This is a genomic window from Paenibacillus sp. cl141a (assembly GCF_900109305.1).
Taxonomy (GTDB): Bacteria; Bacillota; Bacilli; order Paenibacillales; family Paenibacillaceae; genus Paenibacillus_AQ; species Paenibacillus_AQ lautus_A.
In genome coordinates, this window is record NZ_FNZO01000014.1 from 57,672 (window position 1) to 164,261 (window position 106,590).

The window sequence follows — 106,590 nt, forward strand, 5'->3', positions numbered from 1 at the left end:
GATCAATAGAAAGGTCAAGAATGAAATCATAAGCAGGATCGGAACGGACAGCAATAATCGTTTAGCTATATAACTTCCCATAATGACTCCTTATCGATTGATGAGCACGAGGCCTATTCGAAATACATTTGTTCAAAAGGCAGCTCAAATTGGGTTTGCTTGAACGTAATGCCTTTCAAGTCCTTCGGTGCGAGAACCGTGACGCTCCCGCTCGAAATCGGGATAAACACGGCTTCATCGTGAACCGTCCGCATGATCTCGGCATATAACGCCTTTCTGGCTTCCTCATCGGTCGATACCATAACCTCCTGTATCTGGTCATAGAGACGATCGGCATCGGCAATACCTTTGGTTGTATGCAGATAAGAAGCTTCGGAAGTGAACGCAGCGATGGTGCTTTGGGGGTCATACGCCAGTCCCCAGGTTTGATTAAACAATAGCTCGTACTCTCCCGTAGATCTTCGATTCGCGATGGAACTCGATTCTTCGCCGACGATATCCAGCTTAATCCCGATCTGCATTAGCGCATGCTGAATGTATTCCGCCTGCGTTTTTTGCGACGATGAATTGCTGTCATAATATAAGCTCATGGCCAGCTGCTGTCCGGACTTGGTCCTGGCCTCGTCGCCGCTGCCCTTTTTCCATCCGGCTTGTTCCAAGATTAACTCGGCCGCTCCCGGATCATAGCCGCGTTCCTTCAATTCGACATCCGCATAGTTCACGTTGGACGAGAATAGCCTGTTGGCTCCGGCTTCGGTTCCTTCGAATATGTCCTTGCTGATCGTTTCGCGATCGATTGCATACCAGATTGCCTCACGCACCGCGGTTTCGCTTACCGGGCTGTCCGATTTGCTGCTGTTGGCGACTATCATTTTCGTATTCATGGCTTCGCTGCGAACAAGCTGATAGGTTCCGGCGTCAACCAGTTGATTCATCGCTTGCACGTCGATGCTGTCCGCCCCCCGATCATCGGTGAATACGAAGTTCACCTCTCCTTTCTGCATGGCCAGAAACGTCGTCTCGCCGGCAGGCAGCACCTTGGCCGTAATTTTCTTGATTTTCGGCGCACCGTTCCAGTATTCTTCATTGGCGGTAAAGACAGCGTACTCATCGATTTTATGCTCCGTGAACTTGTAAGGACCTGTACCGTTATGGCCGTTAACGCCATCCTTTGTTTCCCCTTGCATGAAGTCCTTCGGCGATAGGAATACATACGGCCGCGTCATGGACAATTCGACCAGCGTTGGGTAATAAGCTTCGCTTAAGATCAATTGGACGGTGTATTCATCCACGACCTTCACGTTTTTGATTTTGCTCGACAGCTTAATCCAGGCATGTTTTTCGGCATTGCGCTGCACGGCGTCGATGTTCAATTTGACGGCTTCGGCATTAAACGGTTCTCCATCATGGAACTTCACGTCTTTTCTTAGATGAAAGGTATAGGTCCGGCCTTCTTCGGAAAGGTCCCAAGATTCCGCAAGCAGCGGTTTGATGCCCTCCTTCGTGTTCTCCACCAGCGACTCGTATACCATGCCCTGAGCCGGCATGGACCCCGTATACAAATGCGGGTTCATATCATGAATATCTTTGGCTGTCGCATAGATTAATTCATCCGGGACAGCCGTTGCGGATTTGTTTTCCTGATTCGTCTCTCCGCAGCCTGCCAAAAGCGCCATCGTGCATAAAAACATCCAGATGATTACGGTTTTTCTTTTCACGGTTTTCCTCCTGCTACCCACTTGATTATGTTGCCGTTCCTGTATTTGTTATGTCCTTGCATATCATGGCCAGTTCTTCTCCGAAGCTCTGAACCGCGAAGGCGCCGGACAACGACCGGTCCTTATGAGCAAGTGCCACGCTGACGATTTTGCCTTCATATGCTGAAGTGAACCGATCGATGGTTGGACATTCCACCTTTAAGAAGCCGGCGATGCCTTGTATGATCTTGATCCGATAATAGTCCTCCTTGGGCATTCTCGGGATATCCAGGCAGCCTTCCAGATTGATAAACAAACTCCGGATCGGCACCGCCGAGAAATCGAAGTACTTTCCCTCGACATCCGGCTCAGAGAAGGGATCGATCAACAATGAGGCGTAACGGATATACAATAAATATTCTTGATGAATGCTTTCCAAGTGCTCGAAGCTGTCAATATCCCTGCGTGATAAACTCTCATTTCTCACCGGATAGTTATCATCCGTCATAAACTTCAGCAAATTGATGCGTCTCATCCCTAATCGACTCAAGATGTTCATCATTTCTTTCCACTGGGATAACATATTGCGGATCAGTTCCTGCGTAATAGGGCCTTCAGGGAAAAGCTTATAGACATACTTGCGAGAAGCCGATTCGTCAAAAATGGCGTTTAATGAGAAGTCATTCATGAACAAAGCGGGATGGACATATAGCGAAATATTTCGCGCTTCTGCCTCCAGGGGCGTCCTCATGAATTCCACTTCAATGTCCGATTGCTTATACAGACCGCACAGCCTGTCGACAAGATCTGAGCGGCCCCGTGTCGAGCCGATATAGACTTTTTTCTTGACCCCCGTCGTTATGACATGATTGGAAACCCGGTCATCCACCCATCTGGTGTCCCCGATATATGTAGAAAAGCTTATGACTTCCGCACCCGGATTCAATTGCCCGATAAAACCGGATACCAAGCTGTTGGAACCGAATGTCGGGGAGATCAGCACCAAGCTGTTGACTTTTCGCAGAACGTCTTGGTCGATCTGTCGCATGACTTCCAAATATGCATCTGTGGTCACTGCCAAAATCAAGGTATCCCACTGGCCTTCGATCGTTTCAAAGCCACGGAATACGTCGTCCAAGCGGCATTCGCCTTCCATGGCATGGTGCTTTTCGTTTTGGATGCTTACGCGAACCCTTTGACCGCTGGCCGCAAGCGACTCAAAGAATTCCGCGGAACGGACCGATTCCCGGCCCGCAATGCCCAAATGACAACGGTACCCTTTTTTAAGGATCACTGCCAGCTGCAAGGCGGCAGGACCCGTTCCCAATATCAGGACCCGCTTCATATCTCTCATAAGAACACCTCACTTCGATTAGCCATGTGTTATGGTGCCTTTTTTGTACAACGCGATGTCGAATATATCGTTTTGGCGCAATACCGTATCAACTAATTTCCATTTGTCGTGATCCGTTTCTTTCATGGGGTAATTGAATAGAGACTTCAATCGATCTCCGTGCCTCATGGCCACAACGACCTCTTCGTTCGTTAATGGATGCAACCGCTCCAACATGTCGTACTTTTCAGCAACCGTTGAACTGAAAATGATGTGGGTGACCTCTTGTATGTCATCAAGATTTTCTGCCGGTGTATTTATCAGCCGGATCTTCAGCTCCGGGCCCAATGCCTCGATAACCTTGACCCCGAGCCTAATGGCCTCATCGTCAATGTCGATGCCGATCACCTCGGCTCCCGTTCGCTTGGCGATCAATAGAGCCGTCATCGGAAATGCGCCGGACCCGACCAGCAATACGATCGACTTCGAAGTCACTTGGAAGCTTCCGAACTCTTTCTCGATGCAATCTTCGATATTCCTGAAATAATCGGTGATCTCCGTGTCTCCCTTGATCAATTTCAATGCGCGATATTTCTCCAGGGTCGCTACGCAGCGTGCCGAATACGCTCTCAATTCCTCCGCAAGCCCGTTTAAACCACCAGTTCCTTGCCGCTCCAGCCCATCCCAAATATTGGAGTTGGACTCGTCGGTGATAAAAGCAGAATAATCATCAACCAGACGTTCCAGCTCGGTTCGGTGACGGGAACTATCATCGAAGCGGTCTGCGTAGTACTTAAACCTTGTTAAGTATTCAGCCAAGGATTGATCAAACATGGTTAGTTTCACGATTTCCTACCCCCGCGATATGGTCTTCATCCAGATCAATGAATGCGATGCCTTGAGCCGCAATGCCAACGGCCCCTTCGATTTCCAGATGCGTCAACCGGTTTTGATCAAATAGGGCCTCTACATGAATCGTTCCGCCTGGCTGTTTGATGGAAGCCTCGATATCCCTCTTATGCTTCCAAGCTAAGTAGGCGCCTACGGAAGCGGTGCCGGATCCGCAACCTCTTTCCCACACCGCGCTATCCAGCTCCGGCACATAAATGAGCGGAGCCAGTTCCCTAGTGCGGGGGTTGTATAACAGGATCCCGACCATTCTCGTACCGAGAAAGGGTCCGATGTGCTTGGCCATGGCTAGCATGCTGCTCTTCATTTGCGCATCGCAGCATTCTGCTTCAATCACGAAATGAACAAAGTTGCTGTATCGAACGACAACCGCGTCAACAAGGGAACACCCTTCTTGAAGGACCGTTTGATCAATTGTCACCGGAAGCGGCATGTTGACCCGGCAGCGATAATCCTCCTTGTTTTTTGTTATACGGCATGACACTAACCGCTCCGTCCCTGAAACCTCTAGTCGAAATTCAGTTGTTAGATGTCGTTTCATCCCCTGGACCTCAGCCAGGTATGCCGCCAAGGCCATGCAAGCATTCCCGCAAAATTCACCTCCTGCCATCCGCAGAAATGCATCCGCATGATCTATCTTGGATTGTTCGATAAAACCAACCTGCTCAGCATAAACATTGTCGTACGACATGATTTTAGCAGCGACGCGTTTATGTTCATCGGGCGGAAGCTTGGTGTTAATGAGAATCGTCATGTTCTGCGTGGGATTGCATTTCACAAAATCGATCTTCTGCTTCATCACGGGCTCCCTCTGCTCCAATGGATTGCCAGTTGCTTGATGTTCTTTAATCGTAATATTTACGATTAAGATGTTGAGAATATAGCATGCCTTTTTGAAATAGTCAACATTTTAGCACGAAAAAACTCTTTCGACGTCATCATCGGAAGAGTTACTTATGCGTATATTGGCTGCCTTGGATGGAATAAAAGCGCCTTTGCCGCTTCGATAGAAGCATTAAGATTCGAAATTACTTTCACGACAGGGGAAATCTTGCCGATCTGCTGTACTGGAGCTAACCTCCGACATTTGGCCGGTTACCGTTACCGTACGACACCCGATCGGTAAGGCGGGTATTGGATTGCCTAATATCTTCAATGGATACGATGGTCTGCTCGACAATCGCGGAAAAACTCTCAGCCATCTCAAACAGCAAAAAGGTTCTTCCCGGAATGTTGATGATGAGCTTCTCCGTGTCGTAAATGCCAATCATGATGTCATCATTCGTAAGACTTTTCAAAAGTGGAGCTACCTAGGGGTGCTATTGTTGCCATACCGTGTCCTTAAGCTTATTGGCGCATCATTGGGATCTGCATCTCCCCTTCAGATCACTATATTTATCGTCCGAATAGCAGCGAATCGTTGAGCAGGATGATGGACTGGAATAATAAAAATCCCTTCCTCATTCGGTGAGGAAGGGACACTGTCGAAAGGCTATACCGCTTGTCGCAGCCGCTCAAACAATATGTTGTTTTCCAGATGGATATGCTCGAACATGTCCTTTTCAAGCATGGCTAACCGTTGAAAGACAAGCTGATACGTACCGCAGGCATCAGCCGGAAGCTTGAAATCGGATGTTACGTCCCGCAGCTCCTGCAGCAAGCTGCCGGCATGAGCATGTTCATGCTCCAGTTCGGACACGTGCGGCTTAAGCTCTGATGCCGCTTGGTGGCTAGGGTCCGCCACAAATTTCAAGATGAGCGGAAATACATGTTCGTCCTCGTCCTTCGTATGCTCTAACAGCTCCTTTTTCAATTCCGAGAAGAGCTCCTGCACGCGAAGCAGCTCAGGATGATGCTCTCCATGCACACGGGCCAATTTCGTTACATAGGGCGTTAATGCCGGTAATTCATCACGGAGGAAGGCATGATGTTTTTGTTGGATGTGATCAATCAGTTCGGATTCCTTCAATGAAGCGGGACAGCTTTCCTGATAACCGGCAAACTTGCTCTCTACGAACTGAACCTGCTCCAGAACGGCGGCTGGATCCAAAAAACGCTGCTTGGCTGCCTCTTCCAAAGGCACCTGTCCCCCACAACAAAAATCGATGCGGAGGGACCGAAATAAATCCGCGGTTTGCGGGATGGATGTCACAATATCGGATACTTGGCTCTGAAGCGTGAATGAACTCATATTCAAACCTCCCTAGACTTAATACGTGTTTGTGAACTTTTTCACTCTTACAACTCAAGTATATGAAACTCCCATACCCGCATATGTGATTGCAGTCATACTGAAATGTAACACTATGTGAACGATAGGTTCTTTAGTATTTTCGTCATCGTTCACATTACTCGGCCTTCGGACCGATGCCTGTTTTCGCCGAGATATTTACATTGGAAAATGTGGAAGTATTGTATTTCCACGTCTCATTGTTAACTTTAGCCGCATCCGCCACAAGCCCGACATAGACTTGCTTCGGCAAATCGACTTGAACGTTTCCAACCGTGGTCCAACTGGTTCCATCTTGAGAAACGAACGATGTGAATTGATTATCCTTGCGGACAAGCTTGATCCAATATGGCAGCTGAAATTCCTGTTCCGGCTGAATCCTCACGACCTCGCCGCCCTCCTCGGCTCGACTAAGGGTTACGCCTCTTTTCCCCGTGCGAATATAAGGGACGACAAGGGAAACGAACGGGGCATCCTCTTTCAGGCTCTCGCGGAACATGATGCCGGCTTCCGCTTCCTCATTCGTGGGAGTGATGCTTTCAATCCGGGCAACGATTTCAGCATCTCCCTTTACCTTCTGATATGCAAAATGAAAGACGTCCTTCGTGCCGCCGATATCACCCGCCGACTTGACGGTCACTTCGCCCGGCGCGCCGCCGAGCTGCGTGTGTCCCGGAATTCCCGGACTGCCGACATCGGCCGATTTCCAAGGCCTGATGCTCCCTTTAGTGTTCGTATGTACGATCACGCTCGTTGAGAATGCCATCGTGCCTGTATCGTCGATCGCTTTTGCGGCCCAGTAATGGGTGCCATCCGCAACATCCGTCCACTGATAGCGGAACGGCATGCTTTCGTCCTCCCCAACCTTTTCCCCGTTCCGGTAAAACTCCACCTTGGTTACGCTGCCGTCTTCATCGGAAACGGACGCTTCAATCGTGACGTTCGAGCCGGCTTTTACCACCGTGTTGTTTGCCGGGGCGGTAATGACCGCTGAGGGATTGGCCGATCCGTTTCCTGGTATGGAATTCAGATACAGCTCCAGATTCGTAAATCCTTCGTTATTGGTCATATTGCGGTCGCTCGGATCTTTCGGATCCAGCCCGTGGGAGATCTCCCAATCATTCGGCATTCCATCTTGATCGTCATCTTCTATTGTGGAAACAACCGGCTCCACGAGCGGATATCCGCCCACCTCATTCTGGGAGTTAATATGCATGCCGGTTCGGTGGATCACATCCTGGATGATCCGGGCATCGACGGCATCCCGCTTCGGCAGGGTGGGTCCGGCGCTTTGCATGACCGCTTCATAAGCCTCTTCGGCGGATTCGGTCGGCAATGGATTGGCAAAGGAAGCGGGAGTTTCCAGCTTCACGTAATTTGGGTATTTATGAACGCCTGACCAGTTATCCTGCGTATATTCCGGATACCCGTCCATGACGTTGCCGTCGATAAAGTAACTTCCGGTGCTCTCCGCATTCATAAACCGAACGACTTCCGTCTCCGGGCCGGGCTTGTAATAATTGTTGATGATATTGGTAACTGCCCCTTTGCCTCCGTACGAAGCAAAGAAACCCCAGTTGTATACCACGTTATTTCGGAAATCATGGGAGTTGCCGGCCGTGCTGTCAAACGCAGGGTTGCGGCTGGAATTGTGAGCGATCAAGTTATGATGGAAGCTGGTGTTTTTTCCGCCCCATATCCCGCCGTACCCGTGTCTGCCTTTGACGTGTCTGCTAATATGCATGGCGTCGGCGATGATCGACCATTGCACGGTGACATTTTCGTTGCCGTAAGGGCTGAGCACTTCGTCAACGGACCAGCTGAACGAGGAGTGGTCAATGATGATGTCTTTCTTGTACCGCCCGCCAAAAGAGTCTGCTTCCGTTTCATTCATATCGCCCAGCCGGAAGCGCATGTAACGGATGATCAGGTTGTTTCCATCGAAGGTCGTTGGATACCCGATAACCGTAATCCCATCGCCAGGCGCCGTTTGACCGGCAATCGTCAGGTTGTCTCCGAGAATCTTCAGTGGGGATTTCAGCTGAATCACGCCGCCGACTTTAAATACGACGGTCCGGTTCCCGGCGCTGACCGCGTCACGAAGCGACCCCGGTCCCGAGTCGGCAAGCGTCGTTACCTCGTACACTTCGCCGCCCCGGCCGCCGGTCGTATATTTCCCACCGCCTTCGGCCCCCGGAAATGCAGGCGTTTGCGGGGAATTTGCCGGGGCTGGGGATTCAGGATTTTCCTCAGCATAAGCACCTCCGCCGGACATACCGGTAAACAGCATCGTGAAGACAAGCATTTGCTTCAACCATTTTGCTGCTTTCATTTTCGTACCTCCTTATCATTTCGAGATTCTGACAACGGTTATAATCCGATCCCCCCCTCTCTAAGCCATAGTTAATCCGAAAGCTACTTGATCACGACCTCCCCCGGTTCCACTTCAGGAGAGATCACGATTCCCCTAGCCTTATCGGCCTGCAGCCCCGAGCATTCGATTTGGCTGGACCGTTCCCCGGTCACCACCAACAAGCGGTCGTCCAGCGAACCGCCTTCTCCGCTGACATTCGCCACTTGAACATTCCGGCTTTGGTGAAAAAGAAGCAGCGGATTATCCTGAGTGCGAAGGACCATGTCCTGAATGCTCAGGTTTTGTCCATTTCGGCATACAATGCCTTCCCGACTTGTGATGGCGGACCGCTTCACCGTCAAGTTCTCCACCGGCATCTCCGGCAGGCCGTTGATGAGGAGCGCGGTATGCGCGCCGCTGCACACGATATCCTGAATGACAATGTTCCGGAACACGGGGGTTTCCTCGGTAACGGGCAGCATCACTTCCTCTTGGTATTCGCCGGAGCCGGCTTTCCCTTCGTAATATAAATTGAAGGAGATGGCATCCCCGTCGATATCCCGCATCCGAATCCGTTCAATCAAGATGTTCTCGACTACACCGCCGCGCCCGCGGCAGCTTTTAAAACGAATGCCGATATCGGTGCCGATAAAAGTGCAATCGGATACGTATACATCCTTGATGCCTCCGGACATTTCACTGCCGACCACGATGCCGCCGTGGCCGTGATAAACGGTGCAATTCCGGATGCGGATCCGCTCACTCGGCTTTCCCAGCAGGCGCCCGGCTTCATTTTTGCCGGACTTCAGGCAGATCGCGTCGTCTCCTACATCAAACGAGCTGTTTTCTACGGATACGTATTTGCACGAATCGATGTCCAGACCGTCCCCGTTCTGGGCATACCACGGATTGCGGACGGTAATGTTTTGAATGGTGATCTGCTCCGATGCCCAAGGATGCAGGCACCAGGCTGCGGAGTTTTGAAAGGTGGGACCGCTGAGCAGGATCCGCTTACAGTTTCTCAAGCTGAGCAGATTGGGTCTCAAGTAGTCTCTGACGGGCTCATAATCCTGTGGTTTCTCGCTGCCTGTCTGTTCGATACGGTCCAGGGTCTCCTGACCGTCCCGAGCAGCGATCGTTGGCCACCACAATCCCTGGTCATCCACGACGCCGCTGGCTTGAATTAAGCGCTCCCACTGGCTTTCCGTCAGCTTCCCTCTCTTAGCAGGTCTCCAGGCTTCGCCGCTTCCATCAAAAATCCCGCTCCCAGTGATCGCGACATCCTCAAGCCCTTCACCATCGAGCGGAGACTGGCAGCGAAACATCTGCCGGCCCTCATACGTGGACATCAGGATCGGATAATCTTCGAAAAATTTGCTGAACATGACGAGGGCACCGGCTGAGGCATGAAGCTCAATCCGGCTCTGCAGCTTGATCGGACCGGTGAGCCATATCCCCGGAGGGACGACCACCGTGCCTCCTCCTGCATCTGCGCAGGCTTCAATCGCTTGATGAAATGCTTGAGTATTGTCATAAACACCGTCTCCAACCGCGCCATAGTCTGTAATCGTTACCGTATGTTCCGGGATTACGGGCAAATCAGGGCATATCGCTTCTTCGGTTATCTTGATCATGGGTACCTCCGTTATGGTAAGATTGCTTTTTCGATTTGTATCGGCTGGACGAAATACCTTCCGCCGGTTTCGGTAGCCATTTCGATGACATGGCCATGACGTTCCATCGGCACCTCCCTTCCATCCGAGGTCGTGACCCGTACGGACCGCTTCGCATGGAGACGAAGCTTCCGACCGCTTACCGAAGTGATCACCGCTTCCGAAAGGCTCCCGTCTCTCCAATCGATATCCACCTGGAAGCCTCCCCTGGCGCAAAGTCCCTGTACGCGCCCTTGCGGCCAGGCATCTGGCAGCGCCGGCAGCAGACGGATGTGATCCAGGTGACTCTGGATCAGCATTTCGGCGATTCCCGCGGCAGCCCCGAAGTTGCCGTCGATTTGGAACGGCGGGTGATTGTCGAACAGATTGGGGAGCGTCGATTGCCTCAGCAATTCCTTAAGATGAACATAGGCCTGTTCGCCGTCCAACAGCCGTGCCCAGAAGTTGATGATCCAGGCCCGGCTCCAGCCGGTATGTCCCCCGCCGTGAGCGAGACGCCGCCGAAGCGTAACCCGGGCCGCTTCCGCCAAGTCCGGCGTCGAGTCCGGACTGATCGTCGTTCCGGGATGAAGACCAAACAGATGGGAGATGTGCCGGTGCCCGGGGTCGGCCTCTTCGTAATCCTCCAGCCATTCCTGCAGTTGCCCGTGCCTTCCTGCCTTCATCTCCGGCAAACGATCCTTGATGGCAGCCCATTCTTGGCGAGCACTTTCGTCGATGTCCAGCTCCAGGCTTGCCTGAATGCAGACACTGTACAGCTCCGATATGATTTGCGTGTCCATGGACGGTCCGTAACAGAGCGTTCCGGTTTCGCCATTCCGCAGCAAATAACGGTTCTCCGGCGAAACGGATGGATTCGTCACAAGGTATCCTTCAGGACTTTCCACCAGAAAGTCGGTGAAGAAGAGTGCCGCTTCCTTCATGGTCTCATAGGCTCTTTTCAAGAAATCCGGATTCGGATTGAATTTGTAATGCTCCCAGAGATGAAGGGTCAGCCATGCGGCGCCCATCACCCATTGGGTGGCCGGAGGATAAATGTCCTGGGGCGCGGTGTCGGCCCATATATCGGTGTTATGATGGGCGACGAATCCGCGGCAGCCGTACATTGTTCGTGCCGTTACTCGCCCGTTGTCCCTCATGCGTTCAATTAATTCAAACAGCGGTTCATGGCATTCGGGCAGATTGCAGCTTTCCGCCGGCCAGTAATTCATCTGGGTGTTGATATTGATCGTAAATTTGCTGTCCCAGGGTGGAGCCATGGAATCGTTCCAGATCCCCTGGAGATTGGCCGGGAGCGATCCGGGGCGGCTGCAGGCAATAAGCAAATATCTTCCGAAGTGAAAATACAGCGTGTACAGGCCTGCGTCGTCATCTCCCGCCCGGACACGCTCAAGCCGCTTTGGCGTCGGCAGCAAATGGTGCTCACGATCTGCAGCAGCTCCCAGGTCCAGCTTTACCCGCTCAAATAACGGCTGATAATCCGCAATATGACGCTGCTTCAAAGCGGCGTAGCCCTGGTTCGCTGCATGTTCCAGCAATTCAGCACAGCGCAATTTCGGATCGTCAACGCGAAAGGTGCTGGCTGCGGCAAGGATAATGACGACTTCGTCGGCCTCATCCACCAGCAAATGCTCGCCGACAACGCGTACGGTTCCGCCGGCAGTTATGGCTTTTGCAGCGACACTGTAGGTAAGCCCGTCCTTCCCACCGCAATCATTCGTCATGACCACCGTGTCCGTGCCATGCCGATGGACTGCATCCATGTGCTTCCCTTTCTGCCGCTCAAATCGCGATGTCAAGGTCAGAGCACCCGGTCGATCGGCTTCCAGCCGGATGACCATCACCTGGTCCGGATAGCTGCAAAACACTTCCCGGGTAAAGGTAACGCCTCCGTGTTGGTATGACGTTGCGACAACCGCCTTTTCAAGATCCAGCTCCCTGCGATAGTGGGACAACTCGCCTTGCGGATGATCGACCTGAATGCAGAAATCGCCCGCCGTCAAATATGGCCTCTGGCTGCGCGGCGTCCCGGAAAATGCCGTCTCCGACAGCCGGTGGGCTTCCTTCAGCCGCCCTTCGAACAACAGCTTGCGGATGAGCGGAAGATGTCGGAGCGCATCCGGATTGTTGCGGTCCCTCGGACCCCCGTACCATACCGAATCCTCGTTGAATTGGATCTTTTCTTGCCGGGTGCATCCGAATATCATGCCGCCAAAACGTCCGTTCCCTATTGGTAAAGCCTCGTTCCAGTTCCGGGCCGGCTGATCGAACCATATCAAGGTTTCTGAAGTTAATGGCATTCTGTCCTCCTAAGCTTCTTATGCTAAAAATTTGTAAGCGTTTTTGAAAAAGTTGGTGATTGCGGCCAAAACCCTTGAAGATCGGCTGCAGGCATGATATATAATTTTCTACGATCACTATCGATGGTAATAATCCAACCATGCGTATAAAGGAGAGGGAGGAATGATTGACCGGCTGCAGCCTAAATACCACATCGGAGATCATGATTTCTCCATCCAATACATGTCGCGAAACGGTTCCAGCAGCATGCCCCGTCCCCATGAGCATCCCTACTTCGAGCTGTACTACTTGCTCAACGGGGAGCGGGTTTACTTCATGGACGATAACGTGTTCACCGTCAAAAAAGGGGATCTGATGATCGTGAACCCGCATGAACTGCACTCGACGGCAAGCTCCGATAAGCTGATCTTCGAGCGGGTGCTGATCGGCTTCTCCAGAACCTTCATCGAACAGGGGGACGCCGCCGTCGCCAATCTGCTCGAACATGGGACGTCCAGGCTCGTTCGTATTCCGCTGAAGCATCAGCCGGAAATCGAACGGCTGCTGCACTCCATGCTCGCTGAATGCCAAACGGAGCAGACTCACTACAGCTCATTGGTTCGCTCGCTGATGAACGAGCTGCTTATCCGCCTCCACCGGATTGAGACCACGCTGCAATCCCAAACCCATGAATACGAGCATCCGATGCATCAAAAAATTTCAGAAATTGCCCAATATATCAAATCGAATTTCCATGAAAAGCTCACGCTGGAACAGGTCGCCAAGCAGTTTTACATCAGTCCCTCCTACCTCAGCAGGGTATTCACCAGGCTGACAGGCTTTCACTTTCGTGAATACGTGCAGGTGGTACGAATTCGCGAAGCCCAAAAAATGCTCGTGAGCAGCCGGGACTCCGTGCAAATCATCTCCGAGCTGGCCGGATTTGAACATATTGCCCACTTCAATAAAACCTTCAAAAAAATAGCGGGCACGACGCCTCTCCAGTATCGCAAGCGTCACGGATAGAATCGGGGCGGTTCCAAAGCAGTCACCCGTCTTGGGACAGCCCCGCCTTACTACATCCCTCCTCTTCCGACCCTAAACCATTCGACATCCACATACCCTCTGTCTGGATGATCCTCTTCACAAGCCGCGAACAATCCAACCTTGGCTCCGACCCAGTGACCTTTTTCCGCTACGAATTCCTTTCCCCCGCACGGCATATAACGACCGTCAGCAGCAGCGTAATCGAAGCGGCATATCGCACCAGGATGAACCGTGACCCGAATCTTAATCTTTCCATCATTCCATCCGCCGGACCAAACGACATTCTCCTCCATCTCATTCCCTTCGGACCGAATAATCTCCATCCCGGATCCGTCCGTCTTCATCCGAACGCCGGCATAGGCGAAGGTTCGTCCGAATATGATCAGACCCGCCCGTTCACCGGGCTTGAGTGACGTTCCATCCAGTTTGGCTTCCGCATGAAATACTTCAGCCGGAAATTTCTGCAGCAGCAAGTGAGGGGCATCGTAGATCGTTTGCGATGGCCGGTGCTCCGGCACGGGAAAGGAGAATAATCGCAAATGGCTTTCCTTCTCGAATGCGTACCAGTCCGGATTCGGATTGGCTTGCCATTGCCACTGAAGGCCAAGCGTTACGCCTTCGAATTCGTCCGAATCGTCCGGGGCCTGAATCATATGCTCCCCAAGGACATTTGGCTTCGGATAACGCAGAACCGGTTCGCCGATCCCGTCTCCATTCGTGTCGATCCCGATCTGCGGCCAATCATCCACCCAGCACATGGGCTGCAGATGTGTTATTCGTCCGTAAGCCCCCTTGTCTTGAAAATGCATAAACCACGATTCGCCCGATGCCAGTTCCACCCAGCCGCCTTGATGCGGACCGTTAATCGGGCTATCGCCTTGATGCAGCACGATGTTGTCCTCATAGGGGCCAAAGACCGAGGTAGACCGAAGCACGGTCTGCCACCCCGTTGATACTCCCCCGGCAGGAGCAAAGATATAATAATAGCCATTCCGTTTATACAGCTTCGGGCCCTCCATCGTCGGATGGCGCTCGGTCCCGTCGAAGACGATCTGACCTTCATCCAGCAGCTGTTTTCCATCCGGGGACATCCGGCACATTCGTAATAGATGCTTGATGCCACATCTGCTTTTGGCAAACGCGTGAACCAGGTAAGCCTGGCCGTCATCGTCCCAGAACGGACAGGGGTCGATTAAGCCTTTTCCCTCTTGAACCAGATGGAGCGGCGTCCAGCTGCCTGCCGGGTCCCTTGCTGTGCTCATCAAGATGCCGACATCCGGATCTCCATAGAACACCCAGTACTTGCCGTCATGGAATCGAAGGGCCGGAGCCCAGACGCCGTTCCCATGCTGCGGGACGTCATAGCCCGGCAGATCCATCCGGGGCAGCACATGATTCATGATCCTCCAGTTAATCAAATCCTTCGAATGCAGAATCGGCAGTCCCGGCAGATGGCCGAAGCTGGAGGCTGTCATATAGAAATCTTCCCCAACCCGGATCACATCCGGATCCGAATAATCCGCATGAAGCACCGGATTCATGAACGTTCCGTCTCCCTGATCCGACAACCACGGTTTGTTATGTAATGCTTTCATTGGTGACGATGAGTGCATCATAAAGAACCTCCTATCCTTGAATCTTCTAACCGCTCCATTTCCAGACTTGCAAGGATGAAAGGCGCGACGCCGATCTGGGCGTCCGACACCACCTTCTCGCCGATGTAATATTCGTAAGAGCCGTTGCGGTCATCGCTGAGCCCCGCTCCATGGCATATGGAATGTAGATGCACGCCGGTCTCGTTAACCTCGACAAACCGCTGCACCAAACCTTCGTAAGCCCTTTCCGCAATGGATCTTGAAGGCTGTTCCAGATATTGGAGCCGCACTCCCTTGGCTAATGCGTAAATAAACATCGAGGAGCCGGAGGTTTCGAGATAATTGCCTTCCCGGAAGCCTTGATCGAGCACCTGGAACCACAGCCCGCTCTCTTTCTCCTGATACCGTCCCAGCGCCCGGCTTAACCGTTCGAATATGCCGATGATCGTACCGCGCTTCGGATGATCCACCGGGAAATACTCGAGACTGTCCACCAGCGCCATTGCATACCAGCCTAAGGCCCTGCTCCAATAATGCGGGGAGCGGCCGCTTTCCGGATCGGCCCATACTTGTTCCTTCGCTTCATCCCATCCGTGATACAAGAGCCCCGTTTTGCGATCCCGGGTTCTACGCTCCACCAGCAGAAGCTGATGGGCTACCTCGTCGAACCGTTCAGGTCGGTTGTAGGTTTTCGCATATTGCGCCAGAAATGGCGAAGACATATAGAGTCCATCCAGCCACATCTGAAACGGGTAAACTTTCTTGTGCCAAAACCCGCCGTCCGTCGTCCTGGGCTGGCCGATCAGCTGGGCGGCAAGCGTATGGGAAGCCTTTTCATAACGGGAGTCATGAAATCTGGCGCTCAGAGCAAATAAATTTTTCCCTTGGTTGATCTGGTCCAGATTATACTCTTCGATGCGATATCCCCGAATGTCCCCATCCGCATGAACAAACAGATCCATATGCCTTTTCATGAAATCAATATAAGCATCCTTGCTATAACAATCCCCTGTGCGGGCGATCGCCATGAGCATCATCCCGGGTACATACGCCCACCGGCGGGCAATTTCAGGGTGAAGTCCCTCGCTGTCCGCTTGACTGAGAATGGTATCCGCCGTCAAGACGGACCATCTGCTCTCTTGTTTCAAAACCGCCTCACCTCAATATCCTTGGAAGTTTCAATCACAAACTAATTATAAAGAAACGTAAATCATAAAAATTCCGGATTTGATGCCGAATTTCCCGCATATTTTGCATTTTATGCTCTGTTTCCCAATCTGTTTCGTTCAAGAAGACCAAGCTGATTAAGCTGCCATGTTTATAAATTCGGCATAAAAGGCAAAGAATGAACCGATTTAAACATCGAAGGTGTTATTACTCGAGCCTGCAATTCGATAACATGAATGAATAATCCATAAGGAGCGTGTTCATCGATGAAAATCACAGTAGATCCCAGCGGACAAGGCGACTTCGTGACGGTACAGTCCGCTGTTGACTCGATTCCCGAGCAGGCCGATTCCCTTGTCATCCTCGAAATCAAAAAGGGTGTGTATCGCGAGAAAATCACGATCCCTTCATCGAAGCCAGCTATTCGCATGATCGGCGAAGGAGCCGAAGACACGATTCTTACCTATTCGGATAACGCCCACACCCTGGGGGAAGATGGGCAGCCCCTTGGCACCTTTCGCAGTGGAAGCTTGTATGTCTACGCCGACGATTTCAGCGCCGAACAATTGACCGTCCGCAACGATTCCGGACCTGGAACAGGCCAGGCTGTCGCCGCCTTTATCGATGCCGATCGGGTGTCCTTTAAGCATGCAAGGCTCGAAGGCGATCAAGATACGCTCTATGTATCCGGCAGACGTCATTACTTTGCCGAATGCTTTATCGAAGGAGATGTCGATTTTATATTTGGACCGGCAGCGGCCGTATTCGACCGGTGCATGATCCGCTGCAAGCAGTCCGGCGGTTACCTGACCGCAGCCAATACGCCGGAGGAAGCGGAGTTCGGCTATGTCTTTCTGGACTGCACTATATTGGGAGCACCCGGCGTCGAGAACGTATACCTTGGCCGGCCGTGGCGCGATTACGCCAACGTGGTGTTTATCCGATGCGAGATGGACGGCTCGGTTCATCCGCAGGGTTGGCATAACTGGAACCAGCCGGATCGGGAGCAGACATCCCGTTATGCCGAATTCGACAGCCGCGGCCCCGGAGCAGCCCCTTCCCTGCGGGTTTCGTGGTCCAGGGACCTTACCGAAGCCGAGGCTAAACCGTTTACGATTGAACAAGTGCTCCGAGGACAAGACGGTTGGTGTCCGCCTTACGCACCCGGTTCATCTAAACTGACGAAAGGTTGATGATTATGACTGCACTGGCACGAGTCCGTCCCGAGGAGGTGGGTATTCCTCCATCAGCCATCCTCCGCTTTATGGAGGATATGACGGAAAGGAATATGAACTTGCACAGCTTTATGCTGCTTCGGCATGGCAAAGTAGCTGCTGAAGGCCACTACTACCCTTTTCGAAAGGATGCAAGGCATCCGATATTCTCCGTCAGCAAAAGCCTGACTTCTGCAGCCATCGGTATCGCCATTGGAGAAGGGCTAATCTCCCTGGAGGACAAGGTCATTGCATTTTTTCCGGACAAGCAGCCGGAGGCCGTACACCCGTATACGGCCAGCATGACCATCCGGCATCTGCTGAGCATGCAAACCGTTCACCGGAAATCTACCAATAAGGAGGCCCGGGATATCGTATTCGAATATCTACATACGCCTCCAAGCCATCCCCCGGGTACCGTCTTTGCTTACGATACGACGGGTACGCATACGCTGTGTGCCATCCTTCAACGAGTCACGGGAACCACCGTGCACGAATATCTCGAAACACGCTTGTTCCAGCCCCTCGGGATACAGGATATCGAATGGGAGACTTGTCCGCTCGGCATTAACCAGGGCGGCAGCGGAGCTTATTGCACGTCCGAGGATATGGCGAGGTTCGGCCAGCTTTATCTGCAGGACGGAGTCTGGAACGGGATCCGGATTCTGCCGGAGGGCTGGGTAGAACAAAGCACATCCAAGGCGGTCGATAACTCCAGTGCCGGAATTCTGCTGGAAGGTCGAAGCGGGTACGGATACCAGTTCTGGCGGGCCAGGCGTCAAGCCTACTGCGCTTTCGGCGCGGGCGGACAATTCATCCTCGTCATGCCTGACCAAGATGCCGTTTTCGTCTCGACGGCCAACACCATGCTGAACCGGGATGAGCACCAAGGGATACTGGATAGCGTTTGGACGCATCTGGTTCCTTCCATGGAGGCGTTCTGCCCCCTTGATGATGCCGGTTATCAGCGGATGCGGCAGCGTCTGAGCGCTTTGAAGCTCCATCTGCCGAAGGGAAGCGCCTCCTCCACAGCAGCCACGGAGGTCTCTGGGCAGCATTATCGCCTCTCAGCTAACGAGCCGGGATGGATGGCTTGTCGCTTTACGTTCAGTGAGCAACAATGTGAGCTCATCTACGTACATGAAACCGGTCGTCCCAGGATTTTATGCTCCATGAATGATTGGCATATCGGTCCTGATCCTTTTTACGGCCTTCCCTCCGCCTGTGGTGCCGTGTGGGCAGACTCGTCGACTTGCTTGATCCACATTCAGCTGCTGGAGCTGCAGCAGATGTTTATCCTGACCTGCCGTTTCGACCGCGATGGTCTTGTGCTGCAAATCAAGCCGGCAGGGTCGCTCAGCACGAATCATTTGGACCTCGTGCTCATCGGAACGAAAATCGATGCTCTATGAACCGAGAGACAAAGCAGCCAAGTACGCAAAAGTTGCTTCCTTTTCCTTGCCGCTTTGTCTCTCGTTATCATTATTAATGACCGCTATTCTTGTTTCTCGTAGGACTCTTTATATTCCGCAGCCATTTGATCGCCGCCGCTCTTTCTCCATCTCTCCACTTCGGCCTTCCAACCGGCCTCGTCAATCTGTCCCATAATAAACTTGGTTTGCGCATCGGTGATGATCTGCTCCAGCTCGCCGCCGCGTTCATTATACGTATTGGATTTCAAGGTAAGCGCCGGATTCGGCACAATATAATTCTCGTTCTCGTACACGATTTGTTTATTTTTGTTGAACAGCTCCGTTCCTTTCGGTTTCTTCTCCATGTTGTACAAATCGCCCCGTTGCGGAAACGTATCGCGATAAGGCTTGACCTCCTGAGCGTCCTTATCCGCATCGATCGTTACGGTATAATCGCCTTCGACTTCGTAATGGACGCCTTCGATACCTTTATTAATGACATTCACCATCTCCGGATCCAGCAGCTTATCAACGAAGTTCAGCACTTTAGCCAGCTCTTCTTCTGACTTGACCGTCGATTTCGGGATCGCCAGAAAGCCGGTATTACCGCTTTCCCCCGGAACCCGAATGCCTTCAGGTCCTTGCAGCGCCGATACGTCGACAACCGCTTCCGGAACGACCTTCTCCAGCTTGGTTTGCAGCGATTGGCCGTTGCCGCCGGAGATCCGGATATTCGCGCGGCCCGATTCATACACCTTATTGAGTTCGGAGGAATCCACCACGGCGAAATCCTGGTTGATGAGCTTCTCTTCATACAATTTTCGGAACAGCTTCATAACCTCGAAGAACTGCTCGGATTCGAACTCCGGATAGAAATTGCCCTGCTCGTCGATGCCCCATTTATTAGGTGCGCCTTGGGAAACGGCAAGCCGGGTCAATGTTGATGCCGTACCCTGGTTATAACCTTTGTCCAGCATCATTCCGTAAGTATCCCTTTTACCGTTGCCATCGGGATCCTCTTCCGTGCTGTACCGGATAATTTCATACCAATCATCCAGGGTCACCGGCTCCTTCAAGCCGGCTGCATCGAGCCAGTCCTTGCGGTAGCTGACGATCGCCCGGCCCATATCCCGGAACAGAGGGATGCCGTATACTTTGCCGTTCACGCTAATATTGTCGTAATAGGCTTGCGGCTGTGCGGCCAAATTCGGGTAATTTTTCAAATGGGTTGTGATATCCCAGAACAGATCGGCTTCGAGCGAGCTGATGGTTGTTGGCGTATAGTTCAGCTTGATCAGCTTCGGAAGCTCATTGGAAGCGACCATGACGTTAACCTTCTCGTCGTATGCGGAGTAAGGTATCCACTGAATCCGCAGGTCCGTGTTCGTGTATTCGCGTATTTTTTCCTCCATCGGATTGTTCGGGTCAGGTATTTCTCCCACCTGGTTCACCACCAGGGTGAGCGGATAAGGCCCGTCGCCATTGACGCCGCTCCCGCCGCTCTTGTCTCCGCAAGCCGTTACAACCATCATCCCCGCCAGCACCGCCATCACGGTTGTCATCCATCTTTTCTTCATCATTACCCCTCCATCATATTTATTTTATAAGAAACCCCTCTTTAGGAAGAAGGCGCATCGAACCGATTAACCTTTCACAGAGCCCAGCATGACGCCCTTAGCAAAATGCTTCTGCAGAAAAGGATACACGAGCAGAATCGGCACGGTGGCAAAGACGATGACCGCCATACGGATCGTTAACGGCTGCACGTCCATTTCGTCAAAGCTGGAATCCCCCACCCGGCTCTGCGCCAGAATCACGATTTCCCTGAGCAGGACCTGAATCGGCCACTTCTCGTTATCATTGATGTACAGAATCGCATTGAAAAACGTGTTCCAGTGAGCAACCGCATAGAACAAACCAAATGTCGCCATGGCCGGAAGGGACAAGGGAAGCACGATCCGTATCAGGACTCCCAAGTCGTTACAGCCGTCGATTTTAGCGGAATCCTCCAGCCCGTCGGGAATCTGCTGGAAGAAGTTCTTCAGCACGATCAGGTTAAACGCACTGATGGCATTCGGTATCATCAAAGACCATAACGTGTTGGTCAGATTCAATCCGTTCACGACAAAGTACGTTGGAATCATGCCACCGCTAAAGAGCATCGTGATCAATACGCCGAGAAGGATGGGATTTCTCCCCCGGAGATGAGGCTTGGACAACGGATAAGCCATCAGCGACGTAAACGCCAGGTTGATCAGCGTTCCTACTACCGTAATATAGATCGACACGAGCAAGCTTCGCGGCAGTGTATCCGACGAGAAAATATATTGATACGATACGAGCGACCATTCTTTGGGCCATAGAATCAACCCGCCTTTGGCGACTTCCGCCGGACTGGCAAAGGATACCGCCAGCACATACACAAATGGCAAAACACACACGATCGCAACGATGAATAATACCGAATGGTTGATGATATCGAACAGGCGATTGCCCCAGGTTTGATCTTGACGCACTTGTATTCCCTCCTGTCATCTTCGAAAAAATGCAACCGCAGCATCGTTCTAGTACACGCCTTCTTCCCCGAATCGCTTAGCCATCCAGTTTGATCCGAGAACCAGAATCAATCCGACAAAGGATTTAAACAGGCCGACGGCGGCACTGTAACTGTACTGGGCCTGCGTCATCCCTTTGGTGTACACGTACGTGTCGAATACTTCACTCACTTCCCGATTCGTCGGCGTGATCATGAGGAAGATTTGCTCGAAGCCCGAGTCCAGGAAGTTGCCTAAACGAAGAATAAGCAAAATGATGATCGTGCTCCGGATGGCCGGCAGCGTGATATGCCACAGCTGGCGCCAGCGTCCGGCTCCGTCGATCCGTGCGGCCTCATACTGCTGCAGATCTACGCCTGCAAGAGCGGCAAGAAAGATCACGGTGCCCCAGCCTACTTCCTTCCAGATCGACTGGGAAACAATCATCGTCCGAAACCAATCCTTCTCCAGCAAGAATGCGATTTTCTCGCCCGTTATCTGGTAAATGATCTCATTGAGAAGGCCGTTCTCGGTCGTAAACAGAATATAGAAAATACCTACAACGACAACCCAGGATACAAAATGCGGAATATAGATCAACGTTTGTACAAATCGTTTGAAGCGTTCCCGCCTTAACTCATTCAGCATGAGCGCCAATATAATCGGCAGCGGAAAGAAAAAGATCAGATTATATAACGCTAAAATAATGGTGTTTCGAAAGAGCATCCAAAACTGCGGCTCACTGAAAAAGCGCTCGAAATGCTTGAACCCGACCCACGGGCTGCCAAAGAATCCGGTATGCGGCTTGTAATCTTGAAAAGCCATCGTCACCCCATACATCGGAACATATTTAAATACGATAAAATACAGCACGCCGGGCAGCAGCATCAGATACATCCACCTGTCCCTGACCAGGTCCCTCAGTAATAGCCTTCTTTTCTCCGGACTCCGTTCCCTTCTTACTTGAGGGCCTGCCGTAGCCGGAGTTTGATTAGATTTCATAGCACCTCTCCTCAAAGTTTTGTGAGCGTTGCTTCCTGAATCGGTTTCGAGCAAAACTCGCTTCGGAAGCATGGCTTAGATTTGTGAGCGTTGCTTCCTGAATCAGCTGCGATCAAAACTCGCTTTGGAAGCATCGTCATTGCCTGTTTGAACATCGTTCTTGTTGCCTGCTTGTATGCGTTTTCATGTTTTTATTATCCGTCACGAAATTCGTGTAAGGCTATACTCCGTTCATGACTTCAAGCACCAACCTTCGATAAATGCCTATCCTGCAAGGAAGGTAAGATATCACGGTATTCCGTCGGATATGCCGTATTCTACCTATCGCGTGCCGCTGATGACATACAGTCTTAGTTGGTTCTTCGCGCTGTACGTTAGCAGCACACTGATTGATTCGTGCAGCGATTTCCGTAACTCCGATCGAGCGTTTTTTGAGCAAAAAAGCTGCTCCATCACCGTAAAACATGCTACGGGGTGGAACAGCTTTCTTGGATTGATATGGTGATTTCATCATATGATGAGCTCACCCCATTATGCCGGGTGTGTCTATATCTTTGAATGGAGGTGCTGATCATTCCTTCCCTTCTTCACTGTTGAGCTGCTCCCGATACTGGCCGGGTGTTAACCCAAACGTACGACGGAACGTTCGGATAAAGGCGCTAATATTCGTGTAGCTCACTTTCCTGCCGATTTCCGAGACTTTCATCTCAGTCGTGGCCAGTAGATTTTTGGCGATATTCATTCGGTACTCGCTTATGTATTCACTGAAGGAGACGCCCATTTCTTTCTTAAATACACGGCTGATATAAGCCGGATTAAAATTCATGACCGCCGCGCAATAGTCGAGCGAAATATCTTGACCGTACTGCTCCTGCACGATATCGACGATTCGGCGGGTGATGTTCACGAACTGTTTATCAGCCATATCTTCCAAAATTCCGATTACAGGTTTAAACAACCTGGAGTGGAACCAGCTCGCAATTTCGGTTCGTGTCTGCAGCCTGAACAGATGCTTAAGCTCCTCTTCGCCATTCCATACTTGCTGCATCGACAGCCCTTGCTCCTGGGCTATGCCAACGGTCCTGGACGCCAGCTGCAGCAGTAATAAATGATGCTCTTGATGAAACCCGTCCTTGCACAGCAATTTATCCAAATAAAGCTGAAACAGCTGCTCCACCTGTTCAAGCTGTCGTTCTTCCATGGCAAGCATCATCTGATCCTCGATCAGCCTTAATTTCGTGTATACCGTCTTCTCAGTATTGCCTTGATCCTCAATATCGGCATAACGCACGATGATATTCGAGCCTAGAATAAATCGCAATTTGAGTGCCGCACCGCTTTCTTTATAGGCACGCTTCGCATCGGACAATCGCTTAAACGGGTGGCTGATGCCGATGCTGCATTCGAGCCCGAGGTATTCATGAACGTTGGCTTTGATTTGCTGAGCGGTCTCATAGAACATAGCTAGACCAGCTTCGGCACTCTCCTCTTTACTGGTTAACAGCGTTACCTGGGAATGATTCAACACGATTGGACTGAAACGCGCCTCTACGGGCAAGGTTTCCGATACGATATTGCTCACCGCAAACAGAAGAAGCTCCCGGTCCTGTTCCTGAAACCGCGACTGCTGAAGGTTATCCAACTCAAGCTGCAGCACGCCGAGACTTCCCCAGCCCGTTGGAAACCCGTAGCGTTCGGAAGCGTATTGGTCATCGGCTCCGGAGATTTGTTCGGTAAACAGCTTCAGGACATAGAATTCCCGTAAATGCACCGTCTGGGAATTCATCTGTTGGTCTAGCTCGTTTCTTGAAACGGCAAGGGTGGTCAAGCTCTCCCGAATGGACTCAAACTCATCTTTCCGGTTGTCATCGGTCTGCTGCGGCTGAACGTTCGTCGCGAACTCGTGGAGTTTGCGGATTGGAGAATACATCCTGCGGCTGCCAAACCAGGAAGCGATCAGCACGGTCACAATAATCCCGAAACAGGCTGCGGCTGTAATCAGCGCAATGTTTCCCATCTGATCGGTCACTTTATCCAGCGATACGACGGATACATAGGTCCAGCCGTTATAATCCGATTTGGCGTACAGGACGCTCACCTTATTGCCTTCGCTCTCTGCGTGAAATGCGCCTTGGGGTTCACCGGACTGCCCAATCCTTGCGAAGACTTCTCCATTGATCGAGCGGTAAGCCTTTCGATCCTGAACCGGCGACAGGAACGCTTCTCCCTGCTCGTTCAGGATATATTGGCTGGCCCGCAAATTGACGGGTTCCAGCATGCTCCGGATATCTTTGGCGGTGATTTGCAGAATCAGAATGCCGGACGGAGCGGCGCTCTTCGATAGAAGCGGTAATTTGTGTACCAGCCGAAGGGTGGTCGCCGTTTGTTCGGCACTGTTCCAGTGATCCGTCTCCACAGGATTCGCGGTCTGTGGGATTTCCCCCGATCCCGCTGCCCAGAATATGCTTTCATGCGTATCCAGATACCGGTCGAATTCGGCTCTGTTCATGCCCTCCAGCGGTTTGAGTGAGTTTAAATCCACGACCCATTCATGTTTTAGATTGACGACGTACACCTGGTTTAAAATGGTCTGCGTCTGGAGGTTGAACATTTCCTTCGTCAGTTCCCGGACCTTGATAAAATCCTGTCCGCTTAACTTGCTGTCCATCACGGACTTCAGCAACGAAGAGTTCTCAAACTGCAAGGCGGTTCTTTGCATGGAATCGAGCACCTGCTCCACCCGCATCCGAGTTTGGTTCAGCAGATGCATATTGCCCTCGTTCACCTTTTCCTCCACGTCTTTGGCGGCGATGAAATAAGAGAAGAACCCGATAAGAATCGTCGGAAAGGATCCCAACAGCAAGCTGTATATGAGTATTTTGGATTTGAATGTTCCCAATATCGTCTGCTCCTTCTTGGCATTGAATGTAAAGAACAGGATCAACTGGCCGTATCAATGGATATGTACAACCGAATGATAACGCTTGCATTATAATAGTTTTAAAATCATAACATACCCGAGCATTCATTTTTAGTCTTCGCATGCTTTTTTGTTAGTAATATGATGTCTTTTTGTCCAAACACAACAGCGTGTTGATGAACGATAAGGAAAACTCATAAATCAATAGCCATTTGAAATAATGGGCCGCTGGGCCACTTATATCGAAACAAGCTCTTGCAAACCGCAAGAGCTTGTTTTACTATAAGCCAGATTTCAGGCTGTACATTCCTCTTATTCTGCGGAGTCGGTAACCGCACCTCTCGATGCTGAGGACACTAGTTTTGCATATTTGTACAATACGCCCGTCGAAACTTTGAGTGGAGGCTGCTGCCATGCTTGTACTCTTGCAGCCAATTCGGAATCCGAGACGTCGAACGTCATTTCTTGCGTTTCGCTGTCGATCGTGATCATGTCCCCGTTCCTCAGCAGCGCGATCGGTCCACCCACCTGTGCTTCAGGCGCTACGTGACCGACAACGAACCCATGCGAGCCGCCAGAGAACCTGCCGTCCGTAATTAGCGCAACCTCTCCGCCCAGACCCTTGCCTACTATGAGTGCCGTGACCGACAGCATCTCCGGCATACCCGGGCCGCCCTTAGGACCGCAATAACGAATGACTAACACGTCGCCCTTGCATATTTCATCTCTCAAGATCGCTTCGGTTGCATCCTCCTCGCTGTCATACACCTTGGCCGGTCCGACAAAACGCAGCTTCTTCATTCCCGACATTTTGGCAACAGCGCCTTCTGGCGCGAGATTGCCTCTTAATACAACCAAGGGCCCGTTCGGCTTCAGCGGCTTATCGATGGGGCGAATGATTTCCTGGCTGTCCTCTAGCGGCGCAGCTTCCGCCAGATTCTCTGCCAATGATTTGCCAGTGACCGTCAGACAATCGCCATGCAGAAGCCCCTCGGCGAGCAATAATTTCATGACGCCTGGTACGCCGCCGACTTCGTTTAAGTCTTGCATGGCATGTCGTCCGCTTGGCTTCAGGTCTGCAAGGTGAGGAACTCGCAACCGGATTCGCTCGAAATCGTCTAACGTCAAATCTACGCCAACCGAATGAGCAATGGCAAGCAAATGCAGGAATGCGTTGGTTGAACCGCCCAAAGCCATGACGACCGTTATCGCATTCTCAAATGCTTTTTTGGTCATGATGTCCCTGGGATAGATTTCTTGCTCCAACAAGGAGATGACCTGTCTCCCAGCCGCAGCGCATTCCGCTGCTTTGTCTGGTGAAATAGCCGGCGTGGAAGAGGAACCGGGCAGGCTCATCCCCATGGCTTCTGCCGCAGCGGCCATCGTATTGGCTGTATACATGCCACCGCAAGAGCCCGGTCCCGGGCAGACGCTGCATTCCACCTTGTGTAACTGCTCCTCCGTCATTTTTCCGTCATGATATTGCCCGACCGCTTCGAAAGCCGTGACGATATCCACGTTCTTGCCATCGAGCTTCCCGGGCTGTATCGTACCGCCGTAAACATAAACCGCAGGAAGATTCATCCGTCCGATTGCCATCAGGCAGGCGGGCGTATTCTTGTCGCAACCTCCGATTGCCACCAGACCATCGAAACGTTCGGCCCCCGTCACGATCTCAATCGAATCTGCGATGGCTTCCCGGCTGGGCAGGGAGAACAGCATGCCGCCGTGTCCCATTGAAATGCCATCCGAAACCGTGATCGTGTTGAAAATAAGGGGAGCTCCCCCATGGTTGCGTACTCCTTGCTTGGCCTCTATGGCTAGCTTGTCGATATGCATATTACAAGGAGTCACTTCGCTCCAAGTGCTGGCTACGCCAATCATCGGTTTCTTAAAATCCGCATCCGTGAATCCAACTGCCCGCAGCATCGCCCTGTTCGGTACTCGATTAACACCCTCACTGATTACCTTACTGCGAATGCGTAAATCTTTTTTGTTTGTCATCCTTCCCTCTCCTCATCGATTTAGAGTAATCCGTGAAGCTCCTGCATGGGACGCATGAAGTTTTGTTTCATCATAGCTTGCGCCCGATCACTGTCCTTCTGCTCGAAAGCGCTGATGATCGAGGCATGCTCATCGACTGAAGCCTGCGTGGCAGCAATCGGCTGTTTTAAGAACACGTACTTAAACCGCCGGATATGCATCTGAAGCGAAGCACTATATGCAGCAACATAAGGATTATCTGACAGCTCCACGATGAAATTATGAAACTGTTCATCCAGTTCCATGGCTTGATAAGCTTGCCCGCTCTTCATGGCACTTTCAAAATCCAGATTCATCGCCCGTAATTGCTGGATCTGCTCCGGAACAATTATGGTAGTGGTCACTTCGGCGGCCAAGGCTTGAAGAGCGGCCATGGTCGAATACATCTTAAAGATATCTTCCCTCTCAATGGCCGTAACTTTTGTTTCTTTCCCGGGGTGCGTGGACACGAGTCCTTGTACTTCAAGCAGTTGAAAAGCTTCCCGGATGGGCGTTCGGCTTACGCCAAGCGATTCCGCCAATTCGCCGTCGAGCAATTTCTCGCCGGGTTGAAGCGTGCCATCGATAATCCAACGTTGAATTTGGGAGAAGGCTCTTTCTTTTGCGGTCATCCGTACAGGAGAGACATAATTCTTCGGAACTGGCATGGTATATCATCCTTACTGTTCAGGTTTGTTATATGCAATATATCGCATTCATATATTAAATACAATACTTTATATGGCTTCCTTTGATAAAAATAACAAACAGAGGAGATACTGAATCAAACTATCCAACAGCCAAGGATCACCTTTTAAACAAGTGAGGTGTAAACAACCATGCCATTTTCCACATGGACGGGTTCAAACGAATCCCATAACGAAGTCTCTTCCAATTCAAATGAGTCGAGTTCAGAGGGGCGAAACATATCGGAGAGCTTAGAAGAAACCACAACCGAAATCAAGGATATTCTCGGCGATAACGACGATTTTATGGTACATCCCTTCCATGTATTCGGGCAGTATCCGGCCGTATTGTTTTATTTCTCCGATATGACGGATCATGCCGTCATTAATAATACTTTATTGAGACCACTTAAATATGGCCCTCGCCATCTCGATGTTTCAGACCTCCCTCGCCATGCGTTGATGGACACTTTGATGAAAGATACGCTTTATCACAGCGAAGGATACTCGGAACGAAAAATCTCCGTGCTCACCGACAATCTTCTAAGGGGACAGTCTGTCGTAGCGATCGAAGGGCTGGACGAGGCCATTATCATTGATACACGTAAAATATCGCAGCGTTCGATTGAACAGCCGGCGACAGAACAGGTGATCCGCGGAGCCCGGGAAGGATTCATCGAGACCCTCGGCACCAACATTTCCCTGCTCCGCTATCGGCTTCAAACGCCGGATTTCCGCGTGAAATCCATGGAGATCGGAACGAAAACGAAATCCAAGGTTGCGGTCTGTTACATGGACGGCATCACCAATCCCGGCATCGTTAAAGAAGTGAATAAGCGTCTGGACGCCATTGAAATCGATGCCGTGCTGGATTCGGGGTATCTGGAACAGTTTATCGAAGACAATCATTGGTCTCCATTTCCGCAAATCCAGTATACGGAGCGGCCCGACAAAGTCGTGGCGAATCTGCTGGAAGGCCGAGTGGCCATTCTGGTCGACGGTTCCCCGCTTGCCTTGATCGCTCCCACCGTATTCAGCCAGTTCTATCAAACGGTCGAAGATTATACCGAACGATTTCTATTGATGAGCGCGATCCGGCTGTCCCGTCTGGTGGCTTTGGTGTTTTCCTTGGTTTTTCCCTCGTTGTATGTGGCGATTATCTCCTTTAATCCTGAGCTGATTCCCACAGAATTTGCGGTCGCCGTCGCAGGCGGACGTGCAGGCGTCCCTTTTCCGGCGATGGTCGAAGTGCTCGTTATTGAAATTTCAATGGAGGTTTTGCGGGAAGCCACGATCCGGCTGCCGCAACAGGTGGGCGGCGCTTTATCCATTGTCGGGGTGCTCGTCATTGGGCAAGCCGCAGTATCTGCCGGGTTCGCTAGTCCGATTACCATCGTCATCATCGCATTAACGACTATCGGGTCTTTTGCAACGCCGGCCTACAACGCGGCGCTTGCGCTCCGTCTGCTGCGTTTTCCGCTGATCATATTAGCAGGGATTTTCGGCTTGTACGGCGTCATGGTCGGCATCATCCTGATTGCCAATCATCTATTGTCGCTTAAATCGTTCGGGGTTCCGTATCTAAGCCCGTTCGTCCCAGGCAACTTTCAAGGCATGCGGGATCTTCTGACTCGCGGACCGCTGTGGAAGATGAAGAACAGGCCTTCCTTCCTCCACCCGCTTGACACATCAAGGCTCGGTGATCAAATGAAGGAACAGGTGGATCATTCTTCAACCAATATCATGAATCCCGTCCAGCCTAATGACGAGAAAGGTCGATAACCATGAATGAACAGCGCCAAATTACGGTCCTGCAGGCCTCTGCCATTACGATCAGCACCATCGTAGGAGTAGGCGTTCTTGCACTCCCATTGTCTGCGGTCAAAGCTGCGGATGCCGGGGCTCCGTTCGTTACTTTTTTGGGAATGCTGCTGGCGTTTGTCGGACTTTTCTTCATGACCCGGCTCGGCATGCGGTTTCCGAACGACTCGTACGTGGTGTACAGCGAAGTCATCATCGGCAAGTGGTTCGGTCGAATCGCAAGCCTGATCTCGATTGCGTTTTTTGCGGTTCTGAGCTCTCTGGTTGCCAGAGAATTCGGTGAGGTTGTCGTTACGGCCGTCCTGAAGAATACACCGCTGGAGGTAACCGTGCTCGTCATGCTGCTCCTGGCTGCATTTTCTTCACGCCGAAATATCATGACCTTTGCGTATATCCACTTATTTTACAGCCCCTTTATTCTGATACCTGCGCTTTTCATCGTCGCCCTTTCATTAAAAAATGCAGACTTGGTCAATGTTCTCCCTGTATGGGGAAATGAGCCCGGAGGCATACCGGCAGGCATTATTACGCTCTCCACCGTGTTCCAAGGATACTTCATTATGATGATGGTCATACCGGCCATGTGCAAACCTGAAAGAGCGATGCGATCCAGCATATGGGCCATGGTGGTAAACGGCGCTTTGTATATTTTGGTCGTAGCTGCAACCGTGAGTGTGTTCGGAGCCGAGGAAACCAAAAAGCTGTTGTGGCCGACACTGGAGCTTGCCAAAGCAACTTCATTGCCTGCCAATGTGCTGGAACGCTTGGATGCGGTCTTTCTAGCCGTATGGGTAACGGCTGTATTTACATCCTTGTTCTCTTGTTACTACTTTACGCTTTACTCGATAAGCAAGCTATTCCGGTTAGCGGATCATGGGATGTTGTCCTTCTTCATCCTCCCCTTTCTGTTCGTGTTGGCCATGCTGCCCCAAAGCTTGATTCAATTAAATGAAGTGAACAGCATGATATCCAAATATGGACTGCTGATTACTATCGCGTATCCCGGAATCCTGCTGATCATCGCCATCCTGCGCAAAAAAAGAGGTGCAGCCAAATGATCGGGGAAATTTACAGCGGTTATTTGGATGTGGCCATTCTGATCTGGCTCTTCTGCGGCTTGTTCAATCTGTTCATCGACATGAATAAGTACAGGCAATCGAACATGACCAAGGAAAAAAAAGTATCCCGCGTGCTGGGCTGGATCAATATCAGTATCGTAACGGTTTGGTTTCTGGTTATCGTCCTTGTTAAAGTCTTCGTGTGAGTTTAGATGTCTGAGTTCTGGAGGATCTCAATGAGTAAGAGAGTAAACGCCGGCTTTAACCTAAAATTCATGATCCTTCTTCTCCTCTGCTCACTTCTGACAGGCTGCTGGGATCGGATGGAGATTGAGGAACGCGCAGTCGTTCTGGGCATATCAATCGATACGGCCGGCAAGAATGTCGAGATTCGTGAAGATGAAATTTCTCATCTTCGAGGGAAATATCCCGCACCGAAACAAGAAATGATCCAATTATCCGTTCAAATCGCTCTTCCCGGCAGAATTCCGCTCGGACCCGGCGAAGGCGGTGCTTCGGGAGAAGGAGCCCAAGAAACCGTGTGGGTGTTGGATGTTGTAGGACATACCGTCGATGATGCGATGATGAATCTACAGCAGCAAATATCGGGCAAATTGTTTTTTGGACATCTCCGCGTTATTGTTGTGTCTGAAGAGTTTGCCAGAAAGGGGATGGAGAACTTAAACGACTATCTCCACCGAAACGCTGAAGTTCGCCGTATGGCCTGGCTGATGGTGTCCAAAGGGAAAGCGAGAGAACTGATGGAAGCAGCCCGAAGCTGGAGCGAGTCCCGGCATTGTATTTGTCCTCGACGCTGGACGACGCCGTTAAGCACGGCAAGTTCCCGAGCGACTATATCGGGAACTTCTGGAACAATTCGTCGAAGAAGGGCCAGGAAGGATTTCTGCCTTACATCCAAATCATGAAGGGCGAAAACGTGGAAATCAGCGGCATGGCTTTTTTCAAAGGTGCCAAATTGGTCGGCGTGACTAAACCGTTTGAAATTGCCGGATACTTGGTCATTAAGGGAATCAGTCCGGCAGGATATCGAGGAATCATTCATGTTGGGGACGACTCTCAGGTCGTCACCATCCATGCAACGAACCGGGAATCGGAAATCAAGGTAGACATCAAGAACGGCCTTCCTCATTTTACGATCACGGCCGTGACGGAGGTGAATGTCGAAGAGAAAAACACGGAAACCCTCCCGCTCAATAACTCGCATATTCTTGAGGAAATTGCTCGGGAGAATGAACGATCCGTTAAAGCACTCATGCTCGGACTAATCCAAAAAACGCAAAAAAAAGAATCCGATATTTTCGGATTCGGTGAATTGGTACGAGCCAGAAAACCATCCTATTGGAATAGCCATGTCAAAACCGCAGATCAATGGAGTGAAATTTATAAACATATAACCTTTGATTTCCGTGTGACATCGAAAGTCCGAAGAGTCGGCCTGAAGGCGGAATGATGGCGCTGAATGCGTACGAGATTCTCTTGGTTATAGCGATGAATCACCTCTTTGATATAGTTTGCATCACGTCGCCCCGTCGACCAAACTTAAGCTTTGTCTTTGCACCAGTAACAGCCATTTTCGAAGCTGTCGAGTGCGAAAACATGCCGTCCGTGCCCTGCCCGCTGGTGCTCTGCATGCAGCCTGTTACGGCCATGCTTAAGCACGTCAATACATCAGCGGTAATCTCCAAGTTATCATGCACACTCCCTCCCTGTGCTTGTATCGTGGCATAACCTTAACGCTTGAATAACACATCGGCTGCAATCGGCAGGTGATCCGATGCTTCGGTTTGGATCACGCGTTGATTGGCATGCCGGACGTTAGGGGAAGTCAGAATATAATCGATAGTTGCCGACGGATTGATGACAGGGAACGTATAGGCATCGTCTATCCCCTCGAAACTGTTTACGAACAAACCGCTGTCTAACAGTAGTCGAAACTCTGAACTGTCCGGTTCCGCATTAAAATCTCCCATGAGAAGCGCAGGGCCCTGGGAACCAGTAGCAAGGTCAATAATTTCCTGAGCCTGTGCCGTTCTGCTGGTGACATCCAGCCCGAGATGCGTGTTGTAAACATCCACATGAATTCCCCTCAGATTAACGACGGCATGAAGAACGCCGCGCTGCTCCTTCCCGAAGCTGCTTAACCAAGTATTCTCGGATCGGAGTATTGGATACTTGCTCACGATGGCTGTCCCGTATTGACGGTTGTTTGTTTGTCCTTCCCCCGGTTCCAAATCAAGATTCGCGCCGTAAGCGTAATGATAGCCGAGCAAATCAGCCAATTCCCTCGCTTGGTCTTTAAAATCGCTTCGTTCCCCATAATGACGGTCCACTTCTTGAAGGCCGACAATCTCAGCGCCGGAGTCGCGGATCACATCCGCAATTCTCTGCAGGCTCAGCTGACCATCGATTCCTACCCCATGATGGATATTGTAAGACATCACGGTGGTGCTTACTTCTTTGCCTTGACCCTTTCCCGCTGCCATGGCGCCCGTTGCAAACAGGGGAATGATGAACAAGCATGCGATTAGCGAAATGAGGCTTTTTTTCATGAACGAATCTCCTTCCATTAGTCAGATTAATATTGTAAGAATCAAATTGATTATATACGGGTTTTATTTTCGCCAGATCAAGCCACGAGTTGCTCTTTTTAAATGGTAAAAAAGAAACAGACTAGACACCCTTAATATGGCCCAGCCTGTGACCTGCGACTTACATTCGCTTGGTTGATCGCAACTATTCAATGAGTCAAAACCGCCTGCGCATCAATTAAAAATGCTGTCCGGAACGTAATATACCTTCTGCGTATTCTGCTTATTGACCGGATCCGTCACGATCGTAAAATATACGTTGCCGTTCTTGGTCTGGACTCCCTCGATTTCATGGTTGCCTACATTCGTGATTTTCACGAGGGTTTTGAAAGTCCCGGTATTCGACATCATGGCAATCTGAGGGGTTTCGCCTTCGGCTCCGCCTGATGTATAGATTTTCGTTTGGCCGAGCATATCCGCCCCTTGGAAAGATCCGTTCGGTCTGACGATGCCGCTGCCCGATTGCGTGAAGCTGCCAACCGCTGCGTTCAACGCGGCTGCGCTGTCCATCCGCACCTGTTCATTGCTGTCAAGCAGCTTATTGAGCGCGACCGTGTCATAAATCGACCAGGTCACGGTTCCTTCTTTCGTCTGAACGCGAAACACCGTATGCGTACTGTTGCCGCCGCCATCAACCCGGTAGGTCTCGCCCAGCCTTGCTCCCGTTTTATTGGCGTAATTCATATAGGTAAATCGATGCAGATCCGTATAATCGATCGTCTTGCCGGCCGAATATTGCAGTCTTGCTACCTGGAGCGACCAATAATAATCGGTTGAAGGGTCTGCTTTTGAACTGAAATAGAAATAATTGACGCCATTGTACGTATACATATCCAGCGTTTGACAGTGGCCCGTATTCGTGACGGTCATTTTATCTACAAACGTAGCGTCCTTGCCGTTAATGAGCAATCTCGAAAGATAGCAGGTTCCCTTGGAACGCTGCGTAACATACAGATATTTATCCGCGATGTAGGCTTTCTGAACGGCCACGTTGTGTTGAAGTCCCTTTAAATTGTAGGCAAGCGTTGCCGAAGCGTTGACGGTTTTCTCTGGGGTTGCCGCAAACGCGGGCAAACCGGACATACAGAAGATAAGCATTGCAAGGATAAAGGACGCGAGTAATTTAAATTGCCTTTTCTTAAAACTTAGCCCTTGAACGTCAAACATCAATCCACCTCCATGAAATGATAGAATTCCGTGAGTTCCTCGGCGCCCCCTTTCCTAGGTAGTGAATGCACACTTTGAGTTTACCATTTCCCCCAAGTATTTCCTGTGCTTATCATACTTAAAGTTTCAGGAAATCATGGTCCTTTAGCCCTTTTTTTCGGTGGAACGCCCAAGAGAACATAAAGAAAAGGAGCATCCGCTTTAGGATTCGGCGAATGCTTCCTTTGTCTCTAGCAGTTTAGGGATGAAAAACAACGGATACAACAAAAGGTACAGGTTGGGCACCCACCACATGAGGTCGAAATCCGACTTGATGATCCAAAAAACGATCGCCTGCAGCCCGGAACAAAACGTCAGGGTAAGCGAGATTAAAGCGAGATTTTTCCATTTCGCATTTCTTCGTTTATGTAAGTACAGACTATACATCCCGGTCATGGATATGAATATGTCCAGCGGAAAGAACGACCAATTCCAAACAACCAACAGCTCATTGGTATAATCCTGATATAGATACTCTTTAGGAATGAAGGCCAGTGCGGTAATGACCCAATACATAATAAATCCGATATCCGTCACTAAGAACAAACCTTTTAATGTTTTGCTCAAGGCATACCCTCTCTTCTCCTTCGTGGTCTATCGTTGGCTCAAGTTTCCCTCTTGATGATGCCGGCCAAAAGAATCTCTCCCATATCGCGCAGGCCCTCCTGAAGGGTCATGCTGCTCCTGTTTGCCGCCGAGTCCTCCATTAACCGATAAAAGCCCCCCACATACAGATCAATGAATATTTTGGCGTTAAACGGCCGGAGCAAGCCTTGACGAATGCCTTCCTGAAATAATTCGGCAATGCTGCCCCATTGCTCATTTAGAAATTGGTCCAGGCGGTTCCATTGGTTAGGATAATAACGCTGGAGCTCAATGATGAGGTTTAGCTCGATAAACTGAAAATCAGCCGGGATAAGAATCAGACATCGTCTTAGTTTCTCCAATGTGCTGAGGCTCGCGTTATTCATGATTTCCTTCTCTTTATGCTGAAGCTCATCGATCGCCCCCGCGAGAATTTCGGCAATTAGCTCATCTTTGGAAGGGAAAACGCCATACAGGGTTTTCGTGCTTATCCCCAGCTGTTTGGCCAGTTCACCCATCGTAAATCGCAATCCGCTTCTCCGGATTTCCTTGCTTGCCGCCTCGACAACTCGTTCTCTCAATGAAATTTACCCCCCATCCCGGAAAATGCATAAACATTATCATTTTCCGTATTTTCCTTACATATTATCCCGATTCCTTTTTTGTGTCAAACGAAAGGCTGATCACAACGAAAAGAGACAGCATGGAATGCTGTCTCTAAAAACATCGATAGCTTAGACATATAGGCAAACCCTTTGAAATAGGCTTACGCTCAGGCTTTTACCTTCAACTCAACAACACCGTTCTCCCAATCCGAGTGGCCGCCTACAACGATGTTAACTCGGCAAGGGACGACATCGTAATCCATGTTGCGGTTCCAGATGGCCAGTTCCTCGAAGCCGAGCTCGAACGAAACGGTGGTGCTGTCCCCGGGCTCCAGCATGACCTTCTTGAATCCCTTCAATTCTCGAAGTCGGCGGGTAATCCCTGATTGATCGGCTTGTATGTAAAGCTGTACGACTTCGTCCCCCTTCAGCTTTCCGCTGTTCTTCACCTCCACGCACACCTCGACACGACTTCCGGAGCGAAGCTCGTCAAGCGTCACTTCATTCTGGGAGATGGCCGGAGATCCATATTCAAACGAGCTGTAACTCAAGCCGAATCCGAAAGGATATAACGGTTTGGACGGCATATCGACATAGGGACGAGGGCGCCCTGCGTTTTTCTGATTATAATAAACCGGCAATTGACCTACGGAGCGCGGAATCGAGACAGGCAGCTTTCCGCTCGGGTTCACTTGGCCAAACAGGATTTCTCCGATGGCACGGCCTCCTTCGCTGCCAGGATACCAAGCGCACAGCAAGGCATCGCTTAGCTCGGCCACCTCGCCGACGGCGAGCGGACGTCCTTGAATGAGCACGGTGATCACCGGTTTGCCGATCGCGTGAATTTCCCGAACCAACTGCTCCTGTATCCCGCCTAAGCGCAGTTCGGCTAGATCGACTCCTTCCCCGCAGTCCATTTCCGTCGGATCCCCCTCCGCTACGATCGCTGCGCCGTTATTGTCAAACGTGCCCCCGAATTGACGAGCACTGCTGCCGCCAAGCACGAGCACGACCGCGTCCGCGGAACGGGCCGCTTCGATTGCTTCAGGCAAGCCCTGGGTGGACATGCCTCGAACGCTGCATCCTGGAGCGAAGACGATGTCCGTGCCTTCGGGAGCAGCCATCCGAATGCCTTGAAGCGCCGTGACTCCACTGCCCTCGCGCTGAACGCTGGTGTAATCCCCGAGCTGGTTGTAGAGACGGTCCGCATTAGGACCGATGACCGCCAGCCGTTTGATACCGCTGTGATTCAATGGCAGTACGCCTTCATCGTTTTTAAGAAGCACAACCGCTTCTCTTGCGACGGAAACATTCAACTCTCTGGCGGCTGCATTGTTCACGGTCGAAGCAGCCACGCTCTCGTCTACGTACGGCTGCTCGAACAGCCCCAACCGGAATTTCAGGCCAAGCACTCGTGCAACCGCGCGGTCGATGCTCTCCATATCGGCCTTCCCTTGTTTCACCGCTTGTTCAAGCGTCGTGAACGACTTGTCCCACAGGCTTAGATCAACCCCGGATGAAAGAGCAAGCGCCGCTGCGGATTCATAGTCTCCCGTAATGGACACCAAACGGTCGATGGCCGTTCCATCCGCCATGACTATCCCATCAAATCCCCATTCATCTCTCAGAATGCCGGTTAACAGCTTATCATTGGCATGACATGGAATGCCGTCAAGTTCATTATAGGCCGCCATGACGCCAGCCGCCCCTGCCTTAATCCCCGCCTCCGCTGCAGGCAGATGAATTTCCCGCAGCTCTCGCTCGCCTGCGGGAACCGGGCCTGCGTTCCGTCCGCCCTGCCCTGCTCCTTGTGCGCATAGATGCTTGAGCACGGCAGCTGCCTTATCGTGACTCTTCCATTCCTCCGGGTTTCTTCCCTGCATGCCAAACACAACCGCCTCCGTCATTCGCGCAGCAAGGTAAGGATCTTCTCCGTAACATTCCTCGGAGCGTCCCCACCGCGGATCCTGCAGGATGTCCAGTACCGAGACCAAGCCTAAATGCGCGCCTCGGCTGCGGATCTCGGAGGCCACATGGGAATAGGCGCTTTCAATTAATTCGGGATTCCAGGTGGAACCGATGGCCGTATTGACGGGCAGAAGCGTTCCGTCAAGCGCTTGATGGCCGTGAGGACATTCCTCCGAGAGCAGAACGGGAATGCCGAGCCGGCTGTGTTCGATCACGTAACGCTGGATGGCATTCGCTACCTTCGCGTTGTCCTGCGTAGGAATCCCGTTCTCATAGGTCACCCCGGACCAAGGGTCCGCCCGGAACAGGCCGTACAGCGCTCCCATACCAGCCCCCCACTCAACATGCTCCTTGAATAGGTCGGTCAGTTCAAACTCCGTTTCGGTCCCTTCGCTTCGACGATATGCCATCCAGCCGTACAAGTGCTGGTTCAGCTGCCCGACCTTCTCCTTCAGCGTCATTCTGGACAATAAATCCTCTACGCGCTCGTCTACGGGGAGCGCAGCATTCCGATATTTCTCCATATTCCCCATACTCCTTCCATCCTGGTCGTCATGCTTCTGATCATTCTTTGATATTCAAGACCCGATATTTCTTGGGCGTCATGCCTGTGTACAGTTTGAAGACGGATACAAAATACTTATATTCTTTGTAGCCGACGCGGTCGGCAATCTCAAATACTTTGTCCTGCGTCGTCAGCAGCAGCTTTCTCGCCTCGTTGATGCGCAATTCGTTCATGTATTCGCTGAAGCTTTTTCCCGTGCTTTGTTTAAAAATATTGCTGAAGTAGCTTGGCGTAATCTTTAGATACGCTGCCACTTCCGATGCTTTCAGATCGCTCAGATAATGATCCGCCATATACTTCTTGGCCTTCTCAATGATCCAGAACGATCTGTCGATGCCAACCTTGTCGATCAGCTGCAGCAGATCAAACACTTCCTTGGTTATTGCCAGACGAATCGCGTCGGGATGGTTGAACACCTCCAGGTCGATCGTTCTCTCCAGGCCGTGCTCCAGCCGGGTCAGTCCGCTTTGACGAAGTCGCTGCCGCAGCATGATGGACAGTTCATCACACACGTTCACCATATCCGTCAACAGGTACCGCTGATCCCGGAAGAATCGGAACATGCCGTCAATTAGCTCTTCCAGCATGTCGGCATCCTGCTTGAATAATGCCACGGACAGTTTCGAGACCATATCGGCACTGTCGAAATCGTGCAGGACCCGACCGTTATCCACCTTGGACTTATATTCGCGATCCAGCAAGGGGCGCTGTTCCAAGGCATAATAAGGCAATAACGCTCGCACCTCCGAGCAGATGGCTGCCGTTTGGTCCAGGGAAGCGTAAGCATCCGATACCGCGCCGTACAAACGATGCTCTTCCGGCCAGGCATCCAGCATCGCCTGCAGAATTTCATCCCACTGCCGCTTCGGGCGCGGCTGATCCGTCATCAGCAGAGTCAACAGCAAATTTTTATGGACAAATACGGATACTTGACGAATTCCGGCGGTTTCCAGGAATTCACGAACCTTCCGGATCCATACATGCTGCAGCATCGTTAAATCCTGTTCCGAAACGGAAGCTGCAAGGTTGGAGAACTTCTCCAGCTGGGTAGCCATGAGTTTATACTCGGCACCGTTCACTAAATCGCCGGGCATTGCCTTGGTCAATGAAGTTTCATAATGCGCTGCCATGTCGGAAAGCCACAGCTCGGCATCCTTCGTTGATCCGTCCACACGGGTAGCTTGGTTGCGAATGTCGTCCACGATTCCGGTCACGGCGGCCACCAATTCGTCAATATCGACGGGCTTCAGCAAGTAATCGGTTACATCAAGCTTGATGGCTTGGCGGGCATACTCGAATTCCTCATAACCGCTGATCATGATGACCCGAATCTGAGGATGACGGAGCTTCAGCTCCTTAGCAAACTGAAGCCCGTCCATTCCCTCCATTCGGATGTCCGTCAGAACCAGATCAATCTCGTGTTCCTGCACCACCTGCAAAGCTTCATTGCCATCATAAGCCTCGGCGACGACCTCGACTCCATAATCCGCCCAGTCGATGGTATAGTGCAAGCCCTGACAGATCACGGGTTCATCATCAACGATCAGCATTTTTACTGTCTTCACGTGTTGCATCGTACGATTCACCACCGTAGGTTTCAGAATATGGAAGCTTGAGGCGAATCAAGGTTCCTTGCAATGAAGCCTCAATCACTTCCAGTCCGTAGCGTTCTCCGAAAAATAGGTATAGACGTTCATGAATGTTGCTGAGCGCACCTCGTGTGCGGCCCGCTTGGACTCCGTTTCGCAGCGATTCCCTGACTTCCTCCAAAGTAGAATGGTCCATACCCCGGCCGTTATCCTGTACGTCGATCCAAATCTCATCCTCCCGCTTATACGCGATGACCGTTATTCTGGCGACTGGCTCGCGCCGATCAAGGCCATGCTTGAGAAAATTCTCGACCAAAGGCTGAATGGTAGCCTTCAAGGTAAGGGAGTTCGCCAGATCATATTCCATGTACAGCGCATATTTCAGTTTACGCCCCAGCCGTCTCTGCTGCAAATACAAATAGGAGCGTACGAATTCCATTTCTTTAGCAAGGCTGGTCTCGTAATGGCCATTATTCAGACTGGAACGCAGGAATCGGGACAAAATTTCGATGAGCTGGCTGGACTCGACGGCCTTCTCCAGCCTGGCGGTCCAGCGGATCATATCCAGCGTATTATAGAGAAAATGCGGATCCATCTGCTCCTGCAGCAGGCGCAGCTCGGATTCGCGCTCCCTCAGTTCCAGTTTGTATTTATGCTCGATCAGTTCCTGGATCGTGGAGACCATATCGTTAAACCTGCGGTTCAGCTCGGAAATCTCATCCTTGGAACGAATGGGGACCCGAGCGTTGAAATCGCCGAGCTTTACGCGATTGGTCTCAATTTTCAGGCGCAGGATCGGCCTGATAATCGTATAGTGGAACCCGATCAAAGCCGATAAACCCAACAGGAGAATGCCGATGAGAATGACCTGCATCAAGATGGATACGCCGCGCACATCCTGATCCAACGCAGCCTTGGGCACCATGGAAACGATCGTCCAATCGGTATTCTCCATCCGTTGATGAAAGGTCAAATACGCTTCCCCGTCGTGTCGGTATGTGGAAGAGCCCATCGTCCCGGCTGTTATGATATCCGTAATCCCTTTCCCATCGCCGATATCCAGGGATAGCAATTCTTTGGAAGGCAGTACGATTTGCCCTTCGGCATTCACAATGAACACCACGCCTTCGTCCCGCGTCAATCCCCGCTGCAGCTGTTTAAGAATACTGGCTTCGTCCATACGAATGACGAGCCTGGCCAGCGGCAGCGTGATCTCGTCATAGGAGTTCAGAACCCGGAACAATGAGACAAGGTTTACTTCACCATACCAGCCGCTGGTGGAAGGATAGCCGTTGCTCCACACGATTCCGCCTTTATGCTCGTCCGCCAGCCGGTTCCAAGACTCTTCGTTGCCGTGAATCGGCTCGCCCATCTCAATGGAATTGCCGTTAAACCCGGTGATCGAAATCGATTTGATATAGTTTTTGGACATGAGCTGAAACGTCAGGAATCCTTCGAGATTCTGCTTCAACTGCTCCGCCCTCCCGCTCTCTGGCGGTGGATCAAGGCGGAGGTATTGGCGCATGTCATTGCTCAATATCAAATAATCGGCTATATCCTCGATCATGGCCGTTTGTTCTTCCAACTGGTTCGTCACGATCTCCAGGCTGCGCTGGCTTGATTGGATAAATTGGCCGCGCAGCACTTCGTTCAGCTTGTCTTGGGCTAGGACGCCAACCCCCAGCGTAGGAAGAATGACAAAAAAGAGGAAAATGACCAGAGCCTTCTGTTTCAGACCATAATTCCCGATCCAGCCCAAACTGCTGCGCATGTCCATTCCCTCTTTCGATGTCTTCATGATGTTGAGCTGAAACCGGATTAACCTTTAACTGCGCCTGCGGTCATGCCGTTAACGAGTTGCTTTTGCAGGAGCAGGTAAAAAATAATGATCGGTATAAGCGCGATCGTCAACGCAGCCATTTGCAGCGTAAGGCTGGCCGTCTCAATGCCGACAAAGTTGGCAAGCCCAAGCGGCAATGTTTTTAGCGACGATGAACTGATCAAGACGAGTGCGAACAAGTACTCGTTCCAATTATAGATAAAGTTCAAGATCACGACGGTTGATATCGCCGGTCGCGTGATCGGTAATATGATCGACCAGAAAATCTTGAATACGCCCGCGCCGTCCATGACGCCCGACTCCTCCAAATCCTTCGGAAACCCTCTCATGAAACCCTCCAGGATAAAGATCGTCAAGGACAAATGGAACGCCGTGTATGGAAGAATCAGCGATAAGTGGGTATCCAGCAAATGCAGATTCCGCATGATCAAGAAAATCGGAATCAAGGTCGCATGAATCGGAACGACCATGCCCAGCAGAAATATCGCGTAAGTTGCACCGCGCAGCTTAAAATTGAACCTTGCCAAGAAGTACGCCGCAAGCGATCCAAGAAGGACCGTCACGACCAACGATACGACCGTTACGATGATGCTGTTAAGGAAGTAGGTATCCATATTCGCCACTTCCCATGCCTTCGCGTAATTGGAGAATTGCAGCTCGGTCGGTATGGAGAACGGGTTCGCCGCATATTCCTGCTCGGTTTTGAACGAATCTACGATCATCCAAAAGAAAGGGATTATATTAATAATAGCGAATATCCCCAAAAAAGTGTATGCCGATAAATGGAACCATTTCGTTTGTCTGTACATCTCCTCCCTCTCCCTTCTATTCCTTTTCTCTCGCCAATCGATTTACGATCGTGATGACGATAAGGCTAAACAGCAGAATCAATACGGACACTGCGCTGCCGTAGCCGAATCTCATATTCATAAACGAGTTGTTGTACATATAGACGGTCATTACCTCCGTCGCATGTGCCGGTCCGCCGCCCGTCATGATCTGGATCAGATCGAACACGCGGAACGAATTGCTGATGCTGTAGACAACGGAGACGAGCAAAGTTCCTCGAATCATCGGGATCGTAATCCGCATGATCCGGCTTAGTCCGGTTGCCCCGTCCAGGGCAGCCGCCTCATTGACTTCATCGGGGATATTCTGCAGCGCAGCCAATAGAATGATCATATATAAGCCGCAGTTTTGCCATATATAAGCGATGCTGATGGAGATCATGGACCAGAACGGATCGCCCAGCCAATTTTGCTGCCAGCTCTCAAGACCCAGAACGCCGAGCAGGTTATTCAGCATCCCGTATTCCGTGTTGTACACCATGCCCCAGATCAGGGATACCATAACCGATGAAATGACGACCGGCAGGAATCCGATGGTCCGGAAGAAGCTGGAGCCCTTGAGTCCTCGATTCAGCAGCAGGGCCAGCAGCAGGCCAAGCGGGATCTGACCCGCTATCCCGGTAAACATGATAATGATGTTGTTCTTAACGGACAGCCAAAAAATATCATCCTTGAAAATATCTACGAAATTGTCCAGCCCGATAAAACGCATGGGCGTGATTCCGTCCCAGTTCATTAATGAATAATAAACTGATAAGGCGATGGGAAATATGGCAATACATATATAGATAATGAGTGCTGGCGCCAAGCCCAAGAATATAGCCCATTTCGTATGCTTAAGCGTATGCATTGGCGTAACTCCTTTCTTTCTGCCTTTAATAAGAAAAACCCGCTGCCGGGTTTTTCTTTGTGCCATCATGATCTTGACTTAAGGAAGGAAATTCGCAACTTACTTCATGCTGTCGAAAGCTTCCTGAACCTCTTGGGCGAGCTCCTCCGGCGTCCCTCTGCCGATGGTCAGAGCCTGCAATCCGTTCTGCATGACGTCGGTAACTTGCGTCGGAATGACGCTGTCGAACACCGGTGCCGTTCCCTTGTTGGTCAACTCCAGCATTTCCTTGAGATACGGACTCGCCTCTTCAGGAATTTCAACGTTGGCCGGTACGACAACCCCTTTACTGATCAGATCTTTGTACAGGTCCTCATTGACAAAAAACTTAATGAATTCCTCGGCAGCCGCTTTCTTTTCATCGCTCAATCCTTTTTTAATGGAGATGCCGTACTGAACGACGCCCGCGCTTTTCACCGGATCGCCGGATCCGCCAGGGACGCTCGGGAAGAGCGCAATGCCGAATTTGTCCCCTTCCTCGTTGTTGATGCGGATTCTTCCGTCAACGGTAGAAGAAGAAATATGCATCGCTGCCTTGCCTTGAATGAAATAGTCCTGCCCTTGTACGGAATCCATGTTGTTCGCATCCGTATTGAATGCTCCCAGCTTGGACAGTTCGTCGATGACGGCAATCGCTTTCACGTATTCGGGATCAGTAAATTTGGCTTCCTTGTTCAGAATTTTCTGCAAGAAGTCACTGCCTACGTAACGGTCCCCGATAATCGACAAGAAGGACGATTGAAGCGGCCATTTCTCTTTGTTGCCCAAGGAGATCGGCGTAATGCCGGCTTCCTTCAGCTTTTTCACCGCATCGATGAATTCGTCGTAGGTAGCCGGAAATTGGTCATAACCGACCCCGGCGAACATCTCTTTATTGTAATAAATAATGTCCACGAAGGTTTGTTTGGTCGGCACGGCGAATTGACTGCCCTTCTGGTTAAATCCGGACAATGCGTCCTCCGGCAAAATATCCTTCCAGTTATCCATCAGGTCATCCAGCGGCATCAGCAGATCCCCGGCTACCAGAGGAGCCAGGTCGGCACCAGGCCATACGACATTGATATCCGACAGGTTGTTGGCGGCAGCCAACGTGCGCAGCTTCGTTTTATACTCCGTTGCCGCTACCCCGTCCTGCTTGATGATAATGTCGGGATGCTGTTTTTCGAACTCGGCGATCCGCTCTTTGTACACCTCGTTATCCACGTTCGGCGATGTCCATGGATGCATGATGTTCAAGGTAACCTTTTCCGGTTGGGCAGCGTCTTTCTCTCCGGAGCCGCAAGCGACGGTTGACATGAGCAGCAGCGCAGCAGTTCCGGTGAGCAGCATCGTTCTAAGCTTCTTAGACGTTTTCATTTGTTATACCCCTCTCTATATATGTTACATATCATGTTCTTATATTTAACAATATAAGATATATTAATTATACAATCGGGTTAGAGATCCCAATATCCGCTAAAAAAACGATTTCATCTGATTTTTTTAAGTCATTTCGGACAAAACGGAGTTCTCATTCATCATATTTCTTTAGATAGCGTCAATTTTCGTTACATTAAATTCACGTTTTTCCATTATGATGGTATCGCTTACATCTTAGGTTTTACAGATAGCGTGGCAGTGAAACCAAGTCATTTGCCACGCCCTGAAGCGTCTTTATTGCGGTTCGTTCAAAATATAATCCACCAAATCATCTAATGGTACCGTCGCAAGGGCAATTGCCGTATCGGTTACGCCGTAATAGATATAGAGGAGACCGTCCTTGACCACATTGCCTGTCGGGAAAATGACGTTCGGGATCTGATAGCCGAATTTTTCATAATACGTCTCCGGCTCCATAATGAACCGGCGGGTTCTGGCGATGATTTTCTCCGGATTCTCCAGATCCAGCAGCAAAGCCCCCACGCGATAAACGGTATCTTGGTCTACGCCGTGGTAGAGCACCAGCCAACCTTTGTCCGTCCGCACCGGAGGCGTCGAGCCGCCGATTTTTTTAAACTCCCAATCGTTGTTCTCGGCTTTTGCCAACAGCTTCGGCTCGTCCCAATGCACCAAGTCATCGGAGTAGCTGATCCACATGGCGGCTTTTTCGGTTCCGTATTCCTCCCCTACGTATTCTTCCGGTCTGCGAAGCAGCACATACTTGCCGTTGATTTTCTCCGGGAACAGAATGTTGTCGCGATCATTGATATCAAGCGGTGTTGTATCGCACAGGTACTCCCAATGAATGAGATCCTTCGAAGTCAGGATCCCGGAACGCGTCAGCCAATGGCCTTCCTCTTGGCCCCAGCCGTCCGGATATTCGGGAATCGCGCGTTCGGGGATGCCGGCTCCCGTCGGGTAATAGTTCATGGCGCACGGGCGCAAGGCATAGTTCAAATAAAAGGTGTCGTCGATCTTGACGATTCGCGGGTCCTGGATGCTGCCATAGGGGAACCCCAGCTGGTCCGGCGTTACCACCGGTTCGTCCAGCACATGGGTGAAATGCACGCCATCCGTGCTCTCCAGCAGACCCAGGTAGTTCTTGCAGGGAGTCAGGGATCCTGCCGTCCGTTCAATCATATAGAATTTTCCGTTATCGATAATGACGGCCGGATTGAATACCGTCACCTTTCTCCAATCGTAGAGTCCAGGCACTACTATCGGATTTTCCGCATGCCGGGTGATTTTCATGGATAAGCCTCCTCGTGATTGCTATGTAAGTGTTATCAAGCTGCTTTCTTTAACTCATTATAAGAGGCTTGGTCCGTTCATAATATCCTGTAAACTTTCAATATTATCCGAAATATTGTTATCAGTGATGCTTGGCAGCATAAAAAAAAGCGGTTCAACATTGAACCGCTGGACTCATGTTTTTCGCATTAAGAGCACGAATGGTCCCCATCAATGCGTATTTTCCTGTAACATCGCTATGTATTCCCTTCTTTTCACTTCACGCTGCTGTTCATTCAAACGCGGGCAGGTATAACAGTAATCGCTTCCTTCCGTGCGGTAATAAAGACAGCAGGCCGTTTTCATCGGTGGCCGGTAGTCGGGGTCAACCAACGGCGGAAGCGGACGAATTTTCACTGCGAAGGGATTTTTCTTCCGAGCAAAAGCTGCCTCGGGGTCCAGTTCTTCAAGTAAAAATCGATAATCCTCATGAAGACGGTTCTTTATCACTTCGTTGTGCTGCTCCTCCAGCCATGTCTGATGTTCCCGATAGAATCGGGTTGGCCATTGCCCCCAGAGCTGTTGGATGTGGAGTCCGCTAGCCGCCGACAAGCTTTCCAATAGCGGTCTTGCTGTAGCGAAGTAGAATCTCTCCATGACGCTCTCTAACCAACCCCGTCGATCCACTTCGTTTTCAGGAGCTAATCCAGCCTGCCAATGACTCATCTCTATGAAATAGCTCATTTTATGGTTGTTGGTCGTCCAATGCAGAGTCATATTCGGTATTGAAAAATCGGGTGCGATTTGCCAAACGGAAATGGCATATTGCAGACCCAAGGCGATTTTGCTCAGCCAACCCGCGCAAAAAACAGCTGCGACTGCTCGATCCTCCCCACGAATAACGACATTGTATTCATCAAGAAACCGCTTCGCTTCCTCATCATGCAGCAGTAACCGAAGCTCAATTGAATAACTGCCCGTCACGGCATCCGTCCGAATGCCGAACTTCTTTTGTAACTCGTCCAAGCACTTTGGTTCCATATCGTTTATCCTCACTCTGTTCGTATTCAACCTTCAACGGATACCCGTACCGATGCAGCAAGTATGAAAGACCTTCCTACAAACAACGATCCAAACAGGGACGCTTAAAACTGCCCGATAATTCTACCCTTTCCCCTAGGGATACACAGCGGCGTGCCGAACAAGGGATCTGGTATGACCTCGCAATCCAATTGGAAGACGTCTTTAACAGTTTCCGGCGTCACGATTTCCTCAGGTGCTCCGAACGCATAAATATTCCCCTCGCTTACAGCCACCATGTGGTGTGCATAACGGCAAGCTAAATTCAGGTCATGCAGCACCATGACGATGGTGCGCTGATCCCGCTCATTCAGTTCATACAGCATATCCAATATCTCTACCTGATGGGACAGGTCCAGATATGTCGTCGGTTCGTCGAGCAGCAGCATACCGGTTCCTTGAGCCAGGGTCATGGCAATCCATGCTCGCTGCCTCTGGCCACCGGAGAGGGAGTCCACGGTCTGATCGGCAAAAGCTTCCACGCGGGTAGACTTTAATGCAACGTTCACCATCTCTTCATCAACTGGCGACCACTGTTTCAACCAGCTCTGATGCGGGTATCTTCCCTGGCGAACCAATTGACGGACAGTAAGGCCTTCCGGCGCCGATGGACCCTGAGGCAATATGGACAAGCTCTTGGCCACCTCTTTGGTCGACATCTGGGCAATTTGCCTGCCATCCAGCAAAACCGCGCCGGTATCAGGCTTCTGCAATCGGGCAAGCGTGCGCAGTAAAGTCGATTTTCCGCACCCGTTTCCACCAATGAATACGGTTATTTTTCCTTCAGGAATCATCAGGTTCATATCCTTGATTACCGTCTTGGGCCCATACCCTACGGTCAGCTCTTTTACTTGCAGCGTTGTCAAAACGGCTTCCCTCCTTAGCTATATCTGATTGCGGTTCCTGAACAGTAAATAGATGAAGAACGGAGCACCTATACCGGCCGTGAAGATACCTGCCGGAATATCCAGCGGATAGAACAGGGTACGGGCGATCAGATCGGCCATGAAGACGAGAAGCCCGCCGATCAGACCGGACACCAGCATCATTCCCCCATACAATCGGCCAACCAATCGCCGCGCGATATGCGGCGCGATCAAACCGATAAAACCGATCGCGCCCGCGACGGATACGGCAGTCCCCGCTAGAACTACGCTAATGAGGATGAGCAGGAATCGATGCCGCTGTACCTTGACGCCCAGACTGCTTGCAATATCATCGCCAAGCTCCTGGGCATTCAGGCTTCGGCTGAATGCCAGGGCAAGCAAAGTACCAAGCACAACAACCGGAACAATCGTATATACGTTTTGCCAGGAAGCCCCATAAACGCTTCCGGTAAGCCAAAGATATGCTTTGCCGGCCGATATGGCGGGGCTCATAACAATCATTAGCGTCGTTGCCGCTTTAGCGGCAGCGGATAAGCCGATTCCGATCAGCACCATACGAATCGGCGTAACTCCCTTTTTCCATGACAGGCCATACACTAGCAAGGAGATCAGAAGCGCTCCTGCAATGGAGGCTAACGGCAGGAGCTTGATACTTGCGACACCGCCGGCAAACGTAATGAAACTCACCGCGGCTACCGAAGCCCCACCGGTAATGCCTATAATATCCGGCGATGCCAGCGGATTGCGAATGATCCCCTGCAGAATGGCACCGGCTACGCCAAGGGCCGCTCCGACGAACAAGGCGGTCAATACCCGCGGCATCCGAAGCGTTAGCAGGATAAAATCGTGCTCTCCCGATCCCGTGCCGAATAAGGTTGAAAGGACGGCATTCGGCGATATATAGGTATCTCCCCACCCTGTTCCCATGGCAATGGCCACGACAAAGGCCAATAAACCCAGTAGTATCCAGATCAAACTTATTGTCTCGAATTGTAGGTCCATGCTTCCCGTTCGACTTCGAATATGGGTATATCGTTTCACTTCCACGCCCCTCCCTTACGAGCGACATGAATGAAAAACGGAATTCCGATAGCCGCGGTCATTACGCCGATCGGAATTTCATTAGGCATAATCAACAGCCGTGCCGCTATATCCGCGATGATTAACAGCAGCCCCCCCAATACGGCAGAGAAGGGCAAAGCCCAACGGTAATCCCGTCCTGTCAAAGAGCGTGCCAAATGCGGAACGAACAGGCCGATAAAACCCACCGCGCCGACGATGGCTACCGAACCGCCGGCAAGAACGACGATCAGGACGCCGAGCATCAGTTTCACCTGCACGGTGTTTTGTCCGAGTCCTTTCGCAACGTCCTCCCCGGTCATAAGCAGGTTGACCGCCCGGCCCATGAACAGGGCTGCCACGCCCGCTGCCGCCATAAACGGGAACAGTGGCAGGACCTGATCAATCGAGCGGCCGCTCACGGAACCTGCCAGCCAAAACAACACATCCTGCAGCCCGTTTTCATTCATGACAAGAATAGCCTGCGTACCGGACGAGAATAAGGCGGTTATCGCTGAACCGGCTAGAACTAGCTTAATAGGAGTGAGCCCGTCGCGTCCCAACGAGCCCAGCCCGTACACGATGAATGCGGACACCGTCGCACCTCCTACCGCGTATAAGGCCAAATGCAACATCGGGCTGCTTGGATTGAGGAGCGTTGCCAGCACGACCAGCAGGATCGCGCCTGAGTTAATGCCGAAAACGTCCGGGGAGGCAAGCGGATTCCGGGTTAATGCTTGCATCATGGCCCCTGCCAAGGAGACGGCAGCCCCTACCGACAAAGCAATGACTGCCCGGGACAGACGCTCAGTCCGAATAATGAGATGGTCGACCTGTTCCGGATTATACTGGGTAAACGAAGATACGAGCGTAACCCAAGAATAATTCGTCCGCCCCAGCAGCAGGCTCGCAATGAACGCGCCGGCCATCAGAATGAATGCGCTGAGCAATAACAGGGCATTGCGCTTGTTCATTTGTCCAACTCAAACAAATCGTACAGACTATCGAGCATTAGGTGCGCCGACAGAATGCCTCCAGCCATATTCCAGGAGACTTCATCAACCATATAGACTTGGTTGTTCTTGACGGCATCCAGGTTTGCCCAGAGGGGATGGCTTGTCCAATCTTTGTAATACTTCTCTACCGCTGCCATATCGTCACCCGAGTTGAAATTGAAAATAACGTCAGCATTCATATCGGGTATGCTCTCCTTGGAAGTCAACTGAACGCCCCATACCTCCGCATCGTGTCCCTCAGGACGAGCGAATCCGAGTTCTTTCAGAATGCCTCCGGCATAACCCATGTAGAAGATTCTCGCATGATCCGCCCTGAAATTAGTGATGGTCGCTTCGATGGGGAGGCGATCCTCCATTTTCTGTTTAAAGTCGTCAACTCTGGAGTCCCATTCTGCCATAAGTTCTTTGGACTTATCTTCCCGGTTCAGAACCTCACCCATCAAATTGACCGAGGCTTTCCAGTCGTATACTTCACCGATCATGACCGTGGGTGCAATCTGGCTGAGCTGATCATAGATGCCTTCATGTCTCGTTTTCGTTGCGAAGATAACGTCTGGCTTCAACTTGTAGATTTCTTCAAGATTTGGCTGAACCTCCGTGCCGAGCTGGGGAACGTCGTCTAACTCATCTCGCAAATAATCATACACCGGTTTTTGTAGCCAGGATTCGACAATGCCAACAGGCTTAACCCCATATGCGACCGCTGCATCGTTCGCTCCTTGATATAAGGTGATGATACGAGTCGGGTTACCTTGAATTTTGGTCTCGCCCATCTCATGTTTTATGGTACGAACTTCCGATTCGTTGGCCGGGGTTATCGCTTCGTTCTGGCTGCCTATTGTTGGCGATCCGCTTTGTTGCGAAGCAGGTTCCTTCGATACACTTCCCTGATTTAGTCCACACCCCGATACAACGAGTACAATCACCAGCAACATGGCAAACAGCCACGGTTTTTTCCAAACTTGCATCTGTTTCTTCTCCCCCGTCATCTCTATGAATTAATAAGTCAATACCATTGATATTGATTCTCATTATTAATTATAAAAAAAGCCTAGGGCATGAACATAGGTAATTACGTCCACTCTTTGGACAAATCCGACACAAGCAAGTCATGCAGACGGTCCAGCAGCAGATCATGCGAATAGGCAGTATACATTGTATATAAATGCTGGCTCTCCAACAGTGAGTATACCTCCTGATTCCGAACCGCCCTTTTCGACTTCCATCTTGGGTCCCGATACCATTGATTCAAGGTCTGCCGGATGGCCGCTTTGGTTTGCTGCGAGCCGTCATTACGAAAGCTGGTCAAAAAAATGATATCTGGATCGTAATCGAAAATGTCCTCATAAGCTATCTCGCGGTACAGAGGAATGGAGCCCAAGCCCGAGGGCGGCTTAAGCCCCAAATCGTCATAAACCACCGCACCTACGTTGCGCTGACCAAACAGACAGAGTATACCGTTGCCGAGACCGATGATCAGGGCTGTTTTTCCATCGACATACGGCTTGATGCTTGTGCGAACACTCAGGGATTTTGCCTGGTACTTTTCAAGCCATAGCCCCGCCTCCTTGTCCTTCCCGGTTGCCGTGGCTATTTTACAAAACTGGGTACGCCAATCGTCATAGAAAGGAATGCTTATCGTTTGCGTGATATGCTCAAACATTTTTGCCTTGGCAGAGGTTTCCTCGTCATAGATATCGCATGTGAAAATGACATCGGGGTTCGCCGAGGCCAGCTTGTCCAGATCAGGTCGGAAATGACCAATTTCAATCGTATTATGTAACGCGATCGGATAATAGGAATTGACGATGGCAGCGTAAGGCTCAATTCCAAGCGCAAGCAAATGGCCGGTCAGATGGTGGTGAAGGGATACGATTTTATCCGCCTTTTTCATTTGCTTCACATACATGGACGGCGACATGCCCGTCATCATTCGGAATTTGCGGCTAAAATAAAATTCGTCCGCATAACCGATGCGCTGGGCGATCGTCCGAAACGAGTCCTTCGTTAATAATAGCTCTTGCTTTGCGTGGTTCAGCCTGACCGCCGATAAGTAAGACATCGGCGATTTTCCAAGCTGCCGCTTGAAGATTCTCGTGAAATAATCGCTGCTAAGACCTGCACGCTCTGCCAAATGCTCTCGGCTGATATTACGATGATAGTGACGATGAATGTATTCAACGGTTTGCTTGACCACTCGTTCATGTTCGGTATGAGGTTTTTCGGCTGCATTCTCCATGATCATTATTAGCAGCTCTAGAAACATATGCTGGGCCTTCAGCTGATCCACACGTTCCCCACTCCACTTGGTTCTGATATCCAGCACGGATTGGTACAACGACGGGAAAGGACCCACCTCAACCTCGATAACTCGGCTTAAGCTTACAGGCGCATAATGATAAGCTTGCGTTTCTTCCAGGATGACAAACTCCAATGCCAAACTGCCCATCAATTCGGACTTATCCTCAATCCAAAGACCTGCCGGCAGCAAGATGACCTTATGAGGGCCGACATGATAAGGCTTCCGCTCAATTGTTATCTTCTGCTTATCAGAGAACACAAGAAGCATAAGGTGATTGTTGTTATCAACTTTCATACCGGGCGTATCTTCCGGAGACCGTGCATGGACAAGCTTGTACAGATAGCCATGCATTTCCGTTAACTCCTCGAACATATCAACTTCCCCCTTTGTTATTGAGAAACATTCTCATTATATTTTATGGGTGAAGGTATGACTTATCAATGCCAAGTTTTTATCCTTGAAGTGAAGCATCGCTGAATTCACTGCAAGCCCACGGAACGAAAAAAAACCAACCGCTATACCGGGTTGGTTTTCCATCATAAAAGAGATTAACTATGAACCAGTGTTTTCAAACTTAAACCTAGCTTTTCCGAAGTTGAATCTTGAATTTCTTCAAAAAGAGCCGGATTCTTCGAAAGCGACATCCCGTAAGAAGGAATCATTTCCTTGATTTTCGGTTCCCATTCCTTCATCTGCTGCGGGAAGCATTTCTGCAATACCTCTAGCATCACGTGAACGGCCGTCGAAGCCCCGGGCGAAGCACCAAGCAGGGCTGCGACCGAGCCATCCGCCGCACTAACCACTTCGGTCCCGAATTGCAGCGTGCCCTTTCCGTTAGCCGTATCCTTAATGACTTGTACGCGTTGGCCCGCCACGACGATTTCCCAATCCTCGCTCTTCGCGTTCGGGATGAACTCGCGCAGCTCTTCCATGCGCTTCTCATTCGATAGCACCACCTGCTGGATCAGGTATCGGGTCAACGCCATTTCTTTAACCCCTGCCGCCAGCATCGTGAAGACGTTATTCGGTTTGACGGAACCGATCAAATCGAAATTCGAACCCGTTTTTAGGAACTTCGGCGAGAAGCCGGCAAACGGACCGAAGAGCAGTGCTTTTTGGTTATCGATGTATCTTGTGTCCAGATGGGGCACCGACATCGGAGGAGCGCCAACCTTGGCTTTTCCGTATACCTTGGCATGATGCTGCGCAACGACTTCTTGATTCTTGCAGACCATGAACAGTCCGCTTACCGGGAACCCTCCGATATGCTTGGATTCGGGAATGCCGGTTTTTTGCAATAAATGCAGGCTGCCGCCTCCGCCGCCGATAAAGACGAACTTGGCCGTATGGAACTCGGTTCTGCCGCTATCGATATCCAACACTTTTACTTTCCACGAGCCATCGGGAGTACGCTTGATATCCTTCACGCTGTGCTTGTAGTTGACCTCCACGTCTTTGTTCTTCAGATGCTCAAACAGCATGCGCGTTAAAGCGCCAAAGTTAATGTCCGTCCCGGAATCGATTTTGGTTGCCGCTAACGGTTCGTTCGATGTGCGCCCTTCCATAATAAGCGGAATCCATTCCTTCAGCTGCTCGGGATCCTCGGAATATTCCATTCCTTGAAAGAGAGGATGATTTGACAGCGCTTCAAAACGTTTTTTCAAAAAGGCCACGTCTTTTTCGCCCTGAACCAAACTCATATGAGGTATAGGCATGATAAAGTCCTGCGGATTGCGAATCAGATTGCTGCTTACCAGATAAGACCAGAACTGTCTTGAGACCTGGAACTGCTCGTTGATGTTGATCGCTTTGCTGATGTCTATAGATCCGTCAGGTTTTTCGGACGTATAGTTAAGCTCGCATAGTGCGGAATGGCCGGTCCCCGCATTATTCCATTCATTGGAGCTTTCTTCCCCCGCGCTTGCGAGTTTCTCGAACACTTTGATCTCCCAATCGGGCACTAGCTCCTTCAGTAAGGCTCCCAGTGTCGCGCTCATGACGCCGGCACCAATCAAGATTACGTCTGTTTTTTTGTCCATGTTGCTCATTATACCCTTCCTTATCCCATATATTTGAAAAAAGAGTAGGCGTCCCTGCTAAAAATGTCGATAAAAAGCAAGGCGTCTTCTGAAAACACACCTTTTCTGTGTCAATAATCACCATATTATAGTCTATTATAAATATTGATAGATTAAAATATCTACTATTATCTAATCATTATAAACGATTTCAAGTAGTTAACAAAGTGAGAAGATCCTCCACAATATCCAACGCCTCATAATCCGGCTAACGTCATAACAAAAAAAGCCGCGAGGATCGCGACTTTAAGCGGGTTTCGACATTATTTTCCCATGTTGCGGCTACTTCACGTTGCCGAGCAGCAGATTCGTCTGAATCTCCAATTGCTTTTCAAGCGAGATCAGGTCGCCTGCGGAGAGCTGGTTGATATCCAGCGTAAAGATGCGGTTGTTTTTGTATGCCGGAAGGGATTTCCACAGCGCGCTCTCCAATATCTCGTTGGCTCGCTCCCCGCCCCCGTCCGCATCGTAGACGGTCACGAACATGTAATCCGCGGCCATGTCCGGCAGCGATTCCAGCGAAATGTCCAAACCGGCGCCTCCGTTTACGACCTGCCCTTTCACGGCTTCAGGCGGCTGATAGCCGAGACCGGAATAGAGATTACGGGTTCCACGGCCAAATCTTTCTCCCACAACCCAGAAGTTTTTCGCCCAAATCTCGTAAACGCCAACGGTTTCTCCTTCCTTGACTACGCTGTTCAGTTTGATTCTGGCCTCAGCGAGCTTCTCCTCGTAATGCCGGATCACCTCCTCGGCTTCCTCCGATTTCCCGAGAAAATCGCCGAATTCCCGCAGCTCAGCATACAAATCCTTGGCTCCCCAAGGAATGACAATCGTCGGTGCGATTTTGGCGAATTGTTCATAATTCTTATCCGAAGGCCGAATAATAAGGTCGGGATCAAGGGACACGATTTTCTCAAGCGCCGCTTGATCATCGCCGATATCCTCGATTCCGTCCGTCAAATCCTGCAAAAAATATTGATTCAAGCTGGCTGTACCTGCCCCGACCGGCTTAACGCCCAAGGTCAACAAATGGCCCAGGTATTGCGTCGCAACGATTCGCTTCGGTTCCTTCGGAATCTCGATCTCTCCCATAACCGTTTCGAATTTGCGTGTTGCTTCTGTTTGTTGACCCGCTTGGTCCACCACCTTCTCGCTTTGCTGTCCAGAATCCCCGCATGCTCCCAATACGATGACCAAACTTCCGATCAGAGCCAGTTTCCAACCTTTAAGCCACTGCATCCATAAACCCTCCACCTATTGATAATGATTATCATTATTATAATAATAGGGAGAAGGCTCGTCTATTGCGCTCCGTTTGCGGTTCTATGGACATTTGTAAGAAGTTCGGTTTGGATGCTTAATTGCTGTTCTAACGCTAACGGGTCATTATGCTTAAACAGCTCCAGATCAAGTAAGAACACATTGCCGTTGCGAACGGCGGGCAGGCTCCTCCATTCCTTGCTGTTCATAACCCGTTTCGCATATGCTGCACCTCCACCCGCTTCCCACACGGTTACGAATATATAATCCGCCGCATGCGCGGCAAGCATATCCGGCGTTAATTCCAAGCCGATTCCTTCTCCCAGGACGTAATCAGTCAGCGGCTCCGGCGGCTGAAAGGAAAAGGTCCGGTATAAATTTCGAAGGCCTCTGCCATAGGCGATATTGACCGCCCATAACCGGTCCTGCCAAAACTCCAGTACAACTGCCGTCGCGTTATGAGTACTGATTCTGTTGGCGACTATCGAGGCTGCAGCTTCCTCTTTCGCCCGAAACGCAGAAATCCAGCTCTCCGCCTCCCGCTCGCGATTCAGCGCTCTGCCTAACCGGAGCAGCTCGTCTAAAGAGTCTTCCTGCCCCCATGGAATCGAGATCGTTGTTGCGAGCCGGGACAAAGGCTCGCTGTTGGGTCCGGATGTGACGATCAGATCAGGCTGCACGGAGGCAATCGCACGGTGCGATTTGGCATCTCCGATATCCGCTACATGCTTAAGCATTCCCCTGTAGGGGCGGGCGCGCAGCAGATTCGATGACGTTCCCACGGGCGTAAGTCCGAGCGCCAGCAGGTGGCCCAGGTATTGCAGTGCCACAATACGCTTTGGCCGCTGCATATAATCGCGTGGAGAGTGGCCGAAATGCTGCTTGAATTTCCGGCTTAAATACATGCCGTCTTGGTATCCGACCTCCCGTGCAATGCGGTCGAGATTGCGATCGTCGCCGTCAAGCAATGCCTCTCTGGCTTTCTCGAGTCGCAGCCGGGTTAAATACTCCGTGAAACCGGAGCCCGTTGCTTTTTTGAACGATACGGAAAAGTGCTCCGGCGTAAATCCAGCCCTCTTTGCCATGTCGTTGCGCGTTAAGGCTATGTGATAATGCTTCTCCATATATTCAACTGCAAGTCTCATACGCTCAAGCCAATCCTCTTCCCGATTCTTATCGTTCGTTGATCGCAGCAGCGCACTCAACAACTGTTTGAATACCGCGTCGATGCAAAGACGAGCTGCAAGTCCTCCGCCTCCTGCTTGATCTTGCATTCTTTGGCTTAGTTCTTGAATCAAGACAAGAGCTTCGTGCGTTGCGGCGAAGGGAAGCTTGCCGGTGTCCATCAGTGCAGACAAATTCTTGATGTATACCCTGTTGCACGTGGTGCTCTCCTTGAGATCCCATACTTCATAACGCAATTCGTAAACCTCCAGCGGCACCGGGGAAGACGGCGTCCGTTGAATGTCGACGATCGAACCCGGCGGACAATAACAGACAGCCTTCGCCTTCAGTCGGTGCTTTCCTCCGTTCAAATATAAGTCGCCGGAGCCTTTATGGATCAGGTATAGGGTATGCGTCTCCTTGAAACCCCCGACTGGCTCTTCGGCGTGACCTTGCTTTATGTACCGTACTCCCAACAGCGAATATTGCGTTTCTTCCATGCTGGCGCTCCTTCTGACGAACTCCTGTTTTAACCTATTATAATCTCATTGATAATCATTCTCAATAAAATAGTGTGTTCAGCTCTAGCTGAATTCTCTCTTATAACTGATGTGATCTGATGAAATCAGAAAAAATAAAAGCGCCATTTCCTTGTGGACTTGGCGCTTTTATGGATTTAGTGAGGGGCCATTTTGCCTGGCATTTGAGACTGGATCGGAGCCGTGGCGTAGCTATTCTGCATATACTGCATATCTTGCTGAGGCAGCTGCGGCACTTGATAGTAGCCGTGCTTGTTTTGATAAAGCGAAATTTCATACGCCATTTCGATGCAGTTGGGAAGGGAATCCGCAAGGACGCGGCGCACAACCGGATTCGTGGATTCCATCGCTGCATTCGTTTTCATGGTAGCGCCGGATTTCACGGCGTTCAGCATACTGAGCGCAACGGTTTCATCATTGATCTCGGCAGTGGACTGCATCGGTTTTTTCGGTTGTCCCGGTTTCATGCCGTAGATGAAGTCGTTCCCCTGCTTCATTTTATAGCTTTGCGTCGACTTGGATGGATCTTGTCCTGTTTTGAAGCATTCTAAGGTGATATTATATTCATCTGCCATAAATTGCTTCTGGCGCTGCAAGATATCCCGAAGCTCCGGATCCTGCACATGACCGCTCAGCATGGTATACGTGTTCATTGTGTTGATGGCTCCTGCCAGTACTTCGTGGACATCGAACATTTCATGACCGCCATGGTTCAATTGCGGTGGAATCATGCCGGTTTCCATGTTCTGATGATTTTGCTGTTGTTCGAATTGCATTCATGTACCTCCTATGGGTTTTTCGATTTTAAGCAGCTATAAATCCACGATGGTGGCGCTGCGAACGGATTGCATTTGCAGTCCAGGTTTATTGTTCATTACATGAATCAAAAGTATTCAGGCAGTCGACTTATTTCTGATCCATATCGTCAACAGCAGCATGAACGGCAGGGCAACCTGGAAAACCGGGGTTACATAAGTCACGACAATCTTCACACCTAGCCATATTTCGCCGGACCCAAAGCATATTCTCAGATACAATTACAGTTCTCGGGTTGGGGACTACTTTGTCCTATCCAAATATATCGAACCGATCGATGCCTGCCTCGTTACATATAGGCGAATGAGTGATTTTCTGAAGCCTCTGAACCGGAATCGGCGGGTTTTCTTCGCCAGCATCGTGATCATCCTGATCATCGAATTGGTCGTGATCAGCACGTAATTTCTATAGCAGGCAGCGAATAGAGCAATCCTTCAGAACGGACGGTAAGGGATCCGTTTACATGTACATGATGCGGTGTCCTTAGGCGCTTGTCTTATTTAGCCATTATCCATGCTGCCTTCATCGGGAAGCAGTTTCTTTAACAAAAATTCCTTACCTCAAATAAAAAATCAACCGTTTCACCTATCTGGAAACGGTCGACTCCCAAGACGCTTTTCAGTGTTGCCGATATATGACTTATGCCGAAGGATCGGTCTTCCCTTCGTCTTCAATCGCTACGATTTCACACAAGGTTCGCAGCCCCGTCGTATAACCCAATCGCCCTTGCGAATGATCCCAATAGTAGTAATCCCCGTGCATCCATATCAAATCATACGCTTCGCCCAGAGCCGCATGGCGGACAACGAAAGGTCGAACGTTGTTATGAGTCGAGTTTTCGGTGACTTGATTTATTTCGACGATCACCCCGTCATGCGCAATGACGCATTGATGAATTTCGAAGACCTCACCGTATGCACCCTGTACAGGGATTGACATGTACACGATGGAAGGGTTGTTATGATCCAATGTCATGCCCCCGGAATAGCATAATTCTCTTTGATCATTTTGGTGGAACCATCGTCCGCCATCCGCCAACGGTGTAATCCGCCAATCGGAGCCGGACCACTTAGCGTAACAATAATGGTGGCGGTCTTTATCCTCATTGATCCTAACAAACAAGATCACCGGGTATCCCTCTTTATCGACGGCAATATCCCAGTTCCAGTTGCGTATGCGCGGCTGGCGGTCGACCAAATGGGCCGGATCGGTTTCATTGTTATCCAGCTTCAGCGGCCCACGGTTCAGATCTGCGAGCTGATGTCCATCAGCCCCATGCAGCGTCAGGGTATTCACGTCCAAATACGAATAGTACAATGAATTCGGAATCATATTATCTGGATGCGTATAGGTATACGTCATCATGATTTTGTCTTTGCCGTTCGTTTCGTACTTGGCATACGGCCTTTTTCCGGTTTCTTGTTCAGAACACCTGGAATCCATGATCTGTTTCGGTTCCATGGCGCAAGTGACGTCGCCATCCGGATCCGGCAGCGTGTACCTAGCGACGGTCGGGTGCCAATTCATGCCCCGCCACAGCAGATAGAAATAACCGGGCTGATCCGTCATCACGAAGGGAGAAGGATAGGTGGTGTTCCCATATCCCGTGGTATCGATGATTTTTTCAGGCCCTAAGGTTTCTAGATCGTCAGGACGGGCTGTGACGCGATAATAAAAATATGGGGTTGTCGAGTGCTCGGCATAAAAAATCATCACCCGGCCGTCACGCAGTGCCAAAAACGTCGGATTGTTATGGTCATCCTGCTGGAAACCCTCCCGCACCCTCACTTGCTTGCGTTCTTGGGTCACATGATCATATTGAACCGCCTGGATGCTGCCCGCAACATCGATGTACCCGATGTATGTCTTGTCGCTGCCCGTAGCGGCATTGACATGTCGCAGCGCCCTCGGATCGGCAAACCAGCACCAGGCACCATCACCGGTAAGGGTTATAGGGATGCGTTCGATGCGTTCAGGTTCAGCATTAAGGTTTATATTGGAACTCGTCATTTGAGACCTCCTCGCTTCCTTGTCGGATCACTTGATTGCTTCATGATTATCCCCTATCGTTTCATGGCAGCGAATGCATCCAGCTGATTCTGCAGCTCCACCATGAATTTCGGGAATCCAGCTTCGTTCATCTGCTGCCTCGCAAACGCAAGATCAGCATCGATACCTTCGGACATGCCGACGGACAGCGGTACGATGTAATGCGATCTGACTGCCTCTATGGCTGCGAACTCCGCCGTTATCGGCACGAATCGAAGCGGAATCCCGCCCGCGGGCTCTCTCCGTTCTCTACGGCCCGTTTCGCGCCTTCCGAATGCAAATGCTCAACGATGGCCTGCCATTCTCCCGGATATTTTTCCATCGGACTCATGCTGCCGTCATACAATCCCGTCCAGCTGGTGGCGTTTCCCTGGGCAGCCAGAATCTCGCGGCGTGTTAGAAACGATCCATTCCGCTCGCTGCTCGCGCCCATCGTAATGCCCTTCAATTCGTAATGCCCTTCAATTGTACGACGGGCTGCCGAATGATGCTTGAGGTCCCTTCCTCGCGAGGATTCGTCGTGGAATCATTTGCAATTATGGTGCAATAACGGAGCATGTGTCCGCAAGGTAAACCATAATAAGCTCATTTCGGTTAAATAGCGTATCCTCTGTCCTCGTGATCTCTCAATATTCGTCCGCTATTACCAAAATAACACCAGGGATTAGCGTCGTATGTCCATTTCCCTCATTAGGACCAGAGCTATCGGTCCGGCTTCGTTCAACTTCATGGATTTGCGATAATAGAGGACCCTGGTTCCGCTATTTCTTTGGTTTATCTATTTTCACAGCCATATGCGGACAAGAGATCCGCTATTGCAGGATTTAGCGTGGAATCATTTGCGATTATAGTGCAATAACGGATCCTTGGTCCGCAAGGTCACCATAATGAGCCCATTTCGGCAAAATAGCGAATCCTCTGTCCCCATGGTCTCAATATAAGGCAACTCCAACTCGAAGCGGAGCCTCTTCTATTCGCAATGCCCACAACGTGCCGATTCCAGCCAGTCTCAACCGGATTCGAGAAGAAGGGAGGTACGCAAGTCCCCCCATGATGGCCGGGACATCGATGGTAACGGTTGCACCCGTCCCTGGTACCGAATGCAGGTGAATTCCGTCTGCTTCGTTGAAATCATACTCCAACCGCTTCCTAATATTATGCAGCCCAAGCCGCTCCCCCGGTACCGCCCAGAACGGGAGACTTCCTCCCCTACTCCCGGACCGTCGTCGCATACGGTCAGCCGCAACTTCAGCTGCGGACGCTGTATTTTATTAGAATCCGCCCTTCCGCTCAGGACAGACGGACGACAATCGCTCCGCAAATTCAATGCCGTTCAGCTTGGGCATCCGAACATCGGTAATGACAATATCTGGTCGATGGGCCGCTGCCAGCTGGAGCGCTGCGAGCCGTCTTCTGCCTGAAGAAATTCTTGTATGCCCAGCCGCTTCCATTCGATCGCCTCAACGTGGCCCTCCCTTGTGTAAACGTCGTCATCGGCAATCAGCACTTTCATCAAATGGCCCCTCCCCTGCATTCATAAGTTCCACAGATTCTTAAAGACAACGCTTTCAATTTATCGAGCGGCCTCCATACTTCCTGTCTTCTTGTCCGTATTTTATATCAATGCGTCTACCTTTAGCTACTATATTAACGGCTTCGAATCCATCATTTTCGCATCATTTTTTCCTAGAACGGTTAGATAAGGATAAAAATAGCTGCCTTTCAGCAGCTCATCATTGACTCATTTAAGGTTGGCCTTAGTGAACACGATTACTTCCGACAGGCGGCCTCCGCCAGCTCGGTGAGCCACTGCGCCCTCTCCCCTTCGGCTTTGGCGGCTATCTTCTTCAGCTTGTCCGTACCGCCCCAGATCAAATATACGATATGCTCCACCTGGTAATACGGGAGGCCACGAACTTGATCGAGCAGCAGCCTGACGTTGAGATCGTGTTCCATGTCCGATGGGATCTTCAGTTTCATCGAATCGGTGCAGTGCAGCATGCACTTTATCAAGGTTGGAATGGTTTCTGTACGAACACCATGCCGCTCAGTAAAAGCTGCCGTGAAATGGTTTTGAACGGATTGGTGTTCGTCATCGACTTTGCCCATGTATTCTTCCACCAACGGGAAATACGTTTGATCCTTCAATCCGAGGCCAAAGACGGCATAGCTTCCCGGCATGCAGTTTTTTTCCCCTTCCGTATCCGCATACCATTCAAACGGCTCCATCGCTGCTTTGGCATACTCCTCCATGAAGGGATACAAATCCGAGTATTCCAAGGCGTTGGCGAAGAACCGATGCGTCCCCGACTTAGCCAATCCTTTGATCGGCAGCCACTGCTTGACCGAGGATTTCAGTTTGATTTGATAGCTTTTCGGGAATCCCAAGCTGAAGAGGCGTGTCAGAAACCGGAGCGCGCGAGCGTAACTCTCCCCCGTTTCCTGCTTAATGGCTATGGAGACCTCGGCAAACACATCGTTGGCCGTGCAGTCCACCATTTCGTCACGCAAATAGACGTCTTCCTTGGCGAAGGTCCCGCTTCCTTCCTTAGTCAATCGTTTGGCCCGTTCGCTCCCCAGTTCCTTAGCGCAATTCAACATAGCCAATCCTGTGCTTCTGCTATAAGAGGGCTCGTATTTCAGAATCAGGATGGCGGCGTAGATCAGCAGTTCGATTGGACCCTGCTCGGTATTTTCCAAATGAATGTCGATTTTTTTCTTGTATTCCGGCTGCCATTGCGTCCCGATATTATCGAAATAACGCGGCAGCCAACGCTGCTCCGCCCAATTCCGTAAAGCCGTAATCAGATTAGATCGATGCTCTGCGAGATGTTGGTTCCCTTTGTTCAATTGCTGAACCCGCTCAAAAACGGCAATGATCCATGCGGGATCCGCGTCAGGAAACAGTTCCTCGTCCAGGACGTGCCTAGACAGGAAAAACGTCTCCAAAGGTTTCGTCGGATAGGTTCCCGCTTCTAGCTTATTGGCAATATAGGTTGCGATTCGTTCCCGTAATAACTTCTTCTTTGTCTCATCTGCATATGTAAGAATGCAAAGGTTCAGGTCGCCTTCACGCACTCGAAATTTGCCATTAAACGTAAACTGATAATCGATTAACGAGCTCGGCATCTCGTCCAATTTATGCTGCATATAAGTGGATAGCTCAGGAACGATGTGCTCTAGCACATGTTTTTCGGTCAACGTCTCACCAAGTGTCCCCCTGTCTACCGGCATCGATAAGTCCAGATCATGATCCGCCATGCTCACCCTACCCTTGTCATATTCGAGCAGCGCATAGTCGTGAATCCCGATCTGCAGCGAAGTACGCTTTACGATGTCCTCCGCGTTTTTATCGCTGATATAGGCCATCCATTTGTCGATCTCCAGTTTCATTTCACTCAAAAGTGTTTCCAGTGTCTGATCCATGTTCCGCTATGCTCCTTTATATCATTTCGTATTGTTCCTCATCTACCCTTACACTCTACATAATCATGACTTAAACCTCCATTAGCTGCCCCTTCATGGATTTAAGCCCATACAAATTTTCGAACCTGCGAGCCCAACACCCCATCCGCTACCAAAGCCCTCAAGATCTACTGGTAAAAAGCCGCGATGTCGCGGCTCCTTTGCTCGCGCTAAAACATCGTCACGCTGAATGCTGCGATGATTAAAGATCTGGTCGAAGCCGTATTTACCCATCAGGTTAAGCTGCTGACCAGCCTATCGATCCACGCCAATTCGCCTTGAACCTGGGAGACCGAATACCGTAGAACCTCGTCCCGGAACAACTCGTCCCCGCCTTCATCCAGTCTTCTCTCGATATCTGACAGCAGCTCTTCCAAGTCCTTCTTTCTTCGATGTAAAATCCGATTCCGGTCCTCCTTCGAAATGCGATCGAACAGGGACACTCTAACCATGAACTCGATTTGATGTTTTGCATCTTTTTCGGTGAATGCGTTAATGAGGTTTGCGATTTGTTCCCTCCCTGCTTCTGTAATTTCATATACATACTGATTCGGTCTGCCTACCTGCTCATTTCGATGTTTACGAACCAATCCCTCTTCCGTAAATTTTCGCAATGTCGGGTATAACATATTGTGATTCACGTCCATCAAATAACCGAGATCTTTCTGTATTTCTTTTTTTATTTCATACCCGTGTTTCGGGGATTTATCGATTTGGATCAGAATGAGAAGTTCAAGATACATGTCGTTCAGGCCTTTCGTCGACGGATTTGACAAAACCGCTGCAGATTTATCAGCACACTACTAGCGTATATGTTTAACCAAAATCCGACAAGGAAGAATATAAACAGAACTTTGGACATGGGTCATTGGAAACTATGACCAAATACAACTATATGTTAAATTAACATATGTTATATTACACTATCATTGGAGGGAATGTAATGAATCATGAGATCATCTCCTTAGAGGAAATCACGCAATTCCGTTCACCGATCGAAGAATTCAATCCTTATGAATGGTACAAACACAAATTGCAGCATGAGCCCATCGTTTATAATGAGGCGACCCAAACCTGGAACGTCTTCCGGTACGATGACGTCAAGAGGGTTCTCAAGGATCATCAATATTTCTCTAGTGTAAGAACACGGACGATGATCAGTGTTGGCGCCGATAATGACGAAGGCCAGAAAATGAGCAAGATTAACCTGCAATCCGACCCCCCGGAACACCAAAAAAGCCGTGCCCTGATATCCGCCGCTTTCACCCCTCGCAGCTTGAAGCTCTGGGAGCCGCGCATTCAAGAGATTGCAGACCAGCTTCTGCAGGAAATGGGTGAAGCCCATGTCATTGACATCGTCCAACATTATGCCAGTGCGCTGCCAACCATCGTCATAGCGGATCTGCTCGGAGTTCCTTCCGAAGACCGGTTATTATTCAAGGAGTGGGTAAACCATCTGTTCCTTCCCCTGCCCAAAAACCATTCGGAAGATGTGCAAGAACTGAAACGTCATGCGGCCAAGGAATATTACAACTATCTCTATCCTCATATCGTCCAAAAAAGAGCCAATCTCGCGGACGATATCATCTCCGACCTCATTCAAGCCGAGGTGGACGGGGATCGGTTATCGGACGATGAGATCGTCCGAACGACGATGTTTATCCTGGGTGCAGGCATTGAAACGACGACTCATCTGCTAGCCAATACGTTTTATTCCTTCTTATATGACAACAATCAAATTTACGGGGAAATCCAGGATAACCGCGAGCTCCTTCCCAATGCCATCGAGGAAATGCTCCGCTATCGGTTTAACATTGCAAAAATGGATCGAACCGTCAAACAGGACAATCATGTACTCGGCGTAGATATGAAACGAGGGGATCTCGTCGTCGCTTGGATGAGTGCTGCCAATATGGATGAAGAGGTATTTGAGGATCCCTTCACCTTGAACATCCACCGTACCAATAACAAAAAACATTTAACCTTTGGGAATGGCGCTCACTTCTGCCTGGGTGCTCCGCTGGCACGGCTGGAAGCAAATATTGCGATAAGCAGGTTCATGGATTTCTTCTCGCGCATTGAACCCGTTCCTGAATTTAAACTGGAAGACAACCTGAGTCCTTCTGCGGCAGGACAAATGTTGACTCAGCTTCCTATCCGTGTTCATCGGTAAGGCTGACCTGTCTCTTTTCATTTGGTACATCAAAAAAAGCCCTGCACAGCAGGGCTTATAATATCGGGAGACCCTGCTTGTTTCTGAAATGACAGGGGCTCTCACTTATTAGGAAATCATTCTATTGTTTTTACCTCTTGGGTTCATACCAGTAACCGGGCCGCCCGTTGTTTAAACGCATGAGCGCTTCCAGGAAGAAATAATCGCCCCAGATGACAAAATCGTCCGGCGCAATTCCCCCTCTGACAAAATACGAACCATGCCGCAAAAAGCCTTCTTCGTCCGGATTACCCTTCGTAAAATATCCCTGTACCATGGAATCCATGGAACGCCGAACAGCATCAAGGAGAAATTCCCTGAGGGATCAGCGCTTGACAGCTGGTCGGTGATTTCCAGCATCCCGCAAGCGGCAATGGCAGAGGCAGAGCTGTCTCTAGGCGTACGTGCCGATGGCGGAACGTCGAAATCCCAATAGGCAACATGATCATCCGGAAGGCGGTCGATGAAATATCGCGCCATTCGAATCGCCGTGTCCAAATATTGCGGTTCTTCGAAATAACGGTAGGCCAGCGCAAATCCATAAATGCCCCATGCCTGCCCCCGCGTCCACGTCGAGCCATCCTGAAATCCTTGATGGGTACCTCCGCGCACGGCATCCCCCGATTCGGGATCAAAATAAAAGGTATGATAGGATGAGGCATCGCCGCGAACCAGGAACTTTAGGCTTTTGTCAGCATGAATGCGAGCGGCTTCGGCGTATGCCGATCTCCCGGTCTGTTCGGTTGCCCAGCACAACAAAGGCAAATTCATCAAGCAGTCGATGATGATCCGGCCGCCGTTTTGGGGGTCATGTTCAGGGCCCCATGCCTGGATAAACTGAAGCGTGGGCCTCCATCGTCTCATGAGCGCATCAGCCGCCTGTAGAGCCGTGATCTTGGCCGCTTCGTCCCGTTCAACCATCCATTGCGCCAGGGCGGATAAAGAATACAAGAAACCGATATCGTGATGATCCAGATTGTTATGCTCCGCTAACCTTGCTTGAAATGAATGCGTGCATCGGACTGCAGCTTCACGGATATAGGAATCCTGACCGTACTCGCAGCTCAGCCACAGGATTCCCGGCCAAAATCCTTCCGTCCAATCCGTATGATCCACCAGTTGGTAATTGCCGTTTCCGTTTCCGACATGCGGAAACCGATCTTCAAACCGGGCGATATTCGCTTTGGTCGTCTGCAAGGTTTGTTCTATGATAGCGTTCCAGTCCATCTTGCCCTCCCGTAACTTATTCATTTGGTGCGGCTCCATCCAAACAGAGCCCGTCCTTCCATTCTCACCGCTATTTCGGCTCGACTTCGTCCAGGGTCATGCGGTATTCCAGATCTTTCATGTACGATCCATCCGCGTGCAGAAAGACCAGACCGAAGTCCATATTCCCCCCGTTTCCATGGAGAATCGCGATCAGCCGGTTAAGGCCGCTCTTCAGGGCAAGCTCAAGCTCTGGCTCCGGGATAAACTCGCCGTTCAAAAAAATGGCGTACGGAACATCCGATTGGATTCTCATGTATCCCTTGCGGAACCGTTCGGCTCCATCAGGCACCTGTACGAAACAGCTCAAGAACCATGGCTCATACGTAGCATGGGCGATCTGCATCTTTCCGTCCTCGGACCTCCGCTCTTTTTTCTGCATCCAGCCGTACAGGCCTTCTCCCAAATTATTCAGCGAATATTCGGGATCGGTATAATACGTCTTCATGGCTTCGAAATCGACGTAGGGCGGGCAAGACAGCGCCATAACCGCTTCCACGGCCCATGCGCCGTCAGCCTTCCCGCTCACCAGTAAGCAGTCATCGAAGGCAGCGCCGAGATTGGCGAGCAGACGAGTGTACAATCGCAGCGCTTTCTCACTGTCAAGATCAGTCAGAAGCTGCGAACAGAGAATGGAACCTGCCCCTATCCTCTCTCCAACGAGAAAAGCACCGGGTCGGCTATGGAGGACGCGCATATGGCTTCCGCCCATGAAGACGACCGCCGAATCGCGCCCGTTCTCCAGGATCAGCTCCGAGAAATCGATATGGGATGCATCCAATGCATTGATCATCGGCGTCTTCAGCATCGTCACTTCAATGGAAGGATTCGCGGTCATGAATTCGGCGTTCGGCAGAAAATAGAGCTTTCCGGCCTGGCGGTCGATGTAATACTCGCCGGGCATGTCGATCTCCTCCAGCAGGTTTTGCGCGAAATGGAAATCCGGGTACCAATTTTTGAAAATCCCGCTCATTTCCCCGTAACGGAGCGTGATGCTCTTGGCCTCGGTGTCAATGGAAGCGATTTTGTTGTAGGACCATTCCCAACTGTAGCCGAAAATGCCATCCAGCCAGATGTCGTCCGCCTGTGTCCAGTATTGCGGTCTGTCATACGTATACGTAAAGGTCCCGCCTCTTGTATGGACCTCCCCGTTCGGATCTTTCCGCGTCGGTCCGGGATCGAGGATTTCGTCCATTTGGACGGTTCCCTCGTTCGGCCAGCGTGCCAGCGTCATCCCTTGCCCGCCCACGTACAACTCCATCGGCGGCACCTTGCTCAAATCGTTGGCCAAGTAATAACCGTGCCGGCTCATCTTGCCGTAATCGGTAATGCCGAGGGCGGCCAGATCGGCGACCAGCACTTCGTTTCTTGCTTCTTCCCTAATAATGCGGTTCAGTACGGCAGGATCGGCTACCGGAACGAATGCGGATTTCTCCAGCTGCTTAGAACCGGACAAGATGACCGTTTCGCCCGGATAGGCCGTATAGGTTACCGGCTTGCCCGCTTCCCCCGAATCCTGCAAACCCAGCTCAAAGCTGGCTACGCGCTCGTACCGGCCTTCCCGAAGATAAACCGTGACGCCGCCCCGAGGCAGCCCTTTCTGCGCTTTCAAAGCCCGAATGGCGTCACGCGCTTTTTCCAACGTTCGAAACGGTTTGTTGATCGTCCCTTTGTTCGAGTCATTTCCGTCCAAGGCTACGTAAAAAGCCGTCCCGTGCGGATTTCCATAAGCCGACGCCGTCCCGGCGGCCGGCAGAAATGGATACAGCGCGAACAACAGGCTTGCCGCCAGTGCCGCAAGCACAAGCTTCTTCATAAATCGCTCCCCTTCCTCCATCGTGGAATTCGGTCAGCTCTGTCTGCGCCGTGCGCAGTGTCGTCAAAGCCCACCCGGGCAGCAGGTTTCTCCCGTTTCGTCTCCATCCGTCTATAAGCTTACGGGCCGATTATTTCAAGCCCTTATCTTTCAGGAATTGCTCGAACTGACGCGTCACCTCCTCCACGTATTTATCTTCGCCCGCCTCCTTCAGCTTGCCGTAAAGAACGGGCCAGGTCTCCTCGAAATCGAGCGTGCCGGTCACGAGTCCGCGTTTGTACTCGCCCCATACGGCATTCAGGTTCGCGATTTCCGTGCTGACCGGCTCGGAATTGAACTTGAAGGCGCCGACCGGATTGATTTCAGAGCTTTCGTTGATTTTTTTCGTTTCCTCCCATATGTTCTCCGGTTGGCCTTCCTTCAGGTAGGAATTGAAGACGCTGCCGAAGACCCAATCCATGTTCGGACGGTACCTGGAATCCGGCATCGCTTTGATATACTCCCCGCTCAGCTTCTCGTAATGAACGCCCTCTAAGCCGTTGATCATCAGGTTGTAGAGCTCCTTGTCGGTGTTGATCAGATTGAGCAGCATCATGGCCCGTTCCGGATTCGGCGAAGTGCGGCTGATCGACTGGTTTGTCGTTGCCGAATAACCGTTGGAGAACCAATCGCTGAGCGGGATGATGATGACATCGTTGCCGCCGTTCTTTGGCTTGACCTCCGCCTCGACTCCCGGCTTCAGCGTGACGTCAAACTCGACCGCGATCTGGCCCTTGGATTGGTAGTCGGTCATTTTTTCCGTGGCCGCGTCCTTGTGGATGTACCCGGCTTTATACCATTTGCTGGCCAGGCGGAAATTGTCCAGCTCCTCCTCCGGATAGCGATGCAACGTGTAGGACGGATCATCGGTCTTAATGTAGAAATGATCGTCAAGCCCCGGAACGACCCAATATTGATCGTCATGCGCCTGCGGGTTGACAAACGAGCTGCCGAACAGGCCGAGCGGAATGATGCCCGGCTCGTTCTGCTTGATTTGCTCAAGGAACGGCTCGATATCCGCTATCGTTTTGATCGTGGAAGGATCCAAGCCGTATTTGTCGGCAAACCGCTTCTGCACGATAAAGCCGTATCTCGACCCGTTGATTTGCTGATTCGGGATGCCGTAAATTTCCCCGTCCACCGAGAGGCCATCCCACATCACCTGAGGGACGTCCGACTTCAGCTGCGGCGCGTACTCATCCAAGAGCCCGTTCAGCGGTTGAATAGCCCCTTTCCGTACAAGCTCTTCCGGTTTCAGCATGTAACCGGTCCAGAGAATGTCGAACTTCTCGCCTGCCGCCAGTACGGTGTTCATCTTCTGCACGTAATCCCCGATTGCAACGGGCATCAGCTTGACGGTGGCGTTAAGCTTCTCCTTCACGATTTTGTTGATTTCCTCTTCGACCTTCTTCTGGTCCGGCTGCAGCTGCAGCAGCGGATAATACCAAGTCAGCTCTGTGGGCTCAAGCCCGCTAGCGCCGCTCGCCTCCGGTGTAGATCCTTGCGTGCCGGTCGTTCCGCTGCCCGAATCGCTCTTCCCGCCGCTGCCTCCGCAGCCGGCAAGCGCGGATATGGCGATCATGATGACCGCGAGAAATCCGAATAATCTTTTTTTCATGACATGACCTCCTGAATATTTATTGGTTGATGTATGTTAACCCTTAAGGGAGCCAACCGTAAGCCCTTTCACGAAAAACCGCTGGAAGAACGGGAAGATGATCAGCATAGGCCCGCCCGCCAGCACCGCGATCGCCATTCTTGCCGAGTTGTTCGGGAAGCTGGATAAATCGATGCCCAGCTGCTGCGAAAATTCCGAATTGGAGGTTATGAACTCAATGCTGCCCAGCGTTCGCACAAGCAGCAGCTGCAGCGGCACCTTGTCGGGATCGTCGATATACAGCATCGCGTTGAACCATTCGTTCCAGTACGTGAACGAGATAAGCAAACCCAGCGTGGCCAAGGCCGGCGTGGATAGCGGCAATATAATCCGGAAAAAGATGCGCAGCTCCCTTGCCCCGTCGATTTTGGCGGATTCCACGATTTCAAGCGGAATTTTGGACATGAATCCCTTCATGACCATGATGTTGAAGGGCGAGAGCAGAACCGGCAGGATGAGTGCAAGCAAGCTGTCCTTTAAATGCAGGTATTGGGTGATGAGGATATAGGAAGGGACGAGCCCGCCGCTGAACAGCATCGTGAAAAACACGTAAAACGTCGTTACCCTGTTGTAGCGGTAATCCGGTCTCGAGATGACGTATGCGGTCATCGCGGTGAGCAGAAGGCCTGCCAGCGCTCCAATGACGGTCACCGTGATCGTGACCCCGTATGCCCGCAACAAAATGTCGGGTGCGTCGAGAAGATAGCGATAAGCCTCCAGGCTGAACGTTTCTGGAAAAAACTGATAGCCTTTGTCGGTAAGCGACGCTTCGTCCGTCAGCGAGACCGCGACAACGAGCAGAAAAGGCAGGACGATGGCCAGCGATAGCAGGATGAACAGCAGATGGATCAACATTTTGGATAGTTCGAATTTCTTCGGCATCGGATATCCTCCTTCTTACCACAGGGAATGCTCTGGATTGATTCTGCGCACGATCCCGTTCGCCGCCAGCACGAGCACGAAACCGACAACCGACTGATAGAAGCCTGTGGCGGCCGACATGCTGACATTACCGATCTCGCGAAGTGCGCGGTACACGTACGTATCGATAATATCCGTGGACCCGTACAGGAAGCCGGAGTTGTTCGGAATGAAATAATGCAGTCCGAAGTCGCCGCGGAACATGTTGCCGATGGACAAAATCAGCAGAATGATGACCAGCGGAGCCAACAGCGGAATGGTAATTTTCATGGCCATCTGCCATTTCGTCGCACCGTCGATTCGGGCGGCCTCGTAATACTCGCTGTTAATGCCGATAACGCCCGCAAAATAAATAAGCGTGTTGAAGCCGACTGCCTTCCATAAATGAACAAGAATGAGAATGGCCGGCCATGCCTCGGCCGTCTGGTACCAACTGATCGGATCCATGCCGAACATTTGCAAGGTGCGGTTAATGAAACCGTCGGAATGGTTCAGGAAGGCATATGCCACGTATCCGACCAGCACCCAGGATAGAAAGTGGGGCAGAAACAGCGCGGTCTGATAAAATTTGCTCGATTTCGCCCTGAGCTCGTTCATCAGAATGGCCAACAGCAGCGCAGCGGCCGTGGTAGCTGCAATGTAAGCGGCATTATACAGCACCGTATTGCGCGTGATCCGCCAAGCCGTATCGGTCGAGAACAAATAACGGAAGTTTTCCAGACCTACCCATTCGCTGCCGAATATGCCGAGATCGTAGCGGTAATGCTTGAAGGCGATGATCAGTCCCACCAATGGAATATAGGCAAAGATCAGCTTGTACAGAATCCCCGGCAGGGATAAGAGAAACAGCTCGCGGTTGTTTCGAAAATGGCGAAGCTCCCTGCGAAGCGCCGATTTTTTTGGGCGAGTGCCGGCTGGTGCTGAATCCGGGTCGGGCCCGGTTCCCGATCGGTTCGCCGGTTCCGCGCCCACAGAGCCCGATAGTGTTATCTTTTTCAACATAGCGAAAACCCCTTCCTCTCCTTGTGCACTTCTTGCCTGCGTTCCAGGCTTTGCACGTTTAACGATAGCTCAAGCGCGGTCCATTCCGTTACTGTACAATTTCAGGATTGCTGTACAGGCGGACTGTAGGGATTTTGGAATGCTATACAGCCGGCTGTATAGATCCAAGATTGCTGCACTTGGAGAATTTTAGGGCCTTGCCTGCGCTAAGGGACTACCCTTCTCCCCTATCATCGATGCTTTGCCCAAGGTGCAAGAGACGGCACTGTTCAGTTACGCGTTGATCCAACTGCTCGATGGGGGCTCGCAGCATAAACGCTTGTCTTGTATCGAATCTGACGGTTCGCTCGTATCCGAATGGATGCCATAGTCGAAGCACGGCATGGCAAAAACCCGCAACGGCAACACTCGCCTGCGGGTCTGATGGAACCTGTGCGATTTAAGTACTGCGCTCGATGGCGCACTTTAGGCGGTACTCTTTCGGGGTCGTTCCATACCGGCGCTTGAATAGCCGATAGAAATAGCTTTCATTGCCGAAGCCGACCTTCTCCATGATTTCGGCCACGGTCAATTGCTGCTGCTCCAGATACTGCTGGGCGCGGGCAAGCCGAGTCGCGTTGATCTGGTCGACTACCGTCGCACCTTCCTGCGCCTTGAACACTTGCCCCAAATAGACGGAACTCATCTTCAGCATATCGGCGATCTTCTGTATGTTGAGGTCCGGATCGGCATAATGCTTGTCGATCATTTCCTTGACGGTATCCGCAAGCAGACGGTTTTTATCCTCGCGTCCGCTCCTGCGCTGCTCGAACACCTCCCGCACGACGTCCAGGAGCACGCACTCGATCTCGTCCAGCGTCTCTTTTTCGAGAATGCGGCGGTTGATCGCCTGCAGATTGACCGACACCGGGTTCAAGTTGTTATTATTCATTTCGCCAAGCGTATGGCTCAGCGTCATGGTCAAATGCAGCAGCGCCGAAAACATGCCGTCAAAGCTAAACTCGGCAAGATGCGCCCTCCAGCTCCGAATCGCTTGCTCCGTCTCTTCCGGATTGCCGCCCTTTAAGCCCTCCGTCAGCCGGCGTTCCAGTTCCTTCGGAATGGTAAGCGATTCGTTCCGCTCGTTCCTGCGGATCATCTCCGGCCGGATCACGGCGCCCTTGCCGAATATCATGCGATAGTTGGAATGCCGCTGCGCCAGATTGTAATGTTTCGTAAGCTGGCGATAATCCTCAAAGGTATCGCTTAGCGTTACGGTGAACGTAATCCGATAGAAGCGGAGAATGGTTTGCTGAAGTTCACGGAAATGTTCGTGCAAGGACTCGAGGTGACCGAAATCGCCCCCGACAACAAAAACGAGATGGCCGCTCTTCATATCCGCGGCCTCGCAGGATCCGCCATGGCGCAGCAGCTCCTGGCCGATATTCGCGATGGCGAAGGAATAGAGCTCTTCCGCCCGGGGAACCGGCTGCAGAACCTGGCTTTGCAGGTCGTCGAGCTGCACAAACGCAAGTCGAAGCGGCGACGGATGCGCGATATCGATCCCGTACTGCTCCTTCATCCGCATAAACGCTGCTTCGTCCATGCTGTCGCTTGTGCCGATCAAGCTCCGCAGATGATATAACTTGGCGATATTCCATTGCGTGGCCCGCTCCTGTTCCAATCCTCTGAGCTTGCCGATCATTTCCGTTACGTTCTCCGTGATCAGGGACAGCTCATCCTTGGCTTTGGCGTCTCCACGTCCATCGTAGGGCACCAGCGTAAGCAGGCGTCCTACCGGTTTGTATAGCCGGAGCGAAATCAGTACGGACAGAAGCAAAGCCAGCATAGCCACGGACAATGTCACGGCCATTTCCGTCCACCGCATCTGGCGGACGCTGCCCAGCACATCGTCATAGTCTTGAAGGCTGATGATCTGCCAGTCGTTTAGGCCTTTGCTCAAGTAGGTAACTTTATATTTCTTATCGCCTTGTTGTTGATGGATGAAGGAGTCCGGTGTAAGGTTTGCCGAGCCCATCCGTCCGAGTAAATCTCTCTTGATGTCCAGCCCGGGCGGTAGCTTGCGGTCGCCCGCCATCAGCACTTGACCATCGCCATCCGTAACGAACAGGACATCGTTTTCCCGTTCGGCGACCCGATTAAGCGCTTTCACATTATCCAGCATCCACCCCGGCTTCACGGTTAAGATGAGCGCGTTCCGATTGACGGAACCGAGGCTCGGCCCATCATATATGAAAAATGCGAACACGTCGATGCCTTCGTTCTCCCCGTCGAGATCGAGCGGAATGAGCTGCAGCTTCGGCAGGTCGGCACGAGCGTCCATGTAATCTTCCAGTGCGCCGTAAAGGACGCGCGTATCCATATCATGGCTCAGCGACGAGAAAAAGCGGCCTTGTTTGCCGTTGTAAAAAACGGCGGCGTGCAAGTACGGGGAAGCAGCAACCGTGCGGTTCAAACGTTCAATCTTCAGGATGCTCTGCTTATAATCCGCCCCGGATTTCAGTGCGATGAGCTCTTCGTCGTTATACAGCGATACCGCCAAATCCTTCACGATCCCGTTCATGTTCTCGATGTTGTAGTTGATTTGGGTGAGCAGCTTGACGTCGGCTTCATGCTGGAGGCTCAACACTTTGTCACGGGCGGCGGCGTTCAGAAAGAGGGAGGCTATGGCGAGCATGGCGACGACGAGCATAAAGCTCAGGATAATCCGCTGCAAATATTTGCGAGAGCGGAGGGTTTGCAGCAAGTTCATAGGACCACTCTCCTGCAAGTTTAGGTGGCTTTACTATAAGCCGCCGGGATTTTCATTGTCAATCTGCATTTTCGAATATTACCCTGTACGGGATACGCACTGACCGTATCTCTGGGTATTGCCGTATTATCAGGGCTGCTCAGGTGACCCGCCCATCGCCATCCCCCTTCTGCCGAAGCATTTGCCGATAAGCACCTGGCGTCATGCCAACCTTGGCGGTAAATAGGCGCGTCATGTAGTTCGAATCGCGGATTCCCACGCGTTCCGCGATCTCGGAAATGCCAAGCACCGTGCCGCCAAGCAGTTTCTTGGCCTCCTCCAGGCGCAGGTGCAACACGTACTGCAGGGGCGTTTTGCCGATATGCCTCTTCATGCATCTGGCGATATAACTCGCTTGGAAGTGGAGCTTTTCCTCCAGCGCGGCCCGTTCAAACGGCTCCTTCCAATGTTCGTTTAAATAGGCTGCGGCAGCCTGGGCCAGCCGGACGGAAGGCTCCGGCTCGGACGTCCGGGCGCAGGCAGCCTGCAGCGCGGCAAACAGCTCGGTCAGCAAAAGGTGGAGCTGGAGCGCATTTTCCCCGTTCAGTCTATTGTGGGTATCGTTCAATCCGCGCAGCATCGGCTCCACGGTTTGCACTTCGAAGGGCGCAAACTTCGGCAAGTACATGCGCTGCTGCGGAGAAGGCTCAACGTCTTCGACCGTGCCCTTGGACAGCAGGTTCGACCAGGGGATATCTTCCCGCCGGATATGAACAGGCGGATGTCCATGGATGAAATGCACCCAATAAATCTCCGTATGCTCCGAGCAGGCTCGGTGCCCTACATGCGGCAGTCCCGCTTCCAGCACCAGCAGCTTTCCCGCGCCGACCTCATACTCCGTCTGTTCTTCGGTCATATAGAACGTTCCTTTCGTAACCAGAAGCAGGTCATAAACGCCGAAGGTGCGGGCGAAATGCCTGTCTCCCGGCTTCCATACGGCATGTCCGGCCGTAACGAATTGCGGCAGCGGCGGTATGGCGAATTCTAAGCACAGCACGACCATCCCCTCCTTTTCGCAAGTTCATTTTGTGCTAATCAAAGTCTATATTATCACTGGTTGCCCGCATGAAAAAGAGGTACATTTAATCACGAGAAACCGCTCTCATATAGCGACTAAGGAGGCTGTTTACGCATGCGTTTTCGTCAGGTTCATCTCGATTTCCATACATCCGAGGCCATTCCCGGCATCGGAAGCCGGTATTCAAAACTCCAGTTTCAGAACATGCTGCGCGCGGGGCATGTCGATTCCATCACCGTGTTTTCTAAATGCCATCACGGCTGGGCTTACCATCCGAGCGAAGCCAATGAAACGCACCCGCATCTCTCATTCGATCTGCTGGGCGAGATGATCTCGGCTGCCCATGAAATCGGCGTCAAGACGCCGGTGTACTTATCCGCGGGGCTGGACGAAAAGCTGGCGCGGCGCCATCCCGAATGGCTGATCCGCGACGCGGAAGACCGTACGCGCTGGGCGAGAGATTTCATGACGCCCGGTTACCATGAATTTTGCTTCAACACGCCATACCTGGACATCTTGCTGGCGCAAATCCGCGAGGTTGTTTCCAGGTGTGATGCGGACGGCATTTTCCTTGACATCGTTGGAATCCGTCAATGCCGGTGCCAGCATTGCGTGGCCGCGCTGCGATCAGCGGGTCATGACCCTCGCGATGAAGCTGCCGTTGCCGCGTTAGGCGAATCCACCTACCTGAACTATACCCGCCGCGTACGAGAAACGATCGATGAGATCAAACCCGGTCTGCCCGTATTCCATAACAGCGGCCATCAACGTCGCGGCCGCCGCGACCTTGCTCAAGTCAACAGCCATTTGGAACTCGAATCGCTTCCTACCGGAGGTTGGGGTTACGATCACTTTCCGCTGTCCGCACGCTATGCACAGACGCTAGGCATGAAATATCTCGGCATGACGGGCAAATTCCATACCTCATGGGGCGAATTCGGCGGTTACAAGCATCCGAACGCACTGCGCTTCGAAACGGCGCTCAGTCTCGCCCATGGCGCCAAGTGCTCGATCGGCGACCAGCTTCATCCATCGGGTCTCATGGATGAAGCAACCTACGCCTTGATCGGCACAGCCTATGCGGAAGTGGAAGCGAAGGAGCCTTGGTGCAGCGCGACCTCTTCCGTGGCCGACATCGCCGTCCTGTCGCTGGAGGCTGCTTGGGAGGCTTGTCCGGAAGCACGGAAGTCGGATGACCGGAACAACCTGGCGGATGCCGGTGCGGTACGCATCCTGACCGAAGGGCACTACCTTTACGACATCGTGGATGCAACTGCTGATTTTAGCCTCTACAAAGTGCTGATTCTGCCGGACGAGGTACCGATATGGCCCGAATTGGAAGAGGACATCCGTGCATTCACCGCGGGCGGAGGAAAAGTTCTAGCCTCGGGTCGTTCGGGCTTGAATGCGGCAGGCGACGCGTTTGCGCTGGATCTCGGATTGAACTGGCAGGGCCAGAGCCCATACCGTCCGTCTTATTTCCGCCCGGACTTTGTTCCAGGTCCTCTCATGGCTGCATCGTACGTGATGTACGGTGAAGGACAGCTGGTTGAATTGAACGGCGGCCGAACGCTGGGCAGCCGGGAGGATCCGTACTTCAACCGCGATGTGTTCACGTTCTGCTCACATCAGCACTCGCCAAGCGCCGGAGAAAACGGCGGCCCGGGGATGATTGAGAGCACAAACGGCATCTACATCGCATGGAATGTGTTCGGCGACTATGCGGACAACGGCCATCTCATTCTGAAGGAGATGGTATTGCATGCGATCGACCGGCTCCTGCCGCAGCCTACTCTGCGCTGCGATTTGCCGGCACGGGGCATCGCAACTCTGCAGTATCAGCAGGAAGAAAACCGCTATATTAATCACCTTCTCTATGCTTCTCCTGTCCTGAAGGGGCGCATTGAAGTCATCGAGGACATCGTACCGCTGCGGGACGTTTCCGTCCGCTTGCGCCTCCCCGCGGCGCCTTCGATCCAGCGGGTCTATCTGGCCCCCTCGATGGAAGAGCTTCCTTATACCATTGGGAGTCAGGGGGAGATCAACTATACGGTTCCCCATCTGGATAATCATCAAATGGTTGTGCTGGAACTGGCGTAAACAACTTGCTTGCCTTCATGATAAGGAACAGCTCTTCCATATGATACAAACAGCCGAAGTCTGGAGACTGCGGCTGTTCATTCTCATCTCTACTTGATAGATTCCGGTTATGAACGACCTGCCATCCATCGAAATTTTCCTCAATCAGCGCCTCAAAGGAATCTGCCAATTGTTTGACCGAGAATGGCGTTTACGTTCTTCGGTTTATTCTATGACAGCGGAAAGCACGCCTTCCTTTATCAAGGTCCATCGATCCCGCGGATTGGCGATAAAGGACGATGCAATCGCTACAACCATATCTTTTTCCGGAATGCAGCAGATGACATTGCCTCCATCGCCTACGGCCGAATATGTATAAATTCCGTCCTCATCCCGCAGCCACCACAAATAACCGTAATGATTAGCGTTCATCGCCGTTGATTGGTCTATCCAATCTCCCGGTATAATCGGTTGTCCGTCCCATAGGCCGCGGTTCAGGTACAGGAAACCGAAACGCGCCATATCGCGCGGGCTTAACGTAAGGCCCCAACCACCCGTGGTGTTGCCGCCCGGGTCTTTGACCCATCCCCTGACGTCTTTACCGAATAAATGATCAAATCCGAATGATCCCATATCATGATCCGGGATTTCGGGCATGCCAATCGGTTTAAACAAGTGTTCGTTCGCAAAGGCGCGTGCGCTTTTTCCGGTGGTGCGGGTGATAATGGCTGACAGCAGATGCACTCCTGCGGTGGAATATTTGAACGCTCCCAGGGTTCCGCCTTCCCCCAGCATATCAAGCGTATAGGCTACCCAATCAGGCTGCATGCACATGTTGTCCAATGGCTCGCGCCAGTCCTCAAAGGGATAAGGAGCCGTCATCGTAAGAAGATGGCGAAGCGTAATGTCTTGTATTTGCCGATCAGCGGACTTGTGTTCATAATCGGGGAAGAAATCCAGCACCTTTTGATCCGAATTGTCAATATAGCCAGCACCGATGGCAATGCCTATGAGGGCGGATAAAACGCTCTTGGTGACCGATGCCACATGGTGCCTATCCTCCGGGCCGTAACCATGATCGTATTTCTCATATGCGATATATCCGTTTCTCACCACGACCATACCGTTGATGTTGCCGTATTCGGATGGGATCAAAGCATCAAGGGCCGAAAGCTTGCCGGCATCCAAACTCAAGGCTTCAGGGGCAGCGGCTTGCCATGCCTTCGTTGGCCAATACTCTCTCTTCATTAGAGATACCTCGCATTTTTAATTTGTTTTTTCGTCACGGGAAAATAGACCTCGGTAACCAAATGCTCGGCCGCCGTGGCTTGATTCGGATCGGTTACATAGATTTCATACGGGGATTGGCTCAATGCGTATCCCTCCTCTTCTATCCATTCCCTGAGTCTGGCATATACCGATGTCAAATCCGAATAGGAACCCTTCCAAACAGACTTGGCACATTGTCCTCCCTCCAGGTCCCTCGTTCCAATAACCCTCTCCTTAACCGGGAGGGCAAACTCGGTGTCATTGCCTGCGGGATTATATTCCGAACTGTGATAAATCGTCATGGGCGTACCAATCAATGTAAGCTTCTCCTTGGCAATCTGTTCATATAATCCGCTAAAATACCTGCCATAACCCTGAGCATAATCATCCCTGCTCATCATCCGGCGCATGAAAAGAAGATACATTGGCGCCCGATCCACAAGCTGCACTTCAATTCGATTCAGGTACGACATCACGTCGATGCCCTTTTCCAGACTCAGGATATCCTGGTCCATCTGGTTCAGGGCATGCTGATACATGTCTAATTTGTGCTGGACTTCCCGACGCTTGCGGTGAAGGGCCGTGTAAAACTTCTCATCCGAGTGACCCGGTCCCCCTTCTAAGATTTCTTTGATTTCGTCCAGTGAAAAATGGTAAGACTTCAACCGGTTAATATAGAGCATTCTCTTTAGCTGACCGATGGAATAATACCTATACCCGTTTTCCGGATTGATCTGATCCGGATGAATTAATCCGATTTCATCGTAATACCGAAGCGTCTTCGTCGATACTTCGCATAGTTTGGAGAACTCCCCGATCGGCAGCAAGGATCCACCTCTTTCCGTATATAGCTCTTGATTCAAGACCACTTTACACCTTGCCCTTAGGGCAAAGTCCACTGCTAATTTGTAAAATGGAACTCCCGATCTTCCTCGCTCCGTACTACAACCGTGGAAGATCTTCCGGCAGTTCCCCGGTGTTCAGCCACTTCCCCGCTACGCGGTTGAATAATGCCGGATCGGCGAGCGGTATGCCGTGTCCGATACCGGGAAACACGATCCCCTCCGCACGGTTGGATAGCTGCACGAGGTCCCTGGCTGATTTTTTAACGCTGGCTCTTTCCTTCTCCCCGACCGTAACCAATACCCTCGTCGTAGATTCTTTCAAGCTTGGAGAGATTGCATAGGACATGTTTTCCTTGAGCACCGAAACCAGCAGCTCCGAAGACATATGCAGAGACTCCGAATAATACTGTTCAAAATCATCCCGATTCACGTACAGCGTGCTTGCCTGCCATCTGGAGAACCATCGGTATTTGGTCAGCGGAAAGGTCATTCGTACAGAAGGTTCGATCAGCTTCAGCGCAGCCGGCATCGGCCTAAGCAAAGCGCTGTTTACGATTGCGAAATCGATGAGCTGAGGTCGTTGGCACATCATTTCCACGAGAATCTGCGCCCCCAAGGAAAAACCGAATACAACAATTTCCCTTCCGTCCGCTTTATTCGAGATGACCTCATTGATCAGCGCTGCAGTGTGTTTTATAGAAAAGGGCCCGTTGGCGGTGCTGCCGCCGTGTCCGGGTAAATCGGGAACCAGGCAGTAATCGTCCTTAAAAAAGGGAAGCTGCTTGTTCCACATCCAGCCGCTTACCCCGCCTCCATGCAAAAATACGATCATCCTTGAAGCATGAATGTTTCCGCTCTCCTTCATGAATAAGTCCATTGTGATCATCCCCAATAATTTTATTTTACTATTAACACAATTATAGTATATTAATTTGAAGATTTAACGGGTTCTATAGAATATTCATTATACTTTTAAACGATTTAAGGTATAAATTATGCGTTGCACGGTTTGCCAATACAATTCCCTGGACCAAAGTCGAGTCTAGTTTCCCGCCGCGGATCCAGTTCAAACTCCTTCTTGGGACTGTTCTTCCTCCTCCCTGCATGGTCTACCATTAAGTGGAAATCCAAAGCAAATGAGATAAGGAGAGGAACCCATGAAGCCGAAGAAACAAAGCAAGTCAAGAACCATACGTGTATTGGCAGCCTCCGTGCTGTCCGCCAGTCTGCTGGCTTTCCCCGTCGATATTCATGCGGCAGCGGCCAAATCCGCAGAAGTCGCAGTCGAATCCCGGCATGCGGGGGCACCGGTACTAAACTCCAACGAAGTCAAGGCATTCGCTGACGCTTATTTTGCCGATCCCCAGGTTTCGGACATGCTGGCAGGCGCACTAGTAGTGGTCGTACAGGACGACAAGGTGCTGTTGAATACGGGCTACGGTTACGCCGATCTTGAATCCAAGAAGAGGATTGATCCGGATCGCACCTTGTTCCGCATGGCGTCGATATCGAAATCGGTTACCGCAACGGCGGTCATGCAGCTGGTCGAGAAAGGAAAAATCGACCTGAAGCAAAACATTACCGAATACATGCCGGATGTGAAGATCCCTAACCATACCGGCGCCCCCGTCACCGTCGAGCATTTGCTGACGCATACCACGGGCTTCGATTTTACGGACAGCTACTCGGTACCGTCTCATATCGTTCAGAAGGGCGAGATTCCGCTCGCCGATTTTATTCGAGTGAATGCTCCGGCAGTGGTTCGCACGCCTGGTGAAGTTTACCGGTATGACAATCTGGCATCCTCCATGCAGGGATATATTGTCCAGCGCGTATCTGGAGAGCCGTTTGAGAACTATGTCAAAAAGCAAATATTCGACCCGCTGAACATGAAGCATGCCTCATTTCGAATGAACGACGATATCATCGCCAATCTTGCCACGGGGTACAATGTCGATCAACAACCGATAAAGCCTTACGAGAACGTGCCTACCATCGCACCCGAAGGCGGCATGTTCGCCAGCGGTACCGATATGGCCAATTTCATTACTGCTCATCTGAACGAGGGTCGGTTCGGATCTGCCCGTATCCTGAAGGAGGAGACGACGCGATTGATGCACAAGAACCATTATGACGCCGCTGGCATTCCGTTGACGTCTTACGGCTTCGAGTCGTTCATGCACAACAGCCATAACGGCCAAACGGTGATTGGCAAAGGCGGCGATTTGGAGGGCTACCATTCCTGGCTTTGGCTGCTTCCCGACCAGAATGTCGGTGGTCTGATCGTTGTTAACAGCGACAAGGGCGCTTCGATTCGCAGCGAATTTTTCGTCGCGTTCATGGATCATTTCTACCCGAAAAAACAAGGCTCAGAGAGCCCGTTCCCACTCCATCAGGAGCAGCTGCAGAAATTCGAGGGCCTATACAGAAGCCTGAGGACTCCGATTATCGCCACCCAGGTGACTGCCGGACAAGGCGAGCTGCTGGTTAAAGATGCCATGGGCGAGCATAAACTCAAACCGGTCGGACCGCTGCGGTTTGTGGATGAGAACGGTGTACCCGCCGCGTTTAAGGAAGATGATAACGGTGATGTTTCGTATATGTATTACACGGCCATCGACAGCATGTCCGAGAAGCTCCCGAAGCCTGCTCCCTACAACGACGTCCCTGAAGAAAATCCTTATGCCAAGGACATCTACTTCGCTCAGTCTCTCCAGGCTTTTGGGGATAAAGGACAATCCAGCTTCCAGCCGGATGAACCGATTACCCGGGCCGAGTTTGTCAGCGTCATCAGCAGGCTGGCCGGCATGAAGCCTAGCGAAAGCGTAAGCATATTCAAAGATATGCAAGGACACCCGCTCGCTGGTTATGTGCAAAATGCTGCGGATATGGGCGCCGTGAACGGCAAGACGAACCAGAATTTCGAACCCGATCAGCCGATCACGCGACAAGAGGCTGCAGCTATCATATGGCGGACTGCACATCATGCGCTTGGCGCGAAGGCCGTCCCGGCCAAACTCCGTACCAAACCGGCCGCGTGGGCGGATGAAGCGGTGCAGTTTATGGTCGGAACCGGCATGCATGGTCCCGAAGTGACCAAGGATGCAAACGGTGCGGCCGATTACCGGCCAACGGACAATCTTCTGCGGAAGGAAGCGGCGGCCATCTACGCGAAACTGATTCAGCAGGCTTTTGGTTTTTAATTGGGTCTGCTGCTAACTAGTGGGAGCATGGCACTCATAGCTTAATATGAATAAGGAACAGCTGACGGTTTCGAATCGTCAGCTGTTCTAACACGAATCATAATCAGGTGATTAGTCCGACCGATCCTATCTAGAAAAATGCATATAATCCTTCTTCAAAGTACTTGTACTCCGACTCGCTAATCCTTCCTCTTCCATATCCTTCAAAGAAAACGTCGATTTCCGATTCGGTTTCAATTGCGTTCGGTTTAGGACGTATCGCCAAAGACACGTCATACCTTGGATCACCAAGAGCTCCGCCGCTCCAATCTATGATGCCTGTAATGTTTCCGTTGCGAACCAAAACATTATCAATCGTGAAATCACCATGTATTAAGGTGTTTGTTATAGTCAGGGGTTTGTCCCTATTCAACGAATCCCATAATTCAGCGGTTCCATCAACGTTGTAATGTCTTAGGTTATATTCCGCACGGAGCAGCATGTCATCCAGCCAAGGGGATTCTCCCCTCATTTCTTCAGGGCAGGGCGTAGTGTGAATCGCGGACAAAATCGCACCGAAATTGAATATCATCTCATGCTTTTTTTCCGAATTCTTCTCGCGGGCCAGTGCCTGCCTTAATGTTTCACCCTCGAAAAACCTCAACAGCGCCCACGATTGATTGTTTTCTTTATCTTCCACAAACCTGTAAACCGAAGGGACAGGCAACGATGTCTTTTGCAGAGAATGCAGAACGCGGATTTCTTGTGCCAGCCACGAGCTGTACTGCTCTCCCTTCGTTCGCTTTAGAATAAATCGCCCCTGCTCGTTTTCCAGAATTCCTACATCCGAAGTATGACCCTGTCTTGGAAAATCCAGCTTGGATACCGTACCTACTTTATCTATGATCGACAGGGGTATTTCATGCAATTGAATCGGAAGCATATCATGTCACCTCACCTACAAATTGGAAACAAATATTCTTCCTCATTATACACATTGCATTCGCCTTCAATCGATAGATCTTCACCTTGGCTTATGCACCTTAATGCCTTCGTACGCAACAAAGAAGACATCCCCGTTAGGATGTCTTCTCGTCTCTTATATGACTATCAGGAATTATTCCAGCTTGAAGTTTCCGGAGCCCGTGCGAACCTTCAGCAGCACGTCGCCGCTGCCGAGCGTTCCCTTCAGTCTTCCTTTGTCTTCGTCCTTCACGTCGTAATGCATTCCATCCAACCGAATATTTCCCTCACCTGAACTTCCCTGGTAATCGACTTCCAGCGAACTAGGTTCTTGAACCAGATCAATGCTCACGTTGCCGCTGTCGGTTCGCAGATCGACATCATGAACCAATCGTTCCGCATCCATGCGGATATTGCCGGATCCCGTCTTGCCTTGCAAAGCCGCTTCTCCATCACTCAGCTCAACGTTGCCGCTGCCGTTTTGAAAGCTCAGCTGTTCGGCATGATAGCCGTCTGCCGAGATTTCGCCGGACCCCGATTGCAGCGCCACCAATTCGGCTTCAATCTCCTCAACTTCGATATTGCCGCTGCCGGTATGCACCGTTAGCTCGCCGGCGTTCACCTGCTGGACATTGACATTGCCGCTGCCTGCCTTGACGGTAACCTCGTCTCCCAGTATGCTCTCCATTTCGATATTACCGCTCCCGCTTTCGATCTTGGCCGTTGCCCAGTTCTTTTCCGGTAACTCCACCGTTAACTGTAGATCCATAATGTTTATACCCAGATTGATGCCATGATCTTCTTCGACGCCGACCGTCATCGAATTGCCGTTCGGCTCAACCTTCAATTTTACTTGGTCCGCATATTTCGAACTTACCTTTCCATTCAGTCGGGCTGTGATTTGATCCGTTGCTCCTGGGATGACATGTATGTTGATGCTTCCGGTCTTCACCGTCAAGTTCCGGTAATTATCGGCATCAAGCGTTTGCTCTTCATTTATCTTCTTGGTGTCAAGGGAAAAGCCGAATTGAATATCCGAAAAAATGTTCCTTGGGTTCATCGTAAAGATCAGCAGCAGCACGCCGATTGCCACGATCAAGAATCCTGTTCTCTTCTTCATAACGTGTTCCTCATTCCTTCCGTATCATCCCTGTATGAGTTCTCTTTTTTTGCCAATTACTGAAGTCTTGTTCAGTATAACATCCCTCCGGGAAATGAGCATTGACCCCGCGAATGAGATTGGAACCCCGACCTAAGTCTAGTAAAGCTTGGGAAAACACCGCAGACTATGCATTTAAACAAAAAAAAGCCGCAAAGATCGCGACTTTTTTGGCTAGTTCATGTTGGATGTTCCTTTGTTTAACGAGAAAAAAATTAACCTTCATTCTTTTCTGAATGATGGTAATTAAAGTGAAAATCTGGCGACAATTTACTACTTCCTTTATTTGATTGAAATCATTTAACACAACTTTAATGCACTGTAATTTCCATATTCAATTGTTCCTCCTAATGTATTTTGATTATAAACACCGAATCATTAAGCTGAATTTACCATTTTGCTGTACAGTTCATTATGCTGAACTAAATAATCATGTGAACCTTGGCCGACAAGCCGACCTTCGTGCAATACAAAAATTTTTTTTGCATTTTCGATAGTCGATAGGCGGTGAGCAATAACAATGGTAGTTTTCCCATATCGAATCATGCCTAACTGCCTTTGAATGATTCGTTCCGTCTCCATATCTAATGCGGAGGTTGCTTCGTCTAAGATTAAGATTTCAGTATTTCTTAAAATAGCTCTTGCAAGAGCAAGTCTCTGGCGTTCTCCCCCCGACAGGGTCACTCCTCGCTCACCAACAACTGTCTCATATCCGTTTGGTAATCGTTCAATTAAATCATGAATACATACAGCTTTACAAACTTGGGTAATTTCATCGTCTGTTATCATCGAATTGCCCATAAGAAGATTGTTGCGAATTGAATCAGGAAAGAAATAAGGATCTTGCCTAACGATTGTAATCTTGCTGATCCAATCCTCTCGTTTTAACATCGTAAGAGGTATTCCATTAATCAAAATTTCTCCATCAAAAGGTTCGTAAAAACGTGTTAACAATTGAGAAATAGTTGATTTCCCACTTCCACTCATTCCAACAATCGCTGAGATTTCTTGTACAGGTATGTCCATATTTAGATTATCAAATATATTCTCCCCATCATATCGAAATCCGATATCAATGAGTTGTATCTTTTTAATCGGAAAATTTAATACATAATTACCTTCTTTCAGATCTTCTTGTCGCTCAAATGTTTCCCTTAGTCTTTCTACACTGGCAAGATTTGAGTTTAGCCTTATAACCACATTGAATGCATTTTGAAAAGCCTCCACAAGCTGAATTGTGAACTGAAAGATAACAACGAGCATACCAATAGATATTTGATCATTCATAACAGAAAGGCCACCATATAAAAGAACCAAGATATTAATAATCCATTTAATCGGATCAGTAGAAAGAAACTGTTTGTTTATGTGTCTTATGTACTTCAAAACAATCTGATAATAGTCATTAAACAACCTTTGATAACGGTTCATTTCCCACTCTTCACGATGATATGCTATAACTTCACGAGTAGAAGATATTCCTTCGTCAATCAATGTAAGCATGCTTGATTGTTTTTCATTCAATTTTTTTGATATATCTTTTTGATGTGTTGAAAATTTTCTCCCCAAAAACAAATACAATATCGTTAGCGGGATAACTCCAATAAGTAAGTAAGGCAAAACAGCCCCAATGAGCCATAACAAAATCAACACAGCCATAGTTTGTTGAACAAGGCGTGGTATATCTGAGGAAATCATGTTAGAAGTGCTTTCAATATCATTACTGAAAAGATACAGATAATCAGCAGATCGCTTATTTTGCAAATCCTTCATTGGAATTTTATAGACTTTATGAATGAGCTTCATCGATATATTTTTAAAAATTCGAATGTTGCATCTTGAAGCAATATAACCGCTGAATACAAAAAGAACAGAATACCCAATAGAAGAAAATGCAAAAAGCGCTACGGCTAATGGGAATCCACTATAGTCTCCCCCTAAGAACACTTCATCAATGATCCTACGCTGAACTCCGACTGTTGAAATCAGCGAAATTGATTCCAATAACATAAGAAAGGTTGCAAAAAGGATCAACCATTTGTACCTGAAAATATAGGGTTTAATCCATTTAAAATTATCCACTCTGCACCTCTGTCTCGCTTCCGTAATAAAGCGTATAGAAATGTCCGTTATGGTTTAACAATTCTTCAAATGTACCACTCTCAATAACACTCCCATGATGTAAAACAATAATTCTATCATAATCTTTGATTGTTGAAAGTCTGTGAGCAACCGTTATCGTGGTTCGATTATGAAGTAAATTTGTTAATGCTTTTTGCACCTCATATTCACTGATATTGTCAAGTGCGGATGTCGGTTCATCAAGTATGATAATTTTTGGATTTTTCAAAAACATACGGGCAATAGAAATTCGTTGTTTTTGTCCTCCTGATAGTCGAACCCCTCGTTCTCCTAAAATCGTGTCATATCCATTAGGTAAATCCATGATGAATTCATGTGCAAACGCTGCCTTAGCTGATGCTAATACACTTTCGTCACAAGCATCTGGATAACCAAACAAAATGTTTTCCTTAACTGTTCCCGCAAAAAGAAAGGTATCTTGAAAAACGAATCCCATTGAGTTGCGTAAATCCCCATATGAAATTTCTGTGATTGGGATGTTTCCAATAGTGATGCAGCCTTTTAAAGGATCATAGAATCTCCCAATTAATTTCAAAATCGTTGACTTTCCACTTCCACTTGAACCAACAATAGCTGTCTTTTGCCCTTCTTTGATTTCTAAATTAAGATCTGATAAGATACATCGGTCATTATACCAGAAATGAACATTTTGAAATGCTATATTCCCATTTAACATGTCAATGTTTCGGGGTGATTTAGATTCCATTACGCTCGGCTTTAACTTCATAAATTCATATAATCGTTCTGCTTGAAACATCAATACCTTTTGCTGAACAATAGAAGTGATAACAGATGTGAGTCGGTGCATTGTGGCAAAAAAGTATAAAACGAAAGCAACAAACTCACCTACTGTTAACTGCTGATGTTTAAGGAGATAAAAACCGCAACCAAATAAAGCGATACCTCCAGCATAATAAGATATACGACGTATACTTCCTCTCCATAAACCGTACCAAGACGTGTACATAAATTGCTTGCCTCTATCATCGATCTTATTCTCAAAACGAGAAACATCCCATTGTTCTGATCCATTGGATCGAATCTCATTGAGTCCTGTTATCGTTTCATACGTCTTTTGATTAAGATCAATTCTTGATTGCGATAACAATCTGGCATGTATTGACGTTTTCTTATCAAAAAAAGGTCCAGCAAGGTAATATAAAAGAAAACATGGAAATACAATGAGCGCTAACTTGTAATTCATATAAAACATAAAACCCAAAGCCACTGTAGAAAAAATGGCTTCTTTCATCAACCAAGGAAACAAATCACGATATATATTTTGAACTGCTTTAAGTTCAGTGTTCATTAATGATAGTGTTTTGCCAACAGAATGATTTTCAAAATAAACGAAGCCTAAAGTTCTCGTATGCTTAAAAAGCGATACTTGCAAATCACGCGAAGCCAGCTCGGCTACCGTATTTTTAATTCTGTTGTTCATGATCGTAGCAAAAAAAAGAAAACTGGTTACGATAACAAGTAAACCAAGTGTTGTATAAAACAAAGTATAGTTCTGTTCTTTCAAAATATGATCTGTAAAGTATTGAATAAATTTAGGTATTAGTAACTCACCAGTGGAAATAACGATGCCTAAAATCAGCATCGTTATAACTTTCCATTGGTATTTTTTCAAGTAACTCAGGCACCATAAATAAACAACAAACAAATTTGCCTTTTTTCCCTGATCGACCATCATAACCACCATCAATCCTCAGTATTATCTGAATGGGTTGAAAACTTAGGGAAATAATAACTTCCAATATCCTCTGGAAGTAGATCCAGTTGAATAGACTTCTCAATGCACTGTGTTACCATTGAAATTAAACAATGGTATCTACGTTCAACGTCAGATGGGGTCATATCAATGACCGTCGAAGCTTCATATAGAACCCTTCTAAAATCTTCTGGAATCCAACTTAATTCTGTTACCAAATGATGCTTCCATTTTGGTGAAGGAACGGGCAATTTATTGATGGAGTAAATTAAATCGATTAATAGTTCAACTGCTTGATTTAGCCTCATATGAGCCGCAAAATTGTCGCCTCTGAAAACCCATAAATCATATTGATCTCCCCAACGAATTCCTCTCCAATCTTCATTCACAATTCCTCGATAAGTAATCCCACGGTTCCCCAATTTTTTAATTTTATAAACAGTTCTTTCTTTTCTTTCTTCTTCTGACAGTAACGATTCTCGGCAAATCTCTCTGAACTTACCATTACGGTCATAAAAAATGAGAGTTTCATAACCATACACATACCTTAATTTATCACGCCATTGCTTAGGAGATACCTTATCAAATGATAAATGAAAAACACTCCACTTTTTCCCATCGATTACATGCTCACCCTTAATGATACCTTTAGAATCTTCTATCTTTTCAAATCCAATTAACAAGTCGATGTCAGATAAACTGTCGAATTTACCTCTACCAAGTCCTCCTTGAAAAGCAAGGGCAGAGACTACATTCATATTAGAACCAAGGATGGATGAAATTTGATTCATTGCGTATTGTTTAAGCTCTTCTAAGTTCATGCAGATCTCCCATCTTTTCTACATATTTTTTTATCTCACACCATACTTCACCAAGATTGTCCTCTTCTACATTGATAACATGACTTTGCACTGGTATGTGAACACTTTCCTCCCAGCGAATCCTTATAATATGTCTCACATTTGTAAGATGATAGGCCTCGTCATCAGTTTCGTTATCGCCAATTCCGATAACAGGCACAATATGCTCTTGGGATAATGATGTGATCATGGATGCTTTATACGCTATTAATCCAGAAGGAGAATTATCGTGTACATTCATATCTCGGAAGAAAATAGGTATATGGCTAAGTCCAGCTTTTAGCAACATTTCTTTTGCTTCTTTCATGCTCTTATCTGTCGCTCTTGCTGTCACGATTTTGACTGGAATTTGTTTGTTCATTTCGATTATGGTTTTCGAAACCATAGCGTCAATATGATTTCCCTTCTCTTTCAGGATACAACCATCGAAATCTGAAATAATTACTTGAATCACAATGCAATCCTCCAGTTATTTCTACACTATCAAGAAAGTCGAATAATTGAGCAACGATCAACGAAATCGGTATAATTTTCCCAAATGCCCACGTCATAAAAGTGATGAATGTTATAGATCTGTTTCACCCAGATTGAATATTTGAAGTATATCTTATCATTAACCAATGAATTGTTAATTTTCGATAATGGCAATACAACCTTTATAACTTTATGATCATCAATTTCGATAACAGGAATTTCCCATTCTCTAGACTGTTCACCATCATTCCATTTGCCCCACAACTTATTGTTTTCCCTGTCCCATCCCATATCAAGGCTTAATATCAATCGCTCATCTTCTTCGTTACTATTTAAGAATGCAATTAGAAATGGGTTGTCATGAAAATATTGAAGAGCAATGTTTTCGAAATAAATATAGAAGTTTATTTCTTCATCTTTGTTAATGATTAAATATCGAATATTTAAATCAAACTTATCAGTGGAAAGAGTACTTTGAAGATAGCTATTTAAGTCTTTGTATGCGGTAAGATCTTTATGAGGTGTTATTTCGGGTAAATCTTCTTTATTCTGGAAATAAGAAATTTTGTTGTACATAAACTCTTTTTTGAATTCTTGATGAGATAAATACAACATCTCAAACAATGAATGTCTCCATTTGTTTATCGTGTTTTTAGGCATAAAGGAATTGATCGTATCTTTGGCTACAATATTGCCGAAAAACTCATTCACATAATTCAGGCTTTGGATCATAACGAATCCTATTCCATAGTCATTTACGAGAGAAGTAATAGATTCCCAATCTAAACTTGTCTTGAATTTTTTAATGAATAACGCAATATCAAGATAATGTCGTAATGTGATCGGTCTACGACTATATGTAAGATCAAAATACGCATTTTCGCACAAAATCATAAGAGTATGACTTAAATCAAATGTAGGATAAGCATTTTTTTTCAATTGAATTAGTTGATTGTATTCCAAAATACGATCAATTATATTTAAATCTTTAATTGTAGAATGAATATATCGTTGCAGTTCTACAGCAATGAAGCCTGTGCTTTTCTTTTTCCACATTTCCCCGTATTCATGATGATCGTTTTGTTTAAAGATAGGATATGGCAAACGAAGAGCTTTTCCTTCTTCAAGTCCATAAGGGTAGGGATCACCAACTACAGAAAAGTATCCATGGTCACTGAGAATATCAAAGACTTTATTCAAATCACATTCCCTAAACAACAGGTCAATATCATTTGAATTTCTCATATAAATATCTTCATATATTAGTTTGGACAACGTAATTCCTTTCATCGCTAAAAATGGTATGTTCGGATGTTTCGATAGTATTCCAACGACTTCCTCTAAAACCTCAAGTTGATCATTTATGGATGATTTGTGCTTATAAAAGGCATCATCCCAATCTTGTCGAGCATCAATCGAAATAAATCCTTTTAAATAACTATATAAAATAGGGAATACTTTATGTTGTTTAGCGTATTCAAGAATTTTTGCCCAATTTGAATTTTCAAATAGAGCGGCTTTGATAGTCTCATGATTGCCAATCTTGCGAACAACCTCTATGAACAAATTTAGCTCATGCGATGCAGAACCTTGCATTTTTTATCCTCCTTTGGCTTATCATAATTTAGTTTCCGCCCTTACCGTTCTCATAGGTCTCGTATTCAGCAAGCATTAGTTTTTGCTTATTTATATGACAGTCTCATGATTAATTGCTTAGTCAGTAATCTTTCCAATTGCTGACTCACCTCCATTTTAGGAAGAAGTGCATCAATTTCAACGTAGGGAATTTGATGACTCTTGAGTAGTTGAAACCCTTGGATCGTATCTGTGTTATACGTCTCGAATTTATTACAGAACCTTTGGATTTTGTTTGTTGCGGTTTTGAATCCTTTCGACAACGACTCTCTGTAAAATTGTCTTGATACAGAGTTTTCGAATGCCTGTTGATGAAAAGCAAGATGAACAACTATCGTTTCATCTTTTAATCTTCTTCGATTACAGAAAGACTTCGCTTGCTCTAATCCACGTGGAGCACCGTCCAGCACCACGTGTTTTTTGTCTACAACACATCGTTCTGCTACGTCAAACAAAATGTGATCAAGTTCTATTGGAGAGAGTTTTCCATTGTCTCTGCATTCATGAGATGCCTGAGTCAATTCATCAATTGTCCTGACTTCCTCTTCCTTTAAGTATGGAACTATAGTGGGAAGTTTTTTTACCAGATTCGGCACTCTCAACATAATCACATCCACATCTTGCAGAAATGTTTTAGTTACAAATTCAATTTGTGTACTCTTTCCGCATCCTGGTGGACCAATGAAACTAATAATCATTGAAGGATCCCCCTATCTACAAAGCGATTTGCTTTATTCTGTTTTCGTACTCTGTGATGACCATTTTATCGAGCAACCCCGTAAGTGAAATTAACCATCTCAAGGTAGCTACACTGCTAATGTCTGCTAAGTATATTCTTGAAATTAATTGTAGTCCGTAGTAAACATCCTCATTTAGTTGATCCTCAATGAAAGAAATGATTTGTTGTGGAGAAATGCCTCCTTTGAAGTTCTCATCTTTAATTGCACGATCCATCAACCCCATGTAGTCGTGTGCTTTTATTAAAAGTGAAATTCGCTTTTCCTCAGATTCTGTTACCCAATCTGGTTTATAACGTTTCCACAATTTTGCCCCTGCCGCACCATGAGCACCAGGAGTCCATATATTTGCACACTTGCCAAGGTCATGCCACATAATAGCCAACCTTGAGATTTTACGATCAGAAATGGAAAAACCTTTTGTATTTAAACAAAGCGCCGCAAATATCGAATGCTGATAAACCTTCCATCCAAGGTGGGTAGGCTTTTGATCGCTTTCTTTCTGCATATCTATAATTGAATGTACGTAAGGGTCCTTTTTGGTTTTCGGATATTTCGTAAGGAACTGATCAATAATCCATTCCCGAAATTCTTCATCAGATGCAATCCAAGGATCTCCACTTGGCAATTTGGATTTTGGTGGAATTACGATCATTTCCATGTCTTTATTTGCTTGTCTATGCCATTGCAATATTTCTCCTTTTACGCCTTCTCCATCAATAGATAGTGATATTTGCGTAACTTTTCCACCACGTTCTGTCTTTTTCATATTCTGTTCAAGCTTTTCCCAATCAAACTCCAACTCTTTTAGTTTTGCTTCTACTAAAGTTGATTTCAAACCTGTGAACATATCTTGCCACTTAATAGATTCCGATAATGCTAACTCTTTATCGACTTGATCGTTCCATTCTAAGCAACCATCTTCTAAATGGTTTTTTGTTTCTTCAAAGCCGAAAATATATTCAGGCATTACATTCTTCAAACGTATAGCACCCGAAAAAGCAATAAGTGGCTGGCTTCTTTGCAGATAAGTTTTAATGCTTTCTTCTTCCAATCCAACAACATGCCAACGTAAAGCAGGATCCATTTCTCGCAGCTTTTTCTCAGTTGATTCTACATCTCTGATATCTACTAAAACCTCAACATCAACAGGCATCATCGGTGGTCCAAATCGATTATTAAAGAAGGGAAGAAAAAAACACTCCCCTATAAGATAAGCGTTGGTATTCACCTGAGACACCATATTTAGAATGCGACCAAAAACTAACATATCATTCATGCATATCACTCCTATCCAATTAGTATTTAGTAATGCCTGTTTCAGATGAAAAACTAACAAATTCACCATTACGATATATCTGAGTTGCTTCTTTTGAAATTAGTGCAGGAATTCTCTTCTCCCGCAATACAATGCCTAAATGAGACAGTAAGGAGCCTTGATTGAATATGAATCCCTTGATATTATCCAAAAATGGAACAAATCCTGTACTTGGACGAGTCGCAACTACAATAACACTTGAGACTTCCGATAAGCGATTGATAACATCATGATTCTTGTGATCGTGTTCTTCAATTGTGAACTCATCTTCTTTTTCACTTCTACTAATCACACTTACATTAAGGTTTTCACCAAGTTCATCAAGAAAATCAATATCCGTCTCGTTAAGTAACAAGATGTTGCCTTCGGCAAATCCAGCCGACATAATAAGACCCAAGTTAGAGGAAAAATGAACTGGATTATTTTCCATACTCAAATCTTTTATATAGAACTTGTTTTTGTAGAAATACCACTCAAGGCGAGGTTCTTGAAGAGATTTCGAATATTCCAATGTAGCATTGATGATTTCAGTTATTAAAGAGGAATCTAATACACATGGTTGATTCGTTGGATTCGAAACTTTAACCTTTTCCATCTCGGCCTCATCAAAAATGTAGATCTCAGGAAAACTTTTCATTTCTTCATGAACAACAGTTCCTAAACGGTCTACAATAATTTGTGAAGGCGAAAACTCGCTAGTATTTATACCCGATGGAAGACCTGGTGCATACTCGATATAAATACTTCCATCATGAAGCTGAGTTGAAAATCCTGCTATTTCAACAGGAATAAATTCGCCAACCTGTATCAAATATTCACTTTGGTTCGGGTTTTCATTAATAATTTGTCTCATAGCATCAATAAATGTATTTCGATGATAATATTTTTGGGGAAATTTCATTCCAGGACTACGAAGAACCAAGTATTCGGAGTCTAATTCAATAGCTTTCAAATTTTCGTTTGCTTCAACTATTTGTTCAGGAGTGAATTTAATGAAAAACTCAGCATAGTGATGAGCACCGATTTCTCTCGCCTTTTTTCTGATCCAATACTTCTTATTGATAAAACGAATCCAAAACTCTTCATAGCCATGACGCTTTAAATCCAGTTTTTCGCTTGAAGCTCTATCATCTAAAGAACAAAATTTCATATTGCCGCTGTAAGAATCCTTTTCTTCCATTCTTAATGGTCGAACTTGTAATATGTAAGTATCATCACCCCGAATAGCCCATTCCATATCAATTGGATAACCCAGCAATCTTTCTAAGTTTCGTGCTGTTTTGAATAGACTTTTAAACGGAGAAATTAATGAATATTCATTCTCAATATCTTCTGACCTTGATAATTCAAATCGAATATCAGGATCAAAACCATCCACAATTGCCCTTGATTCTCTACTGCCTTCCATAACCATCGTATTTAATTCAGGAGAAATAGGATTTTGAGAAAATAGTACGCCAGAATATTCGCCTTCAATCATTTCTTGAATCACAACTGCCATACGAGGAAAGCTATCTTCTTGACGATAATAAATTGCCTGTTCAGAAAAAACGGATTTCCAAACGTTTCGTATAGCCTGCAACAACCCTTGTAGCGTTGTTATATGAAGGTAGCTACTAAATATACCAGCATAACTTTTATCATAGCTGTCTTCTCCTACACACGAGGAACGTACTGCTATTGGAGACAGATCTATTTTCTCCCACGCTTGCCTGATAGCGTTTTCAAAAGTAGGATTCATTTCACTTGTGAGCATGGTCTTTCTAATTATGGCTAAGATTTTTATTCTCTGAGGATTATGTGATTCCAAGCTTAGAAATTCTTCATATAATTTTTTGATTCCGTTCGTTTCACAATGAGCAAGAAATGCCTCAGAAGTTAAACAAAATCCACTTGGAACATTCATTCCGATATTAATAAGATTAGATAGATTTTTTGCCTTCCCACCTAAACTTATTTCATCAAAATTTGTTCCATCTGACAGTCTGATTACATAGTTCATAGATTACTTCCTTCCCCTAAATTAATACTATTGATCCCTATATTGTTATCTAATAACGTTATAGAAACGTTTGTTCCCCTCTTTCTCAGCTCATATTATCATTTACATTTCGTATTGTAAATGCAATGTACACAATTTTTGTTAAAAATTTAAGAAAAGAAGCAACGGATATCACCTTTTTTTCATTGCCTCTCTCTTTCATCCATTGTCTGATTAAAGCACAAAAAGGGTGAGACTTTACCATTTTTTCAATTATAAATTGTCATACATTAATCTCAAATTATATTTATTTGACTTTTAACTCTACTTTTTTTACATTTTTTCGTTGTTTTCGATGATGGAGATGCTGTGAAATCAAAAAACGACTCATATTGGGTCTCTTCTAAAAAAGACGTATTAACATATTCAAGTGAATTCACCAACATAATATTAATTATCTTCAGGATTCAGATGTTGGTTTTGCTTCGAGCATTCGTTGTAACATAACAAGTCAAATAAATTTACTGCTTAAAGCATCAAAAAATACAAATCACCCGTGAAAGAAAAATTCAGAGCTGAAATTATGGACAGCCCCCTACATAATTTATAAAAAAAGAAAGGCTACTTTCACTTTTCTTAGTCCTTTCGATAAGTTTCACTATCAATGGGACCATGTTCTTGTCCCTCGACAGAACTTGTACAACAATCTTCTTAACTTTTAGTGACATCTTAAAAGGCTACATGAACCTGAACCTTAGTCTGGACACCTATTTTCAGATAGTGAAACACCATGCTCCTTCACAAAACTTGCATCCTCCTCACTAAACTATTCTCCGACCTCATAACGAGAATTAATTTCATCCAATTTTTCTCGAATTTGAAGATCAGATAATTCTACTTCAGGCGCTGCAATTTCCATACCAAATCCGCTAAAAATAAGCTCCACAAGTAATGGTGTCAAAGTTAGCCTTATGATTTTCTTTATCATAATAAATCCTCCCTTGTATTAATTGTGGTTCTAATAATAGAAACACTTGAACAATAGAAAAGTTATACAAAATATTCAAAAACTTGCCTATTAGCTTAATGTTATTGCATGGAAATATATAGTTGGATACTTGTCTAATCGGTAATCGGCTCATATTCTTGTCCGTTACGGTAATCGGTACAAGTTCATGTCCACGACTCGGGACAAGAACTTGTACCGATAAAACAAAAAAGCCGCTATTTTAGCGACTTTCAGTGGAACTAAGTTCTTGTCCCCCGACCATTTTTCTTTACTCAGTTACTATCCCAATGCCACATCGAGAATCATCATCAGTACGAAACCGAACATCAAACTCATCGAAGCCAAATCCTTGTTGCCTTTTTCCTGTGAGCTTGGAATCACCTCTTCGGCTACGACAAAGATCATCGCTCCGGCCGCAAAGCTCAAGGCATAAGGCAGCATGGGTTCAATGAAGGCTACCGCGACCGCGCCTATCACCGCGGCGACAGGTTCGACCATTCCTGAAAACTGTCCATAGAAAAAGCTTCTTCTCCGCGACATTCCGTCACCGCGGAGCGGCATCGAGACCGCTACGCCCTCCGGGAAGTTCTGAATGCCGATACCCAGGGCCAGCGTCAAAGCTCCCACCAGAGATGCCTCCGTTCCTCCGTTCGCAAGAGCCCCAAATGCGATCCCCACCGCTAATCCTTCCGGAATGTTGTGCAACGTGATGGCCAGAACCAGCAAGGTGCTTCTTTTCCTCACTCTTGGATTATATCCCTCCGCTCCTCCCATCGGAGAATTGGGATGAAGATGGGGTAAAATTTTATCGATTCCCCATATGAATACACCGCCTAATAAAAATCCGAATGCAGCCGGAAACCAGTTCCCGATCGGATTGCCTTCCGACAGTTCGATGGCCGGTGCCAATAATGACCAGTAGCTGGCCGCAATCATGACGCCACCGGCAAACCCCAACATACTATCCAGCAAGCGCTGATTCAATGTTTTCGTAGCAAAAACAAGAGCCGCACCTAACGCCGTCATCCCCCAGGTAAACAAGGTAGCCAGCAATGCTTGGATAATGGGATTGAAATTCATAAAAAAGTCTACCATGCAACAAAGAACTCCTTCGATGAAATTAATATGATACAGATACTATTTCCTAATGCGAGCCTTACATGCATTTGTCGGCGTTCCGATAAACCGATCTAGAGAATATGTACCCGAAGCCCGTATTCCAATGCTTTTCAATGCAAATAATTATATATCATAATTTTCATAAAGTTGATAGATTGTTTTTCCGGTTCACCGGATCGGACCTGCCGTTTCCCCCAGAACGCTCACCTTTTGGTAAGTACCTGTAAAAAAAGTGCATACTTACATCCATCCGGCGAGCCCTTTATACTCTAGAACATACATCATATCCAAGGAGGAATCATCTATTGAAAACTCTCGTTATCGTAACGCATCCGAACATAGAAACATCGATCATCAATAAGCGCTGGGTAGAAGAACTCCGGCAATACCCGGATAAGTATACCGTCCACGAATTGCACCAATCGTATCCGAACGGAATCATAGACGTGGAAAAAGAACAGCAGCTCATAGAATCGCATCAACATTTAGTTTTGCAATTTCCCGTTTATTGGTTTAGCTGTCCGCCGCTCCTAAAACAATGGCTGGATGATGTTTTGACTTATGGTTGGGCTTATGGTTCGAATGGAGGCGATAAACTAAAGAAGCGCCAAGTCGCATTAGCCGTATCCGCCGGCATTAAAGAGGAAGATTATCGGGAAGACGGAAGGTATCGCCACACCCTGGGGCAGCTGCTGGCTCCATTGGAAACGACGTTCTTATACTGCGATGCCGATTATCGTTCGTTCTATGCTTTCTATGGGCAGGAGGAGGAACCTGGCGGAAACGCGCCCGACATGGAGCCGTGGCCGCCTCAAAGCACATTGGATATAAGCGCCCGGCAGTATTTGAAGTTCTTAGACAACCTATGATGAGTTGCTGCAACAAAGTAAAAAAGAAGTATTTCCTGCTGTAGGAAATACTTCTTTAGTTACATCGCCCGTCGTCAAGCTTCACGCTGTACACCATCCGGAGCGCTCAAACTGTTCTTCTCTCCCCATTCGCACATCATGTGTAATACAGGTATGAGAGAAAGTCCGCGTTCGGATAAAGTGTATTCCACTCTCGGGGGAACCTGGGGATATTCCGTCCGAACGATAAGATCATCCGTTTCCAGCTCCTTTAACATGATGCTGAGCGTTTTAAAAGATATGGAGCCGATGCTTCGTTTCAGCTCATTATGCCGCATGACCTTTTTTTCTGACAGCCAGTACAGGATGATCATTTTATACTTGCCGCCGATTAAGGATAATGTATATCCAAAGCCGGTGTCTTGGGGTTTCACGCCGGTCGGTACACAGGTTTCGCTTTCCCGCACAAGCCACACTCTCCTCCCGATCTGTTTCCAAAGCTCGATATTAGGATCATTTTATCACAAATACGATCCTGGAAACTCAGGAGATTCCCTTCCGCCATGAGAATCAACCAGCCCAGACGTCTTTGACATATTGTCCTGAAGACTCCAAACCCGACAACCAGGCAGCAGCATCTTCAGCATTCACGCCATGACGCTCCTGATAGGAACGAATCAGCGTTTGCTCCACCTCCGGGGCCATCCGGGAGCCGTCGCCGCAAATGTACATTTTCGCTCCGCCCTCAAGCAGCGACAGCAATAACATTCCGTCTTGTTTCATCAAATGCTGAACATAGCATTTCTCCGCTCCGCTTACCCTCGAGAAAGCCGTATGCAACGTGACCAGCCCCTCCTGCTCTGCCCGCTCAAACTCCTCGCGATACAGGAAGTCATGCTCCGGATTCCGGCAGCCGAAGTACAGATGCGCGGCACCCAGCTCTTGACCTTCCTCTCGAAGCGCTTGTCTCGCTTGGATAAATCCCCTGAACGGTGCAACGCCCGTGCCTGGTCCGATCATGATCATGGGCGTGGCCGGATCCTCCGGCAGCGCAAAACCGGACTCGGGAGAGCGTATAAACATCAAGACCTCCGCGCCTGTTTCCAATTCGGCCAAATAGTTCGAAGCAATGCCCCGATATTCTCCCTTGCCGCTCCATGCCCGATCCCGAACGACGCTAACCGTGATGCTTGCCGTATTCCGGCTAACTTTCGGTGAGCTGGAAATCGAATAATATCTCGGCTTCAATGGCGGCAGAAGCTCAAGAAACCGTTCAAACGGCAGCTCGCAGGCTTCATACCGTTCCAGCAGGTCGAGCATGGTGATCCGTTTGGTCCGAACATCGGCCTGATAGCTTGCTTCCTCTATCAGTTCTTGAAGCTCTTTGGCATGCGGCGGACATACCGTGCTAGCGGCCATTTCCCGTATCTGCGCCCTTGTAGCCGGTTCCTGCAGTTCCACGCTGCGGGACAGCAGATCGTCAAGGCGGACAGGTATGCCGGTCGGCAAATGCGCGCCGCTTCTTCCTTCTGCAGACAACATGAGATGGGAGCCCGCGTTCAGTTTGAATCTTCGAAGTACTCGCTGAACCAATGTCTTTGGATTGACCGGAAGCACCCCCAGATGATCGCCTTCGCGGTATTCCGTTCCCGGCGGGAGCGAGATTTCGATATGCTGCGTGATCCTTCCGCTGCCCTCATGCTGCAGATTGCCGCTAAACACGATACGCCCCGTCACGGCACGGTAGGTTTCCGCCAACGGAACGGCGGCCGCACCCTGGACGAACTGAACGGACAAGGCGCTGCGTTTCAGTCCATGGACCGCCGTAACCGGCAATCCGAGTGCTTGCATCAAATCCGGCCATAAATGCTCCGTCCACCCATCGACTTCCCGCTCAAAATCGCCGCTTGCATCACTTTCGCCGCGCTGGATCAAACGCTGCCCCCCTTTGATTGCAAGCTGCTCGTCGATGAAGCGGGGAATGCGCTGATACGTGCTTGCCCAGTTATGGTCTCCGCACCCGAATACCGCGTAACGAACGCCCTCAATTTCGGATTCATTCGCGATCTCCAGCCATTCCATGAAAGCCTTGGCATTGGAAGGCGGTTGGCCGTTGTACGAAGCAGTAACGATGACCACGACGCCTTCCTTCGGAAGCTTACCTGCATATTCGTCCAGTGTGCCCACCTGGCTGTCGAACCCTTGGTGCTTCGCAGCATCCGCCACCTCTCTGGCGATTCCTTCAGCCGTGCCCAGATTGGAACCGTACAATGCGAGCAGCGGCGTATGATGGGCAAATGCCGTCGAAGGATCGGACTTGGCATCATCCCGCTTCTTCGATTCGAGCGAAGCAACTTGACCGCCACCAGGTACCAGGAGAGCCGTCCCGCCTTGACGGCTTCGAACCTGAATACGGAACCCTTCCGGCTTCAGAGTGAGTGTTTCCTTCACTTTCAGCTCATACGGCTGGTTATCGATCAGTTCGAAATATTTGAGAACCAAACCAAGCACCAGGGTTGCTTCCTGCAGCGCAAACTGCTGCCCGATGCAGGCGCGTTGTCCGTTGCCAAACGGTTTGTAGGCGTCATGCGGCACCTGGCTCGGATCCTCGAAGCGTTCGGGTCTGAACGTTTCCGCGTCGTCCCCCCACACCCGCGAGTCCCGATGGAGCCCTGGAATCAGGACGGTCACGCTGTCCCCTTTCTTCATGGGATAGGTTCCCCCGATAGCCGTATCTTCCTTCGCATACAAGGAGAAAGCAGGCGCCGTTGGCCATAAGCGCAGCGACTCGTTGAGTACCATGCGGACATATTTGAGTTCCCTCACCTGGTTATAGGTCGGAACGGGATCTTTCAGTACGCGGTCCACTTCGCTGACCGCCTTAAACAAGGCTTCCGGATTTTTCATCAAATAATAAATGGCAAAGGACAACAAGCCGCTTGTCGTCTCATGTCCGGCGATCAGAAAGGTGATGATCTGATAACGGATGTTCTCATGATCGAGAGACTCGCCTGTATCGGGATCGACGCCTTCCAGCATATGCGCGAGCAAATCCCCTTCTTCACCGCCGTGCTTTCTGCGATCTTGGATGAGCTCATCCACAAGGGAGAACATGAACTGGATATCCTCCTGAAACTGCCGTTTCTTATTAATCATAAACATGTCCTGGATGCCCAGACGATGAAGCTGGTTCATGCCCTCATCCAGCGCTCGCACCATACTGTCGATAAATGGATGGTTGTCTTCGCGGTAGAAGCTGTTAAACCGGTAATTAAATCCGCAGAGGCCGATCGTATCCAGCGTCAAGCGCGTCATGTCGGCAGGAACGTCCACGGTTTCGTTCGGATTGAGACGAGCCCATTTCTGGACCAGCTGCATGGCGATATCGACCATTTTCGTGTGGTAGCCTTGCATCGCGCGCTGGCTGAAGCTGGAGAGCAGAATGTTATGGGCTTTTTTCCAGTTTGGCTCCTGCGTGGCGCTCGTAAACAATCCATCCCCCGCGAATGGGCGGACATTCTGCAGCGGTGCCCAGATTCGTTTATCAAACCGCTTCTCGTCACAAGCATCCTTGACATATTCATGTCCCGAAACGTACAGTTCCTTGCGTCCGCCTGGATATTGAAATTGAAAGATCGGTCCGAGCTCGGAGGCAACCTTCACAAGCGATTGGACCGGTGCGGCGGAATCCAGCAGCGGCAGATTGCCGAGCGGACCGTAGGTTTTAGGCTGAGGCACTTCCTTGGTTTGTGTCATGCGATCTCCCTCCATCATCCCTGTTCATCTCTTTGTATTTGCCCATATTCGGGCAGAATAATTACCGTTCCAGAACCAATTGACCATTTTCGTAATGTGGTCATTCTCATGTAAAAAAGGAGGATTCGACGCGGCATCGTTTGTTTTCACTTACAATGGCTGCCTGATCCTGCCTTTACCCTATCATGATATGGATATCCGCACATCTGCCGGAGGTCCGTAATATCGTATAGGTCCGCTGTTATTCGTTTATTACTTTTCAACCAGGAAGTGCCCGTTATTATAACTTTTGGACTATGAATCCAGAATATCGTTTGAACCGATATGGCCATAACCCTACATGTATGCTGACATTCACGGATCTATGCTAGTGGATCCAGCCGTGTTCATCATTTTAGTTGCTTTAGAGATACGATATGATTAATGCCTATTTTTCCAGCTCTCTTTGGGGGAATCGTGGTCCGTTTGTATTCCTTAAAACCCATCTTTTCGTAGAGTCTCATCGCTGGTACATTCGTATCGGCTACCTCTTCTATTAAAAACTCACGGTATGGAGCAGCTTCTAGAATATGGCCTATGATCAGCGAGCCTACCCCTTGTCCTCGATATTCCGCGGCCGTCCCCACAAACTCAATCGAACACTTCATCGGAGACGGATTCGCAAGTGGCGTTTCAAATTCCTTTTTCAAAAACATGTGCGCAAGGCTGCCCTTATATAATCCCAAATGCTTCCGCAGCTCTTTTTTGTTGAGTTTCACGGATAAAGAGGTGCCGTCCGAACATGCAGCCATTCCAGCCACTTTGTCGCCGGCAACGGCAACATAAAATTGGTCCAGGTTAAACATGTGGGCAAAGGCTCTGGCGATTTCCTCCTTATCTTTAGAGAAATATCCAAGCCATTGCGAGAACCCATCTGCAAAAATACGGGACATTTGAACTCTTGCATCCATTTCTAATTGATCCGCTTTCCTAACTGTAAACATAGTCACTCCCCCTCCTTGAACAGGAATAATGTGAGTACGCTCGGTGATGGCATAACGAAGTTGTTTTTCATTATCACTTTCATATCAGCCAGACCCTGCAATGCCGAATAAAACAACACGGCCATTTCATGGGCATCTCCGGAACGGAAATCGCCTGACTCCTGTCCCTTCTTAATAAGTGCGGCGGTAGAACGCAACAGCCGACCATTTACCTCTAAAACCTCAGCTTGTTTCCGATTGGCTCCATCACCGGAGAAAAACAGCTGATTCATGAGAATCAGCAAATTGGCAAGCTCTTCCCCTTCTTGCATATCGTGATAAATTTCGTCAACAAACTGCGTCATGAGTTTTTTCGGCGAATCAGCGTCTTCGAAGGTTTGAATGATTTGGGTCAAGCCGTTAAGCGCAAATTCAACAAGTTCATTAAACAAGCTGTCTTTTGTTTTGTAATGCCGGTATAAAAGCCCGATGCTGATACCAGCTGCATCCGCTATGTCCTGCACATTCGTGGAGCCGAACCCTTTTTGAACAAAAAGCCGCATTCCGGCGGATTGTATTTTTTGTCTGGTTGCGTTACGCATTTCTTCGTATTGTTCCTTTGTACGTGGCAAGTTGCCCCTCCTTTTTATTGAGTGAGTTTTTACTCATTATAAAATGCGGGTATTGGATAATCAAGTCAAAAGTGAGGGATTAGCAAGATAGCCACGAAAGCAGGAAATCAAACCGTATCATTTCAGAATGAATATCGAGGTAAGTGGTTGCATGTTCGCAATATAATAAGTCACAGTTTTCATCACATCAGAAACTTTTCAGTAAACATTCACAGAATTTTCACTTACGAGAGACTTTCTTCGATCTCTATAATTACAAAGGTAACTAGAAAGGATGATGAAATTGCCAGCAACAAAAAAAGAAAATGTTTATTTTGGTTTGATGATGTGTATGGGGATGGTTATCATGATGACCACCTACAATTTGTTCACAAACGGATTAATTGGGAAAATATCGTTTATGGCCATACTCCTGCAATTGGTGTTGGGCTTTGTGATTGCCTTCTTATTGGAATCGTTTGTTGTCGGACCCATAGCAAAGAAAATTGTTTTTTCCTTATTGCGTAATAAACCAAGTAAAATCCTTATGATTGTGATGATGGCATTTTGTATGGTGATCGGTATGGTTACTTTTATGTCCATGTACGGGCTAGCGTCCTCCTACTATGCAAACGGGCTCGGAGGGGAATCACTGCTTGGAAGCTACTTCTCCATATTTCTTAAGAATTTTGTTTTTGCCCTGCCTCTTCAGCTTCTCATTGTGGGACCGACTGTTCGATTCCTATACGGCAAGATCAAAGCGAACCAAATGAACAAATCATTATCCAGCGTATAATAGTTTGGAGTCCAATCTCTCTCAACAACAAAAGCCGCTGATATGATATTATCCCCTTTAAGTAGACAGTGTGTAAAAAGCGCATTAACGTCTACTTGGAGGGGATTTTTTTCATGGGCGAAATACGTAAGACATATGACATCGAACTCAAGCGCAAGGTTGTTGCGATGTTCCTGAAGGAAGGTCTTGGCTACAAGACGGTAGCCAAGACCTTGGGCATCGATGATAGGATGGTTCGAAGATGGGTGGCTCACTACGAGCGGGAAGGAATTGAGGGGCTCAAGGAAAAAAGAGGCACCTCGACGGGTTCGAAGAACGGGAGACCGAAGAAGGCCAAAACCTTGGAGGAAGAAGTCCTGCGGCTGAGAGCGGAAAATGCCTTGCT

85 protein-coding genes and 2 pseudogenes (1 of these 87 cut by a window edge) are annotated in these 106,590 nt (G+C 49.1%); 15 read left to right on the forward strand and 72 right to left on the reverse strand.

Annotated features, from left to right (window positions below):
- The 10 genes and pseudogenes from opp1B to BMX45_RS27425 form a co-directional block, all read right to left on the reverse strand.
- Positions 1-81, reverse strand: the 5' portion of a protein-coding gene (gene opp1B / locus BMX45_RS27380; protein ID WP_090913513.1) for a nickel/cobalt ABC transporter permease. 852 nt of this gene lie to the left of the window's left edge; the window shows 81 of its 933 coding nt (coding positions 1-81); its start codon is at positions 79-81; its stop codon lies off the left edge, out of view.
- Between the two features lie 32 nt (positions 82-113).
- On the reverse strand, positions 114-1,718 hold the full coding sequence (gene nikA / locus BMX45_RS27385) for a staphylopine-dependent metal ABC transporter substrate-binding lipoprotein (RefSeq protein ID WP_090913515.1): 1,605 nt from the start codon (positions 1,716-1,718) through the stop codon (positions 114-116).
- A 25-nt stretch (positions 1,719-1,743) separates the two neighbouring features.
- Complete coding sequence (locus tag BMX45_RS27390; RefSeq protein ID WP_090913517.1) at positions 1,744-3,051, reverse strand: opine metallophore biosynthesis dehydrogenase; 1,308 nt, start codon at positions 3,049-3,051, stop codon at positions 1,744-1,746.
- Positions 3,052-3,069: 18 nt separating this feature from the next.
- Positions 3,070-3,876: a class I SAM-dependent methyltransferase gene (locus tag BMX45_RS27395; RefSeq protein WP_254778301.1), complete on the reverse strand. Its 807-nt coding sequence runs from the start codon at positions 3,874-3,876 to the stop codon at positions 3,070-3,072.
- Positions 3,857-4,738, reverse strand: a complete 882-nt coding sequence (locus tag BMX45_RS27400) for a histidine racemase CntK family protein (protein ID WP_090913521.1) — start codon at positions 4,736-4,738, stop codon at positions 3,857-3,859. Before BMX45_RS27400 ends, BMX45_RS27395 begins: the two co-directional genes overlap by 20 nt.
- A 409-nt stretch (positions 4,739-5,147) precedes the next feature.
- Positions 5,148-5,249, reverse strand: a pseudogene (locus tag BMX45_RS31500) (chemotaxis protein); the annotation flags it as partial.
- Positions 5,250-5,431: 182 nt separating this feature from the next.
- A complete protein-coding gene (gene ric / locus BMX45_RS27410; RefSeq protein ID WP_090913523.1) occupies positions 5,432-6,130 on the reverse strand; it encodes an iron-sulfur cluster repair di-iron protein in 699 nt (232 codons plus the stop codon).
- Between the two features lie 157 nt (positions 6,131-6,287).
- Positions 6,288-8,501 carry an Ig-like domain-containing protein gene (locus BMX45_RS27415; RefSeq protein ID WP_090913525.1) on the reverse strand — a complete coding sequence of 738 codons (2,214 nt, stop codon included), beginning with the start codon at positions 8,499-8,501 and terminating at the stop codon, positions 6,288-6,290.
- A gap of 83 nt (positions 8,502-8,584) precedes the next feature.
- The gene (locus tag BMX45_RS27420; protein WP_090913527.1) at positions 8,585-10,156 is read right to left on the reverse strand and encodes a glycoside hydrolase family 28 protein; all 1,572 of its coding nucleotides are present in this window, start codon (positions 10,154-10,156) and stop codon (positions 8,585-8,587) included.
- 11 nt (positions 10,157-10,167) lie between these two features.
- Positions 10,168-12,495 (reverse strand): glycoside hydrolase family 95 protein, encoded by a 2,328-nt coding sequence (locus BMX45_RS27425; protein ID WP_090913530.1) that lies wholly within the window; start codon positions 12,493-12,495, stop codon positions 10,168-10,170.
- A gap of 163 nt (positions 12,496-12,658) precedes the next feature.
- On the opposite strand from BMX45_RS27425, the gene BMX45_RS27430 reads away from it, so the two are divergent.
- On the forward strand, positions 12,659-13,501 hold the full coding sequence (locus BMX45_RS27430) for a helix-turn-helix domain-containing protein (protein ID WP_090913532.1): 843 nt from the start codon (positions 12,659-12,661) through the stop codon (positions 13,499-13,501).
- Between the two features lie 50 nt (positions 13,502-13,551).
- Here the strand turns inward: BMX45_RS27430 and BMX45_RS27435 are convergent, their stop codons facing one another.
- Both BMX45_RS27435 and BMX45_RS27440 read right to left on the reverse strand, forming a co-directional pair.
- Entirely contained in the window at positions 13,552-15,138 is a 1,587-nt protein-coding gene (locus BMX45_RS27435; RefSeq protein WP_090913534.1) for a glycoside hydrolase family 43 protein, read from the reverse strand.
- Positions 15,135-16,265, reverse strand: coding sequence for a glycoside hydrolase family 88/105 protein (locus tag BMX45_RS27440; protein WP_090913537.1), 1,131 nt, complete (start codon positions 16,263-16,265; stop codon positions 15,135-15,137). The genes BMX45_RS27435 and BMX45_RS27440 overlap by 4 nt, the downstream gene beginning before the upstream one ends.
- 285 nt (positions 16,266-16,550) lie before the next feature.
- Between BMX45_RS27440 and BMX45_RS27445 the strand changes: the two genes are divergently transcribed.
- Both BMX45_RS27445 and BMX45_RS27450 read left to right on the forward strand, forming a co-directional pair.
- A complete protein-coding gene (locus tag BMX45_RS27445; RefSeq protein ID WP_090913539.1) occupies positions 16,551-17,477 on the forward strand; it encodes a pectinesterase family protein in 927 nt (308 codons plus the stop codon).
- Positions 17,478-17,557: 80 nt separating this feature from the next.
- Positions 17,558-18,910, forward strand: a complete 1,353-nt coding sequence (locus tag BMX45_RS27450) for a serine hydrolase domain-containing protein (protein ID WP_254778302.1) — start codon at positions 17,558-17,560, stop codon at positions 18,908-18,910.
- Positions 18,911-18,993: 83 nt separating this feature from the next.
- On the opposite strand, the gene BMX45_RS27455 is transcribed toward BMX45_RS27450, so the two are convergent.
- From BMX45_RS27455 to BMX45_RS27480, 6 genes are all read right to left on the reverse strand, one after another.
- The gene (locus BMX45_RS27455; protein ID WP_090913543.1) at positions 18,994-20,487 is read right to left on the reverse strand and encodes an extracellular solute-binding protein; all 1,494 of its coding nucleotides are present in this window, start codon (positions 20,485-20,487) and stop codon (positions 18,994-18,996) included.
- A gap of 66 nt (positions 20,488-20,553) precedes the next feature.
- Positions 20,554-21,426, reverse strand: a complete 873-nt coding sequence (locus tag BMX45_RS27460) for a carbohydrate ABC transporter permease (protein WP_090913545.1) — start codon at positions 21,424-21,426, stop codon at positions 20,554-20,556.
- Between the two features lie 48 nt (positions 21,427-21,474).
- On the reverse strand, positions 21,475-22,446 hold the full coding sequence (locus tag BMX45_RS27465; RefSeq protein WP_090913547.1) for an ABC transporter permease: 972 nt from the start codon (positions 22,444-22,446) through the stop codon (positions 21,475-21,477).
- Between the two features lie 571 nt (positions 22,447-23,017).
- The gene (locus BMX45_RS27470) at positions 23,018-25,345 is read right to left on the reverse strand and encodes an AraC family transcriptional regulator (protein WP_090913549.1); all 2,328 of its coding nucleotides are present in this window, start codon (positions 25,343-25,345) and stop codon (positions 23,018-23,020) included.
- 333 nt (positions 25,346-25,678) lie between these two features.
- The gene (gene ilvD / locus BMX45_RS27475; RefSeq protein ID WP_090913551.1) at positions 25,679-27,370 is read right to left on the reverse strand and encodes a dihydroxy-acid dehydratase; all 1,692 of its coding nucleotides are present in this window, start codon (positions 27,368-27,370) and stop codon (positions 25,679-25,681) included.
- A gap of 20 nt (positions 27,371-27,390) precedes the next feature.
- Positions 27,391-28,056 (reverse strand): GntR family transcriptional regulator, encoded by a 666-nt coding sequence (locus BMX45_RS27480; protein ID WP_090913554.1) that lies wholly within the window; start codon positions 28,054-28,056, stop codon positions 27,391-27,393.
- A 171-nt stretch (positions 28,057-28,227) separates the two neighbouring features.
- On the opposite strand from BMX45_RS27480, the gene BMX45_RS27485 reads away from it, so the two are divergent.
- From BMX45_RS27485 to BMX45_RS32005, 5 genes are read left to right on the forward strand one after another with little or no spacing between them, the layout of a single operon-like run.
- Positions 28,228-29,856, forward strand: coding sequence for a spore germination protein (locus BMX45_RS27485; protein ID WP_090913556.1), 1,629 nt, complete (start codon positions 28,228-28,230; stop codon positions 29,854-29,856).
- Positions 29,857-29,858: 2 nt separating this feature from the next.
- Positions 29,859-30,953 carry a GerAB/ArcD/ProY family transporter gene (locus BMX45_RS27490; RefSeq protein WP_090913558.1) on the forward strand — a complete coding sequence of 365 codons (1,095 nt, stop codon included), beginning with the start codon at positions 29,859-29,861 and terminating at the stop codon, positions 30,951-30,953.
- Complete coding sequence (locus tag BMX45_RS27495) at positions 30,950-31,159, forward strand: CLC_0170 family protein (RefSeq protein ID WP_009592028.1); 210 nt, start codon at positions 30,950-30,952, stop codon at positions 31,157-31,159. Before BMX45_RS27490 ends, BMX45_RS27495 begins: the two co-directional genes overlap by 4 nt.
- A gap of 30 nt (positions 31,160-31,189) precedes the next feature.
- The gene (locus tag BMX45_RS32000; protein ID WP_254778304.1) at positions 31,190-31,879 is read left to right on the forward strand and encodes a Ger(x)C family spore germination protein; all 690 of its coding nucleotides are present in this window, start codon (positions 31,190-31,192) and stop codon (positions 31,877-31,879) included.
- A complete protein-coding gene (locus tag BMX45_RS32005) occupies positions 31,876-32,424 on the forward strand; it encodes a Ger(x)C family spore germination C-terminal domain-containing protein (protein ID WP_254778309.1) in 549 nt (182 codons plus the stop codon). Before BMX45_RS32000 ends, BMX45_RS32005 begins: the two co-directional genes overlap by 4 nt.
- 280 nt (positions 32,425-32,704) lie before the next feature.
- Here BMX45_RS32005 and BMX45_RS27510 read toward each other — a convergent pair whose 3' ends face one another.
- The 28 genes from BMX45_RS27510 to BMX45_RS27640 form a co-directional block, all read right to left on the reverse strand.
- On the reverse strand, positions 32,705-33,523 hold the full coding sequence (locus BMX45_RS27510; RefSeq protein WP_090913562.1) for an endonuclease/exonuclease/phosphatase family protein: 819 nt from the start codon (positions 33,521-33,523) through the stop codon (positions 32,705-32,707).
- A 213-nt stretch (positions 33,524-33,736) separates the two neighbouring features.
- Positions 33,737-34,729: a phage baseplate protein gene (locus tag BMX45_RS27515; protein WP_090913564.1), complete on the reverse strand. Its 993-nt coding sequence runs from the start codon at positions 34,727-34,729 to the stop codon at positions 33,737-33,739.
- A 201-nt stretch (positions 34,730-34,930) separates the two neighbouring features.
- On the reverse strand, positions 34,931-35,335 hold the full coding sequence (locus BMX45_RS27520; RefSeq protein WP_090913566.1) for a DUF5360 family protein: 405 nt from the start codon (positions 35,333-35,335) through the stop codon (positions 34,931-34,933).
- A 38-nt stretch (positions 35,336-35,373) separates the two neighbouring features.
- A complete protein-coding gene (locus tag BMX45_RS27525; RefSeq protein ID WP_090913568.1) occupies positions 35,374-35,934 on the reverse strand; it encodes a TetR/AcrR family transcriptional regulator in 561 nt (186 codons plus the stop codon).
- A gap of 191 nt (positions 35,935-36,125) precedes the next feature.
- Positions 36,126-38,450: a glycoside hydrolase family 3 N-terminal domain-containing protein gene (locus BMX45_RS27530; protein WP_090913661.1), complete on the reverse strand. Its 2,325-nt coding sequence runs from the start codon at positions 38,448-38,450 to the stop codon at positions 36,126-36,128.
- Between the two features lie 40 nt (positions 38,451-38,490).
- The gene (locus tag BMX45_RS27535) at positions 38,491-40,041 is read right to left on the reverse strand and encodes a response regulator transcription factor (protein WP_254778310.1); all 1,551 of its coding nucleotides are present in this window, start codon (positions 40,039-40,041) and stop codon (positions 38,491-38,493) included.
- Positions 40,028-41,878, reverse strand: coding sequence for a sensor histidine kinase (locus BMX45_RS27540; protein ID WP_254778311.1), 1,851 nt, complete (start codon positions 41,876-41,878; stop codon positions 40,028-40,030). Before BMX45_RS27540 ends, BMX45_RS27535 begins: the two co-directional genes overlap by 14 nt.
- Before the next feature lie 20 nt (positions 41,879-41,898).
- Positions 41,899-42,642: a carbohydrate ABC transporter permease gene (locus BMX45_RS27545; protein WP_233354854.1), complete on the reverse strand. Its 744-nt coding sequence runs from the start codon at positions 42,640-42,642 to the stop codon at positions 41,899-41,901.
- Positions 42,643-42,745: 103 nt separating this feature from the next.
- On the reverse strand, positions 42,746-43,618 hold the full coding sequence (locus BMX45_RS27550) for a carbohydrate ABC transporter permease (protein WP_090913573.1): 873 nt from the start codon (positions 43,616-43,618) through the stop codon (positions 42,746-42,748).
- 99 nt (positions 43,619-43,717) lie between these two features.
- Positions 43,718-45,013 carry an extracellular solute-binding protein gene (locus tag BMX45_RS27555; RefSeq protein WP_090913575.1) on the reverse strand — a complete coding sequence of 432 codons (1,296 nt, stop codon included), beginning with the start codon at positions 45,011-45,013 and terminating at the stop codon, positions 43,718-43,720.
- A 297-nt stretch (positions 45,014-45,310) separates the two neighbouring features.
- Entirely contained in the window at positions 45,311-46,327 is a 1,017-nt protein-coding gene (locus BMX45_RS27560) for a glycoside hydrolase family 130 protein (RefSeq protein WP_090913577.1), read from the reverse strand.
- Between the two features lie 210 nt (positions 46,328-46,537).
- Positions 46,538-47,332: a (2Fe-2S)-binding protein gene (locus BMX45_RS27565; RefSeq protein ID WP_175495219.1), complete on the reverse strand. Its 795-nt coding sequence runs from the start codon at positions 47,330-47,332 to the stop codon at positions 46,538-46,540.
- Between the two features lie 119 nt (positions 47,333-47,451).
- Positions 47,452-48,252, reverse strand: coding sequence for an ABC transporter ATP-binding protein (locus BMX45_RS27570; RefSeq protein WP_090913581.1), 801 nt, complete (start codon positions 48,250-48,252; stop codon positions 47,452-47,454).
- An 18-nt stretch (positions 48,253-48,270) separates the two neighbouring features.
- Positions 48,271-49,314 (reverse strand): FecCD family ABC transporter permease, encoded by a 1,044-nt coding sequence (locus BMX45_RS27575; RefSeq protein ID WP_090913583.1) that lies wholly within the window; start codon positions 49,312-49,314, stop codon positions 48,271-48,273.
- Positions 49,311-50,306 (reverse strand): FecCD family ABC transporter permease, encoded by a 996-nt coding sequence (locus tag BMX45_RS27580; RefSeq protein WP_015735062.1) that lies wholly within the window; start codon positions 50,304-50,306, stop codon positions 49,311-49,313. The genes BMX45_RS27575 and BMX45_RS27580 overlap by 4 nt, the downstream gene beginning before the upstream one ends.
- On the reverse strand, positions 50,303-51,316 hold the full coding sequence (locus BMX45_RS27585) for an ABC transporter substrate-binding protein (RefSeq protein WP_090913585.1): 1,014 nt from the start codon (positions 51,314-51,316) through the stop codon (positions 50,303-50,305). Before BMX45_RS27585 ends, BMX45_RS27580 begins: the two co-directional genes overlap by 4 nt.
- A 104-nt stretch (positions 51,317-51,420) precedes the next feature.
- Positions 51,421-53,022, reverse strand: a complete 1,602-nt coding sequence (locus BMX45_RS27590) for a helix-turn-helix domain-containing protein (protein ID WP_090913587.1) — start codon at positions 53,020-53,022, stop codon at positions 51,421-51,423.
- A 176-nt stretch (positions 53,023-53,198) separates the two neighbouring features.
- Positions 53,199-54,698 carry a malate:quinone oxidoreductase gene (locus BMX45_RS27595; RefSeq protein WP_090913589.1) on the reverse strand — a complete coding sequence of 500 codons (1,500 nt, stop codon included), beginning with the start codon at positions 54,696-54,698 and terminating at the stop codon, positions 53,199-53,201.
- A 312-nt stretch (positions 54,699-55,010) separates the two neighbouring features.
- Positions 55,011-55,970: an ABC transporter substrate-binding protein gene (locus tag BMX45_RS27600; protein ID WP_090913591.1), complete on the reverse strand. Its 960-nt coding sequence runs from the start codon at positions 55,968-55,970 to the stop codon at positions 55,011-55,013.
- A 62-nt stretch (positions 55,971-56,032) separates the two neighbouring features.
- A complete protein-coding gene (locus BMX45_RS27605; RefSeq protein WP_090913593.1) occupies positions 56,033-57,655 on the reverse strand; it encodes a helix-turn-helix domain-containing protein in 1,623 nt (540 codons plus the stop codon).
- Between the two features lie 176 nt (positions 57,656-57,831).
- Entirely contained in the window at positions 57,832-58,470 is a 639-nt protein-coding gene (locus tag BMX45_RS27610; RefSeq protein ID WP_009592027.1) for a spore coat protein, read from the reverse strand.
- Positions 58,471-59,149: 679 nt separating this feature from the next.
- A complete protein-coding gene (locus BMX45_RS27615) occupies positions 59,150-60,520 on the reverse strand; it encodes a BNR repeat-containing protein (protein ID WP_090913594.1) in 1,371 nt (456 codons plus the stop codon).
- 53 nt (positions 60,521-60,573) lie between these two features.
- The gene (locus BMX45_RS27620; RefSeq protein WP_090913596.1) at positions 60,574-60,768 is read right to left on the reverse strand and encodes a DUF3502 domain-containing protein; all 195 of its coding nucleotides are present in this window, start codon (positions 60,766-60,768) and stop codon (positions 60,574-60,576) included.
- A complete protein-coding gene (locus BMX45_RS27625) occupies positions 60,759-60,992 on the reverse strand; it encodes a hypothetical protein (RefSeq protein ID WP_175495220.1) in 234 nt (77 codons plus the stop codon). The genes BMX45_RS27620 and BMX45_RS27625 overlap by 10 nt, the downstream gene beginning before the upstream one ends.
- Before the next feature lie 499 nt (positions 60,993-61,491).
- On the reverse strand, positions 61,492-61,701 hold the full coding sequence (locus BMX45_RS31505) for a hypothetical protein (RefSeq protein WP_175495221.1): 210 nt from the start codon (positions 61,699-61,701) through the stop codon (positions 61,492-61,494).
- Between the two features lie 129 nt (positions 61,702-61,830).
- On the reverse strand, positions 61,831-62,010 hold the full coding sequence (locus BMX45_RS32290) for a response regulator (RefSeq protein WP_090913600.1): 180 nt from the start codon (positions 62,008-62,010) through the stop codon (positions 61,831-61,833).
- Positions 62,011-62,329: 319 nt separating this feature from the next.
- Positions 62,330-63,985: a DUF6138 family protein gene (locus tag BMX45_RS27635; protein ID WP_090913602.1), complete on the reverse strand. Its 1,656-nt coding sequence runs from the start codon at positions 63,983-63,985 to the stop codon at positions 62,330-62,332.
- Between the two features lie 272 nt (positions 63,986-64,257).
- Positions 64,258-64,767 (reverse strand): PadR family transcriptional regulator, encoded by a 510-nt coding sequence (locus BMX45_RS27640; RefSeq protein ID WP_090913604.1) that lies wholly within the window; start codon positions 64,765-64,767, stop codon positions 64,258-64,260.
- 200 nt (positions 64,768-64,967) lie between these two features.
- Between BMX45_RS27640 and BMX45_RS27645 the strand changes: the two genes are divergently transcribed.
- A complete protein-coding gene (locus BMX45_RS27645) occupies positions 64,968-66,197 on the forward strand; it encodes a cytochrome P450 (protein ID WP_090913606.1) in 1,230 nt (409 codons plus the stop codon).
- Positions 66,198-66,327: 130 nt separating this feature from the next.
- On the opposite strand, the pseudogene BMX45_RS27650 reads toward BMX45_RS27645, so the two are convergent.
- The 5 genes and pseudogenes from BMX45_RS27650 to BMX45_RS27675 form a co-directional block, all read right to left on the reverse strand.
- Positions 66,328-67,463 (reverse strand): annotated as a pseudogene (locus tag BMX45_RS27650) (glycoside hydrolase family 88 protein).
- 70 nt (positions 67,464-67,533) lie between these two features.
- Positions 67,534-69,318, reverse strand: a complete 1,785-nt coding sequence (locus BMX45_RS32015; protein WP_254778315.1) for a hypothetical protein — start codon at positions 69,316-69,318, stop codon at positions 67,534-67,536.
- Positions 69,319-69,448: 130 nt separating this feature from the next.
- Positions 69,449-70,975, reverse strand: a complete 1,527-nt coding sequence (locus BMX45_RS27665; protein ID WP_090913609.1) for an ABC transporter substrate-binding protein — start codon at positions 70,973-70,975, stop codon at positions 69,449-69,451.
- Between the two features lie 36 nt (positions 70,976-71,011).
- Positions 71,012-71,896, reverse strand: a complete 885-nt coding sequence (locus BMX45_RS27670) for a carbohydrate ABC transporter permease (RefSeq protein ID WP_090913611.1) — start codon at positions 71,894-71,896, stop codon at positions 71,012-71,014.
- A gap of 15 nt (positions 71,897-71,911) precedes the next feature.
- The gene (locus tag BMX45_RS27675) at positions 71,912-72,937 is read right to left on the reverse strand and encodes an ABC transporter permease (protein WP_090913613.1); all 1,026 of its coding nucleotides are present in this window, start codon (positions 72,935-72,937) and stop codon (positions 71,912-71,914) included.
- Positions 72,938-73,178: 241 nt separating this feature from the next.
- Between BMX45_RS27675 and BMX45_RS32170 the strand changes: the two genes are divergently transcribed.
- Positions 73,179-73,307, forward strand: coding sequence for a hypothetical protein (locus BMX45_RS32170; RefSeq protein ID WP_302847932.1), 129 nt, complete (start codon positions 73,179-73,181; stop codon positions 73,305-73,307).
- 69 nt (positions 73,308-73,376) lie between these two features.
- On the opposite strand, the gene BMX45_RS27680 is transcribed toward BMX45_RS32170, so the two are convergent.
- Both BMX45_RS27680 and BMX45_RS27685 read right to left on the reverse strand, forming a co-directional pair.
- Positions 73,377-75,689, reverse strand: a complete 2,313-nt coding sequence (locus BMX45_RS27680; RefSeq protein ID WP_090913615.1) for a helix-turn-helix domain-containing protein — start codon at positions 75,687-75,689, stop codon at positions 73,377-73,379.
- Positions 75,690-75,828: 139 nt separating this feature from the next.
- Entirely contained in the window at positions 75,829-76,725 is an 897-nt protein-coding gene (locus tag BMX45_RS27685) for a helix-turn-helix transcriptional regulator (RefSeq protein ID WP_090913663.1), read from the reverse strand.
- 135 nt (positions 76,726-76,860) lie between these two features.
- On the opposite strand from BMX45_RS27685, the gene BMX45_RS27690 reads away from it, so the two are divergent.
- A complete protein-coding gene (locus tag BMX45_RS27690; protein WP_090913617.1) occupies positions 76,861-78,846 on the forward strand; it encodes an alpha-amylase family protein in 1,986 nt (661 codons plus the stop codon).
- 204 nt (positions 78,847-79,050) lie between these two features.
- On the opposite strand, the gene BMX45_RS27695 is transcribed toward BMX45_RS27690, so the two are convergent.
- From BMX45_RS27695 to BMX45_RS27705, 3 genes are all read right to left on the reverse strand, one after another.
- Positions 79,051-80,073, reverse strand: coding sequence for a serine hydrolase domain-containing protein (locus BMX45_RS27695; protein WP_090913618.1), 1,023 nt, complete (start codon positions 80,071-80,073; stop codon positions 79,051-79,053).
- Entirely contained in the window at positions 80,073-80,921 is an 849-nt protein-coding gene (locus tag BMX45_RS27700; RefSeq protein ID WP_090913620.1) for a MerR family transcriptional regulator, read from the reverse strand. Before BMX45_RS27700 ends, BMX45_RS27695 begins: the two co-directional genes overlap by 1 nt.
- Before the next feature lie 115 nt (positions 80,922-81,036).
- The gene (locus tag BMX45_RS27705; RefSeq protein ID WP_090913622.1) at positions 81,037-81,816 is read right to left on the reverse strand and encodes an alpha/beta fold hydrolase; all 780 of its coding nucleotides are present in this window, start codon (positions 81,814-81,816) and stop codon (positions 81,037-81,039) included.
- A gap of 280 nt (positions 81,817-82,096) precedes the next feature.
- Between BMX45_RS27705 and BMX45_RS27710 the strand changes: the two genes are divergently transcribed.
- Positions 82,097-84,142: a serine hydrolase domain-containing protein gene (locus tag BMX45_RS27710; protein WP_090913625.1), complete on the forward strand. Its 2,046-nt coding sequence runs from the start codon at positions 82,097-82,099 to the stop codon at positions 84,140-84,142.
- 130 nt (positions 84,143-84,272) lie between these two features.
- Here BMX45_RS27710 and BMX45_RS27715 read toward each other — a convergent pair whose 3' ends face one another.
- The 12 genes from BMX45_RS27715 to BMX45_RS27765 form a co-directional block, all read right to left on the reverse strand.
- Complete coding sequence (locus BMX45_RS27715; protein ID WP_090913627.1) at positions 84,273-85,064, reverse strand: phosphotransferase family protein; 792 nt, start codon at positions 85,062-85,064, stop codon at positions 84,273-84,275.
- 174 nt (positions 85,065-85,238) lie between these two features.
- Positions 85,239-86,204, reverse strand: a complete 966-nt coding sequence (locus BMX45_RS27720) for a DUF4097 family beta strand repeat-containing protein (RefSeq protein ID WP_090913629.1) — start codon at positions 86,202-86,204, stop codon at positions 85,239-85,241.
- A gap of 417 nt (positions 86,205-86,621) precedes the next feature.
- Entirely contained in the window at positions 86,622-88,325 is a 1,704-nt protein-coding gene (locus BMX45_RS27725) for an ABC transporter ATP-binding protein (RefSeq protein WP_090913631.1), read from the reverse strand.
- On the reverse strand, positions 88,318-90,081 hold the full coding sequence (locus tag BMX45_RS27730) for an ABC transporter ATP-binding protein (RefSeq protein ID WP_175495222.1): 1,764 nt from the start codon (positions 90,079-90,081) through the stop codon (positions 88,318-88,320). The genes BMX45_RS27725 and BMX45_RS27730 overlap by 8 nt, the downstream gene beginning before the upstream one ends.
- 8 nt (positions 90,082-90,089) lie before the next feature.
- Positions 90,090-90,920, reverse strand: coding sequence for a hypothetical protein (locus BMX45_RS27735; RefSeq protein ID WP_090913635.1), 831 nt, complete (start codon positions 90,918-90,920; stop codon positions 90,090-90,092).
- Complete coding sequence (locus BMX45_RS27740) at positions 90,901-91,413, reverse strand: hypothetical protein (RefSeq protein ID WP_090913637.1); 513 nt, start codon at positions 91,411-91,413, stop codon at positions 90,901-90,903. Before BMX45_RS27740 ends, BMX45_RS27735 begins: the two co-directional genes overlap by 20 nt.
- A 29-nt stretch (positions 91,414-91,442) precedes the next feature.
- Positions 91,443-93,029 (reverse strand): nucleotidyltransferase family protein, encoded by a 1,587-nt coding sequence (locus BMX45_RS27745; RefSeq protein ID WP_090913639.1) that lies wholly within the window; start codon positions 93,027-93,029, stop codon positions 91,443-91,445.
- An 86-nt stretch (positions 93,030-93,115) separates the two neighbouring features.
- On the reverse strand, positions 93,116-93,766 hold the full coding sequence (locus BMX45_RS27750; RefSeq protein WP_090913641.1) for an AAA family ATPase: 651 nt from the start codon (positions 93,764-93,766) through the stop codon (positions 93,116-93,118).
- A gap of 16 nt (positions 93,767-93,782) precedes the next feature.
- Complete coding sequence (locus tag BMX45_RS27755) at positions 93,783-95,084, reverse strand: HD domain-containing protein (protein ID WP_090913644.1); 1,302 nt, start codon at positions 95,082-95,084, stop codon at positions 93,783-93,785.
- A 19-nt stretch (positions 95,085-95,103) separates the two neighbouring features.
- Complete coding sequence (locus tag BMX45_RS27760) at positions 95,104-97,125, reverse strand: PEP/pyruvate-binding domain-containing protein (protein WP_090913646.1); 2,022 nt, start codon at positions 97,123-97,125, stop codon at positions 95,104-95,106.
- Positions 97,126-97,930: 805 nt separating this feature from the next.
- Positions 97,931-98,092, reverse strand: a complete 162-nt coding sequence (locus BMX45_RS31510; protein ID WP_162939145.1) for a hypothetical protein — start codon at positions 98,090-98,092, stop codon at positions 97,931-97,933.
- Between the two features lie 300 nt (positions 98,093-98,392).
- Entirely contained in the window at positions 98,393-99,208 is an 816-nt protein-coding gene (locus BMX45_RS27765; protein ID WP_090913648.1) for a ZIP family metal transporter, read from the reverse strand.
- 329 nt (positions 99,209-99,537) lie between these two features.
- Between BMX45_RS27765 and BMX45_RS27770 the strand changes: the two genes are divergently transcribed.
- On the forward strand, positions 99,538-100,101 hold the full coding sequence (locus BMX45_RS27770; RefSeq protein ID WP_090913650.1) for an NAD(P)H-dependent oxidoreductase: 564 nt from the start codon (positions 99,538-99,540) through the stop codon (positions 100,099-100,101).
- Positions 100,102-100,175: 74 nt separating this feature from the next.
- On the opposite strand, the gene BMX45_RS27775 is transcribed toward BMX45_RS27770, so the two are convergent.
- The 4 genes from BMX45_RS27775 to BMX45_RS27790 form a co-directional block, all read right to left on the reverse strand.
- Positions 100,176-100,547 (reverse strand): winged helix-turn-helix transcriptional regulator, encoded by a 372-nt coding sequence (locus BMX45_RS27775; RefSeq protein ID WP_090913652.1) that lies wholly within the window; start codon positions 100,545-100,547, stop codon positions 100,176-100,178.
- 103 nt (positions 100,548-100,650) lie between these two features.
- Positions 100,651-103,836: a bifunctional cytochrome P450/NADPH--P450 reductase gene (locus BMX45_RS27780; protein WP_090913654.1), complete on the reverse strand. Its 3,186-nt coding sequence runs from the start codon at positions 103,834-103,836 to the stop codon at positions 100,651-100,653.
- A gap of 389 nt (positions 103,837-104,225) precedes the next feature.
- Positions 104,226-104,819, reverse strand: coding sequence for a GNAT family N-acetyltransferase (locus tag BMX45_RS27785; protein ID WP_090913656.1), 594 nt, complete (start codon positions 104,817-104,819; stop codon positions 104,226-104,228).
- A 2-nt stretch (positions 104,820-104,821) separates the two neighbouring features.
- On the reverse strand, positions 104,822-105,430 hold the full coding sequence (locus BMX45_RS27790; protein ID WP_090913658.1) for a TetR/AcrR family transcriptional regulator: 609 nt from the start codon (positions 105,428-105,430) through the stop codon (positions 104,822-104,824).
- Positions 105,431-105,713: 283 nt separating this feature from the next.
- On the opposite strand from BMX45_RS27790, the gene BMX45_RS27795 reads away from it, so the two are divergent.
- A complete protein-coding gene (locus tag BMX45_RS27795; protein ID WP_090913665.1) occupies positions 105,714-106,205 on the forward strand; it encodes a DUF2798 domain-containing protein in 492 nt (163 codons plus the stop codon).
- A 113-nt stretch (positions 106,206-106,318) separates the two neighbouring features.
- A partial coding sequence (locus tag BMX45_RS27800; RefSeq protein WP_090913659.1) for a transposase occupies positions 106,319-106,590 on the forward strand: 272 nt, incomplete at its 3' end.

What these genes read in the sequence shown, in the direction of transcription:
- BMX45_RS27400 (WP_090913521.1), bottom strand. Translation starts at nt 4,738, where the DNA reads ATGAAGCAGAAGATCGATTTTGTGAAATGCAATCCCACGCAGAACATG.
- ilvD (WP_090913551.1), bottom strand. Translation starts at nt 27,370, where the DNA reads ATGACAAACAAAAAAGATTTACGCATTCGCAGTAAGGTAATCAGTGAG.
- BMX45_RS27785 (WP_090913656.1), bottom strand. Translation starts at nt 104,819, where the DNA reads ATGTTTACAGTTAGGAAAGCGGATCAATTAGAAATGGATGCAAGAGTT.
- BMX45_RS27540 (WP_254778311.1), bottom strand. Translation starts at nt 41,878, where the DNA reads ATGAAGACATCGAAAGAGGGAATGGACATGCGCAGCAGTTTGGGCTGG.
- BMX45_RS27425 (WP_090913530.1), bottom strand. Translation starts at nt 12,495, where the DNA reads ATGCCATTAACTTCAGAAACCTTGATATGGTTCGATCAGCCGGCCCGG.
- BMX45_RS27720 (WP_090913629.1), bottom strand. Translation starts at nt 86,204, where the DNA reads ATGAAGAAGAGAACAGGATTCTTGATCGTGGCAATCGGCGTGCTGCTG.
- BMX45_RS27735 (WP_090913635.1), bottom strand. Translation starts at nt 90,920, where the DNA reads ATGAACTTAGAAGAGCTTAAACAATACGCAATGAATCAAATTTCATCC.
- BMX45_RS27485 (WP_090913556.1), top strand. Translation starts at nt 28,228, where the DNA reads ATGCCATTTTCCACATGGACGGGTTCAAACGAATCCCATAACGAAGTC.
- BMX45_RS27680 (WP_090913615.1), bottom strand. Translation starts at nt 75,689, where the DNA reads ATGAACTTGCTGCAAACCCTCCGCTCTCGCAAATATTTGCAGCGGATT.
- BMX45_RS27695 (WP_090913618.1), bottom strand. Translation starts at nt 80,073, where the DNA reads ATGAAGAGAGAGTATTGGCCAACGAAGGCATGGCAAGCCGCTGCCCCT.
- BMX45_RS27730 (WP_175495222.1), bottom strand. Translation starts at nt 90,081, where the DNA reads ATGATGGTCGATCAGGGAAAAAAGGCAAATTTGTTTGTTGTTTATTTA.
- BMX45_RS27760 (WP_090913646.1), bottom strand. Translation starts at nt 97,125, where the DNA reads ATGAACTATGTAATCAGACTGTCAGATGGAACAAATTTTGATGAAATA.
- BMX45_RS27515 (WP_090913564.1), bottom strand. Translation starts at nt 34,729, where the DNA reads ATGTTTGACGTTCAAGGGCTAAGTTTTAAGAAAAGGCAATTTAAATTA.
- BMX45_RS27590 (WP_090913587.1), bottom strand. Translation starts at nt 53,022, where the DNA reads ATGTTCGAGGAGTTAACGGAAATGCATGGCTATCTGTACAAGCTTGTC.
- BMX45_RS27480 (WP_090913554.1), bottom strand. Translation starts at nt 28,056, where the DNA reads ATGCCAGTTCCGAAGAATTATGTCTCTCCTGTACGGATGACCGCAAAA.
- BMX45_RS32290 (WP_090913600.1), bottom strand. Translation starts at nt 62,010, where the DNA reads ATGGAAGCGGCTGGGCATACAAGAATTTCTTCAGGCAGAAGACGGCTC.
- BMX45_RS27455 (WP_090913543.1), bottom strand. Translation starts at nt 20,487, where the DNA reads ATGAAGAAAAGATGGATGACAACCGTGATGGCGGTGCTGGCGGGGATG.
- BMX45_RS27535 (WP_254778310.1), bottom strand. Translation starts at nt 40,041, where the DNA reads ATGCTGATCGTTGATGATGAACCCGTGATCTGTCAGGGCTTGCACTAT.
- BMX45_RS27510 (WP_090913562.1), bottom strand. Translation starts at nt 33,523, where the DNA reads ATGAAAAAAAGCCTCATTTCGCTAATCGCATGCTTGTTCATCATTCCC.
- BMX45_RS27635 (WP_090913602.1), bottom strand. Translation starts at nt 63,985, where the DNA reads ATGGATCAGACACTGGAAACACTTTTGAGTGAAATGAAACTGGAGATC.
- BMX45_RS27625 (WP_175495220.1), bottom strand. Translation starts at nt 60,992, where the DNA reads ATGGGCGCGAGCAGCGAGCGGAATGGATCGTTTCTAACACGCCGCGAG.
- BMX45_RS27670 (WP_090913611.1), bottom strand. Translation starts at nt 71,896, where the DNA reads ATGCCGAAGAAATTCGAACTATCCAAAATGTTGATCCATCTGCTGTTC.
- BMX45_RS27465 (WP_090913547.1), bottom strand. Translation starts at nt 22,446, where the DNA reads ATGAAATCTAATCAAACTCCGGCTACGGCAGGCCCTCAAGTAAGAAGG.
- BMX45_RS27445 (WP_090913539.1), top strand. Translation starts at nt 16,551, where the DNA reads ATGAAAATCACAGTAGATCCCAGCGGACAAGGCGACTTCGTGACGGTA.
- BMX45_RS27745 (WP_090913639.1), bottom strand. Translation starts at nt 93,029, where the DNA reads ATGCAAGGTTCTGCATCGCATGAGCTAAATTTGTTCATAGAGGTTGTT.
- BMX45_RS27645 (WP_090913606.1), top strand. Translation starts at nt 64,968, where the DNA reads ATGAATCATGAGATCATCTCCTTAGAGGAAATCACGCAATTCCGTTCA.
- BMX45_RS27675 (WP_090913613.1), bottom strand. Translation starts at nt 72,937, where the DNA reads ATGTTGAAAAAGATAACACTATCGGGCTCTGTGGGCGCGGAACCGGCG.
- BMX45_RS27715 (WP_090913627.1), bottom strand. Translation starts at nt 85,064, where the DNA reads ATGCTTCCGATTCAATTGCATGAAATACCCCTGTCGATCATAGATAAA.
- BMX45_RS27585 (WP_090913585.1), bottom strand. Translation starts at nt 51,316, where the DNA reads ATGCAAGTTTGGAAAAAACCGTGGCTGTTTGCCATGTTGCTGGTGATT.
- BMX45_RS27610 (WP_009592027.1), bottom strand. Translation starts at nt 58,470, where the DNA reads ATGCAATTCGAACAACAGCAAAATCATCAGAACATGGAAACCGGCATG.
- BMX45_RS27755 (WP_090913644.1), bottom strand. Translation starts at nt 95,084, where the DNA reads ATGAATGATATGTTAGTTTTTGGTCGCATTCTAAATATGGTGTCTCAG.
- BMX45_RS27390 (WP_090913517.1), bottom strand. Translation starts at nt 3,051, where the DNA reads ATGAGAGATATGAAGCGGGTCCTGATATTGGGAACGGGTCCTGCCGCC.
- BMX45_RS27665 (WP_090913609.1), bottom strand. Translation starts at nt 70,975, where the DNA reads ATGAAAAAAAGATTATTCGGATTTCTCGCGGTCATCATGATCGCCATA.
- BMX45_RS32000 (WP_254778304.1), top strand. Translation starts at nt 31,190, where the DNA reads ATGAGTAAGAGAGTAAACGCCGGCTTTAACCTAAAATTCATGATCCTT.
- BMX45_RS27490 (WP_090913558.1), top strand. Translation starts at nt 29,859, where the DNA reads ATGAATGAACAGCGCCAAATTACGGTCCTGCAGGCCTCTGCCATTACG.
- BMX45_RS31510 (WP_162939145.1), bottom strand. Translation starts at nt 98,092, where the DNA reads ATGATAAAGAAAATCATAAGGCTAACTTTGACACCATTACTTGTGGAG.
- BMX45_RS27435 (WP_090913534.1), bottom strand. Translation starts at nt 15,138, where the DNA reads ATGATGCACTCATCGTCACCAATGAAAGCATTACATAACAAACCGTGG.
- BMX45_RS27420 (WP_090913527.1), bottom strand. Translation starts at nt 10,156, where the DNA reads ATGATCAAGATAACCGAAGAAGCGATATGCCCTGATTTGCCCGTAATC.
- BMX45_RS27640 (WP_090913604.1), bottom strand. Translation starts at nt 64,767, where the DNA reads ATGTATCTTGAACTTCTCATTCTGATCCAAATCGATAAATCCCCGAAA.
- BMX45_RS27710 (WP_090913625.1), top strand. Translation starts at nt 82,097, where the DNA reads ATGAAGCCGAAGAAACAAAGCAAGTCAAGAACCATACGTGTATTGGCA.
- BMX45_RS32005 (WP_254778309.1), top strand. Translation starts at nt 31,876, where the DNA reads ATGAAGGGCGAAAACGTGGAAATCAGCGGCATGGCTTTTTTCAAAGGT.
- BMX45_RS27605 (WP_090913593.1), bottom strand. Translation starts at nt 57,655, where the DNA reads ATGGAAGAAACGCAATATTCGCTGTTGGGAGTACGGTACATAAAGCAA.
- BMX45_RS32015 (WP_254778315.1), bottom strand. Translation starts at nt 69,318, where the DNA reads ATGAAGAAGCTTGTGCTTGCGGCACTGGCGGCAAGCCTGTTGTTCGCG.
- BMX45_RS27690 (WP_090913617.1), top strand. Translation starts at nt 76,861, where the DNA reads ATGCGTTTTCGTCAGGTTCATCTCGATTTCCATACATCCGAGGCCATT.
- BMX45_RS27750 (WP_090913641.1), bottom strand. Translation starts at nt 93,766, where the DNA reads ATGATTATTAGTTTCATTGGTCCACCAGGATGCGGAAAGAGTACACAA.
- BMX45_RS27765 (WP_090913648.1), bottom strand. Translation starts at nt 99,208, where the DNA reads ATGGTAGACTTTTTTATGAATTTCAATCCCATTATCCAAGCATTGCTG.
- BMX45_RS27600 (WP_090913591.1), bottom strand. Translation starts at nt 55,970, where the DNA reads ATGCAGTGGCTTAAAGGTTGGAAACTGGCTCTGATCGGAAGTTTGGTC.
- BMX45_RS27545 (WP_233354854.1), bottom strand. Translation starts at nt 42,642, where the DNA reads ATGATCGTAGATTCGTTCAAAACCGAGCAGGAATATGCGGCGAACCCG.
- BMX45_RS27560 (WP_090913577.1), bottom strand. Translation starts at nt 46,327, where the DNA reads ATGAAAATCACCCGGCATGCGGAAAATCCGATAGTAGTGCCTGGACTC.
- BMX45_RS27450 (WP_254778302.1), top strand. Translation starts at nt 17,558, where the DNA reads ATGACGGAAAGGAATATGAACTTGCACAGCTTTATGCTGCTTCGGCAT.
- BMX45_RS27530 (WP_090913661.1), bottom strand. Translation starts at nt 38,450, where the DNA reads ATGGAGAAATATCGGAATGCTGCGCTCCCCGTAGACGAGCGCGTAGAG.
- BMX45_RS27550 (WP_090913573.1), bottom strand. Translation starts at nt 43,618, where the DNA reads ATGCATACGCTTAAGCATACGAAATGGGCTATATTCTTGGGCTTGGCG.
- BMX45_RS27555 (WP_090913575.1), bottom strand. Translation starts at nt 45,013, where the DNA reads ATGAAAACGTCTAAGAAGCTTAGAACGATGCTGCTCACCGGAACTGCT.
- BMX45_RS27615 (WP_090913594.1), bottom strand. Translation starts at nt 60,520, where the DNA reads ATGACGAGTTCCAATATAAACCTTAATGCTGAACCTGAACGCATCGAA.
- BMX45_RS27415 (WP_090913525.1), bottom strand. Translation starts at nt 8,501, where the DNA reads ATGAAAGCAGCAAAATGGTTGAAGCAAATGCTTGTCTTCACGATGCTG.
- BMX45_RS27780 (WP_090913654.1), bottom strand. Translation starts at nt 103,836, where the DNA reads ATGACACAAACCAAGGAAGTGCCTCAGCCTAAAACCTACGGTCCGCTC.
- BMX45_RS27580 (WP_015735062.1), bottom strand. Translation starts at nt 50,306, where the DNA reads ATGAACAAGCGCAATGCCCTGTTATTGCTCAGCGCATTCATTCTGATG.
- BMX45_RS27705 (WP_090913622.1), bottom strand. Translation starts at nt 81,816, where the DNA reads ATGGACTTATTCATGAAGGAGAGCGGAAACATTCATGCTTCAAGGATG.
- BMX45_RS27495 (WP_009592028.1), top strand. Translation starts at nt 30,950, where the DNA reads ATGATCGGGGAAATTTACAGCGGTTATTTGGATGTGGCCATTCTGATC.
- BMX45_RS27595 (WP_090913589.1), bottom strand. Translation starts at nt 54,698, where the DNA reads ATGAGCAACATGGACAAAAAAACAGACGTAATCTTGATTGGTGCCGGC.
- ric (WP_090913523.1), bottom strand. Translation starts at nt 6,130, where the DNA reads ATGAGTTCATTCACGCTTCAGAGCCAAGTATCCGATATTGTGACATCC.
- BMX45_RS27430 (WP_090913532.1), top strand. Translation starts at nt 12,659, where the DNA reads ATGATTGACCGGCTGCAGCCTAAATACCACATCGGAGATCATGATTTC.